This window comes from Streptomyces cyslabdanicus (genome assembly GCF_052663305.1).
The window spans coordinates 1-113,199 of sequence record NZ_JBQRUW010000017.1; the positions used below are offsets into that span (position 1 = coordinate 1).

Consider the following 113,199-nt stretch of genomic DNA (forward strand, 5'->3'; position numbering starts at 1 on the left):
TGACGTTTTCTCAGCGGTGGTCATTTCCAGATTCTGTTGAGGGTGAGGGCGGCGCGGGCGATGTCGCCGATCCGGCTGGGGCTGAGGGTGATGTACTGCAGGGTGCGCCAGCGCTGCTTGAGTTCGGCTGCGGCACGTTCACCGAGAGCTCGGACGCCTCTGATCAGGCTGTTCGTGGTGCGCGTATCGGCGTCCAGGGCCCGTTCGGACCGGCCCTTCGGGCGGCGGACGGGGACGAGGATGCCGATGCCGGCGCCGATGTAGCCCTTGTCGGCCAGGGTGGGCAGGCCGTCGGCCGCCGCCTTGTACAGCGCGGGGAGCGCGTGGATGCGGGCGGCGGTGATATCGGGGGTGGAGCCGGGCTCCACCTCGGAGACCCACAACGGGGCGCCGTCCGGGGCGGACAGGAACTGTACGTTCCCGCCGAATGCCCTGTGCTTCTGGCTGAACCACAGGTCGTTGCCGTTGTCGCGGACGCCGGCGAGGCGGTCCGTTTCGATGAGCGTGCCGTCGAGGATCACGTGGGTCATGCCCTCTTGTTGGCAGCGGTCCAGGACCTCGTGCAGGTCGGGGGCCTGGGCGGCGAGGACGTCGATGCCTTCGTGCAGGTAGCGGTAGCCGGTGGCCTGGGAGATGCCAGCGTCGCGGGCCAGGCAGTGGACGCAGCCGCGTTCGCGGAACCAGCGCAGGACCAGCACGGCCTGGCGGAACGAGCCGAGCGCGCGGCTGCCGCGCGGGGTGCCGATTCGGCGGCGGTGGGCAGCGAGCAGACGCGAGAGGTGGTCCACGACGTGGCGCGGGACATCGAGCGTGGCAACATAGGTGACCAACGTGAAGCCTCTGGTGGTTACGGACATGATCTTGTGGTGAGACCTGTCCTACCAGGGGCTTTACGTCTGTCCACGGCCGGGCCCAGCTCGTCCGGCCTGCTCACGTATCGAGTGGTTCATGACGCTTCGCGTAGATCATTTCGCTGAGAAAACGTCATTGGCTCGAAGAGCTCGGGTGTCGACATCTCGAACAGGAACTGGGTCAGCAGGTCTTCATGTCCCGGCTCGATGTCGACGTCCTCGCGCATGTGCAGTTCCTCGGTCCACGCAGTCAGGTCGCCGGGAAGTGCTTCCCCGTCGAGCACCTTGCGCAGAGCGGCCTGGGCACCCGCGCGGTCCAGCACCACTACGGGAAACTCACCCTCCGGGATCATGCGGGCCGCTGCGACCAGGTCCTCAATCCGGCCCTTCCACCAGACTAGGTCGAGCAGGACCTGTCGGCTGTGTGATGCCATCGCGGACACCCTTCCTTTCCGAGTCATGCCGCCCGCGCCGAGCGTTCGACGAGGTGGCCGCGTTCGAAGCGGGCTCCGGAGCGGACGAGGGCGACGAGGTGGGGCGCATTCACGGCCCGCCACCGTTGCTGGGCGGACTCGACGAGTTTGAAGAACATGGTCAGGGCCGCGGTGCGGGAGCCGGCGCCGCGGGTGACCTTGGTCCGCAGCCGGACGGTGGAGCGTACCCAGCATGTACGTCTACCAGTTCACTCAGTCGCGCCCGATGGCCATCGTGGCGCGGCGGCTGGCCTACCTGCCCTCCTGCGCGCTCGTCGTCCTGACGCTCCGGCATCGGATCTGGCCTCGGGCTTTCGCGCGCCCAGCAGACTGGAGGTCTTGATGACGTAGGTGATCTTCGGTCGTAGGCTCGCTGTCGCCTGCCGGTGGAGGTCCGGTCCGGGTAGCTGCCAGGAGGCCCGGTAGCAGACTGGCGGTGTCGGGGGGAAACACCCGGCGTCGAAGCCCAGTGTCGAACGCCCTGCAAGGGGGAGCAAAGCAGCGGTCCGTAGCATCACGCGAAGCCTGCGGCATCGTTAGAGGCCCGCCTCTCGGGGCGGGGACAGGGAGTGCCGAGCCCCCGAAATCAGGGCGAAGGCCATGGAAGCGGCGAAGGCCCTGGCGATGCAGCCGTGATGCCTGCTCCGCGACGCGCAGTCGTGCTGCGGCTAAGTGGTGTTGTGTCAATTAGTTCTGACTGACCCTGGCCGCCGGCCTGTCGATATCGTGAAGCTAATTCACAGGCGGACCGGGCTGAGTTTGTGGCACTGCAAGTCCCTCATCAGTGAACTGCCGACGAGCATCCTCGAGAACGTGCCGGAAGAAGTCGCCACCGCCATGGTGGCCGAATTCCGCGAAGCCGGCGCCAGCGCTCATACCGAAGCGAATCCTTAGGGTTTCGGCACCCTGACTGCCACAAGATCCCCGACAGAGTCGAATTGCGGGACCGTCCACAGTACACAACCGGATCGTGATCGAACCTGGTGACGGCCCGAGAGGACTGTTGCCCAAGCTACCGGCATCGCTTGCCTGTGGCTGCCAGTGCGTCAGTGCAGCTTTTGCTGCTCCAGCCATCGGAAGACATCGGACCTCTTGTACTGGACCTTCGCATTTCTGCCCCGACCAAGCTTGTAGCCCTTGAGTCCCAGCTTTCGGACTTCTCTGTATACCCAGCTCTCGGACATGTTGATCATGGCTGCGAGCTCGGAAGTGTCCATGAGTATGGGCTCCACAGTGGAGCTGCTGCCCCCAGCGGAATGTGGCCGAGGGGTCTTCTCGGAGCGGTTTCGTCCCGTGTGCATCGGCATCTCTTCTCCGTTCGGTGAGGTACTCATCGGGGCCCGAGGGCTATTCGTCAAGGCGGACGACCGGCTTGATCGGGATAGGAGAATGATGCGGAGTATCGCCGGTTTGGCTAACCGGCGAACTCCGGCTATGTTTCGCGCCGCCTCGTGATGTGGCACCTCCGACGTGGGGTGTTCGGGGGCCTGTCAGACTCGGCTGTGAGCCCCTGGGGGCCTTCACTCCGAACCGTGATGGATGGGCTCGGTGTGACCCTCGTGAGGGTGCTTCTTGCCTGACAGGGAGTCAGGAAAGTCAGCAATGGGTCAGCGTGAGTCCTGCTAGAGGCTCAAAAATTCGGCAAAACATACAGGTGGTTGAATTCTTCAACAATCGACGGCTGGTTCGGGAATGCAAACGTCCCTTGTGTAAAGCCGTTCCGGGTTTCCTTGTGCTGCCTGGCCCCTAGTGTGTGGCTCTACCAGGCCCGCCGTGTCTGCCGGCCGTAGAGGATGCGGGGCGGTTCGGGTGGTGGGGGCGTGCCCGGTTTGAGGGGCCAGGCGAGGATCATGCCGACGATGAAGCCGACCACGTGGGCCAGGTACGCCACGCTGCCCGCCTCGGCGACGGCCTGGCCGGAGGAGTAGAACGCCTGGAGCACGAACCAGGAGCCCAGCACCACCCAGGCCGGCAGCCGCAGCGGCAGGAAGAGGAGGAAGGGGACGAGGATCCAGACCCGTGCCCTCGGGTAGAGCAGCAGGTAGGCGCCGAGGACGCCGGCGATGGCTCCCGAGGCGCCGATCAGGGGAGTGGTGGAGGTGGGATTCGTGAGAGCAAATCCGTATGCGGCCGCGTACCCGCAGACCAGGTAGAACAGCAGGTACCGCACATGGCCCATGCGGTCCTCGATGTTGTTGCCGAAGATGAGCAGGAACAGCATGTTGCCCAGCAGGTGCAGCCAGCTGCCGTGCACGAACATCGCCGTGAGGACCGACAGCACGGGCGACTTGTCGTAGGTGGGCGGCCCCACCACGCAGCCCGGGCCGTGCACGCCCACCCCGACGGCGCCCGTCGGGACCAGCGACGGCAACTGGTGGTGGATCAGCTCTCTGGGCACCAGCGCGAACTGCTCCGTGAAGGCCTGCAGATGGCACAGCTGCGCCAGCGTGCCGCTGCCCGTGACGGATCCGGCGATGCCGGGCGTGAGCAGGAACACGACGACGTTCGCGGCGATCAGCGCGTAGGTCACCCACGGGGTGTGCCGCGTCGGGTTCACATCATGGACGGGAATGACCACGGAGAAGTACTGCCCGCGATGCGCTCGCCGAATCGGTGAACGCCGCCGTCCGCGTGTACGTACGTCCACTCGAGCACCCGCGGCCCGGGGAAGGCGGGCCGCGGGGACGACGTGCGGAGCAGGCGCCGCGACGGCGTCGGCGGCGCGGGGTCAGGGCGTGCTGTCGCGGACCTTCGCCGCGGCCTTACGGGCCGCCACGAGCACCGGATCCCACACCGGGGAGAACGGCGGCGCGTAGCCCAGGTCCAGGGCCGTCATCTGCTCCACCGTCAGACCGGCCGTGAGGGCGACCGCGGCGACGTCGACCCGCTTCCCCGCGCCCTCACGGCCGACGATCTGCACGCCCAGCAGGCGGCCGGTACGGTGTTCGGCGATCATCTTGACGGTCATCGGGGCGGCGCCCGGGTAGTAGCCGGCACGGCTGGTCGACTCGACGGTGACCGTCTCGAACCTCAGGCCCGCCCGGCGGGCGTCCTTCTCGCGCAGCCCGGTGCGCGCGATCTCCAGGTCGCACACCTTGCTCACCGCGGCGCCGACCACGCCCGGGAAGGTGGCGTAGCCGCCGCCCGCGTTGGTGCCGATGATCTGGCCGTGCTTGTTGGCGTGGGTGCCCAGCGGGACGTGGCGCTCCTGTCCGGAGACCAGGTCCAGGACCTCCACGCAGTCGCCGCCGGCCCAGATGTTCTCGTGGCCGCGCACCCGCATCGCCCGGTCGGTGAGCAGGCCGCCGTGCGCGCCGAGCGGGAGTCCGGCCGCCCGCGCGAGCGCGGTCTCCGGGTGCACCCCGATGCCCAGCACGACCACGTCCGCCGGGTACTCGGCGTCCGCGGTGACCACCGCCCTGACCCGCCCGTCATCACCGGTGAGCACCGCGGTCACCTCGGCGTCGCCGACCATGGTGATGCCCAGGCCCGACATGGCCCGGTGCACCAGGCGGCCCATGTCGGGGTCGAGCGTGGACATCGGCTCCCGGCCGCGGTCGACGACCGTCACCTCGTAGCCGCGCCTGATGAGCGCCTCGGCCATCTCCACCCCGATGTACCCCGCGCCGATCACCACCGCCCGGCGGCCACGCGCGCGTGCGAGGCTGTCCAGCAGGGCCTGGCCGTCGTCGAGGGTCTGCACCCCGTGCACGCCGGGCGCGTCGGCGCCGGGCATGTCGGGCCGGACCGGGCGGGCCCCCGTCGCGATCACGAGTTTGTCGTACGACGTCCAGGTCTCCGCGCCGGAGTCGACCTCCCGCGCGCGCACGCGCCCGGCGGCCACGTCGATCTCCGTCACCTCGGTGCGCATCCGCAGGTCGATGCCCCGCGCGCGGTGCTCCTCCGGCGTGCGCGCGATCAGCAGGTCCCGCTCGTCGACGTCGCCGCCCACCCAGTAGGGGATGCCGCACGCCGAGAACGAGGTGAAGTGGCCGCGTTCGAACGCCACGATCTCCAGCTCGTCCGGCCCGCGCAGCCGGCGTGCCTGCGACGCCGCGGACATTCCCGCGGCGTCGCCGCCGACCACGACAAGGCGTTCCTTCGTACCCAGGCCACCCCGTGCTGCCTCACCCCGTGTCGCGCTCACGTCCATGCGCACACGCTACGGGCGGAATACGGGGAGAATCGCGGTCTCAGTCCCGGGAGTCCGCCTCGCCGTCGGGTTCCGCGGCCGGGGGCATGGGCTCCCCGGCCGGGGGCGCCGGCGCCCGCCGGGAGCCGGGCAGCGCGCCCAGCGCGGTCATGGCGGGCGTGTCGTCGGCGGGCCGCCGCGGCAGCCGGGGCCGTACGACCCGCAGCCACAGCGCCGCGACGAGAGCCGCCGCCACGGCGAACGGAAGCAGCGCCCCGACGGCCAGGGCGATCCAGCGGAGCACGGTGACGAACACGTGCCAGCCGCCCGCCAGCGCGTCCACGAACCCGGGCCGGTCCTCCTCGGGAGCGGGCGCCTTGGGCGGCGTCCGGGACAGCGACAGGGTGATGGTCGCCAGGCTCGTGCGGTCCTTCAGCGACGCCTGCTGGGCCAGCAGTGCCTCCAGATCGGACTCGCGGCGGCTCAGCTCGCCCTCCAGGCTGACCACGTCGCTCAGCTGGGTCGCCTGGTCCATCAGCTCGCGCACCCGCGCCACACTCGCGCGCTGCGACGTGATGCGGCTGTCCACGTCGACGACCTGGTCGGTGACGTCCTGCGCCTTCGCCGTGCGCTCGATCAGTTTGCCGGTGCCCTGCAGGTCGCCGAGGACCTCGTCGTACTTCTCGGCGGGCACGCGCAGCACCACACGGGTGCGCTCGTGGCCCTCCGCGTCGAGGCTGGTGTTCTCGTCGCCGACGTAGCCCCCGGCGTTCTCGGTGGTGGTGCGGGCGGTGTCGAGGGCCTTCGACACGTCCTTGACCTCCACGGTGAGCGAGGCGGTGCGGATGATGTGGCTCACGGCGGCCCGGGGCGGCGCGGTGGTCCTCGCCTCGGAGGCCCGGTCGCCGCCGCTGCCCGGCGCGTCCCTCTGGTTCTCGCTGCCGGCCGCGTTTCCCCGGCTCTCGCTGCCGGCCGCGTCCGCGGCGGACTTGGCCGCGGAGCCGCCGCTGTCGCCCGCGCCGCACCCGGTGAGCGACAGGGCGGCGGCGAGCAGCAGCCCGGCGGCGAGCAGCAGCCCGGCCAGCGCGGAAGCGGGCGGGACGGAACGTCGTGTGCGCATGTGGCATACCCCCGAGGGTCCTCGTGACCACTGACGCTTCTTCGACTCCCGGGCCGCACGAGACGTTGGCCGCGAACGGTTCCGATGCGGTCACGTTCACGACTCGGGCCGGACACCGGGGCGCGGCGGGAGTGCCGGAGCGGTCTGAGAGAGTGGCCATATGAGCGCAACGGGTAAGGGCACGGGCCATGTCGTCGTCATCGGGGCCGGGATCGCGGGGCTCGCCGCCGCACACCGGTTGTTGCAGCGCGGGGCACGGGTGACCGTGCTGGAGGCGGCGGAACGGGTCGGCGGCAAGCTGCTGCCGGGCGAGATCGCGGGCGTCCGCGTCGACCTGGGTGCCGAGTCGATGCTGGCCCGCCGGCCCGAGGCCGTGACCCTCGCGCGCGAGACGGGGCTCGCCGACCACCTCCAGCCGCCCGCCACGGCGAGCGCCTCGATCTGGACCCGCGGTGCCCTGCGCCCCATGCCGAAGGGTCACGTCATGGGTGTCCCCGGCGCCGCCTCCGCGCTGGCCGGCGTGCTGTCCGAGGAGGGCCTCGCCCGCATCGGGCGCGACGCCGAGCTGCCCCGCACGGAGGTCGGCGACGACGTGGCGGTCGGCGAGTACGTGGCGGCCCGGCTGGGCCGCGAGGTCGTCGACCGCCTGGTCGAGCCCCTGCTCGGCGGGGTCTACGCCGGTGACGCCTACCGCATCTCGATGCGCTCGGCCGTCCCCCAGCTCTTCCGGGCCGCGCAGACCCACGACTCGCTGCTCGAAGGGGTCCGCGAGATCCAGGCCGCGGTGGCCGCCGCGCAGCAGACCGGGCCGGTGTTCATGGGCATCGAGGGCGGTGTGGGCCGGCTGCCGCTCGCGGTCGCGGAGTCGGTGCGGGCCCGCGGCGGCGAGATCCTGACCGGCACACCGGTGACGGAGCTGCGCAGGCAGGACCGTACGTCCTGGCGGGTGGCCGCCGGTGACCGCGTACTGCACGCCGACGCGGTGGTCCTCGCCGTGCCCGCGCCTGTCGCCGCCGGGCTGCTGCGCGCCGAGTCCCCGGAGGCCGCCGCCGAGCTGCGGGCCGTCGAGTACGCCTCGATGGCCCTGATCAGCCTGGCCTACCGCCGCGCCGACGCCACCCTGCCCGAGGGCAGCGGCTTCCTGGTGCCCCCCGTCGACGGCCGCACCATCAAGGCGTCCACGTTCGCCTCCCACAAGTGGGGCTGGATCGCCGAGGAGGACCCGGACGTGCTGGTGGTGCGCACCTCCGTGGGGCGGTACGGCGAGACGGAGATCCTCCAGCGCGAGGACGCCGACCTCGTCGAGGTCTCCCGGCACGACCTGCGCGAGGCGACCGGCCTGGACGCCGAGCCTCTTCAGACCCGCGTCACCCGCTGGACCGACGGCCTGCCGCAGTACCCCGTCGGCCACCACGCGCGCGTGGCCCGCATCCGCGAGCACGTCGGCAAGCTGCCCTCTCTGGCGGTGTGCGGCGCGGTGTACGACGGGGTGGGCATCCCGGCGTGCGTCGCGAGCGCGTACGCGGCCGTGGACCAGCTGGAGGGCGACCTGCGGGCCGTGCGGGAGCTCACCGCGGACCCGGTGCAGAGTCTGCACGGGGGAGCGGGAGAATAGCATCATGAGTGACGACGCCCCTACCACCGAGTCCGGCAGGATCCCGAACAAGGGCAAGCTGGCCAAGGACCTCAACGAGGTCATCCGCTACACGCTGTGGTCCGTCTTCAAGCTGAAGGACCTGCTTCCCGAGGACCGCACCGGCTACGCGGACGAGGTCCAGGAACTGTTCGACCAGCTCGCCGCCAAGGACGTGACCATCCGCGGCACGTACGACCTCTCGGGCCTGCGTGCCGACGCCGACCTCATGATCTGGTGGCACGCCGAGACCAGCGACCAGCTCCAGGACGCGTACAACCTCTTCCGCCGCACGAAGCTCGGCCGCGCGCTGGAGCCGGTGTGGTCGAACATGGCGCTGCACCGCCCCGCCGAGTTCAACCGCTCGCACATCCCGGCGTTCCTCGCCGACGAGACGCCGCGCGACTACGTCAGCGTCTACCCGTTCGTGCGCTCCTACGACTGGTACCTGCTGCCCGACGAGGACCGCCGCCGCATGCTCGCCGACCACGGCAAGATGGCCCGCGGCTTCCCGGACGTGCGGGCCAACACGGTCGCGTCCTTCTCCCTCGGCGACTACGAGTGGATCCTCGCCTTCGAGGCCGACGAGCTGCACCGCATCGTCGACCTCATGCGCCACCTGCGCGGCTCCGAGGCGCGCCGGCACGTGCGCGAGGAGATCCCGTTCTTCACCGGGCGTCGCAAGGACATCGCCGAGCTGGTGGCGGGTCTGGCCTGATCAGCGGTGGCCGCGGGCCGGCCGGTCGCGCCCTTCAGGGCCTCGCGCAGTCGGTGTGCGCGCAGCCTCTGGAAGGCCGGGCCGGCCGGCCCGCGGCTTTGCGCGCGGGGCGCACGTCCAGGGGGCGCTCACCCAGGGCGCGAGGCTGACGCCGCGGTGGGCTACCGGTCCCGGAAGGCCCGGCGACGGGGGCGCCGGCCACGCGAGGAGCGGTCGGACGGGGAGTGGTCGGGCGAGGGCTGGTCGCGCGAGGGCCGGTCCCGGTGGGCGAAGGCCGCGCGCAGGTTCGGCTCGCCGACGGCGCTGATGCCGCGGACGGCCACGGACGCCAGGTACGTGCGCTCGTCACCGGTGCCGTTCACGCGCCGGGTCAGCGCGCCGAGCAGGCGCTGTCCGGCGGGGGAGGCCCAGCGCGAGTACGGATGGACCTCGAAGCGGGCGATGGCCAGGCAGCTCAGGGTGAGAGTGAGCGGCAGCGCGAACCAGAGGGCGATCAGCTCGCGGGGCATCCCGGTCGGGCCGGGCAGCAGCAGCGCGGTCGTACCCAGGGCGAGGACGGCCAGCGTGGCCGCCCGCACCCGGCGGACCCCGGCCGCGATCGTGGACCCGTCCCCGTCCGGCACGGCGAGACCGGCGCTGACGAGCCGGTCGGCGAGGCCGCGCACCGCGTCCGCGGTGGCCGCGGCCGTGCGCACCGGCGCGATCCGTGACTGTCCCTCCGGGCCGATCGCCCCTATGACGGAGCGCTCCATCTCGTCCCGCCCGCGCGGATCGACGACCGTCGCCCAGCCGGTGTGCGCGAGCAGCAGCCGGCGCTGGCGTGCCATGGAGACCAGGGTCAGATCGGCGACCCGTGCGGGTCCGCCCGACAGGAACGCCGCCTCGTAGAGCGTCAGATCGCGCTCCTGGCCCGCGTCCACGTCGACTGCCGCGGCGCGTACCGAGGCCAGGCACAGCCGAGTGCACGCCGTGCCCGCGAAGGCCCAGGCCAGAAGCAGGAGAAGGACCCAGAACATGACGCGTTTCTATGCCAGAGGCCTGGGAAAGGCCATGCCTTGTCCGTCATCCGGACAGAGTGTTGCCGGTATGTGACGTTCCGTTTGTTTCCCGCGGTCACGGCGTCAGGGCCGGTTCTCAGCGGCGCAGTAGGACCCTCTGCGCCGCGCGGGCCACCCGTGCCGCCGGGCGGCGCGACCGCGGCGCCGGTCCCGAGCGGTCAAGCCACCACTCCCGCACCTCCCGCCGGACCGCCGCGTCCCGGGGCCGATCGGCGAGCAGCAGGGACTCCGCGAACTCCAGCGCGTCCTGCCGGTATCCCCCGGTCATCGGGTGCCTCTGCGCGTACGCGAGGAAAGCGGTCCGGTACTCCTCCCCGAGCAGCACGGGCAGTTCGGGCGCCACCTTGGCCACGACGTCCGCCCGCTTCGCGGTCAGCGACCGTGCCTGCACGCCGATGCGCACCCGGTCGAACCCCTCCGGCACGGGCGTCCCGGCGACGAGCGCCGACAGCAGCGCGGTCTGCGCGAGGGCGACCCGCTGCCGCGCGGACTCCATGCCGCCCGTCCGCCGGTCCGGTCCGTGCGCACCGCGGTCGCCGGTGTCGGATGCGGCGGCGGGACCGGCGCCGCGTGCCGGTGCGGGTGTGGGGGCGGAGTCGGCCGCCCGCCGGGCCGCCACCCGCGAGGCCGCCGTACGCCCCGACTCCACCGCGGTCCCGATGGCCGTCAACTCCCGCTCCAGTTCGTCCGGTGCGGGGAAGTTCTCGTCGCGCTCCAGCAGGACCCCCGGCGGGGCGACGCGTGAGGCGAGGTCGGTCAGGATGTCGAGGACCGGGCGCGGCACCGGGTGGGCGTGGCTGTCGTGCCAGACGCCGTCACGTGCGAAGCCGCCCGCCACATGGACGTACGCGAGGGCCTCGACGGGGAGTTCGGCCAGCGCCCGGGCCGGATCCTCGCCCCGGTTGATGTGGTTGGTGTGCAGATTGGCCACGTCGATCAGCAGCCGCACCCCCGTGCGGTCGGCCAGCTCGTAGAGGAACTGGCCCTCCGTCAGCTCTTCGTCCGGCCAGGCCAGCAGCGCGGCGATGTTCTCCACGGCGAGCGGCACGGGCAGGGCCTCCTGCGCGATACGGACGTTCTCGCACAGCACGTCGAGGGCGTCGCGGGTGCGCGGCACGGGCAGCAGGTGCCCGGCCTCCAGCCGCGGGGAGGCGGTCAGCGCGCCGCCCCCACGGACGAACGCGATGTGCTCGGTCACCAGCGGCGAGCCGAGCGCCCGCGCCCGCTCGGCGAGGGCGGTCAGCCGGTCCTCGTCCGGCGGCTCGGCCCCGCCGAGGCCGAGCGAGACCCCGTGCGGCACCACGGTCACCCCGCGGCGGCGCAGGCGCAGCAGCGACTCGGGGAGATGGGCGGGGCACACGTTCTCGGCGACGACCTCGACCCAGTCGACGCCCGGCATCTCCTCCACGGCGTCCGCGATCTCCGGCCGCCACCCGATCCCCGTCCCGAGCCGCTCCATCGTGCCCCCGCCCCCTCTTGCCTCCACCGGTGAACGTGACGGGGGTATGGCCCGGCCGCCGGGCCCCGAACCCCGCCGCCCGCACCTTCAGAGCAACATTTGAGCTAGGGCCTGTCGTCAAACTCCCGTCGTCCGCCCGGAGGGCGGGCCTTGCGGGGTCAGGTGCGTGTTCTGGGGGTCCCCCCTGCTCGAAGAGCTTGGGGGAGCGTGCATGGCGTCGCGGGGCAGGCGGGGGTTTGACGACAGGGCCTTGGGCCCGAACCAGGACCCGTCGGGCCCCAGGTTGAAGATCAAGCTAGATCCGGCCTCGGCGCAGGGCGGGGTGTTCGGCGACGACCGTGCAGGAGCCGGGGGCGATCTCCGTGAAGCCGGCGTCGCGTACCACCGGCAGTCCGCCGGAGGTGAGGTCCCGCCAGTGGGCGTGACCGGCGGTGCGGACGGCGAGCGGGAAGCCCGCGTCCCGCCAGGCCGTGCGCTGCTCCTCGTCCAGCTCCCACCAGGCGAGCTGGGCGCCGTGACCCGCCTGGGCCATCGCCTTGCCCGCGGACATGTCCAGCAGCGGGCTCATCCACAGCACCGGGACGGCCGGGTCCGGCGCGGCGGGCGGCTCCGGGTCGTCGAGTTCGGTGCCGGAGACCTGGAGCCTCGCCAGGTCCTTGGGCCAGCCGTCCAGCGGTACGGGCGGGAAGACCCGCACCTGCGCGGTCCCGCCGGTCACGGTGATGCCGGGCAGGGCCTCGGCCCGCCGCCACTCCGCGCCGCGCGCCCGCCGCACCACCTTGCGGATCCGGGCGTCCTGCCAGTCCCGTACGGCCCGCGCCCACTCCCCGTCACCGGACGAGCGCTCGTCGGCGAGCAGCACCAGGACGGCCCGGGCCGCGGTCTCCAGGGCGTCCGCACGGGCCGGGGGAGCGGCCCGCTCGATCCGCGCCACCAGCGGCAGCACGAACTGCCGCGCCTGGTCGCGTGCGCCGGGCTCGGACCGGAACGGGCTGTCCTGCGGGACGGTGGCCGTGGTGCTCTCGTCGGTGCTCACGGCCACCAGTCTGCCAGCCGGGCGATCGGCGACCGGACGCCTCCGACCAGCGGGCGACCCCCGCCCGCCGTCCCCCGACCCCCGACCGGTCCGTCAGGCGCGGTCGGTCGCGGCGCCGATCAGGTCGGAGACCTTGACCAGGCGGTAGCCCCTCTTGCGCAGCTCCGGCACGACCGCGCGCACCACGCGGTCGGTGGTGGGGGCGGCGCTGCGGGTGCAGTGCATGACCACGACCGAGCCCGGCCTGACCCCGTCCAGGACCTGCCGGACCACGGCGTCCGCGTCCGTCGCGAAGGCGTCCCCGCTGACCACGTCCCACTGCACCACGGTGACGCCGAGACCGCTCAGCGCCCGCAGGGACTGCCGGTCGTAGCAGCCGCCGGGGAAGCGGAAGTACGGCATCGGGTGCGGCACGCCCGCCTTGCGGAACGCCTCGTACGCGCCCTCCACGTCCGACCGCATCCGGTCGGCGGGCACCGTGGGCAGGCCGTAGCAGTTCGCGGTGAACGCGTAGTGGCTGTAGGAGTGGTTGGCGAGTTCGAAGAGGGGGTCGCTGCCGATGGAGCGGGCCTGGTCCGGGTACTGCTCGGCCCAGCGCCCCGTCATGAACACCGTGGCCGGCACCTTCAGGGCGCGCAGGGTGGCGATGAGCTGCGGGTTGTCGAAGTGCTCGCCCGCCGCCGCACGCGGTCCCTGGTCGGCGGTCATGTCGGCGTCGAAGGTGAGGGCGACCGTCTTCCCCTTCGTCCGGGGGCCGTGGCTGAAGACGGGGGTCAGCCCGCCGGGTCCCGGGGTGAGGGCCGGCGGCCGGGAGGGCGAGGGTTCGGCCGCAGGGGAGGGGGAGGCCGACGCGGACGGGGAGGGTGCCGTCAGCCCGGCGCGGGACGCCCCGGTGCCGCCGCAGGCGGCCAGGGCGGCGCCCAGCGCGCAGACAGCGGCGATGCGTCGTACACGTCGTACAAGTGGGATCACCGGACGAAGATATGTCTTCCCCGGCCTTCCCTGATCGCGGGAACGGCGGCACGGCCGTGCGATCACCCGCCCGGTGGCCGCGTGCTCTCCGTTCCCGGCTGTAGGGCCTGTGGTGCGGGCTAGTGCCGCGACAGGCACTAGGTCCTGGTGCGGGCCGCGCTGCCGTCGGTGTCGGGGGTGACCGCGTCGGCGCTGCTTCGGACGGGGGTGATCGGGGCCGCCTCGGTGACGGCGCCGCCGGGATCCACGGGGGCCCGCACACCCTCGGATGTCCGGTCGTCCTCGGATGTCCGCTCACCTTCGAGCAGCCGTTCGGGTGTGCTGGGGGCCGTCGGCGCCACCCTCCGGTCCAGGCTCCCGTGCGGCTCCGGCTCCCGCTGGGCCTTCTCCAGGAACCGCAGCAGCTCGACCGGGAAGGGCAGGACCAGGGTGGAGTTCTTCTCGGCGGCGACCGCCGTCACCGTCTGGAGCAGGCGCAGTTGCAGCGCCGCGGGCGTGTCCGCCATCTGCTGGGCGGCCTCGGCCAGCTTCTTGGACGCCTGGAACTCCGCGTCCGCGTTGATGATGCGGGCCCGCCGGTCCCGGTCGGCCTCCGCCTGCCGGGCCATGGACCGCTTCATCGTGTCCGGCAGCGAGACGTCCTTGATCTCCACGCGGTCGATCTGCACGCCCCACCCGACGGCCGGACTGTCGATCATCAGCTCAAGACCCTGGTTGAGCTTCTCGCGGTTGGACAGCAGGTCGTCCAGGTCGCTCTTGCCGATGATCGAGCGCAGGGACGTCTGCGCCATCTGCGAGACCGCGAACTTGTAGTCCTCCACCCGGATGAGCGCGCTGGCGGCGTCGATCACCTTGAAGTAGACGACCGCGTCCACGCGCACCGTCACGTTGTCCCGGGTGATGCCCTCCTGGGCCGGGATCGGCAGCGTGACGATTTGCATGTTGACCTTGTAGAGCCGGTCCACGAACGGGACGATCACGGCCAGCCCCGGCTCGCGCGGCTCACCGGTCTGCCGCCCGAGGCGGAAGACCACCCCGCGCTCGTACTGCTTGACCACCCGCATCGCCGCCGTGAGGTACACGAACCCCACGCAGCCCGCGGTGATCACCGCGGTCACCACTTCCTGCACCATGACGAGGACTCCTCGACCGGTCGCCGGTATACGTGCTACGCACTCGATTCAACGATATGCCCGCTCCGAGCGCACGGTCGAGCCGCCGGACGGCCCGCGCTCGCACCGCGTCGCCGCCGGCGCCCGCCTCCGCTCCGCGGTCAGTGCGTCTCGACGAGTCCCCTGGCGTCCCGGGCGAGGGCGGTGAGGCGGGATATCGCGCGGAAGTACTTCTTGCGGTAGCCGCCGTTCAGCATCTCCTCGCTGAACAGCCGGTCGAAGGGCAGCCCGGAGGCCAGCACGGGCACCTCGCGGTCGTAGAGCCGGTCCGCGAGCACCACGAGCCGCAGTGCCGTCGACTGGTCCGGCACCGGGCGCACGTCGGTGAGGCACACGGCCGCCAGATCGTCGGTCAGGGCGCCGTAACGGCTGGGGTGCACCTTGGCCAGGTGCTCCAGCAGATGCGGGAAGTCGTCGAGCGAGGCGTTCCCGGTGGCGTACGCCGCCTTCGTCACCTGCTCGTCGGAGTACGGCGCCGGCGCCTCGGGCAGGCCGCGGTGGCGGTAGTCCTCGCCGTCGATGCGCAGCGTCCGGAAGTGCGCGGACAGGCCCTGGATCTCACGCAGGAAGTCCACGGCGGCGAAGCGGTCCTCGCCGAGCTTGCCCGGCAGCGTGTTGGAGGTGGCGGCGAGCGCGACGCCCGCGTCGACCAGCCTGCCGAGCAGGCTGGACACGAGCACGGTGTCGCCCGGGTCGTCCAGTTCGAACTCGTCGATGCACAGCAGGCGGTGGCCGGAGAGGGTCTCGACGGTCTGCTGGAAGCCGAGGGCGCCCACGAGGTTGGTCAGCTCGACGAAGGTGCCGAACGCCTTGAGCGCGGGCTCGGCCGGGGCGGCGTGCCACACGGAGGCCAGCAGGTGGGTCTTGCCGACGCCGTAACCACCGTCGAGGTAGACACCCCGGGGCCCGGCACCCGCGGCCTTGCCCTTCGCCTTGCCCTTCGCCTTGTCCTTCGCCCTGCCCTTGTCCTTGCTCCTGCCGAAGCCGAACAGGCCGCGCCGGCCCGAGCCGGTCGCGTGCGCCCCGCCGAGTCCGGCGGCGAAGTCGTCCAGGACCTCGACGGCCTCGGTCTGGCTGGGCTGCTTCGGGTCCGGGATGTACGTCGCGAAGCGCACCGCGTCGAAGCGCGGCGGCGGCACCATCTCGGCGACCAGCCGGTCAGCGGGGACGTGCGGCTCGCGCGTGCACAGGGACAGCGGGGCCGCGGCGGTCAGGGAGCTGAGCCCGGAGGCGGCTGGGGAGGACGACACGGTTCCCCATGGTAAGCGGCATGGAACACTGCACGTCATGCGACGCCTGTTCCCTGTGACCGACGAAACAGCAGCCCATCCCCCGGAAGGGACACACGAGGCCGGGGCGCACGGGGCCGGTGGTACGAGCGTGCCCGGCGCTCCGGTGGACCGGGAGTGGACCTTCGCCGAGCTGGCCGCCGCCTACGCCTACCCCGAGCCCCGGGCGGCGGGGGAGCCGTGGCTGCGCGCCAACATGGTCGCCACCCTGGACGGGGCCGCCCAGCACGAGGGCCGTTCGCAGCCCATCTCCAGCGCCGCCGACATGCGGATCTTCGGCACCCTGCGGGCGCTCGCCGACGTGGTGGTGGTCGGCGCGGAGACGGTACGCCAGGAGGGGTACCGCCCGGCCCGGGCCCGGGCGGAGTTCGCGGCGCTGCGGGAGGCGGCCGGGCAGGGGCCGGCACCGGCGATCGCGGTCGTCACGGCGAGCCTGGAGCTGGACTTCTCGCTGCCCCTGTTCACCTCGCCGCTGGTGCCCACGCTGATCCTCACGGGCGCGGCGGCCGCCCCGGAGCGGACGGCGGCGGCGGAGAAGGCGGGCGCCCGTGTGGTGGTCGCCGGAGACGGCGTCGGTGTGGACCCCGCCCGCGCCGTGAGGGCCCTGGCCGGGCTCGGCCACACCCGCCTGCTCACCGAGGGCGGCCCCCGCCTGCTCGGTCAGATGGTGGCGTCCGGCGCCCTGGACGAGATGTGCCTGACGGTCTCCCCGATGCTCACCGCGGGCGACGCCCAGCGCATCGCCGGCGGCCCCTCCGTCGCGGTCCCCCGGCGCTTCACGCTGGAGTCCCTGCTGGAGGACGACGGCTTCCTCTTCAGCAGGTACCGCCGCCCCTGACCGGAGCCCCACCACCCGCCTGCCGGGGCCCGCGCCCCGGGTGCGCGGAATCATGAGCGGAGTCACATGAGCGGAATCAATTGTTCCGGTCCGTGCGCGGTGGGTGAGCGAAATCCCGCGATACCCGTGCGGTCACGGGGCAGGATGGTTTCCGCAGGGGCTGCTTCGGCCCGTGGCGGAGACGGAGGGTCCAGGGACCCCCGGAGGAGAAAGGGCGCCTGGTGTTCACAAGCGTTTTGATGATCGAGAAGGCCCTGACGTCCGCCGACGTGGAGTTCGTCACCACCTTGCACGGCGAGGAGCCGGTCTTCTTCCACGTACTGCTCCAGCCGCGCGGCGACCAGGCGGACCGGTTGCTGCGGGCCATCGACGACATCGCGCTCGGCGAACTGGACGAGGCGGCGCGCGAGGGCGAGACGCCGGAGGGCGCGGACGCGCAGGGCGCCGGGGCGCAGGCCCTGGAGGTGTCCCTCATCGCGCTGCGCTCGGCGGGCAGCCGGGCCGAGGGCCGACTCGTCGAGGACCATCCGCTGGACTCCCTGAAGAGCCTGGTCGCCGAGGTCGGTGCCGACGAGGTGATCGTCCTGACCGACCCGCACTACGTGGAGGAGTTCTTCCACCGCGACTGGGCCTCCCGGGCCCGCCACAAGGTCGGTGTACCGGTCCTGAAGCTCTTCTCCCACAGCAAGGCATAGGCTGGGGCGGCGCCTCCGCACGGGGGCGCCGCATCGTCGTACCGCAGCCGCACCACCTGGGGAGAACAGCGCATGGCACCCGGCCTTCCTACCGCCATGGACCGACCGCACTTCATCGGCATCGGCGGCGCCGGAATGTCGGGCATCGCGAAGATCCTCGCGCAGCGCGGGGCCAAGGTGGCCGGCAGCGACGCCAAGGAGTCGGCGACCGTCGAGGCGCTGCGCGCGCTGGGCGCCACCGTGCACGTCGGGCACGCGGCCGAGCACCTCGCCGACGACGCCAGCTGCGTCGTCGTCTCCTCGGCGATCCGCGCGGACAACCCGGAGCTCGTCCGCGCGGCCGAGCTGGGCATCCCGGTCGTCCACCGCTCCGACGCGCTGGCCGCCCTGATGGCGGGCCTGCGTCCGATCGCGGTCGCCGGCACCCACGGCAAGACGACGACCACCTCGATGCTGGCCGTGTCCCTCGGCGAGCTGGGCCTGCGGCCGTCGTACGCCATCGGCGGCGACCTGGACGCCCCCGGCTCCAACGCGCTCCACGGCGACGGCGAGATCTTCGTCGCCGAGGCGGACGAGTCGGACCGCAGCTTCCACAAGTACGCGCCCGAGGTCGCCATCGTCCTCAACGTCGAACTCGACCACCACGCCAACTACGCCTCGATGGACGAGATCTACCAGTCCTTCGAGACCTTCGTGGACCGGATCGTGCCCGGCGGCACCCTGGTGGTCGCCGCCGACCACCCGGGCGCCCGGGAGCTGACCCGGCGCGTGGCCGGTGCGGTGCGGACGGTGACGTACGGCGAGGCCGAGGACGCCGACGTACGGATCCTGTCGGTCGTGCCGCAGGGCCTCAGGAGCGAGGTCACCGTCCTGCTGGACGGCACCGAGTTCACCTTCGCCGTCTCCGTGCCCGGCCGCCACTACGCGCACAACGCGGTCGCCGCGCTGGCCGCGGGCGCGGCCCTGGGCGTCCCGCCCGCCGAACTCGCCCCCGCGCTGGCCGCGTACACCGGTGTCAAGCGGCGCCTGCAACTCAAGGGCGAGGCCGGCGGCGTCCAGGTCGTCGACTCCTACGCACACCACCCGACCGAGATGACCGCCGACCTGGAGGCGATGCGCTCGGCCGCGGGCGACGGCCGGATCCTGGTCGTCTTCCAGCCCCACCTGTTCTCCCGCACCCAGGAGCTGGGCAAGGAGATGGGCCAGGCGCTGGCCCTCGCGGACGCCTCCGTCGTCCTGGACATCTACCCGGCCCGCGAGGACCCGCTCCCCGGCGTCACCAGCGAGCTGATCGTCGACGCCGCGCGGGCGGCGGACGCCGACGTGACGGCCGTCCACGACAAGGCCGAGGTGCCCGACGTGGTGGCGGGAATGGCGAAGGCCGGCGATCTCGTTCTCACCATGGGCGCGGGCGACGTCACCGACCTCGGACCGCGCATCCTGGACCGTCTGCCGAAGTGAGGGGCGCGAGACCCATGCCGTACGACGTCGAGAAGCCGGACGAGCAGTGGCGGGCCGAACTGAGCCCGGCCGAGTACACCGTGCTGCGCAAGGCCGGCACGGAGCCCGCCTTCGTCGGTGAGTACACCGACACGAAGACCAAGGGCGTCTACTCCTGCCGCGCCTGCGGCGCCGAACTGTTCACCTCCGGCACCAAGTTCGAGTCCCACTGCGGCTGGCCGTCCTTCTACGACCCGAAGGACACCGACGCCGTGGAACTTGTGGAGGACCGCTCCCACGGGATGGTGCGCACCGAGGTGCGGTGTGCTCGCTGCGGGTCGCACCTCGGGCACGTCTTCGAGGGCGAGGGGTACCCGACCCCGACCGACCAGCGGTACTGCATCAACTCGATCTCCCTGCGGCTGGCCCCCGACGAGGACTGAGGCGGCGGCGTCTTTCGGGGGGCGCCGGGAGACGCGAACTCCGTCCCGGAGTGCGGGCGGCGCACCCGTCACGGGGTCTCGTCGTCCCACTGGTCGAGCAGCAGGTCGCCCAGTTGCGCGTCGGCCTGTGCCGCTCCGCCGTGCAGGGGCTGTTCGGTCCAGATGACCTTGCCGTGGGGGGTGTACCTCGTCCCCCACCGCCGGGCCAGCTGGGCGACGAGGAACAGGCCGCGTCCGCCCTCGTCCGTCACGGCCGCCCGGCGCAGGTGCGGTGAGGTGCTGCTGCCGTCGGAGACCTCGCAGACGAGGGTGCGGTCGCGCAGCAGCCGCACCCGGATCGGCTCGCTGCCGTAGCGGATCGCGTTGGTGACCAGTTCGCTGAGCATCAGCTCGGTCTCGAAGCCCACCTCCTCCAGCCCCCACACCTCCAGCTGCCGGGCGCACGCCGCGCGCACCGGGGCGACGGACGAGGAGTCGCGGGGCACGTCCCACTCCACGACGTCCGCCGGGTCCAGCAGCCGGGTGCGGGCCACCAGCAGCGCGACGTCGTCGACGGGGCGCGGCGGCAGGACGGCGTCGATCACCGCCCGGCAGGTGTCCTCCGGACTCCGGTCGGGCCGGCCGGCCAGGGTGTCGCGCAGCAGGGAGAGGGCGGTGCCGACGTCCCGGCCGCCCCGGTCCTTCAGCAGCCCGTCGGTGTACAGGACCAGGAGCGACCCCTGCGCCAGGTCCAGCTCGGCGGTCTCGACGGGCAGGCCCGCCGCCAGGCCGAGGGGTGGGGAGGCGGGCAGCTCGGGGAAGTGGACCGTGCCGTCGGGAGGTACCAGCGCGGGCCCGGGGTGACCCGCCGTCGCCACGGTGCAGCGTCCGGCGACGGGGTCGTAGATCGCGTACAGGCAGGTGGCACCGGTGACCGCGTCGGCCTCGGCCCCGGGCTCGGGTGCCCGGTCCTGGTCGATCCGGCTGACCAGTTCGTCGAGGTGGGCCAGGATCTCGTCGGGCGGCAGGTCGAGGGCCGAGAAGTTGAGGACGGCGGTGCGCAGCCGGCCCATGGTGGCGGCGGCGTGCAGTCCGTGCCCGACGACGTCGCCGACGACGAGGGCCACGCGGGCGCCCGGCAGCGGGATCACGTCGAACCAGTCCCCGCTCACACCGGCCTGCGCGGGCAGGTAGCGGTGGGCCACCTCCAGCGCGTTCTGCTCGGGCCGCCCGCGCGGCAGCAGGCTCCGTTGCAGGGCCACGGCCACGCCGCGGGCGTGGGTGTAGCGGCGGGCGTTGTCGACGGACACGGCCGCCCGCGCGACCAGTTCCTCGGCGAGGGAGAGGTCGTCGTCATCGAAGGGGCCGCGCCGTTCGCTCCGCCAGAAGTCGGCCAGTCCCAGCATCACGCCCCGCGCCCGCATCGGCACGGCGAGGAGCGAGCTGATCCCGTGGCCGAGGATCCGTGTGGCCGTCTCCGGGCTCTGGACCCGCCATGCGTGGGCGTTGCCCAGATCGGCCTCCAGCACCGCGCGACCGCTCTCCAGCGCCGCCGCCATGGGGGTGCCGGGCAGCCAGACGACCCGCTCGCCCACGGGGAAGACCGGCGGGTCCGGGCCGTCGCCGAGGAGGGCGGCGCGGCGCAGGTCCGCCGTGTCCTTCGGCTCGTCGCCGCGCAGCACCGGCTCCAGCAGCTCGACGGTGACCAGGTCGGCGAACCGGGGGACGACGACCTCCGCAAGTTCCTCGGCGGTCCGTACGACGTCCAGGGTGGTGCCGACCCGCACACCGGCGTCGTACAGCAGCCTCAGCCGCTCCCGGGCCTCCTCGGCCCGGCCCGAGAGGGCGCGCAGTTCCGTGGTGTCCCGCAGTGTCGTCACGCTGCCGGCCGGTCCTCCCCGGCGGTCCGTGAGGCGGGTGTTGGCGACCAGCAGCCGGTCTCCGGCGAGGAGCACCTCGTCGTTGGCCACCCGGCCGGAGGACAGCAGCTCGGCCACCCGCGGCTCGAGGCCGAGCTCCGTGATCGGGCGTCCCTCCGCGTCCGCCGGCAGGTCCAGCAGCCGCCGCGCCTCGTCGTTGGCCAGGAGCAGCCGGCCCTCGCCCGACCGGACGAGGACGCCCTCGCGCACGCTGTGGAGGACGGCGTCGTGGTGCTCGTACATCCGCGTCAGCTCGACGTGGCCCAGGCCGTGGGTCTGCCGCCGCAGCCGCCTGCTCGCCCACACCGATCCGCAGGTGGCCAGGACGAGGGCTCCCCCGACACCCCCGAGCAGGAACGGCAGCTGGTGCCAGACCGTCGTGTTCACCGTCTCGAGCGTGATCGCGACGTCCACGACGCCGGCGACCGAGCCGTCCGGCCGGAAGACGGGGACGACCGAGTCGACCGCGGGGCCGCGGCTCGCGGTGATGACCTTCGTGAAGGGCCTGCCCTTCGCCGCCTGCCGGTACGGACCGATGACGTGTTTGCCGATCAGGGCGGGGTCGGGATGCGTGAGCCGGATGCCGTCCGGCCGGTACACGACGACGAAGGCCACTCCCGTCCGCTTCCTGGCCTCCTCGGCGCGTGGCTGGAGGATCGCCGTCGGATTGTGGCTGTCCAGGGCCGCCGCCGTCCCCGGGGCGCTGGCGAAGGCGTCGGCCACGGAGCGTGTGCGGTGCCGGGCGTCCGCCAGGCTGGTGCTCCGGGTCTGGAGCACCAGGACGACACCCGCGGCGACGATGAGCACCAGCAGGATCACCATCTGGAGGACGAACGCCTGCGCGGCGAAGCTGCGCGCGCCCGGCACCGGGCGCCGCCGCCTCGTGGGCCTGCGCGGAGATCCGGCCATATGCTCATTTTCCAGCACCGGCGGCCACGGCCAAGTCACCGGCGGCTACCGGGCCGGCTACCGTCCCGGGGGGTCGCGGGCGCTTTGCGGGGCACTCTCACAGTGGGACAATGTGGGACACAGGTGGCGTCAGCGGCGCCACCGGCACTCTTCGCTTTCCTTGGTGAGGCGGGTGGAAGACATGGACATAGCCTCCTACGCCGTGCTGGCCGTGGCACCCAATGTGTGGGCCACCTTCGGCGCCTTCATCGGTGGACTCGTCATCGTGATCGCCCTGGTGTGGGCCGTCGGCATGGGCATCGGGGTGATGCGCCGCGAGCCGGACCGGCCGACCGAGGCGGAGCAGCCGCACCTGCCGGTCACCGGCGCCGTCCACGAGATCAGGGAGATGCGGGAGCTGGACGAGCTCCACCCGGACGACGGGGAGCGGCTCATGCCGTATGAGCTGCACGCCACCGGAACCCGCCGCAGCCAGGACCAGCACCGACGGCGCTGGCACCCGGGCAGCAGCGGTTCCTTCGGCGGCGGCGGCCCCGGCCGGACCTGACCCGGCCATGGCCGCACCCGTCCAGGGGACGGGCCTCAAGGGGCCCGCCCCCGCGGCATGCCGGGGCGGGGGCGCCGGGGCGGGCCGGCGGCGCGGTGCGGCGCGGGGTGGCGCGGATCGCGTCGACCGGCCGGTGTCGCCGGCGCGATGCTGGGTAGGCGTGGCTGTCGAAAGGCGCCACGGGGCCTGGGACCGTCCGGTCGGGCGGGCCCGCGCGCCGGGGACTCACAGCTTGCGCACAGAGCGGTCAACGGGGGACGGGGGGTGTCGCGTGCGGACGTCGCACGGCACAAGGCGCTCGGACTCTCCTCGCAACGGCCCGCGCGACCGCGGCCGAGAGCGGACAGCTCCTGCCAGACCCGAAGGGTATTCGGCGTTTTGATACGGATAGATTCAGTCACCAAGCGGTATCCGGACGGCACCCTGGCGGTCGACCGGCTCTCCCTCGACATACCGGACCGCTCGATCACCGTCCTCGTCGGACCGTCGGGATGTGGCAAGACCACCACGCTGCGCATGATCAACCGGATGGTGGAGCCGACCGGGGGCACCATCCTCCTCGACGGCGTCGACATCCAGGAGCAGCCCGTCAACACCCTGCGCCGGTCGATGGGGTACGTCATCCAGAACGCGGGGCTCTTCCAGCACCGCACCATCGTCGACAACATCGCGACCGTGCCCCGCCTGCTCGGCTGGAGCAGACAGAAGGCCCGCGCGCGGGCGGCGGAGTTGATGGAGCGGGTCGGTCTCGACACCTCGCTCGCCAAGCGGTACCCGTACCAGCTCTCCGGCGGCCAGCAGCAACGCGTCGGTGTGGCGCGGGCGCTCGCCGCCGACCCGCCGGTGCTGCTGATGGACGAGCCGTTCTCCGCGGTCGACCCGGTGGTGCGCAAGGGCCTCCAGGACGAACTGCTCCGCATCCAGGAGGAGCTGGGCAAGACCATCGTCTTCGTCACGCACGACATCGACGAGGCCGTGAAGATCGGCACGATGGTCGCGGTCCTGCGCACCGGCGGCCGGCTCGCCCAGTACGCCCCGCCCGCCGAACTGCTCTCCGCTCCCGCGGACGACTTCGTCGAGGACTTCCTCGGCATCGACCGCGGCATCCGCCGGCTGTCCTTCTTCGCCTCCGGGGGACTGGAGCTGACGAAGACCCCGATCGTCCCCGCCGACTCCACCGCCGAGCAGATCGCCGCCCGCGTCACCCCCGAGATGCCCTACCTCCTCGTCACCGACCCGGACGGCAGGCCCCTCGGCTGGAGCGAGCCGGACGCCCTGGCCGACGGCCCCGTCGACGCCGCACGGCTCCTGTCCCACGGGCGGCCCTTCGCGTACGGCACCGACTCGCTGCGCGCCGCCCTCGACTGCGCCGTGCTCTCGCCGACCGGCTGGGCGGTCGCCGTGGACGGCACCGGACGCGCGGTCGGCGTCGTCTCCCAGCAGACCATCGGCGAAGCGATCCGCAGCGCCCACGCCGAGGGGGGCACCGGGCCGGAGGCCGGCGCGGGGGCCGCCGACGCCGGAGCAGAGACCGGCGCCGAGGCCGGTGTCGCCGGATGAACCGATTCTTCGACATTCCGAGCGACCTCCAGCACAGCTGGTTCGGCCTGATCGGACTGCACCTGCGCGAGGCCCTGCTGCCGGTCCTGGCCGGCCTCCTCGCCGCACTGCCCGTGGCCCAGCTGTGCGTGCGGTTCCGGTGGCTGTACCCGCCCGTGCTGGGCCTGACGACCGTGCTGTACGCGATCCCGTCGCTGGCGTTCTTCGTCGTCCTCATCGACTACACCGGCCAGACCGAGCTGACCGTCATGATCCCGCTCGCCGTCTACAGCCTCGTCGTGCTCGTCCCGGCGATCGTCGACGGCGTCCGCTCGGTGCCGCCGGAGACACTGGCCGCGGCCACCGCCATGGGTCTGGGACCCGTACGCCGGTATCTCCAGGTGCAGTTGCCGATCGCGGTGCCCGCGATCATCGCGGGGCTGCGGGTGGCCGCCGTCTCCAGCATCTCCCTCGTCAGCGTCGGGATGCTGATCGGCAACCAGGGCGCCCTCGGCAATCTGCTCCATGACGCGCAGATCTACGACCGGCCCGAACTCGCCTGGAACTCCGTCCTCACCACGGCGGCCCTCGCGGTCGTCGTCGACTCCCTGCTCGTCCTCGTACGCCTGCTGCTGACCCCCTGGATGCCGCGCGGCACCCGCCACCGCACCCCGTCGGACGCCGAGGCGCGGCCCGAGCCGGCCACGCCCGCACTGGAGGACGCAGCCCGGTGAACGTACTCCACTTCGTCAACGCCTTCTTCGGCGACGCCGCTCACTGGAAGGGCTACGACGGCATCCCCACCCGCCTCGTGGAACACGTCCAGTACTCCCTGACGGCCCTGGGCCTGGCCGCCCTCATCGGGCTGCCGGTCGGCCTGGTCACCGGGCACTACGGGCGCGGCGGCAACGCCCTCGCCCTGATCGCCACCGCCGGGCGGGCACTGCCCAGCTTCGGCCTGCTGGTGCTGATGGTGATCCTGCTCGGCTTCGGCAAGATCCCCGTGATGATCCCGCTGGTCGTCCTCGCCGTCCCGCCGATCCTGATCACGACCTACGAGGCGATGCGCTCCGTCGATCCCTCGCCGGTGGACGCCGCCCGCGGCATGGGCATGGCCGAGTCGCGCGTCCTGTTCCAGGTCGAGCTGCCCGTCGCGCTCCCGCTGATCCTCAGCGGACTGCGTTCGGCGGCCATCCAGATCGTCTCCACGGCCACCATCGCCGCGTACGTCACCCTCGGCGGCCTCGGCCGGTACATCGTGGACGGCCTCTACCAGCACGACTACGAGAAGGTCGCGGGCGGGGCCGCCCTGGTCGCCGTGCTGGCGCTGGCGACGCTCGCGGTGTTCTGGGCGGTCGCGCGACTGGCGGTCTCGCCCGGGGTGCGCCGTGGCGGCTGACCGCGGAAGACGGAGCGGCACCCCGGGTTCCGGCCGCCCCGGAGGTGCCCCGCCGTCACCGCCCGACACGCATCGAGGCCGATCGGTGACCCGGTCCCTCTTGACTGACGAAGAAGCGGCTGGATTGGATCAAACCGCGGCAATCGCACCCCGCGTGCCGCCGCCGCTGCCATGCACCCGACCAACCTCTCAGCCGGGAACGGGAATTGTGACTTCCAACACGAAGAGCACCACGTCCAGCAAGAGCCACCTCGGGGCGGCCGCCATCGCACTCGCAGCCGTCTCGGCGCTCCTCGCGGGGTGTTCGTCCGGCGGCAGCTCCGGCAAGGACCCGCTCGCGGAGGGCAGCGCGGGCGGCGACACGGTCGTCGTCGGCTCCAACAACTTCGCCGAGAGCATCCTGGTCGCCGACATCTACGGCGAGGCCCTGAAGGCCAAGGGCGTCAAGGTCGAGTACAAGCCCAACATCGGCAGCCGCGAGACCACCTACGGTCTGCTCAAGAACGGCTCGGTCACCGTGCTGCCCGAGTACAACGGGGCGCTGCTGGCCTACCTCGACCCCAAGGCCGCCCCGACGACGGTCGAGGCGACCACGGAGGCCATCACCGCCAAGCTGGACTCCGGGCTGACCCTGCTCGACCCCGCGCCCGCGCAGGACAAGGACTCCGTCACCGTCAACGCCGCGACGGCGAAGAAGTACGGGCTCACCGAGAAGTCCACGATCGCCGACCTCAAGGACGCCGCCAAGGACCTGGTCATCGGCGGCTCGCCGGAGTTCCAGACCCGGCACCAGGGCCTGAAGGGCCTGACGTCCGAGTACGGGCTGGAGTTCAAGTCCTTCAAGGCGCTGGACGCGGGCGGCCCGCTGACCCAGGCGGCGCTGAAGAAGAACACCGTGCAGGTCGCCGACGTGTTCACCACGGATCCGACCATCGCCAAGGAGAAGTTCGTCGTCCTCCAGGACCCGAAGAACCTCTTCGGCTTCGAGAACGTCCAGCCGCTGGTGTACAAGTCCGGCCTGGACCAGAAGGGCGTCGACGCGCTCAACGCGGTCTCCGCCAAGCTGGACACGGCCACCCTGCTGGACCTGGACACCCAGGTGCAGTCGCAGCACAAGGACCCGCTCGACGTGGCCAAGGCGTGGCTGAAGTCCGCGGGCCTCGGCTGATCCACCGCGGTGGACACGGGCCCGCGGGGCCGTGGCACCGCCCGCACGCCGGGTGCCGGACGGACGACCGTCCGGCACCCGGCGAGGCGCGGGCCCGAAGAAGCCGCCGGCTCAGAGGTCGAACTCGTGCGGCGGCAGCCCCAGGGCGAAGCAGGCCTCGCGGACCATGGCCTGCTCGGTCTTGTCGAAGTCGCCGTCCGCGCCGCCGATGACGATGCCGATCTGGACGACGGCACGGGCCTCGGCGGGCTTCTTCTTCGCCTTGGCGATCTCCTGCAACACGCTGACCTTGCCGAAGTCGAAGTCGGCGGTCAGCTTGCCCAGGTTGTCCTCGAAGCGGCGGCGCAGGTCGTCCGCGGGGAAGTTCTGCAGCACCTCGTTGCCGGCGATCAGCTGGGCGACACGCTGACGCTCCGAAGGGTCGACGGTGCCGTCGGCGGCGGCCACGAGGGCGCACATCGCCATGCTCGCGTCCCGGAAGGCACCGCTCTTCAGGTCGTTCTTCTTCGCCACGAGCTGGGTCTGCATCTGCGTCGCGGAGTCCTTGATGCGGTCCCACAGGGCCATGTGCTCTCCAAGTGTGGTGTCGGGTGGCCTGACACGTTCCGTGCTGCATCTACAGCAACGTAGAAACTGACGGGGCGACGGATAAGTTCCGGCGGACGGGTCCAGGCGGGCCCGGAGGGGTCCAGGCGGGTCCCGTCCGGGCCCGGCCGCCTAGACTGGTGCGGCCCGTACCGGCGTGCGGGCGTGCGCGAACAGGAGGAAGACGACCGTGGCGGCAGCCCGCAGTGGCTTCGAGGATCCGCCCGCCGACGTGCTCGCGGAGGCGGCCGCGGCCTTCGGGCTGCTCGCCTCGCCCGCCCGGCTGCACATCGTGTGGGCCCTGGCCCAGGGCGAGAGCGACGTCACCGGGCTCGCGGAGCGGGTCGGTGGAGCGCTGCCCGCCGTCAGCCAGCACCTGACCAAGCTGAAGCTCGCCGGTCTCGTCCGCTCCCGCCGCGAGGGGCGGCGGCAGGTCTACTTCGTCGACGACCCCGACGTGGTCGACGTCGTACGGCTCACGGTCGCCCGGCTCACCGACCGGGGCGCCGCCGTCGACGCCCCGGCGCGCCGCGTCCGTGGCCTCTGAACTGGCGGCGGCCCTCCCGGCCGCGCCCGACGGAACGCCCCTCCAGGTACTGCGACGGCTCGACAGCGGCCCGCGCGGGCTGACCGACGCCGAGGCGGAGGCCCGGCTGGCGGAGGTCGGCGAGAACACGGTTCCCGAGGTGCGCGGCCCGTCCTGGCCCCTGCTGTGGGCGCGCTCCCTGCGGGACCCGTTCACGTCCGTACTGCTCTGCCTGGGCCTGGTCTCCACGCTCGTTGCCTCCTGGGGGACCGCCGCGGTGATCCTCAGCCTGGTCGTGGTCAGCTGTGTGCTGCGCGCGACCGGCGAACACCGGGCCGACCGGTCCATGGCCGCCCTGCGCGAGCTGGTCGCCGGCACCGCCACGGTGCTGCGGCGGACGGCCGGCGGGCAACGGCCGCGCGCCCGGGAGGTCCCGGTCACCGAACTGGTGCCGGGCGACGTCCTCCGGCTCGGACCCGGCGACCTCGTACCGGCCGACGTGCGACTGCTGCGCGCCCGGGGACTGACCGTGCACCAGGCGGCGCTCACCGGCGAATCCGCCCCGGTCGCCAAGGCGGCCGTGGAGGAACCGGGGCTCGCGGAACACGGCCCGTTCGGACAGCCGCACCTGTGCTTCCAGGGCAGCAGCGTCGCCACCGGCACGGCCACCGCCGTGGTGGTGCGCACGGGGGCGCGGACCCGGTTCGCCGCCGTCCACGGCACCGCGGGCCGCGGGCGCGCGGAGCAGGCGGGCCCCAGCGCCTTCGACCGCTCCGTGCAGGGCATCTCCTGGGTGCTCATCCGGTTCATGCTGCTGACGCCGCCGCTGGTGCTGATGGCGAACGCGGCGCTGCGGGGGCGCGGCCTGGAGACCCTGCCGTTCGCCGTGGCGGTGGCCGTCGGGCTCACGCCCGAGATGCTGCCCGTGATCGTCACCCTCTGCCTGGCCCGCGGCACCCGGCAGCTCGCGGGGGCGCACGGCGTCATCGTCAAGCGGCTGCCCGCACTGCACGACCTGGGCGCCGTCGACGTGCTGTGCGTCGACAAGACAGGCACCCTCACCCAGGACCGGCCCGTCGTCGAACGGACCCTCGACGCGGACGGCCGCGACGACCCGGAGGTGCTGCACTGGGCCGCGGTCGGCGCCTGGTGGACCCTCCAGCTCGCCGAACTGCCCGCGCCGGACGCGCTCGACGAGGCACTCCTGGAGGCCGCCGGAGCGGTCGGCGAGGACCACGACGGGATCGCGGCCATCCCCTTCGACCCGGTACGCCGCCTGGCCACCGCCGTGGTGCGGGGCCGGTTCGGCAGGCACGTCCTCGTCGTCCGGGGCGCCGTGGAGGACGTACTGGAGCGCTGCGTCCTCGAGCCCGCCGAGCGCGAGCGGCTGCGGGGACTCGCCGCGCACGAGGCGGACACCGGGCTGCGGCTGCTGGCCCTGGCCACGGCCGAGCGCTCCGCCCGCACCGGCGACTACACCCCCGCCGACGAGCGGGACCTGACCTTCCGCGGCCTGATCGCCTTCCGCGACGCGCTCGCGCCGACCGCCGCCGAGGCCCTGCGCGGGCTCGCGGAGGCCGGTGTCACCGTGAAGATCCTCACCGGCGACCACCCCGGCACGGCCGCGCGCGTCTGCCGCGACCTGGGGCTCGACGTGGGGGAGGTGCACACCGCGGGCTCCGGACCCGGCCGGGACGGCGCCCTTGCCGCGGCCGCCACGCGTTCCACCGTCCTCGCCCGCTGCACGCCGGACGACAAGGCCCGGGTAGTCGCCGCGCTGCGGACCGCCGGCCACACCGTCGGCTTCCTCGGCGACGGCGCCAACGACGTGCCCGCGCTGCGGGCCGCCGATGTCGGCGTCGCCCCGCGGGCGGCCTGCGACATCGCCCGGGAGAGCGCCGACGTGGTGCTCGCCGACAAGGACCTCACGGCGATCGGCCACGCCGTGGTGGCCGGCCGGCGGGCCAGCGGCAACATCGCCTCCTACCTGCGCGTCACGCTCTCCTCCAACCTCGGCAACGTCATAGCGATGCTCGTCGCGGGCCTGCTGCTGCCCTTCCTGCCGATGCTCCCGGTGCAGGTGCTCGTCCAGAACCTCTGCTTCGACGCGGCCCAGTCGTCCTTCGCCCACGACCGTCCGGGAAGGGTGGTACTGCGCCGCCCGACCATGCTGCGGCCGCGTGCCTTCCTGCGGTTCATCACCGGGTTCGGCGCGCTCAACGCGGTCGCGGACTTCGCCACCTTCGCCGTCCTCGCCCTCGTCCTGTGGGGGCCCGACGCGCTGAACGACGAGGCCGTCTTCCACTCGGCCTGGTTCACCGAGAACCTGCTGACCCAGGCCCTGGTGATGGTGCTCCTGCGCACCGGCCGGAACGAGGGCGGCCGGCGGAGGCTGCTCGGACCCGTCGCCTGGGCCGCGGCCGTCCTCTCCCTCGTCGGGCTGCTGCTCCCGGCCAGCCCGCTGGGCCCGCTGCTGGGAATGACGGAGCTTCCCCTGTCCTACTACCTCCTGCTCGCCGCCGTCCTGGGACCGTACGGTCTCGCTCTCGCGGCGGCGGTCCGGCGGTACGAGCGGCCAGGCGCGGAAGCCGTCGAGCCCGGGTAGCTGCCCGCCCCGGATCGGTCGGCCCGCCCGCCACCGGCGGAAGGCGGTGTTCGGCGTGGGCCGTCCCGACCTGCGGGCGGCGGTACATGAGCGCGGGCACACGCGGGCCCCGATACAGCGCGCGCCGTCTGCTTCGGCCGGCGGCGGGAGTCGCCGGGGCGCCGACGGTGACGGCAGGGTGACGGCAGGGTGACGGCAGGGGGCCAAGGGGCCCTGGTGGACGCGTCGGAGCCGTGAGTTATCGTGTACGCGGAGTGAGAAAAAGACGGCACGCCTCGTTCGTTACGGCCCCGGGAGTGTTCGATCCATGCCGAGGCAGTTACGCGCCGAACAGACCCGCGCGACGATCATCAAGGCCGCCGCCGACCTGTTCGACCGGCACGGCTACGAACGGACCAGCCTGAGCGACATCGTCGCACACGCACGCGTCACCAAGGGCGCCCTGTACTTCCACTTCGCGGCCAAGGAGGATCTGGCCCACGCCATCCTGGAGTTGCAGTCCCGGGCCGCCCAGCAGGTGACCAGCCACGTGGACGAGCAGGGCCACTCGTCGCTGGAGGCCCTGATACGCATCACCTACGCGCTCACCCGCCTCACCGTGGAGGGCCCGGTCACCCGCGCCGGACTGCGACTGGCCGCCGGGGGAGTCGAACTGCGTCCGCCGCTGCGGCACCCGTTCACCGAGTGGCTGGAGATCGCCACCGGCAAACTCCTCGGCGCCGTCAAGGAGTACGAGATCCAGCAGGACGTCGACGTCCACGCCGTCGCGCACTCCCTCGTCTGCTTCTTCGTCGGCACCCGGGTCGCCGGCCGGCCCCTGGAACCCATGGCGCGGCTGCCCCGCAGGACGACCGAGATGTGGCACCTGCTGATCCGCGGCCTGGTGCCGGTGCACCGCCGCCCCCGCTACCTGAGCCTCGCCACCCGGCTGGAGCGGGAGATCGTCGTCGTCTGACAGGTCGGGAGCCGGCCGGCCGGCCGCACGGCGCGACACCTCGGTTCACGTGCGGATTCACGCGATGGAGTGATCGCGTTGGTGCGTACGGATGGTGCCGGAGCGTCGCGGGTAGGGCCCGGCCATGACGCAGCAGCCCTTCGAACTCCCGCACTTCTACATGCCGTATCCCGCGCGGCTCAACCCGCACGTCGACGAGGCCCGCGCCCACTCGACGCGGTGGGCGCGCGACATGGGCATGCTGGAGGGCTCCGGGATCTGGGAGCGGTCCGACCTCGACGCGCACGACTACGGACTGCTCTGCGCCTACACCCACCCCGACTGCGACGGACCCGCCCTGTCGCTCATCACCGACTGGTACGTGTGGGTCTTCTTCTTCGACGACCACTTCCTGGAGACCTTCAAGCGCAGCCAGGACCGCGCGGGCGGCAAGGCCTACCTGGACCGGCTGCCCCTGTTCATGCCCCTCGACCTCGAGACCTCCGTTCCCGAGCCGCGCAACCCGGTCGAGGCCGGTCTCGCCGACCTGTGGGCGCGTACGGTGCCGTCGATGTCGGCCGACTGGCGCCGCCGGTTCGCGGTGGCGACCGAGCACCTGCTCAACGAGTCCCTGTGGGAGCTGTCGAACATCAACGAGGGGCGGATCGCCAACCCCGTCGAGTACATCGAGATGCGCCGCAAGGTCGGCGGCGCGCCCTGGTCGGCGGGGCTGGTGGAGTACGCGACCGCCGAGGTGCCCGCGGCCGTCGCCGGGACCCGGCCGCTCCGGGTGCTGATGGAGACCTTCTCCGACGCCGTGCACCTGCGCAACGACCTGTTCTCCTACCAGCGGGAGGTCGAGGAGGAAGGGGAGCTGAGCAACGGCGTCCTGGTCCTGGAGACCTTCTTCGGGTGCACCACCCAGGAGGCCGCCGACTCCGTCAACGACGTCCTCACCTCCCGCCTGCACCAGTTCGAGCACACCGCGCTGACCGAAGTGCCCGCGCTGGCCCTGGAGAAGGGCCTCACCCCGGCCAGGACCGCGGCGGTGGCGGCGTACACCAAGGGTCTCCAGGACTGGCAGTCCGGCGGCCACGAGTGGCACCTGCGCTCCAGCCGGTACATGAACGAGGGGGCCCGGTCCACCGACCCGTGGCAGCGCCCGGCGGGCCCCGGCGCCTCGGCGGCCGACGTGGGCGCGCTGCTCGCGGCGGCCGGGGCGGTGGGGGCACCTCCCACGCCGTTCAGGCAGTGGGGGAGGCTGCGCGCGTACACGCACATGCCCTTCGAGAAGGTCGGTCCGGCCCGCATCCCCGACCTGCGCATGCCCTACCAGCTGGGGCTGAGCCCGCATCTGGACCGCTCGCGGGGACGGCTCGTCGACTGGTGCCACGGCATGGGCATCCTCGAGGAGGGCGTGTGGGACGAGGACAAGCTCGCCGCCTACGACCTGGCGCTGTGCTCGGCCGGCATCGATCCGGACGCCACGCCCGAGGCGCTCGACCTGAGCGCGCAGTGGCTCGCCTTCGGCACCTACGGCGACGACTACTACCCGCTGGTGTACGGCCACCGCCGCGACCTGGTCGCCGCGAAGGCGACCACGGCCCGCCTGTCCGCCTGCATGCCCGTGGCGGGGGAGGCGGCGCCTGTCCCGCTCAACGCCATGGAGCGGAGCCTGACCGACCTGTGGGCGCGCACCACCGCGGAGATGACCCCCGATCAGCGGAGCACCCTGAAGCGGGCGGTCGACTCGATGACCGAGAGCTGGGTGTGGGAGCTGTCCAACCAGCTCCAGAACCGCGTCCCCGACCCGGTCGACTACCTGGAGATGCGGCGTGCCACCTTCGGCTCCGACCTCACCCTGAGCCTGTGCCGGATGGGACGCGGCCCGGCGATCCCCGCCGAGGTCTACCGCAGCGGCCCGGTCCGCTCCATGGAGAACGCGGCCGTCGACTACGCCTGCCTGCTGAACGACGTCTTCTCGTACCAGAAGGAGATCGAGTACGAGGGCGAGATCCACAACGCGATCCTGGTCGTCCAGCACTTCTTCGGCATCGACTACCCGGCCGCGCTCAAGGTCGTCCAGGACCTGATGAACCAGCGCATGCGCCAGTTCGAGCATGTCGTGGCCCACGAGATCCCCGTCGTCTGCGACGACTTCGCACTGTCCGAGGAGGCGCGGGCGGCCATGCTCGGCTATGTCGCCGACCTCCAGAACTGGATGGCGGGCATCCTCAACTGGCACCGCAACGCCGACCGCTACAAAGCCGAGTGGCTGGGCCGCCGGGTCCACGCCTTCCTCCCGGACCGCCCGCCGGCCCCCGCCCTCCCCGTGGGCTGACCGACCACCGAACAGCGGCAGCCGGAGGCGGTCGATGGAACAGACAGCGTTGCGTCCCAAGCCGATGCCCGGACGGGAGCCCGGTGGCGGCGGACACGGCGGCCCGGTACGGCGCCCGCTCGCCCCGCGCCGCCGGGGCCGCCGGCTCGCGACCCTGGTGTGCGGGCTGCTCGCCGGGATCGTCCTGGTCCTGTCCGGGGTCGGCCTCGGGGCGGTGGGCGTCACGGTGATCGCCCGGGGCGGGCCCGTCGTCCCCGCCGAGCAGCAGCGGCAGGCGGTCACCCCGGGGCGCACGGATCCGGCACCCGCCTTTGCGTCCGTACCGGTGCGTCCGACGCTGGGCGTGGAGGTGGTGGACGGCGACGGGCCCGGAGCCCGGGTGGTCGGCGTCCACGTCCCCGGTCCCGGCTACACGGCGGGCCTGGTCCGCGGCGACGTGCTCCTCGCCTTCGGCGGAACGCGGGTCGACACGGCGGCGGACCTGGCTCGCGCGGTCGCCGGGGCCCGCCCGGGACAGGCGGTGGTCCTCACCGTCCGCCACGCCACGGGCGGCTACCAGCGACTGACCACCACCCCGGGAATCACCACATGACACCTCCCACCCCACCCTGGGGTCCACCGTGCCGTGCCGGGTGGGGCCGGTCGGGTGAGTGGGGGCAGGATCCGGAACCGGCTCGCGTTGCGTGGCGTGGCCGGGCAGGATGCTGCCCGTAGCCTTCCTCACCGTTTCAGCCGCATACGGAGGACCGGATGACCGGTAGCGCGCTCGCGCCCTTCACCGCCGACGACTACAGGGCCCGGCTGGAACGCGCCACCCGCGCGGCGGCCGACGCCGGACTCGCCGGACTGCTGGTGGCGCCGGGGCCGGACCTGGTGTGGCTGACCGGCTACGCGCCCTGCGCCGTCACCGAACGGCTCACGCTGCTCGTCCTCGCCGCCGGACGCGAACCCGTCGAGCCGGTCCTCGTGGTGCCCACCCTGGAGGCCCCCGACGCCGCCAAGGCGACCGGCGCGGCCGCCCTGTCCCTGCGCGACTGGACCGACGGCACCGACCCCTACGCCGTCACCGCGGCCCTCCTCGACGACCGCGGCAGGTTCGGCATCAGTGACAACACCTGGGCCATGCACCTGCTCGCCCTGCAACAGGCGCTGCCGGGAACCTCCTACGCGTCCCTCACCGAGGCCCTGCCCATGCTGCGCGCGGTGAAGGACGCGGCCGAGGTGGAACTGCTCGCGGCGGCGGGGGCGGCCGCCGACGCCGCGTTCGAGGAGATCCGCACGGTGCGGTTCTCCGGCCGCCGCGAATCCGAGGTCGCCGCCGACCTCGCCGGTCTGCTGCGGCGCTTCGGACACTCCCAGGTCGACTTCACCATCGTCGGCTCAGGCCCGAACGGCGCCAACCCGCACCACGAGGTGGGCGACCGCGTCATCGAACGCGGTGACATGGTCGTCCTCGACTTCGGCGGCCTGAAGGACGGCTACGGCTCCGACACCACCCGCACCGTGCACGTCGGCGAGCCGACCGACGAGGAGCGGCGGGTGCACGACATCGTCCGCGAGGCCCAGGAGGCCGGCTTCCGGGCGGTGCGCCCCGGCGTCCCCTGCCAGGAGGTCGACCGGGCCGCCCGCGCGGTCATCACCCGGGCCGGGTACGGCGAGTTCTTCATCCACCGCACCGGCCACGGCATCGGCGTCACCACGCACGAGCCGCCGTACATGATCGAGGGCGAGGAGCAGCCCCTCGTACCCGGCATGTGCTTCTCCGTGGAGCCCGGCATCTACCTGCCCGGCCGCTTCGGGGTGCGCATCGAGGACATCGTCACCGTGACCGACGACGGGGGCCGCCGCCTCAACGACACGACCCGCGAGATGGTCATAGTGGACTGACCCACCGGCAGTCCCCACCCCGCAACCGCAACGACACGGCGCGACGATGACCCAGGCACCGACACCCACCGCGGACACCGTCCGCAGACTGGTCCGCACCCTGCTCAAGGAGGGCGCGGACACCGCCCACGGACCCGACGTGCGGCCCGTCGCCGAGGGGGGCGAGCACTCCACCTGGTGGGTCGGCAGCCGCCATGTGCTGCGCCTGGCCCCCGACCGTGACGCCGCCGCCCGCCAGCGCCGCGAACTGCGGCTGCGCGAACTGGTCCGCCCGCACCTTCCGGTCGCCGTCCCGGCCAGCGTCGCGCACGGTGAGTGGGCGCCCGGGCTGACGTACACGCTGGACACCCGGATCACCGGCGGCACCACCGGCGGGCACGACGTCTCCGCCGTCGGCGAGGACGACCTGGCCGGGCTCTTCACCGGGCTGCGCGAGGTCCCCGCCCGGCAGGCCCGGACCCTCGGCGTCCCGCGCACCGCGCCGCGCTCCCTGGAGGCCCTGCGCCGCATGGCCGTGCACGCCGCCGCCCGCCTCGGCGCCGCCGACGAGTTCGACCCCGGACGGATGGCCCAGCTCACCGCGCCCGCCGCGGCCCAGCTCGCCGCCCAGCCCGGCACCGCCGTGCTCGTCCACCACGACCTCAAGGGCGAGCACCTGGTGGTGAGCGCCGACGGCCGGGTGCGCGGGGTCCTCGACTGGACCGACGCCGTGGTCGGCGACCCGGCCGAGGACATCGCCGGCGTCGCCGTCGCCGTCGGTTCCCCCGCCGCGGTGCGCGCCGCCACCCTCGCCGGTTACGGCGCCCGGCCCTGCCTGCGCGGCCTGTGGCTGGCCCGCTGCGACACCGTGATCCGCCTCGCCGCCCGCCTCGACGGCCGCGACGACAGTCCGCTGCCGCTTCTCAGGTCCCAGCTGCGCCATGCCTGGGAGGCGATCCTGCTGGAGCGGGTGACGGAGTTCCGGGACGACACCGGGGACACGGGGGACACCAGGGACACCGGAGCCAGGCGGGCCACCGAGGAATAGGGGCACAGGGAGCCGTCCGGGCGCCGTGGTTCCGTGCTCAGTGCTGCAACAGCACCGCGCACGACTCCGCGGGCACGTGCAGCATCCCGTCCGCCCCGGGTGCCGCGACCGGCTCCCAGGCGGCCAGCACCTCGGTGGGGCGGCTGCCGAGGGGGATCCGCGCCGGCGCCTTGGCCAGGTTGAGCGCCACCAGCACGTCCCCGCGCCGGAAGGCGAGCCAGCGGGCCTCCTCGTCGTAGGCCACCTTGGTGTCGGCGAGGTCGGGGTCGGTGAGGTCGGGCTGCTCGTGCCGCAGGGCGGTCAGCCGGCGGTACCAGGCCAGCATGCGCGCGTGCGGCTCGCGCCCGGGCTCCGACCAGTCCAGGCACGAGCGGTCGCGGGTCGCCGGGTCCTGCGGATCGGGCACGTCCTCCTCCGCCCAGCCGTGCGCGGCGAACTCCCGCCGCCGGCCCTGGCGCACCGCCTCCGCGAGCTCCGGGTCGGTGTGGTCGGTGAAGTACTGCCACGGCGTGCCGGCCGCCCACTCCTCGCCCATGAACAGCATCGGCGTGAACGGCGCGGTCAGCGTCAGCGTGGCCGCGCAGGCCAGCAGCCCGGGAGAGCCGGCGAGCAGCAGGGACAGACGGTCGCCGCGGGCGCGGTTGCCGACCTGGTCGTGGGTCTGGCCGTAGCCGAGCAGCCGGTGCCCGGCCACCCGGGTGCGGTCCAGCGGGCGGCCGTGGTGGCGGCCCCGGAAGCCGGAGTAGGTCCCGTCGTGGAAGTAGCCGCCGGTGAGGGTCTTGGCCACCGCCGCGAGCGGGGCCCGCCCGAAGTCCGCGTAGTAGCCCTGGGACTCGCCGGTCAGCGCCGAGTGCAGCGCGTGGTGGAAGTCGTCGTTCCACTGGGCGTCCAGGCCGAGGCCGCCCTCCGTGCGCGGGGTGATGATCCGTGGGTCGTTCAGGTCCGACTCCGCGATCAGGAACGGGCGGTGGCCAAGGTCGGCGGAGAGCGCGTGCACGGCCGTCGACAGCTCCTCCAGGAAGTGGCACGCGCGCGTGTCCGCCAGTGCGTGCACGGCGTCCAGGCGCAGACCGTCGATCCGGTAGTCGCGCAGCCACGCCAGCGCGCTGCCGACCAGGAACCGGCGCACCTCGTCCGAGCCGGGCGCGTCCAGGTTGACGGCGGCACCCCAGGGGGTGTGGTGGGTGTCCGTGAAGTACGGCCCGAACCGCGGCAGATGGTTGCCCGACGGGCCCAGGTGGTTGTGCACCACGTCCAGGACCACGCCCAGGCCGAGTCCGTGGGCCCGGTCGACGAAGCGCTTCAGCCCCTCGGGGCCGCCGTACGGCTCGTGCACCGCCCACGGCGACACACCGTCGTAGCCCCAGCCGTGCCGGCCGGGGAACGGGCACACGGGCATCAACTCGACGTGGGTGACGCCCAGTTCGACCAGATGCGGCAACCTTTCGGCGGCCGCGTCGAAGGTGCCCTCACGCGTGTACGTGCCGATGTGCAGCTCGTACAGGACCGCGCCGGGCAGTGGGCGCCCGGCCCAGGCGGCGGAGCGCCACGTGTACCGCGCGTGCTCGACGACCGCGCTCAGCCCGTCCGGACCGTCGGGCTGCCGCGGCGAGCGCGGGTCGGGCAGCACCGGGCCGTCGTCCAGCGTGAATCCGTACCGCGATTCGTCGCGCGCCTCGGCCGCACCGGTCCACCACCCCTCCCGCTCCGGGTCACGCTCCAGCGCGTGCCCGACTCCGTCGCACTGGAGCGTCACACGGTCGGCCTGTGGTGCCCACACCTCGAACTGCACGGACGGTTCCCCTTCGTTCGCTCACCGTGACGTAGCCCGTCCATGGTGCGCCACGGGAGATCAATCCGTATCCGAATCCCCGCATCGCGGCGGGTGTCGCCGGATCGGCGCGGCCGGTGCCGGTGTCCGTGGTAGCTGGACACGGGGGGTCGGCTGACCGACAATCAGCGATGTGACGTCGCCCTCCGAGTCCCACACGTATCCCGCGCGGCTGTCCGACGCGGAGCGCGACAAGGCGCTGAAGGTGCTCCGTGACGGCGTCGCGATGGGCCGGCTGTCCCACGACACGTTCGTACGGCGGATGGGGCTGGCGCTGGCCGCCCGGCAGGCGGACGAACTCGCCGCGCTGACCTCTGATCTGCACACCGAGGGGCGCGTGTCCCGGCTGGTGTTCGGCACGGTCGAGGCGGTGTCGGGGTTCACGGTGCGGCTGCGTCGGGCCTGGCAGGCCGAGCGGCTGCCCAAGCTGCTGCTGCCGTTCCCCGGCAGCGGTCACCCGTTGCTGATAGGGCGTGACCCGGCCAGCGGGCTGCGGCTGACTCACGAGACGGTCTCCCGGGCGCACGCCGAACTGCGCCACCAGGGCGGCATGTGGGTGCTGCGGGACCTCGGCTCGACCAACGGCACGACCGTCAACGGGCGGCGGGTGGTCGGCGCGGCCGTCGTGCGCGAGGGCGACCAGGTCGGGTTCGGGCAGGTCGCGTTCCGGCTCGCCGCGAACTGAACCGGCCGCGAGCCAACCCGCCCGGCGCCACGTGCGCGTGTGCTCGCGTTCAGGTGGGCCCCGGGCGGGCCTGGCAGGCCGTGGTGACCACGGTGCTGCTCTGGTGCTCGACCTGGTGCTCCAGGGGGACCCAGCGGGCGTGGAAGCGGTGCGCGAACGCCTCGCTCCAGGTGGTCACGAGGTGTTCCAGACCCGGGGCGGCGCGGTCGTCGGTCTCCCGCAGGGTCCGCAGGAGCATCGCCGCGGCCCGCAGCGGCAGCCGGCGGCCGAACGCGTCCACACTGCCGACGTACGCCATCGTGGTGTCCGCGGGTGGGGTGTGCATCCAGTCCGCGGCCAGTCCCGGCACCAGGCTCAGCCCCCACTTCGCCGCCCGCAGCAGCGGCCCGTCGGCCCCCCGCAGGCGCGGCAGCGCGTCGGTGAGCACCAGCTCCACCTCCCGCGCGTCCCGCAGCAGCCGGTGCGCCAGGCGCCGTATCGCCGCCGCCGGGGCGGGATGCGGCGCGGGGTCGTCCACCAGGTCGCTCGCCCACATCGGCACCTCCACGACCGCGGTCATGCCGCCGTACCGGTGCGGGTGGTACCAGGTGCTGCGCCGGGCGTCGTCCGGCATGCTCGGATACGCCGGGCCCGCGCCGAGCCCCGGCATCACCCGTACCCCCGGCCCGGAGACCGGCCAGCCCGCCGCGTCCGAGGCGCCCGTCTCCACCGGTATGTGCAGCCGTGCCGCCGACTTGGCGAACGGCTCGGCGAGCCCGGGCACGTCCCGGGTCAGCTGCACCCAGCTGCCGCCCAGTTCGGTGCCGTGCAGCGTCACCTGCAGGTAGGGACGCAGCTCGTCGATCACCCCGGTCAGCGCGCGCGTCTCCGGCGGCAGCCGGTCGGGCGGCAGCACGGAGGGCGACCACTCCGGCTGCTCGGGTCCCGCGGGCCGGAAGAAGCCGAGGTGGTAGTCGAGCAGGCTGCGCGGGGCCGGAGTGACGTGCAGACTTGCCCCGTCCGGGTCCGCGCACAGCAGGAAGTGCCAGGAGGTGTCCGTCCGCAACCGCTCCTCGCGCAGCACGCGGTGCGCGACGGAGAGAAGGGTGGAGCCGCCGGTGGGCTCGTTGGCGTGGGCGCCGGCGACCACCAGCACCGCCCGTCGGGCGTGCCCGACGGACAGCAGGTGCAGCGGTCGCCCCGCGCGGGAGCGGCCGACCTGCCTCAGCTCGCACCGGTCCGGCCGGTACGCGGCCAACGCACGGGCGGACGCGACCAGTTCGGGAACGCTGGGATAGCGCAGCTCCGGCAGGAGACTCACCCCCGACCTGTCCTCCCGGCTTCGCATTCCGCAGTACCCCACGGACGCCGGATCCTGTCAAGCACGCTCCAGCAGTGCCACCGGCAGGTGCGCGAAGAGCTCCGCCACGCGCACCTGCCCCTGGAACTCCCGCCCCGGGGCCAGCGTGTCGGCCCACCGGCCCGGCGGCAGGGGCAGCCGGGTGTCCCGCCAGCCGCCCGCCTCCGCCAGCCGCAGCGACAGCCGGGTCACGGCCGTGACCACCTCCCCGGAACGCTCGAACGCGGCGCAGTGGGCCGCCGCCTGCCCCTCGGCGCGCAGCGGGGCGTACGCCGCCGCCGGGCCGAAGACCTCCGGCCGGCGGGCCCGCAGCCGCAGCGCCGCCACCGTCACCGCGCCCTTGTCGCCGGCGTCGGCGGGCGGGAACCGCACCGGGCGCCGGTTGTCCGGGTCGACCAGGGCCCGGTACTCGGCCTCCGTGCCCTGGTACACGTCGGGCACGCCCGGCATCGTCAGATGCACCAGGGCGGCGCCCAGGACGTTCGCCCGGATGTGCGGTTCGAGCGCGGTGCGCAGGGCGGTCACCGGCCCGGTCGGCGCCCCGCACGGCCCCTCGGCGACGAAACGCTCCACCGCCTCCTCGTAGGCGGGCTCCTGCTCGGTCCAGCTCGTGTGCAGGCCCGCCTCGCGCACATGCTTCAGCAGCGCCTGCCGCACCCGTTCCGCGTTCGCCGGGCCGAGGCCGAACACCGTCTGCCAGGCCGCCCACGCCAGTTGCCGGTCCGGCACGCCCTCGCCGCCGCCGGTCACCACGTCAAGCAGGTCCGCCCAGATCCGCGGGCACTCGGTGAGCACGGCCAGCGCCGACCGTACGTCGGCGCTGCGCTTGGTGTCGTGCGTGGAGACCACGGTCCCGGTGGCCGGCCAGTCGCGCTGCACCCGGGCGCAGTACGCGTGGAAGTCCTCCGGGGAGACCGCCGGGTGGCCGGGGTCGCCGCCCACCTCGTTGGCCGACAGCAGCGGCACGTACCGGTAGTAGGCGGTGTCCTCCACGGACTTGGCGCGCAGCGCGGAGGCGGCCTGCGCGAACCGGGTGCGCAACTCCACGGCGCCGGGTCCCGACCCGGCCCGCCCGACGACCAGATCGCGCACCACGTCGACGGCCTCGCCCTCCTCCGGCACCGTGAAGGCGAGCCGGGCCTCCCGGGCGGCCTCCTCGGTGACCACGGACGCCGGGTCCACGGAGGCGTAGGGCCGGTAGACCCGGAGCCGGACCAGCAGCTCACGCAGCGCGGTGCGCAGTGCCCAGGGAGCGCGGTCGCTCAGCGCCGGGTCCGGCGAGCCGGCGCACACCCGGCTCGCCACCCGGGTCAGCCGCTCCGTCTCGGCGGCCAGCTCGTGCGTGATCACCGTGTGCGCCGCCCGCCGTACCGTCGCCTCCCAGTCCCCGCCGCCGTCGTCGCGCGGAGCGGCGAACCGCCGGTACCGCTCGACCAGCTCGTCCGCTCCGGCCGGGTCGGTGAACAGGCCGTCGACGTGCCGCAGGGCGTCGTAGCCGGTGGTGCCCGCGACCGGCCAGGAGGCCGGCAGGTGCTCGTGGTCGGAGAGGATCTTCTCGACGACCGTCCAGCGCCCGCCGGTCGCCTCGTGCAGCCGCCGTAGGTAGGCGTCGGGGTCGGCGAGCCCGTCCGGGTGGTCGACGCGCAGCCCGTCGACCACCCCCTCCGCAAGGAGCTGGAGGATCTTGGCGTGGGTCGCCCGGAACACCTCCGGGTCCTCCACCCGCACCCCGATCAGCTCCGAGATGCTGAAGAAGCGCCGGTAGTTCAGCTCCGTGCGGGCCAGTCGCCACCACACCGGCCGGTACCACTGCGCGTCCAGCAGTTCGGGCAGCGGCAGCCTCCCGGTGCCCTCGCGCAGCGGGAAGGCGTGGTCGTGGTAGCGCAGGACGTCGCCGTCGACCGTCAGTTCGCCGGTCTCCCGGCCGGCCGGGTGCGCGAGCACGGGCAGCAGTACCTTGCCGCCCCGGGCCTCCCAGTCGATGTCGAACCAGCGTGCGTACGGCGACGCGGGGCCCTCCCGCAGCACCTCCCACAGGGCGTGGTTGTGCCGCGGGGCCATGGCCATGTGGTTCGGCACGATGTCCACGACCAGGCCGAGCCCGTGCTCCCGCGCGGTGCGCGCCAGCGCCCGCAGGCCCTCCTCGCCGCCGAGTTCGTCGCGCACCCGCGTGGGGTCCACGACGTCGTAGCCGTGCGCGGAGCCCGGCACGGCCTCGAGGACGGGCGACAGGTGCAGATGCGAGACGCCGAGCGAGGCCAGGTACGGCACGGCCCGCGCCGCGGCCGCGAACGGGAACGCGGGCTGGAGCTGGAGCCGGTAGGTGGCCGTGGGCACGACGGGTTCGCGGCGCTCGAATGCATCGGACGTCATGGAGAGCTACGTACCCGCCCGGCCGCCGTTGGTGTCACCCGGCCGCCATGTGCCCGGGGCCCCACCCCGGGCGGGTGCCCGCCATCCCCCGGGTGGGTGAACACCGCACCGGCTCCCCGGCTCCTCGCCCTGGTGGGGGAGCGCTGCGTCGGCTCCCCGCTCCGTCGGTGAGCGCTACGCAGGCCGTCGCAGCACCGTCAGGCTGCGGTCCTTCAGGGTGAGCCGGTCCCCGGCCCGGACCTCGGGTCCGGTGCCCGGCGGGACCGGGTCCGTGCGCGCGGTGTCCACCACCACCTGCCACTGGCGCCCGTGATCGACCGGCACGGCGAAGTCGAGCGGCTTCGGCGCGGCGTTGAACATCAGCAGGAAGGAGTCGTCGGTGATCCGCTCCCCGCGTGTGCCCGGCTCCGAGATCGCGTTGCCGTTGAGGAACACGGTCAGCGCGGAGGCCCGCGCCGAGTCCCAGTCCTGCTGGGTCATCTCCCGGCCTTCGGGGGTGAACCAGGCGATGTCGGACAGCTCGTCGTGCGTGCCCTCCACCGGCCGTCCGTGGAAGAAGCGGCGCCGCCGGAAGACCGGGTGGTCCCTGCGCAGCCCCGCCATCGCGCGGACGAAGTCCAGCAGCTCGCCGTCGGGCTCGCCGGGCTCCGGCCAGCGCACCCAGGACAGCTCGTTGTCCTGGCAGTAGGCGTTGTTGTTGCCCCGCTGGGTGCGCGCGAACTCGTCACCGTGGCTGATCATCGGCACGCCCTGGGACAGCATCAGCGTCGCGACGAAGTTCCGTGTCTGCCGGGCCCGCAGCCGCAGGACGCCGGGGTCGTCGCTCTCGCCCTCGGTACCGCAGTTCCAGGACCGGTTGTGGCTCTCGCCGTCCCGGTTGTCCTCGCCGTTGGCCTCGTTGTGCTTGGCGTTGTACGACACCAGGTCGCGCAGGGTGAAGCCGTCGTGGCAGGTGACGAAGTTGATCGAGGCCAGCGGGCGGCGGCCGTCGTCCTGGTAGAGGTCGGAGGAGCCGGTCAGCCGGGAGGCGAACTCGGCGAGCGCCCGCGGTTCGCCGCGCCACAGGTCCCGCACGGTGTCGCGGTACTTGCCGTTCCACTCGGTCCACAGCGGCGGGAAGTTCCCCACCTGGTAGCCGCCCTCGCCGACGTCCCAGGGCTCGGCGATCAGCTTCACCTGGGAGACCACCGGATCCTGCTGCACGAGGTCGAAGAACGACGACAGCCGGTCCACCTCGTGGAACTGCCGTGCCAGGGTCGCCGCCAGGTCGAAGCGGAAGCCGTCGACGTGCATCTCGGTGACCCAGTAGCGCAGCGAGTCCATGATCAGCTGGAGCACGTGCGGGGACCGCATGAGCAGGGAGTTCCCGGTGCCCGTGGTGTCCATGTAGTAGCGCGGGTCGTCGGTGAGCCGGTAGTAGCGCGGGTTGTCGATGCCCTTGAAGGACAGGGTCGGACCCAGGTGGTTGCCCTCGGCGGTGTGGTTGTAGACCACGTCGAGGATGACCTCGATCCCGGCCTCGTGCAGTGCGCGGACCGCCGACTTGAACTCGAGGACCTGCTGGCCGCGGTCGCCCCAGGAGGCGTAGGCGTTGTGCGGGGCGAAGAAACCGATCGTGTTGTAACCCCAGTAGTTGTTGAGGCCCAGGTCGACCAGGCGGTGGTCGTTCACGAACTGGTGTACGGGCATCAGTTCCAGTGCGGTGACCCCGAGTTCGGTCAGATGGTCGATCACCGCCGGGTGGGCGAGCCCCGCGTAGGTGCCGCGCAACTCCTCGGGCAGCCCCGGGTGCCGCATGGTGAGGCCCTTGACGTGGGCCTCGTAGATCACCGTCTCGTGGTAGCCGCGGCGCGGCGGCCGGTCGTCGCCCCAGTCGAAGTACGGGTTGACCACGACCGACGTCATGGTGTGCGGCGCCGAGTCCAGGTCGTTGCGCCGGCCGGGGTCGTCGAAGTGGTAGCCGTAGACCTCCTCCCCCCACCGGATCGAGCCGCTGATCGCCCGCGCGTACGGGTCGAGCAGCAGCTTCGCCGAGTTGCAGAGCAGGCCCCGCTCCGGGGCGTACGGGCCGTGCACCCGGAACCCGTACCGCTGGCCCGGCATGACACCGGGCACGTACGCGTGCCGGACGAACGCGTCGCTCTCCCGCAGTTCCACCGCCGTCTCCGAGCCGTCGTCGTGCAGCAGACACAGCTCTACTCGGTCCGCGGCCTCCGTGAAGACCGCGAAGTTGGTGCCGGCGCCGTCGTACGTGGCGCCGAGTGGGTACGCCTCTCCAGGCCAGACCTGCATGGACCAGACTCTTTCAGGTGTGCGGCGGCGCGGGTGGCGCCTTCGCTCCGAGTCTCCAGGAAAGTCGCTGAAGCACCTATGACACACGTCCGTGTGCCGAACCGGTGGGGTGGACGGACGGTGCCCACGGGACGAGAGGGCCCAGGCGGGCAGGGCGAGCAGGACGGGCAGGGCGGAGGGCGGCCACGGGGCCGGGCGTGCCGCAGGTCAACGGGCGGGCCGGCGCTCACCCGGCGGGGTGGGGGCACGGGTGCCGGGGCGTCGCCCGGGACGCTGACGGCGGCCGCTGCCGGTCCACCGGCTATGAATCAGCTCACTCGCCCGGCCCCAGGCCGCCGGAACGGGCAGGAACGGTGCGGAAGTTGAGAAAGGAGCTGTGCATCCGGCTGCGTCGCGCGCCGCTCCCGGAGTACCCTTCCTTGATCGTTGGGGACGGGGAGTGCCCGGGGGAGCGGAAGGCGGTGCACGGGTGGGCTCGGGAGGCCTGGAGCTGCCCCCTGGTGACGAGGGTCACGAGGGGAGCCCCGCGGACGTCCCGTCCGGCGCGGTGTCCCTGGCCCGGCCGATGGACGCGGGAGCCATCGGGCCGGAGCTGGACTGGGACGCCGGGGCCTGGCGCGAGGTGCGCACACGCGCCCAGCGGGCCGGCCGCGCCTACATCTGGCTGAACCTCGTCGAACAGCGGCTGCGCGCCGTCGTGGCCGCCGTGCTGCGCCCCGTCTACGAGCCCGTCCACGGCGACGACTGGGTGGTGGCCGCCGCCGGACCGGCCGGCCAGGAGTGGGTGCAGCGGGCCGTCGCGGTGCGCGAAGTCAGCCGCCGCAAGGGCTACTTGCTCGACCCGGCCGACGACAACGTGATCAGCTTCCTCACCCTGCCGCAGCTGCGTGAGCTGGTGGTGCAGCACTGGCCGTGCTTCGCGCCGTACATAGACGAGCGCCGGGACGTCGAACTCGCCCTGGACGAGCTGGAGGTGGCCCGCAACGTCGTCTCACGCAACCGGGCCCTGTCCGAGACGGTGCTCAGCCAGGCCGAGCGGGCCTCCGCACGGCTGCTCGACATCCTCGGCACCGGCGGCGACGTGCCCTCCGCCCGGCGGCTGCCGGTCGACGCGGTCGAGGACCTGGTCGGCGACCGGTACGGGGACGTGGTCGCGGTGCATCCGGACCGGGTGCGGCTGCTGCGCCAGTTCCCGGCCGAGGACATCTTCGGCGGCGCGCGCCGTCTGGACGCCATCGGCATCGGCCTCAACCTGCTCGTGCAGAACTTCTCCGGCCGCCGGCTGGTGCGGCTCGCCGAGTCCGGCTGCCGGGTGCGGCTGCTGTTCCTCAACCCGGCCTCCAGCGCGGTGAAGCGGCGCGAGCGCGAACTCGGACTCAAGCGAGGCGAGTTGAGCCGTGCGGTGGAGATGAACATCCTGCACATGCGCCGGGTGCGCGGCCGACTGCGCGATCCGGGCGCCTTCGAGATCCAGGTCTACGACGAGACCCCCCGCGTCACCGCCTACCTGGTGGACGGCGACGGCTCGGACGGCATCGCGGTCGTGCAGTCCTATCTGCGGCGCAGCCGGGGCATGGAGGCCCCCGTCTTCGTCCTGCGGAACGAGAACAAGGTGGTCAAACCCGGCGAGATCGACGAAGGCGGGCTCTTCTCCGCCTATCGCGAGGAGTTCGAGCTGATGTGGGTGGATTCGCGCCCGGTGTCCTGAAACGCCCTCAGTCCCCGCGCGGAAAGCGGAACGTGGTCCTCGGACTGTCAGTGGCCCATGCGATCGTGGAGGCCACTGGGGGAACGCACCACCGAGAAGGGGGGCCGCCATGGGCTGGCACCGGGAGCTGCTGATCGGCTTCGACCTGGAGACGACCGGGACGGATCCGCGCGAGGCGCGCATCGTCACCGGGGCCGTGATCGAGGTCAGGGAGGGGGAGCCGGGGGGACGCCGGGAGTGGCTGGCCGACCCCGGCGTGGAGATCCCGGCGGACGCGGTGGCGGTGCACGGGATCAGCAGCGCACGCGCGGCCGCCGAGGGCGAACCGGCCGACCGGGTCGCGGACGCCATCGCCGACGTCCTGACCGGCTACTGGAAGGCGGGCGTGCCGGTCGTGGCGTACAACGCGGCTTTTTATCCCCGCACGCCAGACGCGTCTCAGATGTCTCATGGCGAAGGGCGGCGCCAGCTGGCGGCCCACGCTGGAATGAGGGCCGCGTGATGAGCTGGATCAGTGGGCCGTTGGTGGCCTTCGACCTGGAGACCACGGGCACCGACGTAGAGACCGATCGCATTGTGACGGCGGCGGTCGTGCGGCTGGATCCGGACGGAGCCGTCGCAGAGGAACGGACCTGGCTGCTCAATCCGGGGGTGGCGATACCAGAACAGGCGTCGGCGATCCATGGCATCTCGACGGCGCATGCTCGCGAGCACGGGGTACCTGCTGCCTCCGCCATTGAGGAGATCGCGCAGGCCGTCGCCGAGGGGCTGCGTCTTGGGACGCCGCTGGTGGTGATGAACGCACGCTACGACCTGTCACTGCTGGACCGCGAGTGTCGGCGCTACGAGGTCGAGTCGGTCAGCGAGCGGCTGGGCAGTGTACCTGCGCCCGTCATCGATCCGCTGGTGATCGACAAGCACGTCGACAAGTACCGGAAGGGCAAGCGGGCCCTCCATGCGTTGTGTGCTCACTACGGTGTGTCGCTCGATGGCGCGCACAACGCGAGGGCTGATGCCGTGGCCGCTGCCCGCGTGGTGCGACGTATGGGTGAGAAGCACCAGCCCGTCGGCCTGATGCCATTGGCGGATCTGCATGACCTTCAGGTGCGCGCGGCGGCTGAACAGTCGGTCTCTTTGCAGGCTTACCTGCGGCGTACCGCGGATCCGACGGCAGTCGTCGAGCCGGCCTGGCCGCTCATTCCCCGTAGGGGATGACCACGCGGGTCAGCCCTCTCCGGGTGCGAGAGCCTGGAGGCGAGAGAGGGTGATTCGACGCCGTGGAAGGTCGACGTCAACAATCTTCACAGTGAGGATGTTTCCGACCTGTACTACGTCCTCGGGCCGGTTCACGTGTCCTTCTGCCAGCTCGGAGAGGTGCACCAGACCTTCGAGGCCGTCCTCTCTGTCTTCGATACGGACGAAGGCACCGAACGGGACGAGTTTGGTCACGACGCCGTTCGTGATCTGGCCGACCTGCTGAATGAACTGCGGCATCGGGTCCTCTTGCAATGCCTTCAGGGACAGCGACACACGCTCGCGGATCAGGTCGACATCGAGGATTTCGGCCGAGATCTTCTGGCCGACGGCGACGACGTCGGAGGGATGATCGAAACGGCGCCAGGACAGCTCGGGAATGTTGATCATCGCGGTGAAGCCGCCGATGTCCACGAAGGTCACACCGAAGCTGGCGATCTCCGTGACCGTGCCGGTGCAGATCTGTCCACGGTGAAGAGTCTTCAGAAAGGTCCAGTTCTGGTCACTTGGCGTCGGCTCGGTCCTCCACCGGGCGCGCAAGACGCCGTCGCCGTCGGGCAGGACCGCGGTGAACAGCGCGTGGCGTTCGTCGAGGGTCAAAGACAGGGCCGTGGCGGCACGGGCGCCTGCCACCCGGGCGGCCAGTTCCTTGTACTCGGACTCGTAGGCCATCGTGCTGGAGATAGCCCCGTCCTGGCCCTCCCATACGAACTCCACCGGACCTTCGTCGGGAAGCGAGGCGAGGACCGCGTCGACATCGGTGGACAGGTCAGGCCAGACGGTCAACTGGGCACGCGGGGTGAGCCGGGCGCGTACCGCATCGAGGGTGCCTTCGGTGAGGCGGTGCCAGCGGGAGGCATTGTGAAGGTACCCCTCCTCCAATATCGCGGCGTGCCGCATGGAGATGGACCAGCGCAGACGGGCCCAGAAGTCCTCGTCGGCGGGCCGCTGCACCCCAGGCTCGTCGAAGTCCGCGTCGTAGGGCGAGGCGTCCAGCTGCTCCGGGAAGAGACCAAGAGCCCGGGTGTGGGCAATGGCGCGCTCGCAGGACTTGTCGCTGCTGACGTAGACGTACTGGTCCCAACCGACCTGCACGTCGAACTTGTTCTCTGCCTCCAGACGGCACCAGGCACCGTTGTCGCGGAGCATGACCCTGACCAGTTCCAGGCCTAGGAAGAGGGGCACCTCGGCACCGTCGTGGAACCCGCTGAGATCAGGTGGGAAGAGCCCGGCAAGTCCGTGGCCGTCGCTCGCCGGCTCCAGGCCGAAGTGGACAAGGCCGGAGATCCCCGGCTCACGAATGGCCACATGGTCGATGCCGGTGTCCTCGGCGAAGGCGGCGATCGCTTGCAGATATGCAGCCTCGACCGCTCCGTGGTCGCTGGTCGAGTCCTCAGTGCCGATGTAGCTGCCGTGCTCGTCGCGGTCGGCAGGGTCGTACTTGGTGATCCGGTAGACGAAAGGCGGCATGTTGCTCCCCGTGGTTGTTGACGATGCTTGCTCAGCGGTCGATCTCGTGACCGGGAGCGCGGGGCGGGGGCCGGCGCATCGCCGCCTTCGAGGATGGCCATTGAGATCACCTTCAGCAAGCGGGATAGCGTGCCGCAGCAGGCTCAGCGCTTCAGCGGCGATCGATGCGGGTGACGCGATTCTTCTGGTCGCCTGCTTCTGAGAGACGTTGGTTCTCCAACGTGAGGAGTTGCACCTGCTGTGCGAGGACGTTGATCGAGTTTCGTAGTTCCCGCACTTCGCGCGCGTGTTCTTGGCGGAGCCGACGCGCGGTTGACTTTAGGGTCTGAACCTCCTGCCGGAGCGAGGCCGAGGGCGTGGCTGCTTCTTCTCGATCAGCTACGAGGGTCCGGAACTCCGTCAGGACATGAGGGTGGCGGTAGGCGCTCGCTCTGCCGACCCCGGCCTCGACTGCGAGGGAGGCGACGGTCAAGGAACCGTCGCTACGCGTGGGCTCTCCTCGGAGCAGGCGCTCGGAGGCCGCTCGAAGAGCTGTTTCGGTTGCGTCAGTCGTTGGCACGGCCGATCCCCTCGATCACTTTGCTGACGTCGTTGAGATGCTCCCGCAGAGCCGTTCGCTGGAGATCGGAGAGTCCCACGAAGGTCAGTGCGCGTTCGGTGTCCGCGTGTGCTGCTTCCCACCCGCTCCGGTGCCGGGACGTGGTGGTCGAGTTCCCGCAGCGATCCGGGCGACAGTTGTTGAGCATGGGCTGGTCCGCACCGCCAGCGGTTCGGCAGAGGGCGGTTTCGGGCTGGTAGTAGCAGTCGTTCAGCGTCCCGACGTGCAGGGTGTTCGCTGAGGTTCTGAGCATGGCGTGGAGGCGGCGCTCGTCGACCACTCGCCCGGGGAAGTCATGGAGTTCCTCTTGCACGCGCGCGAATTCGTTGTCGGTCCGCGTGCTGCCGGGTGCGGATGAGCGGACACCGGCTTTGAAGTCCTCGTAGCGCTCAACAACGTCCGCCAAGCGTGCCATGGCTTCTTCGGCGGCGACCTCCGCGCGGAAGCCCGAGGCTGAGGTCCCGGCGTATCCCTCGAACATGGCGACGGAGAGGTGCTTGTACTGGATCATTCCCGCGACCGTGCCGTAGGGGCGGTGGGCGATGTGCCAAGCCACGGTTCTGCGGAACTGGCGGGTGGTGAGGTTCCAGGGCTCCCCGTCCACATCGGGCACGGGGAAGCCGATATGCGCGCAGTGCGTTGGTCCCTCCAAGGTCAGCCGTCGAACTGCGTGGTCGACATCGGAGCGTGCGGCAGCGCGCAACTGCTCCACCACTCGGGGGGAATAGGCGTCGCGAGGGGCGTACGATCCGACCGGACCTGCCGAGGTATAGGCGAGCCGCCGGACCATGGCAGAGGATAGCCCTTCACGCCTTTCACTCATACGCCGCAAGATCCAGACGATGTCGGCGATACGCGCGTACGGGGTCCGCGAGGACTCCGGATGCCTTTCGCGTAGGTGGCTCTCGAACCCGTCCAGGTGGCGCGGGAGGAGATCACCCACGCGTAGTTCCACGCGCTCCGTCGATTCGATCCAGCGTGCCCATTCCCGGCACGAGCGGGCGCGATTCCGCAGCGTATGTGGCGACCCTGTGCCATGGCCCACGGCGCACGAAGCCGCCAGTTCTGCGCCCAGGGCCCGCAGCAGTCGCTGCTGAGGTTCCCGGGTCCAGTCCACGACGGCCGCTCGGTTGTCCGGGAAGGTGACCTCGATCTTCAGCAGCCCCAGCGCCGGGGGAGTTGGATCAACAGCCTGTTCCACCGGTACGTTCAGTCGGGCCCGACGCCGTCCCCGCCCTACCATGACCATTCTCCCCGTACCCGTGCTACGGACTGTTGATCCTCCTGTGAGACCTGCGTCGCCGTGGCCGCGACCTCGGACGTCCAAGCGTCCACCGCACCGTCGATCAAGGACTGTGCCTGGTCGGTGCAGTCGAGGTAGATGTACGTCGTCGTGATCGACGAGTGCCCCAGCAGCCGGCGCAAGTGATCGAGGGGGTCTCCGATGATCCGGCGGTACACGCCGTCGGCCATTTCATGCCTGTCCACCGAGCCGATCTGCTCGTGGATCAGCGCCGACAGCAGATGAACCGCGAAGGTGTGCCTGAGTACATGAGGCGTGGTGGTGACATCGACCCCGAACGTCTGGCACCTCTCCGAGGCGCGCACGAATACGGACTCCCAGGCGGACAGAGACACGGGTCGTGCTTCCTGCCCGAGCCATACGCATGCGGGGCCGAGAGGACGGTCCTGCTCGTCCATGAGGAATAGCCGGGACCGGATAGATGGCGGCACACGTGACCAGGCAACTCTTCGCAGCCGACCGTCTTTCGTCTGCATCCGTACGCCCCGGCGATCGGGTTGGCTCCCCAGCACCGCATCGGCAGGCAGTGGACGGCCTCGGGCGTTCCAGCGGTCCAGCACCAAGGACCGCTCGATCTCCACGTAATCGGCCAGGGCCGCGACGATCCGGTTCGGCAGCAGGATCCTGCGTCCGTTGTCCCGTTTCGCGGTCGGCGGCGCCAGGTCGAACGGCACGCTCTTCTTTCCGTCCTGGCGGTCCGGGGCAGGCAGTTCGGGCCAGCAGAGCGACGCGGCCTCCTCGATGCGCAAGCCGGTGGTGACCAGCAGCTCCGCCATGACGGCGTTGCGTTCCGCGTTACGGCCACGGAAGGATGGATCGGCGGTTCCTGACGGCAGTTGACCGCGCAGCCCGACGTCGCGGAGAGCTGCATATCGAGGCACGGAGAGGAACTTGACGGACCCGCGCTTGGCGGCTTTCTCCACCGCGCGGTTGCCACGGACGGGCACCTGCCGGCCGGATTCCGCTCGTCGTGAGCTCTCGTAGTACTTGAATGGCGTCCGCGCGACCAGGCCCTCGTCATCCGCCCATGTGTAGAACTTGTCCAAGGCCGCGACGGACCGGTTCCAGGTGGAGGCCGAGATGACCTGCGTGGGGTCGGGCGAGATGCGTCGGGCCCGGTGGAAGGCCGTCACGTCGCCACGGTCGGCTTGCCAGACGGTCTTGCCACGATGCTCGTGGAGGAACCGCCCCCACGTCAGCAGATCGAGAGCGTACGCCCGCCAGGAGTTCGTCGACCTCACCCCGAGGGTCGGCAAGGACCACAGGAAGCGGTTCAGATGTATGTCGTAGCTGCCGTCATCGCTGAGGATGAAGGGCGCACCGGTATGCAACCCATGCCGTTCCAGTGCCCTCTGCGCATCGGTGACCCCGGCCGCTTCCAACGCATCCGGGTCGGTGAAGAAGATCTCCATCTGATCGCACCCCCTGGCCGATCAACGACGAGGGGGATCGTGAGACACGGTCGTGCGTGGATAAGGCCTTCGACCTGACCCTGCTCTCCGCCGAACTGCACCGGTACGGACTGCCGTCCCTGAGCGACCGCCTGGGCGGGGCGCAACCGGGCCCGGTCGTCGACCCGTACACCATCGACCGCTGGGCCGACCGCTACCGCAGGGGCAAGCGCACCCTGGAGGCGGTCTGCGCGGAGTACGGCGTCGTCCTGGACGCCGCCCACGACGCCTCGGCCGACGCCCTCGCGGCGGCCCGGCTGGCCGCCGCGATAGCCGGCCGCCACTCCAAGGTCGCGGCCCTCGGCCCGGCGGAGCTGCACCGCCGCCAGATCGAGTGGCACGCCGCCTGGGCTGCGGACTTCCAGGACTTCCTGCGCCGCAAGGGCGACCCGGACGCGGTGGTCGACGGCGCGTGGCCGCTGCGCCAACCGGCGGGCGAGACCGTCTGAGCCCCGGCCGCCGGTGACGCGGTCCGGGCGGCCGACTCGCCGGTCCGGCCACGCTCGCCGTGCCTGCGGGCCGGCTCCCGGTCGTCCCCTGGTGGCCGCTGACGCAACGCTCAGAACGGATACCAGCGCACGGTGGTGTCTCCGTCCCGCAGGGACGCCACCCGGCGTTCGAACTCGGCCAGCGCCTTGGGGTTGCTGGGGGCGTGCTGGGCGACCCAGGCGCAACTGGCCGTCTCGCGGGCGCCGCGCAGCACCGCGCAGCCCTCCCACTCCCGTACGTCCCAGCCGTACGTCGCCGTGAAGGAGTCGTACGCCTCGGTGGGCAGGCCGTAGCGGTCCCGGGACAGGGCCAGGACCACCAGGTCGTGCTCGCGCAGATCGAAGGAGAAGGTCTCCAGGTCGACCAGGACCGGCCCGTCCGGGCCGACGTGCACATTGCGCGGCAGCGCGTCGCCGTGGATCGGGCCCGGCGGCAGCTGCGGGGTGAGCGCGGCGGCGGCCGCGGCGAACCCGTCGCGTCGCTCCCGCAGATACGCAGCGTCGGCCGGGTCGATCGCGTCGCCCGCGAGCCGCAGCCAGCGTTCCACGCCGCCGAGCAGCTCGCGCGGCGGCAGCTCGAAGTCGGGGGCGGGCAGGGCGTGGACCAGGCGGAGCAGTGCGGCCAGGTCCGCCGGCTCGGCGGGCCTTACCGGATCGGGCATCCGTCGCCACACGGTCACCGGATGTCCCTCGACGAGGATCGCCTCCGCGGCGGCGGCCCGCACCGCCGGGACACCGGCCTCGGCCAGCCACAGCGCGATCCGCAGCTCGCGCCGCGCCCGGTCCCACAGCTCGGCGTCCCGGCCCACCTTGACCACGAGATCCCCGGCGGCGAACACCGCGTTCTCGCCCAGGGCGAGCAGCCGCGCGTCGCGCGCCCGACCGGACAGCACCCCCGTCTCGTCCAGTACCTCCCGAGCCCGCGCCTCGTCCATCGTCCGCCTCCGTGTCCTCGTCCGGGCCCGGGCAGCCGCGCCGGAGCCCCGCTCTTTTCGCCGGGTCAGTGTCGCATCCGCACAGGTCGGGACCGGTGTCCGGTCCCCGGCGGGGGCGGTGCGCCCGGCGGCGCGGAAACCACGTTGCACGAGACGTCTCGTCTCGCCTAGGCTCTGGGACATGCCCACACGCACCCACATCGCCATGTTCTCCATCGCCGCCCACGGACACGTGAACCCCAGCCTCGAAGTGATCCGGGAGCTCGTCGCACGCGGACACCGGGTGACGTACGCCATCCCGCCCGTCTTCGCGGACAAGGTCGCCGAGACCGGTGCGGAGGTGAAGCCCTGGCGCTCCACCCTGCCCTCGCCCGACGACGATCCCTCCGACTGGGGGAACACGCTGCTCGACAACGTCGAGCCGTTCCTGGACGACGCGATCCAGGCCCTGCCCCAGCTGATCGAGGCCTACCGGGACGACGAACCGGACCTCGTGCTGCACGACATCACCTCCTACCCGGCCCGTGTCCTCGCCCACCGCTGGGGCGTGCCGGCGATCTACCTCTCCCCGAACCTCGTGGCCTGGGAGGGCTACGAGGAGGAGGTCGCCGAACCGCTGTGGGCCGAGCCCCTGAAGACGGAGCGGGGCCGGGCCTACTACGCCCGCTTCGAGGCGTGGCTCGCGCAGAACGGGATCACCCGGCACCCGGACCCGTTCGTCGGCCGCCCCGCCCGCTCGATCGTCCTGATCCCGCGCGTGCTGCAACCGCACGCCGACCGGGTCGACGAGAAGGTCCACAGCTTCGTGGGCGCCTGCCAGGGCGACCGCTCGGCGCAGGGCGACTGGGAGCGGCCCGCCGGGGCCGAGAAGGTGGTCCTCGTCTCGCTCGGCTCGTCCTTCACCAAGCAGCCGGCCTTCTACCGGGAGTGCGTCGAGGCCTTCGGCGGGCTGCCGGGCTGGCACACGGTGCTCCAGGTCGGCAAGCACGTGCGTCCGGACGAACTCGGCGACATCCCCGCGAACGTCGAAGTGCGGTCCTGGGTGCCGCAGTTGGCGATTCTGCGCAAGGCCGACCTGTTCGTCACGCACGCCGGGGCCGGGGGCAGCCAGGAGGGCCTGGCGACCGCGACGCCGATGATCGCCGTACCGCAGGCCGTCGACCAGTTCGGCAACGCGGACATGCTCCAGGGCCTCGGCGTGGCCCGCCGCCTCGCCACGGAGGAGGCGACCGCCGAGACCCTGCGGGCCGCCGCCCTCGCCCTCGTCGACGACCCCGAGGCGGCGCGGCGGCTGAAGGACGTCCAGGCCGCCATGGCCCGGGAAGGCGGCACCCGGCGGGCGGCCGACCTCATCGAGGCCGAACTGCCCACCGGGCGGAGGTGAGGCGCGCCGCCCGCCGAGGGCTCACACCCCCAGCGGCTCGCCCTTGCTCGGAGCGGGCGGGACCGGCGGGGCCGGCGGGGCCGCGACCGCCTCCGGGGACTCGTCGTGGGTGAGGTCCGGCAGGCGGTGCAGCCACCTGGGCAGGTACCAGTTGCGTTCGCCCAGCAGGGACATCACCGAGGGCAGCAGCACACCGCGGATGACCGTGGCGTCGATGAGCACCGCGGCCGCCAGGCCCACGCCCATCTGCTTCATCGACTGCATGGACAGCGTTCCGAAGATCGCGAACACGGCGACCATGATCACCGCGGCGCTGGTGACGACACCCGCCGTGGTGACCACGCCGTGCTGGATGGCGTCCTTGGTGCTCCGGCCGCGCAGCCGCGCCTCGCGGATCCGGGAGACCACGAAGACGTGGTAGTCCATCGACAGGCCGAACAGGATCACGAACAGGAACAGCGGCAGCCAGGTGACGATCGCGCCGACACCGTGGGCGCCGACCAGGGACGCGCCCCAGCCGTGCTGGAAGACCGCGACGAGGATGCCGTAGGCGGCGCCCACGGACAGCAGGTTCAGCACGATCGAGGTGATCGCGACGGTCAGCGAGCGGAACGACAGCAGCATCAGCAGGAAGGCGAAGACCACGACGAAGACGAAGACCGGCACGACGGAGCCGACGAGCTGGGCGTTGAAGTCGTGCGAGCCGGCGACCTGGCCGGTGATCGGCGCCTGGACGCCGTCGACCTTGCCCAGCGTGGCGGGCCGCACCTCGTCACGCAGCTTCTCCAGGCTCCGGCCCGCCTTGTCGAGGTCCGAGCCGCCGACCAGCGGGACGGAGACGAGGGCGACGTTCCGGTCCTCGTGCAGCCGCACGTCGACCGGGCCGCGCGAGGCGCCCGAGGCGACGGCCCGCTCCTTGAACGCGGTCAGCGCCTGCCGTACGGCCGGGGCGTTGATGTCGTCGGCCTTCACGACCACCAGGGCCGGCTCGGAACCGCCGGGGAAGGCCTCGTTGAGCCGGTTGTACGTCTGCACGATGGGCAGCGAGTCGCCGAACTCCTGGTCCAGCGTGAGCTGCGAGGTCTTCATGCCCAGCGCCGGAGCCGCGACGGCGAGCAGCGCACCCACGGCCACCACGGCCGACACCACGGGCCGCGCCAGCACCCGCCGCAGCACGGCCGTCCAGAACCTGCTCTCCCCGTTGCCGCCCCGGGTGCGCCGCAGGAACGGCACGCGGCCCTTCTCGACCCGCTCGCCCAGCATCGAGAGCAGCGCCGGCAGCACGGTCACCGAGCCGACCATGGCGACGGCCACCACCATCAGCGAGGCCAGGCCCATCGCCTCGAACTCGGCGACCCCGGTGAACAGCATGCCCGCCATCGCCACGCACACCGTGACGCCGGAGACGATGATCGCGCGCCCGCTGGTCGCGGCGGCGATGCGCAGCGCGGTCCCCGCGTCGCGTCCGGCCATCCGCTCCTCGCGCTCGCGGCGCAGGTAGAACAGGCAGTAGTCGACGCCGACGGCCATGCCGACCAGCAGCATCACGGAGTTGGCGGTGTCGCTCATCGGCTGGAGGTGGCTGACGATGCCCATCAGGCCCATCGTCGCCATGATCGCGGTGATCGCCAGCGCCACCGGCAGCAGCGCGGCCACCAGCGCGCCGAAGGCGATCAGCAGGATGCCGAGGGCCACCGGCACGGCGGAGAACTCGGCCTGCTGGAAGTCGTCCCCGAAGGCGTCGGAGTACTGCTTCTGCATGCTGGCGCCGCCGATCTCCTCGATCCGCAGCGTGCCGTGGTCCTTCTGGACGTTCGCCACGGCCTTCAGCACGGGCTCCACCCGCTCGCCCGCGGTGTCCGCCTCGCCCCGCAGCGCGAACTGCACCAGCGCGCTGCGGCCGTCCCCGGAGATGGTCTTCGTGTCGTACGGCGAGGTCACGTCCGTGACCAGGCCGGTCTTCTCGACGGCCGCGATCACGTCGCCGACGGCCGCCCGGAAGCCGGCGTCCGTGGCCCTGCCGGAGCCGTCCTTCGCCTGGATCAGGACGGTCTCGCTCGCCGGTTCCTTGATCCCCGCGTCCTCGATGATCTTCGCGGCGGTGTGTGTCTCACCCTTGAGCTGGTCGCTCTCCTTGACGTCCAGCCGGCCGGCCACCGAACCGAGCCCCATCGCCAGGACGACGAACAGCACCCAGATCCCGACGGCGGCCCATCGATGCCGGGCGCTCCAGCCGCCGGCCCGCGCGGCGAGGCCCCGCACCCGTGTCTCTCCGTTCACCATGACGGGCTTGCCCCTTCTTGAGAGGCCCTGCGGACCTCGTGCGCGGCGACGGCCCCCTGCCGTCGCCTTCCGCAACGACGGTAGGGGCCGGGCGGTGCCCCGCTCGTCGTGCTGACCGGTGAAGTGGTGCCGCCGGGGCTCCTCCTGCCGGACCCCGCTTCCTCCGCACAGCGGAGTAGGTGACCCCTTACACGTATCCGGGCTTCTCGGGGGCGCGCATCAGGGTGTCCGTTCCGCCGGAAGCGCTCGGCTTTGCGGTTACGCAACCTTGTTGAACAAATCACAGCTGCGTGCAGCGGTTGCTCCGGGCGCCGCGATCCGTCATCGTTTCGTCCGGCCCCGCCCCTCGGCAGGCGGCCGTCGTGCCCGCCCCCACGGGGCACGACCGCCGCTCTGTCAGGGGTGGGTTCTATCGTGGGCGGATGACGACGTACGCCGCGCTGCTGCGCGGAATCAACGTGGGCGGCAAGAAGGTCCCGATGGCCGAGCTGCGCACCCTGGTGGCCGAACTCGGCCACACCGGGGTGCGCACGCATCTGCAGAGCGGCCAGGCCGTGTTCGCCGCCGGTCACGGCGACGAGGAGTCGCTGGCCGCCGAGCTCACGGCGGCGCTGGAGAAGCGGTTCGGCTTCCCGGTGGACGTGATCGTGCGCGACCACGCCTATCTGCGGGCGGTCGCCGAGGCCTGCCCGTTCCCGGCCGCCGAGCTGGAGGGCCGGCAGCTGCACGTGACCTACTTCTCCGCGCCCGTCGCGGCGGAGCGCTACGCGGAGATCGACCGGGACACCTACCTGCCCGAGGAGTTCCGCCTCGGCGACCGGGCCCTGTACCTGTACGCGCCGGACGGGCTCGGCCGTTCCAAGCTCGCCGAGCACCTGTCCAGAAAGCGGCTGAACAAGGACCTGATCGCCACCAGCCGGAACTGGAACACGGTGCTCAAACTCGTCGAGCTGACCGCCCCGGACGCCTGACCCGCACGGACGCGCCCCGGGCGGACGTGAGCCGCACAGACGCGACCCGCACGGTCACGACCCGGGCGGACGCGCTCACCCGAGAGCGCCCAGCCGGGACAGCTCGGCGGCGCCGAGGGACACCCCGGCCGCGTCCAGGTTCTCCTCCAGGTGGGCGAGCGTGCCCGTGCCCGGCGTCGGGCAGAGCACGGGGGAGCGGTGCAGCAGCCAGGCCAGGGCCACCTGCCCCGGTGTGGCGCCGTGCGCGGCGGCGATCCCGGCGCACTCCGGGTTCCCGGTCAACGTGCCGTTGCCCAGCGGGAACCACGGCAGGAACGCGATGCCGCGCCCCTCGCACAGCTCCAACAGCGGCTCCGACGCGCGGTCGAGGAGGTTGTAGCGGTTCTGGACCGAGGCGACGGGCGTCGACTCCAGTGCGGTGGCGAGCTGTTCGGCGGACACGGTGTCCAGGCCGATGTGACGGATCTTGCCCTCCTTCCGCAACTCGTCGAGCACACCGAGCTGTTCGGCCATCGGCACCGCGGGGTCCAGCCGGTGCAGCTGGTACAGGTCGATCCTCTCCAGCCGCAGCCTGCGCAGGCTCGCCTCGCACATCGCGCGCAGCGCTTTCGGCCGCCCGTCGATGTGCCAGGCGCTGTCGCTGGTGCGGATCACCCCGCCCTTGGTGGCGATCACCAGGTCCTCGGGGTAGGGGTGCAGGGCCTCGGCCACGCGTTCCTCGGCGACGGACGGGCCGTAGTTGTCGGCGGTGTCGATCAGGGTCACCCCGCGCTCGACCGCCCGCCGCAGCACGGCCACCGCGTCTCGCGCGTCGCCGCGCGGGCCCCAGTAGCCGGGGCCGGTCAGCTGCGCGGTGCCGTAGCCGAGGCGGCGTACGGGCAGGTCGCCGCCGAGCATGAACATCTCCGGTGCCACTCGGTCTCCTCGGTCGTCCGTTGGGGCGCTTGGTTCACTGTGGAAGGCTCGTCCCATGCGATACATCATCATCGGGGCAGGGGCGGTCGGCGGTGCCATCGGGGGACGGCTGGCGCAGAGCGGGCGTGAGGTCGTGCTGGTCGCGCGGGGGGCGCACCTCGCGGCACTGCGGGAGGGCGGGCTGCGGCTGAGGGTGCCGGAGGGCGAGCTGACGTACCGGCTGCCCGCCGTGGACGGGCCCGAGGCGCTCGGCGAACTGCGCGCCGACGACGTGCTCGTGCTGGCCGTCAAGACGCAGGACACCGAGGCGGCGCTGGCGGCCTGGGGGCCGGCGCCGGTCGCGGGCGGCGGCACGGCCGAGGGGACGCTGCCGCTGCTGTGCGCGCAGAACGGGGTGGAGGGGCAGCGGCTCGCCCTGCGCCGCTTCCGGCACGTGTACGGCGTCTGCGTCTGGCTGCCCGCGACCCACGTCGAACCCGGCGCCGTCTCGGCCGCCGGCACCCCGCTCACCGGCATGCTGCACCTGGGCCGCTACCCGCACGGCACCGACGGCACCCTGCGGCGGATCTCCGCCGATCTGGAGGCGGCGCACTTCGAGGCACCGGTCGTGCCGGAGGTGACCCGCTGGCAGTACGCCAAGCTGCTCGGCAACCTCGCCAACGCCATCGAGGCCGTCAGCGGCCCGCTGGACAACGAGGCGGCGCGGGCGCTGTACGCGAGGGTGCGCGCCGAAGGGGAGGCGGTGCTCGCTGCCGCCGGCATCCCGTGGGTGAGCGCCGAGGAGCAGCGGGAGGCCCGCGGCGACAAGATCACCCTGGTGCCGCTGCCCGGCGCCCCGCGCGGCGGCGGCTCTTCCTGGCAGTCCCTCGCCCGCGGCACCGGCTCCATCGAGGCCGACCACCTCAACGGGGAGATCGTGCTCCTGGGCCGGCTGCACGGCATACCGGCACCGCTGAACGAACTGCTCCAGCGCCTGGCCAACACCTTCGCACGGGAGCGCCGGCCGGCCGGCTCGCTGCCGGTGGCGGAACTGGTGCGGCTGGCGGACACGGTGGCCACCGCGGACCGGGCGGAACGGGCGGGCCGGACAGACCAAGTGGCTCAGGAAAAGACCTCCTGATTGGACCGCGATCCTGTGCCAATCGGCCGTTAGCGTCAACGGCATGACCCCTGACTCGCCGACTGACTCGCCGACCCGCGTCGACCTCTTCTTCGACCCCGCCTGCCCCTTCGCCTGGATCACCTCCCGCTGGCTCCTTGAGGTGGAACGTGAGCGTCCGCTCGACCTCAGGTTCCAGGTCATGAGCCTGTACCTGCACAACACCGGCAACGAACTGCCCGACTGGTACCGGGAACTGGTCGACAGGTCGATCGGCCCGGTGCGGGTCGCGGTGGCCGCCGCCGAGCGGCACGGCGAGAAGGTGCTGCGGGACCTGTACACCGCGTTCGGCGTCCGCATCCACGAACGCCGGGTGGAGGACTTCGACGAGGTGGTCGCCGGGTCCCTGGCCGAGCTCGGACTCGACCAGGACCTCGCGGCGGCCGCGCACGATCCCTCCTACGACGAGGCGGTACGGCGCAGTCACGAGGCAGGCGCCGAGGCGGACACCGGCGCGTACGTGGGGACGCCCACCCTTCACGTCGACGGAACGGTCTGGTTCGGGCCGGTGTTGCGGGCCGTTCCGCGCGGGGCCGAGGCGGCCGAACTGTTCGACGCCTTCCGGGTTTTGGCGACTCGGCCGGACTTCTTCGAACTCAAGCGGACCCGCACCGGATCACTCCGCTTCGACTGAGTCGCGCCGAACCGGGCCTCGGCACACGGCATGGGCGGGATGATCCACATTCGGGCCCCGCCCGCCGTGCGGCAGTGACACTTGCGCACCGCCGCACGCTGTACTGAACGTCACCACCGCTCACCGATCAACGGCGGGCGCTGGTCGGACGGTTCGCGGACCGGCACCACGGGGGAGTGCCGGGCCGCGGCCCGTACTCGCCCGTCAGGCTCCCAGAGCAGCCGACAGCGGCAGCCGGGCGGCGTCGTAGCGCTCCAGCAGGACCCGCGCCACCTCCGGAGCCGGGCCGAGCACCCCGGCCAGCACGTCGGCCCCGGCCTCGGCCGCGCCCCGTGCGATGCGGTCCGGCAGGAAACCCGGTGCCAGCACGTACGGTGCGACCGCGACCTTGGCGCAGCCCAGCTCCCGCAGTTCCCGCACCGCGTCCTCGGTGCGCGGTGGTGAAGCGGAGGCGAACGCAGGCCGCACGGCGCACCAGCCGGTGTGCCGCCACTCCCGCGCGATGTCTGCGATCACTGCGATCGCCTCCGGGTCGGAGGACCCCGCCGAGGCCAGCACGACCCCGGTCGAGGACCTGTCGGCGGGATCGAGACCCGCCTCGTGCAGACGGCGTTCCAGAGCGTCCGTCAGCAGCGGTGAGGGGCCGAGGACCTCCGCCTGCCGGATCCGCAGCCGCGACGGCGCCCGGCGCAGCACCGAGGGGATGTCCGTCTTGGCGTGGAAGGCGCGGGTCAGCAGCAGTGGCAGGGCCACGACGTCCCGCACCCCGTCGGCCGCCAGGGCGTCGAGGACGCCCGGTACGGACGGGACGTTGAAGTCCAGGAAGCCGGTCTCCACCCGGAGCCCGGGGCGCAGTGCCCGGACCCGGCGGACCAGGGCGTGCACGGTCGCGGCATGCCGCGGATCGCGGCTGCCGTGGGCGACGACGAGGAGAACGGGCTGGTGGATCATGGGCGTTCAGCTCTTCACGAGAAGACCGCGGCCGCGCAGTACCCGCCGCTCCAGCGGACTGAAGATCAGCAGGTCGATGGCGATGCCGACGAACAGGATCAGGATGATGGCCTCGAACACCATGGCCATGGAGCTGGCGTTGCGGCCGTTCTCGAGCAGCGCGCCCAGGCCGATGCCCAGGTCCGGCGAGGAGGCGATGATCTCCGCCGCCATCAGCGAGCGCCAGGAGAACGCCCAGCCCTGCTTCAGACCGGCCAGATAGCCCGGCAGCGCGGCCGGCAGCACGATGTGCCGGGCGCCCCGGAGCCCCGTCGCGCCCATCGTGCGGCCCGCCCGCAGGAACAGCGGCGGCACCTGGTCGATGCCGGACACCAGGCCGTTGGCGATGGAGGGGACCGCGCCGAGCAGGATCACCGCGTACATCATCGAGTTGTCCAGGCCCAGCCAGATCACCGCGGGCGGCACCCAGGCCACCGACGGCAGCGACTGGAGGCCGGACAGGATCGGGCCGATGGCCGCGCGCACGAACCTGACCCGGGCCACCAGCAGGCCCAGCGGCGTGCCGATCGCCAGCGCCAGCAGGAAGCCCAGCAGACCGCGCGAGACGGACGTCCAGATGAAGCCGAGCAGCTTGCCCTGCAACCAGGCGTCCTTGAACTCGCCGCCCACGTCGGCGGGCGAGGGCAGCCTGCTCGGGTCGTCGACCACCTTCAGGGAGATCAGCGCCTGCCAGAGCACCAGGACCACCGCGATCGCCACGACCGGTGGCAGGACCTTGTCGACGAGGGTCCGGCGCAGGGGGGCCCGGCCGGCCGCCGTGGTCTCCAGGGCGTCCAGACCGGCCTCCACGTCGGCCAGTTCGGCGCCGTGCGCGGTCTTCGTGTCAGTGCTGGCCATGTCGGCGGATCTCCCCACGCAGGACTTCGGTGATCTCCAGGGACAGTTCCGCCACGGGCGCGTCCTCGATGCGGCGCGGCTGCGGGATGTCCACCGTCCACTCGCGGGCCACCCGGCCCGGACGGGAGGACAGCAGCACCACCCGCTGGGCCAGCCGCACCGCCTCGCGCACGTTGTGCGTGACGAACAGCACCGACACCCCGGTCTGCTGCCAGATCCGGGTCAGCTCGTCGTGCAGGACGTCCCGGGTGATGGCGTCGAGCGCCGCGAACGGCTCGTCCATCAGCAGCAGGTTGCTCTCCTGGGCCAGCGCGCGGGCCAGCGCCACGCGCTGGCGCATCCCGCCGGACAGTTCGTGGACGCGCTTGCCGTAGGCGCCCTTCAGCCGGACGAGCCCGAGCAGCTCCTCTGCCCGGCCGCGCCGCTCCGGCTTCGCCACCCCTCGCAGCTTCAGGGCGAGTTCGATGTTCCTGCCCGCGGTCAGCCAGGGGAAGAGGGCGTGTTCCTGGAACATCAGGGCGGGGCGGCCGTCCGTCGTGATGGACCCGGCGGTCGGCTGGTCCAGCCCCGCCACCAGGTTCAGCAGGGTGGACTTGCCGCAGCCCGAGGCCCCCAGGAGGGTGACGAACTCGCCCGGAGCGACATCGAGACTGATGCCGTCCAGGACGAGCTGCTGCCCGCCCGGTCCCGCGAAGGACTTCGAGACGTTCTCGAGGCGGGCCGCGTGCGTTACGGTCTCGGCGGCCCTGGCAAGGGTCGTGGCCATGGTCGTCACCTCCTGGGAACTCTTCGGCTTCGGGCTCTACCGGGCGCCGAGACCGGCGTCGTCGACGGTCGGTTCGCCCGCGGCCTTCAGCACCTTGTTCAGCGGGGCCAGGTCATAGATGCCGGCCAGCTCGGGGTTCTGCAGCAGACCCGCCTTGACCGCGTGCTTCGCCTCCGTGTCGAGGGTCGAGGCCAGCGGGTCGTCGGTGACCTGGATGGATTGCCACGCCGGGTCCAGGACGTCGCCCGGCAGTTCCTTGCCGGAGTCGATCCCGAGCTGCTTGTTCGCCGCGGTCTTCGCCTCGTCCGGGTGGGCGTTGATCCACTGGTTGGTCTCGACGGAGGCCTTCAGCACCGCCTCGACGGCCTTCGGGTGTTCCTTGAGGAACTTCTGCGACACGATGATGTTCGTGATCACGAACTTCTTGTCGGGCCACAGCGACGCCTCGTCAAGGAGCACCTTGGCACCCTCGGCGACCAGCTTCGACGCGGTCGGCTCCGGCACCCAGGCGCCGTCGACGGAGCCGGACTTGTAGGCGTCCGGGGTGATCTTGTTGTCGGTGCGGACCACGGAGACGTCGCCCTTGCCGCTGAGCGCGTCGACCTTCCAGCCCTGCTCCGCGATCCAGTTGAGGAAGGCCACGTCCTGCGTGTTGCCCAGCTGCGGGGTCGCGATCTTCTTGCCCTTGACGTCCTTCAGGGACTTGATCCTCGCCGGGTTGACGACGAGCTTGACCCCGCCGGAGGCCGAACCTCCGATGATGCGCAGGCTCTTGCCGTCCGACTTGGTGTAGCCGTTGATCGCCGGGGACGGGCCGATCCAGCCGATGTCGATGGAGCCGGAGTTGAGGGCCTCGATCTCGGACGGCCCGGCGTTGAAGACCGACGGCTTGACGATCGTGGCGCCCAGCTCCTTCTGGAAGAAGCCCTTCTGCACCCCGACCAGCGCGGTCGCGTGGGTCAGGTTGCCGAAGTAGCCGATCCTGACGGCGTCGAGACCGTCGGTCTTCTCGGCTCCGGCGGCCACCTTCTGCCGGCCGCTGTCGTCGTCGGCCTGGGAGCCGTAGCCGCAGGCGGCGAGCGCGAGCAGGGGCAGGGCGGTGACCACGGCGAGGCCGCGGCGGAGTGTGGACGAGCTGGTGGCAGGCACGGGAGGTTGTCCCCTCGTCGGCCCGGCGGTCACGGCGTCTCAGGCCGTGGCCGGGAGGTCGGCAGGTCTTCGTCTGTGCGGGTGGGGGGTGAGGGCGCGCGGGCAGTGCGCGTACGTCAGCACGCACATCGGGCCACCCCGCCCTGTCCGCTGCCGAGGGCGCCGCTGCCGACCCGGCCGCCCTCCTTGGCGAACGTCGAGTAGAAGTCGGGGGAGTTCATGGTCAGAAGTCCCAGCCGTCCTCGTCCGCGGTGTCGTTGACCGGTGCCGGCGTGGCGAACGACTCGCCGACCATCCCCGCGGTGAGCGTGGTGCCGTCGCCGGGGTCGATCAGGATGAACGAGCCGGTGCGGCGGGAGTCGGCGTAGGCGTCGACCGGCAGCGGCTCGGCGGTGCGGATCTTCACCCGGCCGATGTCGTTGGCGACGAGCTGCCCGGGGTGCGGGTGCAGGGACAGGTCGTCCAGGGTGAGCCGGGACGGGATGTCCTTGACGATCGCCTTGACCGTGCGGGTGCCGTGCTTGAGCAGCACCCGGTGGCCGACGGCCAGCGGCTGGTCGGCGACGTGGCAGACGGTCGCCTCCACGTCCTGGGTGGTGGCGGGCGCGTCCTGGCTGGGCACGATCAGGTCACCGCGCGAGACGTCGATGTCGTCCTGGAGCAGGACCGTCACCGACTGCGTCGTCCAGGCCACGTCGACCGGCTCGCCGAGCAGGTCGATGCCGGCGATCCGGGTGGTGCGGCCGGAGGGCAGCACCGTGACCTCGTCGCCGACCCGGAAGCTGCCGGCGGCGATCTGGCCGGCGTAGCCGCGGTAGTCGGGGTGTTCGGCGGTCTGCGGCCGGATCACGTACTGCACGGGCAGCCGCGCGTGGCAGTGTGCCAGGTCGTGGCTGACCGGGACCGTCTCCAGGTGCTCCAGGACGGTCGGGCCGCCGTACCAGTCCATGGCCGCGGACGGCTCCACCACGTTGTCCCCGACCAGCGCCGAGATCGGGATCGCGGTGACCTCGGGGACGCCCAGTTCGGTCGCGTACGCCGTGAACTCCTCGGCGATCGCGGCGAACACGGACTCCCGGTAGTCGACCAGGTCCATCTTGTTCACGGCCAGGACCACGTGCGGCACCCGCAGCAGGGCGGCGATCGCCGCGTGCCGGCGGGTCTGCTCCACCACGCCGTTGCGGGCGTCCACCAGGATCACCGTCAGCTCGGCGGTGGACGCGCCGGTGACCATGTTCCGGGTGTACTGCACATGGCCCGGCGTGTCCGCGAGGATGAACCGGCGGCGCGGGGTGGCGAAGTAGCGGTAGGCCACGTCGATGGTGATGCCCTGCTCGCGCTCGGCGCGCAGCCCGTCCGTCAGCAGCGCGAGGTCCGGGGCCTGCTGGCCGCGGCTCGCGGAGACGCGCTCCACGGCCTCCAGTTGGTCGGCGAGCACCGACTTGGAGTCGTGCAGCAGCCGCCCCACCAGGGTGGACTTGCCGTCGTCGACGGAGCCGGCGGTGGCGAACCGCAGCAGGGTGGTGGCCGCGAGCTCCGCGGCGGTGATCGTGCTCACGGCTAGAAGTACCCCTCGCGCTTGCGGTCTTCCATCGCGGCCTCGGACAGTTTGTCGTCGGCCCGGGTGGCGCCGCGCTCGGTCAGGCGCGAGGCGGCGATCTCGGTGATGACCTTCTCGATGGTGTCGGCGTCGGAGTCGACGGCGCCGGTGCAGGACATGTCGCCGACGGTGCGGTAGCGCACGATCCGCTTCTCCACGCTCTCGCCGTCCTTGGGGCCGCCCCAGTCACCGGCGGTCAGCCACATGCCGCCGCGCTGGAAGACCTCGCGCGTGTGGGCGTAGTAGATCCCGGGCAGCTCGATGCCCTCGCGGGCGATGTACTGCCACACGTCCAGCTCGGTCCAGTTGGACAGCGGGAACACCCGCACGTGCTCGCCGGGCGCGTGCCGGCCGTTGTAGAGGTTCCACAGCTCGGGCCGCTGACGGCGCGGGTCCCACTGGGAGAACTCGTCCCGCAGCGAGAACACCCGCTCCTTGGCGCGGGCCTTCTCCTCGTCGCGGCGCCCGCCGCCGAACACCGCGTCGAACCGCTCGGACCGGATCTTCTCGGTCAGCGGGAGGGTCTGGAGCGGGTTGCGGGTGCCGTCCGGGCGCTCCTTGAGGACGCCCCGGTCGATGTACTCCTGCACGGAGGCGACGTGCAGCCGCAGGTCGTGCCTTTCGACCGTGCGGTCGCGGTAGTCGAGGACCTCGGGGAAGTTGTGCCCGGTGTCCACGTGCAGCAGCGAGAAGGGGACCGCGGCGGGCCGGAACGCCTTCAGCGCCAGGTGCAGCATGACGATGGAGTCCTTGCCCCCGGAGAACAGGATCACCGGGTTCTCGAACTCGCCCGCCACCTCGCGGAAGACGTGCACCGCCTCGGACTCGATCGCGTCCAGGTGGGAAAGGGCGTACGGGCTGCCCGTGCCCTCGTCGCCCGCCGTGGTCTCGGCGACGGTCGTCATGCCAGTCCCCTTTCGCTGAGCAGCGCGTGCACGGAGGCCGCGGACTCCCCGACCGTCTGGTGCTGCGACTCGATGCGCAGATCCGGCGTCCGGGGCTCCTCGTACGGGTCGTCGACGCCGGTCAGGCCCGTCAGCTCGCCCGCGGCCCGCCGGGCGTACAGCCCCTTCACATCGCGTACGGAGCACACCTCGACCGGGGTGGCGACGTGCACCTCCAGATACGTCGTGTCGTTCTTCGCGTGCCACGCGCGCACCGCGTCGCGGCTGTCGGTGTACGGCGCGATCACCGGGACCAGCGCCTTGACGCCGTTGCGGGCGAGCAGTTCGGCGACGAAGCCGATGCGCCGCACGTTGGTGTGCCGGTCCTCGCGGCTGAAGCCGAGGCCCGCGGAGAGGAACTCGCGGATCTCGTCGCCGTCGAGCACCTCGACGCGGTGGCCCTCCGCACGCAGCCGCCCGGCCAGTTCGTGCGCGATGGTGGTCTTGCCGGCACTCGGCAGACCCGTGAGCCAGACGGTGGCTCCGGTCGTCACGTGGTTCTCCCTGTGGGTGGAAGTAGTCGTCGAAAGCACCGACGGCACCGACAGCGTCGTCGGTACGGTCATGGGTCAGCCGTGCAGTCCGCACTCGGTCTTGGCGCTGCCCGCCCAGCGGCCGGCGCGCGCGTCCTCGCCCTGAAGCAGGCGCCGGGTGCAGGGCGCACAGCCCACCGAGCCGTAGCCGTCCATCAGCAACGGGTTGGTCAGGACACCGTGTTCGGCGACGTAGGCGTCCACGTCGTCCTGGGTCCAGCGGGCGATCGGGGAGATCTTGACCTTCCGCCGCTTCTCGTCCCAGCCGACGACCGGGGTGTTCGCCCGGGTCGGGGACTCGTCGCGGCGCAGCCCGGTCGCCCAGGCCAGGTAGCCCTCCAGGCCCTCCTCCAGCGGCCGCACCTTGCGCAGCCGGCAGCACAGGTCCGGATCGCGGTCGTGCAGCCTCGGGCCGTACGCGGCGTCCTGTTCGGCGACCGTCTGCCGAGGGGTGAGGGTGATGACATGGACGTCCATCACGGCCTCGACCGCGTCGCGGGTGCCGATAGTCTCCGGGAAGTGGTAGCCGGTGTCGAGGAACACCACGTCCACACCGGGCATCGCACGGGAGGCCAGGTGGGCGACCACCGCGTCCGCCATGGACGAGGTGACGCAGAACCGGCGGCCGAAGGTGGCGGCCGCCCACTGGAGGATCTCCAGCGCGGAGGCGTCCTCCAGATCACGGCCCGCCTGCTCGGCCAGCGCCCGCAACTCGCCCTCGTTCACAGTGTTCTGAGTGGCCGTCATATCCGTTCGTCCCCCTCGTGACCGGCTTGCGGAACGCCGCGGGCGAGCAGCCCGAGGAACTTCAGCCGGAAGGCCCGGTTGCATCCCGCGCACTCCCAGGCTCCGTGGCCCTCCTCGTGGGGACGGAGGTCCTCCTCGCCGCAGTACGGGCAGTAGAAGGGGGCGGCACGCTCGCTCATGACAGCTCCTCCTCGGACGCCCGCGCGGCCCACACGGCGAACCGCTCGCCGTCCTCGCGCTGCTCCTGGTAGCGGCTCAGGACCCGCTCGATGTAGTCGGGCAGCTCCCTGGCCGTCACCTTCAGTCCGCGCACCTTGCGGCCGAAGCCGGGTTCCAGGCCGAGCGCGCCGCCCAGGTGCACCTGGTAGCCCTCGACCTGCTCGCCCTTGTCGTCGACCACCAGCTGGCCCTTGAGGCCGATGTCCGCCACCTGGATGCGGGCGCAGGCGTTGGGGCAGCCGTTGAGGTTGATGGTGATCGGCTCGTCGAAGTCCGGCAGGCGGCGCTCGAGTTCGTCGATCAGCGTGGCGCCGCGCGCCTTGGTCTCGACGATGGCGAGCTTGCAGAACTCGATGCCGGTGCAGGCCATCGTGCCGCGTCGGAACGTGGACGGCCGGGCGGTGAGGTCCAGCGCCTCCAGAGCGGCGACCAGCGAGTCGACCTGGTCCCCCTCGACGTCGAGGATGATCATCTTCTGTTCGACGGTGGTACGGACCCGTCCCGAGCCGTGCGCCTCGGCCAGTTCGGCGATCTTCGTCAGGGTGGCGCCGTCGACGCGGCCGACCCGCGGGGCGAAACCGACGTAGTGGCGGCCGTCGTTCTGCCGGTGCACCCCGACGTGGTCGCGCCACTGCTGGACCGGTTCGTCCGGGGCGGGCCCGTCGACGAGCGGCCGCTTCAGGTACTCGTCCTCCAGCACCCGGCGGAACTTCTCCGCGCCCCAGTCGGCGACCAGGAACTTCAGCCGGGCCCGGTTGCGCAGCCGCCGGTAGCCGTAGTCACGGAAGATCGACAGGACGCCCTCGTAGACGTCCGGGACCTCCTCCAACGGCACCCAGGCGCCCAGCCGCACGCCCAGCTTGGGGTTGGTGGACAGGCCGCCGCCGACCCACAGGTCGAAGCCGGGCCCGTGCTCGGGGTGGCGCACGCCCACGAACGCCACGTCGTTGATCTCGTGGACCACGTCGAGCAGCGGGGAGCCGGAGATGGCCGTCTTGAACTTCCGGGGGAGGTTCGAGTACGCCTTGTTGCCCAGGACGCGGCGCTGCATCTCCTCCAGCGCCGGGGTGGCGTCGACGATCTCGTCCTCGGCGATGCCGGCGACGGGGGAGCCGATCATCACGCGCGGGGTGTCGCCGCAGGCGGTGACCGTGGACAGGCCGACGGCCTCCAGCCGGTTCCAGATCTCCGGGACGTCCTCGATCCGGATCCAGTGGTACTGGATGTTCTGCCGGTCGGTGATGTCGGCGGTGCCGCGCGCGAACTCCTGCGAGACCTCACCGATGACGCGCAGCTGTTGGGTGGTCAGCCGGCCGCCGTCGATGCGCACCCGCATCATGAAGTAGCGGTCGTCCAGCTCCTCCGGCTCCAGGATCGCGGTCTTGCCGCCGTCGATGCCGGGCTTGCGCTGGGTGTACAGCCCCCACCAGCGCATCCGGCCGCGCAGGTCGTTGGGGTCGATGGAGTCGAAACCGCGCTGGGAGTAGATCGTCTCAATGCGTGTCCGCACATTGAGACCGTCGTCGTCCTTCTTGAACTGCTCGTTGCCGTTGAGCGGGGTCAGATGCCCCACGGCCCACTGCCCCTCGCCGCGGTGACGGCTCACCTTGCGGCGGGGCGCGGTGGGGTTCTGCGGGGAGGCGGCCATGGTCGATACGTCCTTCGGGACAGCGGGAATGCGGCTCTGACCTGCGCGGGTGCAGCACGCATGGGCAGACGGGCAGGCATGCGCGTCTGTGCGCAGGGTGGATAAGCGGGAAAGCAGAAAAGCGGAGAAATCGGGAGGCTGGTGGTGCCGGGCCCGTGGCCGTCAGGCCACAGCGGGTGGGGTCAGCTCGCCGGACAGATGGCGCTGGACATGCGGCCGTGGTCGACGTGCCGTCGGCTCACCAAGGCGACTCCAGTTCCAGACATGGTGGAAAGCCTGGCACGGCGATCTGGACAACGTCCAGCTTCGTCCGTCATGCGGACACCCCCGTCCCGGCATTCAGGACAGGGGTGTCGTCGGGCGTATCGGCCGCGATCGTGCGCGCGCCCGCAGGTCAGGCCGGGTACGCCCCCGGCCAGGGGCCCGGAGTGGCCACCTCCGGCTCCTCCTCGACCTTGGTGTCGAAGAGCTTGAAACCGCGGCGCTGGTAGTTGTCCATCGCGTGCTCACCGTCCTTGCTGCACGTGTGGACCCACACCCGCTTCGTCGGCGTCCGTCCCGGCAGACGGTCGGCGAGGTCCCAGGCGCGGGCGGCTCCGTACGACAGCAGATGGCCGCCGATCCGTCGGCCGCGGAAGGCCTGCATCAGCCCGAAGTAGGCGATCTCCACGCCCCCCTCGTCCTGTGCCTCCAGCTCGATGTAACCCGCTGGTGTGCCTCGCTCGTAGGCCACCCACGTCTCGACACCCGGACGCTCCAGGTACTCACGCCACCGCGTGTACGTCCAGCCCAGCCGGTCCGTCCAGCGGATGTCGCCACCGACCGAGGCGTACAGGAACCGGCTGAACTCGGGCGAGGGCACCTCGGACCGGACGATCCGCACGTCGCCCTCGGGCGCGGCGGCCGGCAGGAGGTCGGTCGGGGAGGTCTGCTCCAGGTACCAGGTGGTCACGGTGATGCTCGTCATGCCGGTCAGGGAATCATCCGTGCCGGGCCCGTGTCGATGCCGATCGCGAGGCCCGCCCTCCGGGCGGACGACGGCACTTTCGCAACAGCCCCTAGCGCAGCTCCCGTTCGACCGAGGACAGGGGCAGCGCGAACAGCATCCGGCCCGACAGGGACCAGACGTCGCCGGTCTCCTGCCAGTAGGACAGGGAGCCGGTGCCGTCGCCCCAGCAGCGGTGGGTGTCCTCCGAGCCGCACCCGACCGCCTTCGCGCCGCGTGCGTCCTGCCGCCACAGCGTGCCGTGGGTGCCCTCGTCCGCGGGGCGGCCCAGATACCAGTCCGGCGGCGCGGACGGAGCCGGGCGGTGCGACAGGACGCCCCGGATGTCGTCCGTCTTCGTCACGTAGGCCTCGTCCGGGACCGCGGTGGAGCCGGAGTCGGTGGCCAGCAGACCGGAGCGGGCGGGGTCCCCGCTGAGAACGTAGCGCCACAGACGCGTGCGGCGGCCGTCGTCCGCGGGTACCGCCTGACTCGCCACCAGGCTGGCCGGCGTGGAACTGCGGTCCAGCGAGAGCCCGTCAGGACAGGGCCGCGCGGAGGGGTCCGCGCCGGCCGCCCGGACGCAGTTGCCGTCGGCCGGGCGGTAGGAGGCGACCGCGGGCAGCACCCACCGGTAGCCGTGCGCCGACCAGCCGCCCGCCACCCGGCCCACGGCGTCGCCGCCGACCGTGGCGCGGTGGATGCGCCGCAGGTCGTAGACGTACAGCGCGTCGCGCTCGGCGCCGGAGGTGGTGACCAGCAGCTTGTCCCGGTACCAGACCATCCCCGACACGTGCGAGACGAGCCCGCGGAAGTCGCGTCCGCCGTCGACCGGGACGACGAGCAGCGCCCAGGTGTAGGTGAGGTGATCGGGGTCGTCGGCGTTGACGAAGGCCACCCGGGCCAGACCGGGGTGGTCGCCGGCCTCGCGCGTCCAGCCGGAGAGGATCACCCGGTGGTCGCCCCATCGGCCGCTGTCCTCGGCGTCCCCGGAAGTGGTCACCGACTCCGGCCGCCACCGGCGGGTGGCGGAATCGGCGGGGGCCCAGCAGTAGGCATGCGTGGCAGCCGGCTCGACGGGCAGCGCCTTCCTCTCCTCGGCGTCGCACTCGTCCGCACCGCGCAGCGAGCGGTCGGCGCCGCCGAGTACGGTGCCGACACCGACGGGCCGGCCCATCGCCTTGGCGAGCCGGTCCAGGGACCGCTGCGGCACCGGCTGTTCGGTCAGCCGTAGACCGTCGAGCTCGGCGGACGAGGTGAGCGGCTTCAGGGCCCCGGGGTCGTCGGCGACCGTGGCCTGCGAGGTGCTGATCATGGTGGCGGCCGCGGTCAGCGCGAGACCGGCCCCGGCCAGGACGGCGCGCAGCGCCCTGCCCTGTCTGCGCCTGCGGTGTCTGCCGCGCTGCTTCATACAGCCCCCTTTTCAGGGCTCGGGTCGCCTCCGGGACGCCGCCGCGCGCCCACGGGCCAACTGCTACGGGAGGTCCGAGCGTTGACCGAGGAGCGGCTGGGGCGACCCTGGGGCGATGCTACGGCAGTCCGGCCCGCGGCAGGTCGAAGACCCTGCAAATATGCGGAAGATGCCACCCGGAAGCCGAACGCCTGACCTGACGGGCCCGTGGGAGTCACCCACCCGCGCCACTCGCGGCACGGCGATGACGTGCCCCGGGCCGCCGGCGCCCCGCCGTGCCGGAGGCGCGCAGTCCACTCACACGCACGGGCAAGTCGCAACCCGCTGCGACCCTGGTGAACGACCCTGAGTTCATTGAAACTTGTTCAACATCGCCGTGCGCGGCGGGTACGGCCTGGAACGGGCCACAACAGCGGGGGTGGTGCCGTGTCGGCGCAGTGCCACCCCCGCGTCAGTGCGCGGGACGCGCGCGTTCCACCACCGCCGCCAGGTTCAGGGTGTGCGGGAGCGCCCCGAAGGCCGCACCCCACTCGCCGCCCAGCCGCGAGGCGCAGAACGCGTCGGCGACGTCCGGCGGCGCGTACCGCACCAGGAGTGCCCCCTGGAGCACCAGCGCCAGCCGTTCGGTCAGCCGCCGGGCCCGGGCCTCGACGCCGTCCAGATCGGCGAGTTCGGTGAGCAGCCGCTTGATCGCCGCGTCGAGACGGTGGTCGGCGCCGCGCGCCTGGCCCACCTCCCGCAGATAGGCGTCGAGCGCCCCCGGCTCCCGCGTCAGCGCCCGCAGCACGTCCAGCGCCTGTACGTTCCCGGCGCCCTCCCAGACCGAGTTGAGCGGCGACTCGCGCACCAGGCGCGGCATCCCGGACTCCTCCACGTACCCGTTGCCGCCCAGGCACTCCGAGGCCTCCACCGTCAGCGGCGCGCACCGTTTGGTGACCCAGTACTTGGCGGCCGGCACCGCGATCCGCAGCAGCGCCCGCTCCTGCTCGCCCCCGTCGTCGTAGGCGGCCGCGAGCCGCAGCGCGAGTGTCGTCGCCGCCTCCGACTCCAGCGCGAGGTCGGCCAGCACGTTGCGCATCAGCGGCTTGTCGAGGAGCCTGCCGCCGAACGCCTCGCGGTGCGCGCAGTGGTGCACCGCCTGCGCCACCGCCTGCCGCATCAGCCCCGCCGATCCGAGCACGCAGTCGAGGCGGGTCGCCGCGACCATCTCGATGATGGTGCGCACCCCGCGCCCCTCCTCGCCGACCCGGCGTGCCCAGGTCCCGTCGAACTCGACCTCGGCGGAGGCGTTGGACCGGTTGCCCAGCTTGTCCTTCAGGCGCTGGAGAAGGAACACGTTGCGCGTGCCGTCCGGCAGCACCCGCGGCACCAGGAAGCAGGTCAGCCCTCCCGGGGCCTGCGCGAGCACCAGGAACCCGTCCGACATCGGCGCCGAGCAGAACCACTTGTGCCCGGTCAGCTCGTAGGCGCCGTCCTCGGCGAGCGGCCTGGCCGCGGTGGTGCCCGCCCGTACGTCGCTGCCGCCCTGCTTCTCGGTCATGCCCATCCCGAACAGCGCCCCGGCCTTCAGGTGCGCGGGCCGCAGTTCGCGCTCGTAGACCACGGACGTCAGCCGCGGCTCCCACTCGGCGGCGAGCTCCGGGTCGGTGCGCAGCGCGGGCATGGCCGCGTGGGTCATCGACAGCGGGCAGCCGGTGCCGGCCTCGGCCTGCGTCCACACCAGGAAGGCGGCCGCCCGCCGCACATGCCCGGCCGGGCGGTTCCAGGCGGCGGTCAGCCCGGCGGAGACGCCCTTGCCGAGGAGCCGGTGCCAGGACGGATGGAACTCGACCTCGTCGACGCGGTGGCCGTAGCGGTCGTGGGTGCGCAGCCTCGGCGGGTTCTCGTCGGCCTGCGCCGCCCACTCCTGCACCTGGGCCGAACCCGCGGCCCGCCCGAGCACCGTCAGCTCCGCGCGCACCTCGTCGAGCAGTTCCGCGTCCACGTGCCGTCCGACCGCCTCGGCCAGGGCGTGATCGGCGGCGAAGACGTCGTAGCCGACCAGCGGCGGCGGCTGGTTGGTCACGGTGTGCGTGCTGGGTGCCATACGACGGAACCTACCGCGCGGTACGGCGCCGGGCACCACGCGAGCGCCCGGCGCCGGGCACCACGCGAGCGCCCGGCACCGGGCCCGCCGGGCCCCGGCAATGGTCCCGCCCGGCGGCCACTCCCCGGCGGGTGCGGGGGAGGGGGACCGACGGAGATACCTTTGGGTCGTGCAGCAGTCAGCCAGCGATTCCCCCGAAAGGCCCTCCGGCCGCCTCCACCGGGCACGAGCCCTCTACCGGAACGTATCCAAACGCAGGACCGCCTGGCTGCTGCTGAAGGACACCGTCAACTCGTGCATGGAGTACCGGATCCTGGGTCTTGCGGCCGAGGCGGCGTTCTTCTCCCTGCTGTCCGTGCCGCCGCTGCTGCTGAGCCTGATCGGACTGCTCTTCTACGTCGACTCCTGGACCGGCGCGCACACCATCGCCAGCCTGGAGCGCAACATCCTCGCCGCCTCCCACACTGTCCTGTCCGACCAGGGCGTCAAGGAGATCGCGCAGCCGATCCTGCGGGACGTGACGAAGAGCGGCCGGCCCGACGTGATCTCCCTCGGGTTCGTGTTCGCCCTGTGGTCGGGCTCGCGCGCGGTGAACGTCTTCATCGACACCATCACCGTCATGTACGGCCTCGACGGCGTGCGCGGCATCGTCAAGACCCGGCTGCTGGCCTTCGGGCTGTTCGTCGTGGCCCTGCTGATCGGCTCGGTCGCGCTGCCGCTGATGGTGGCGGGACCCGACGCGGTGGTGCGGATCGTGCCGTGGTCCACGACGGTCGTTCAGGTCCTGTACTGGCCGGTCGTGATCGTGCTGTCCGTGGCGTTCCTGACGACGCTGTACCACGTGTCGGTGCCGGTGCGCTCCGCGTGGATCGAGGACGTGCCCGGTGCCCTGGTCGCCCTGGCCATGTGGGTGGTGTGCAGCTTCCTGCTGCGCATCTACCTCACCAGCACCGTGGAGGGCCCGACCATCTACGGCTCACTGGCCGCGCCGGTCGCCGTGCTGCTGTGGATCGGTGTGTCCGCGTTCGCCGTGCTCGTCGGGGCGGCGGTCAACGCCGCCATCGACCGGGTCTGGCCGGCCGCCGCCACGGCCTCGGCCCGCGCCGCCAACGAGCGGGTGCGCGAGGCGCAGATCGCCGAGTACGTCGCCCGCGCCGCCGTGACCCGCGACGATCCGGACGACCCCGACATGCCCTCGGAGTTCCCCGAGCGGTGGTCGCGCTTCCTGCCCCCGGAGGACGTGACGGCACGGCTGCGGGCCCATGTGAAGAGCGCGCACGCGCGGAGCCCGCACAAGGACGACCAGAAGGGCTCGTCGCAGAAGTGACCGGGCGGGGCGGCGCGCGCCGCCGCCACCGGGCCCCGCTCCGAGGCGGCGGTCCGGCTGCTCGCCGCGCCGGTCGGTGTGCTGCCGGCGCTCGCGGGGACGGCGGCCGGGCGCGGCACCAGGGACGCCGCCTGCCGCCACGGGCGCGTCCGGCGCCCGCCACCGCCGCCGCGAGCCCTACGGCCGTCGCGGTGGCCCGTCGGTCACCGCTCTGCGGGCCACCGCCACCAGTTCCGCCGCCGGGCCGACCAGTCGCCGCCCGGTCGGCCAGACCGCACGCAGCTCGCGCGCGAGGTCGACGCCCGCGACGTCGACGGCGACCAGCCGGCCCTCGGCGATGTCCCCGCGGACGGCCAGCTCGCTCAGGACGGACGGGCCGGTGCCGGCGATCACCGCGCCGCGCACGGCGGCCGTCGAGCCCAGCTCCACCAGCGGCCGGGCGCGGTCGCAGTCGGCCAGGTGCAGGGCGCGGTCCAGGGTCTGCCGGGTGCCGGAGCCGCTCTCGCGCAGCACGAGCGGCGTGCGGGACAGCTCCCGCGCGGACAGCGGCACGCGCAGGCGTGCCCACGGATGACCCGGGTCGACCACGACGACGAGCCGGTCCTCGGCCACCTGCCTCGTCGACATCACACGGGTCAGATGCGGGCCCTCGATGAACCCGATGTCGGCCTCCTGCGACTCGACCAGCTCGGGCACGTGCTCGCTGTTGGTCACCTGCAGCCCGATGTACAGCTCGGGCCGACGACTCCGCAGCTCGCTGATCCAGGCCGGCAGCAGGTACTCCGCGATGGTCAGGCTCGCGGCGACGCGCAGCTCCGCCTCCCGCCGCGCACGCAGCCTGTCCGCGCCGGCGAGCAGGTCGTCCAGCTCGTCCAGCACCTGCCGGGCGTGTCCGACGACGACCTGCCCGGCGAGCGTGAGCCGGGAGCCGCGACGGGTGCGGTCGACGAGTACCAGCCCCAGCCCGCGCTCCAGCGTGGACAGCCGGCGGCTGGCGGACGGCTGCGAGATCCGCAGCCGTTCGGCCGCCCGGCCCAGGCTCCCCAGGTCGGCGACGAGGACCAGGAGCCGCAGCGACTCCAGGTCGGGTGGGCGCAGGGGAAGGGGAGCGGTCCGGGGCCGCGCGGGCACGGGTGGCTCTGGTTCTGTCACAGCCCAAGCGTATGAGTGAGTCATAGCCCTTCGCTATGAGCTCCTGCTCGATCGAGGGCTACAGCGGCAGGCGCGTGGGCCCCAGGGTGGTGATCATGAATGACGCAAGCCCCAGCCAGGCCCCTCCGGCCGACACCGAGCGCCCCGCCGGCACCGAGCGCCCCGCCGACACCGCGGACCGAGTCGGCACCGCCCGCCGCGTCGGTACCGCCCGCCTGCCCGGGCTGGCCCTCGCCGTCGGGGTCGCCCTCGTCGCCACCGCGCTGGGCCGGCTGGCCCCGGTGGTCGGCGGACCGGTGGCCGGGATCGTGCTCGGGGTGCTGGTCGCGGTCGTCGTGCGGCCCGGGGCGCGGCTGCGGCCGGGGATCGCGTTCGCCGGACGCGGGGTGCTTCAGGCGGCGGTGGTCGTCCTGGGCGCCCAGCTGTCCCTGGGCCAGGTGCTGCGGGTCGGCGTCGGCTCGCTGCCGGTGATGATCGTCACCCTCGCCGCCTGCCTGGCCGCGGCGTACTGGATCGGGCGCCGTCTGGGCATCGTCGGGGACCTGCGCACCCTGATCGGCGTCGGCACCGGCATCTGCGGCGCCTCGGCGATCGCGGCGGTCACACCCGTCATCGGGGCGGCCGAGGCCGAGGTGGCGTACGCCGTCTCCACGATCTTCGTCTTCAACATCGCCGCGGTCCTGACCTTCCCGGTCGTGGGACACCTGCTGGGCATGAGCCAGCAGGCCTTCGGTCTCTTCGCGGGCACCGCCGTCAACGACATGTCGTCGGTGGTCGCCGCCGCCACCACGTACGGCGGCGCGGCGGCGGACCACGCGGTCGTGGTCAAGCTGGCCCGCACCCTGCTGATCATCCCCATCTGCCTGGGCCTGTCCGCCCTCGCCCGCCGCCGCGCGCGGCTGGCGGCCGGCGCGGACGGCACCCCGGGCGCGGTCCGCGTCGGCCGGCTGGTCCCCTGGTTCCTCGTCGGCTTCCTGGTCCTGGCGGCCGTGAACACCGCCGGTCTCGTCCCGTCCGGCGCCCACGGCCCGCTCAGCACGCTCGCCGTGTTCCTGATCACCGTCGCCCTGTCCGCGATCGGCCTGTCGACCGAACCCGCCCGGCTGCGCCGCACCGGCCTCAAACCGCTGCTGCTCGGCGGCTGCCTGTGGCTGGTGGTGTCCGCCACCAGCCTGGCCGCGCAGTTCCTGGCCCAGCACCTCTGACGACGGGGCCGCGGGGCCCCGCTCGCCGTCACGGCCGCTTGCGCGCTCCCTCGACCGCCGGCCGACCGGTGTCGGGGCCATAGTCTTGCGTACGTGGCTGCCGAGACGACCGCGCGTCCCTCCGGGTACGTGGAGCGCCCCTCTCGGCTGCCCGGCGCGGTGATGTGGACGAAGGCGCCGGCGGGGCCCGTGGCCCGGCCCGTGCTGCCCGACGGGTGCATGGACCTGCTGTGGAGCGAGGGGCGGTTGCTGGTCGCCGGGCCCGACACACGGGCGTACGAGCCCTCGGGGCCGTCCGCGCACTGGGCCGGCCTGCGGTTCTTCCCCGGCACGGCGCCCGGCTACCTCGGCGTGCCCGCCCACGAGTTGCGCGACCGGCGCGTCGAACTGGCCGAGCTGTGGCCCGCCGCGGTGGTCCGGCGCGTGCGCGGACGGCTGGACGCGGCGCGGGACCCGGCCGCCGCACTCGAAGAGGTGGCCCTGGAGCGCGCGGCCGAGGCCGGCCCGCCCGACCCGCTGCTACGGCACCTCGTGGCGGCCCTGGACGCGGGCCGCTCCGTGGGCGCCGCCGCCGACGAACTCGGCTTCAGCGCCCGTCAGTTGCACCGTCGCTCGCTGGTCGCCTTCGGGTACGGGCCCAAGACGCTGGCCCGTGTGCTGCGTCTGCAGAGGGCGCTGGCGCTGGCCCGTGCGGGGGTGCCGTTCGCCCAGGCCGCGGCCCGCGCGGGCTTCGCCGACCAGGCTCACCTGGCCCGGGACGTACGGGAGTTGGCCGGGATGCCGCTGGGTGACCTACTGTCCCTGGGGTAGCTCGGCGAACAGGTCGACGCCGTTGCCGTCGGGATCGTGCACGACGGCGTACCGCTGGCCCCAGAAGGCGTCCCAGGGCTTGAGCTCCCCGTGGTACCCGGACCCGACCAGGTCCTCGTACAGGGCCTCCACAGCGGCGGGTTCCCCGCACCGGAAGGCGAGCGAGATCCGGCCGCCCGCGGACGGCGGCCGCCACCCGGAGTGGAATGAGCGGACGGTCTCCTCGGTGTCCAGGGCGAGCGTCAGCCCGCCGGGCAACTCGGCCTCGACGTGCGGCTGCTGTTCGGCACCCTCGGGGAAGGAGAGCCCGAGGCGGCGGTAGAAGGCGAGAGATGCGGCCAGGTCGGAGACGACCAGGCCGATCACGGCGAATCGTGGAGTAGCCATACGGTCACGGTAGGCACCGGTGCGACCGCCGGTCTTGAAGAATTCGGACACGAACCCGAAGGGGGCCGCGCGGGCCGCGTAGGGTCGTGCGCCATGGCCTGCCGACTCCTCGTCCACACCCGCACCGCCGACTACCGCCACGACTCCATCCCGGACGCCGTCGCCGCGCTGCGCGCCCTCGGCGGCCCCGAGGCCTTCGAGGTCGAGCACACCGAGGACCCCGAGGCCCTCGCCCGCCCCCTGGACGGGTACGCCGCCGTCGTCTTCCTCTCCACCAGCGGCGAGGTGCTCACCTCGGCCGGCCGGGAGCGGCTCGCGGCGTACGTGGAGCGGGGCGGCGGGTTCGTCGGTGTGCACGCGGCGGCCTGTACGGAGTACGACTGGCCGTACTACGGCGAACTGCTCGGTGCCCGGTTCGCCCGGCATCCGGAGTACCAGCCGGGCCGGGTCCTGGTCGAGGACCCGGACCATCCGGCCACCCGGCACCTGCCCGCCGAGTGGGCCTTCACCGACGAGTGGTACGACTTCCGCACGAATCCGCGGGGCTCCGTACGGGTCCTGGCCCGCGCCGACGAGTCGTCGTACCGCGGCGGCGGAATGGGCCCCGACCACCCCCTGGTGTGGTGCCGCGAACAGGGCCGGGGCCGCGTCTTCTACACGGCACTCGGCCACGCCTCCGAGGCCTACGCGGACCCGGACTTCCGCGCCCACCTGCGCGGCGGGATCGAGTGGGCGACGGGGACCGCCACCGGGTGAGCCACGGCGCCCGGGGCAGCGCCGTCTGCGGCGCTCCCGCGCCCCGCGGCCAGCGCCCGGCGCTCCCGCGCCTCGGACTCCGCGCTCCCTCGCCCGTGCTCTGGCGCTCCTGCGCCCCGCGCTGCCGCGCTGTCTGCGGCACTCCACACCGGCGCCCCGTGCCCCACGCCCCGTGCCCCACGCCCCGTGCCCCACGCCCCGCGCCCGGCGCTGCCGCGCCCGGCACCAGGCGTTGGTGGCGCCCCACCGGACGGTGGTGTCGGCGGGCCGCGTGGCGGAATACCCGGAGACGGCGGAGCGCTTCCGTGGTACCGGTGTTGGACGCGGCGAAGGGCTGGTGGGCGCATGACGGCCGACAGAGCGGACCCCGTGGTCACCACCCCCTACGGGGCGGTGCGAGGCAGACACGAGCACGGGGTGGCCGTGTTCCGCGGCATCCCGTACGCCGCACCTCCCTTCGGCCCCCGGCGGTTCCGGCCGCCCGTGCCGCCCGAGCCCTGGGACGGCGTGCGCGCCGCCGCCGCCTTCGGCCCGACCGCGCCGAAGCCTCCGTACTCCGAGGTCTTCGCCCGGTACCTGTCCGACCCCGTCGTCCCCGGCGACGACTGCCTCAACCTCAACGTGTGGACGCCCGACCCGGACCCGGCCGCCCGCCTCCCCGTCCTGGTCTGGCTGCACGGCGGCGCGCTGACCCGCGGCTCCTCGGCCGTGCCCGTGTACGACGGGCGCGCCTTCGCCCGTGACGGTGTCGTCCTGGTGTCCGTCAACTACCGGCTCGGCGTCGAGGGCTACGGACTGTTCCCGGACGCCCCCGCCAACCCCGGCCTGCGCGACCAGCTCGCCGCCCTGCGCTGGGTCCACGAGTCGATCGGGGCCTTCGGCGGCGACCCGGACCGGATCACCCTGTGCGGCCAGTCGGCCGGAGCCATCAGCATCGGCGCCCTGATCGCCGCCCCGCAGGCCCAGGGCCTGTTCCGGCGCGCGGTCCTGCAGAGCGGGCCGCCGGAGGTCGCCGACCGCGCCGACGTACGGCGGATGGTGCGCCGCATGGCGAACCGGCTGAAGGTGCCCGCCACCGCCGAGGCGTTCGCCGCCGTCGACCGGGACCTGCTGCTGCGCACGCAGGCCGAGGTCGGCCGGCTGAGCAGCCCGGTCCTGGGCGGCCCCGCCTTCGGCATCGTCGTCGACGGCGACCTCGTCCCGCGTGACCCGCTCCAGGCCCTGCTGGAGGGCGACGCGGCGCGGGGAGCCGACCTCCTCATGGGCTGGACCCGCGACGAGTACCGGCTGTGGCTGGTCCCGGGCGGACTGCTGGAGCACGTCGACCGGCTCGGCGCGATCGCGCTGGCCGGCGCCATGGCCCGCTGCCACTGCGGGCACGAGGTGGTCCGCGGCTACCGGGCGCTGCGCCCCGGCGCCGGCACCGCCGAGATCGTCGGCCAGATGGTCACCGACCACGTGCTGCGCCGCCCGCTGCACCGCCTGGCCGACGCCCGCCCGGGCTCGTCGTACGTCTACGAGTTCGCCTGGCCCTCGCTGCTGCCCGACCTCGGCGCCTGCCACGCCCTGGAACTCGGCTTCGTCTTCGACACCGGCGACCTCCCGGACTCCCGCAGGCTCGCGGGGGAGGGCGCCCCGCAGGAGCTGGCCGACGCCCTGCACGCGGCCTGGGTCCGCTTCGCCGCCGACGGCGACCCCGGCTGGCAACCCTGGGACACCACCCACCCGGTACGCGTCTTCGGCGACGGCCCCCCGCACACCGCGCACGGCCCGCGCGACGCCGAACTCGCCCTGTGGACGGCCGACGTCAGGTCCCGGGTCACCACGATCCGCACGACCACGACCAGGCTCCGGGTCCCCATGACCCGGGAGACCGCACCTCAGGAGACCGCTGCCCGGAACACCACCGCCGGTTCACCGCCCCCGCCCGACGGCTCCCGCACCCGCGCCGCCGAACTCCGAGCGGTGGTACGACGACTGCGCCGCTCGGGCGGCGTACACGGACACTGACGGACGGCGCCCCCGGCCGGTTCCGCGGCTCCGGTAGACCTCCTCGGCTAGGCGGCCCCCACCACCCGGGCGACCTCCGCGACGGCCTCCGGGCCCACCCGGCAGCAGCCGCCGATCAGCCGGGCCCCGGCGCCGCGCCACCCCCGGACCTGCTCGGCGGTGAAGGTGGACCGGCCGGTCCAGGCGCGGGACCCGGCGTCCCAGGACTCACCGCTGTTCGGGTAGACCACGACCGGCTTGCCGGTGACCCGGGCGGCCGTCCGCACCGCGGCCGCCGCGTCGCCGGGCGCGCAGCAGTTCACGCCCACGGCGATCACCTCGTCCGCCTCGGCGGCCAGGGAGAACGCCTCCGCGAGCGGCTGCCCGGCGCGCGTGCGGTCACCGGCGACGGTGTACGAGAGCCAGGCCGGCACCCCCAGCCCGCGCACCGCCCGCAGCAGCGCCCGCGCCTCGTCCACGTCGGGCACCGTCTCCAGCGCCAGCACGTCGGGCCGGGCGGCGGCCAGCACCTCCAGGCGGGGCCGGTGGAAGCGCTCCAGTTCGTCGACGGTGAGCCCGTACCGGCCCCGGTACTCGGAGCCGTCGGCGAGCATCGCCCCGTACGGCCCCGCCGACGCCGCCACCCAGAGCGGCCGTACCACCCCGAGCGCGCGCGCCCGCCGCGCCGCCTCACGCGCCGACTCCACACTCAGCCGCATGAGTCCGGCCGCCCGCTCCCGCCCGATCCCCCGCCGCGCGAACCCCTCGAAGGTGGCCTGGTAGCTCGCGGTGATCGCCACGCTCGCGCCGGCCTCGAAGTACGCCAGGTGCGCCTGAGTGATCGCCTCCGGCCGCTCGGCCAGCAGCCGCGCCGACCACAGTTCGTCGCTCAGGTCGTACCCGGCCGACTCCAGCTGGTTGGACATCCCGCCGTCCAGCACGACCACCCCGGCGGCGAGCGCGTCGGCGAGGGCGGGGGAGGTGACGCTGTTCATGGCCCGACGCTAGCCGATGGCCGGGGGACCGGTGCCGACGCGGTCACCGGTCCCGCGGCTCGCCGGGCTTGACCACCCGGAAGCGTTCGGCGACGACGAGGGTGCCCTCGTCGATGACGGGGGTACGGCCCAGGAACGCGCACACGCCGTCGCTCCGGAAGAACTCCTCGTGGGCCGCCCGCCACTCGGCCACGTCGGAGTAACCACGCCCTTCGGCCCGCGCGAAGTCGTCGTCGATCTCCTTCATGGGAACGACCCGCACGTCGACGAGTTCGATCGTGACGGCCGGACGCCCGTCGGAATCGAGCACCGAGAACCGTTGGCCGGTCTGCGGAACCGCCTCTTCGGCGTGCTCGTAGATCTCCAGGAGACCCGTGAGCGCGGTCTTGCGACCGTCCAGGATCGCCGCGACGCCACGATCCCGTTCCGGACCGGGAAAGGCGAGTTCAAGAGTCGGAAGGTCGTCATGTCCCATGCGGGGGAGGGTACGAAGCCCGGTCGTGTCGATCAATGGCGATTGCCGGGAACGGTTCGGCCGGAGCCGAATGCCTTCGCCCGTCTTCACCGCCTCCGCCCCCGGAAAACGGCTCGACGGCTGTGCGCGGTCCTGACACAGTGGCGCACCATGGCGAACCTCGAGCGTGTGACCCTCGCGGACGTGCAGCTGATGCAGGGGCTGGCACAGCGCGTCACCGCCACCCGCCCGGACCTGGTGGGCAGCGACGCGTCGTTCGGCGAGCTGGCCTGGAACTGGGGCAGGGGGCACGCGGCCGACGGTGCGAGCTGGCGGCGTCGGCTGTGGTTCTCCGGCGGGGACCTGGTGGCGTGGGGCTGGGCCTTTCTGCCGCGCCGGGTGAGGCGCAGTGACGGGTCGGTGAAGGACGTCACCGGCGCCTATCTGGCGTACCAGGTCCGTCCCGACCACGCCGGGCTGGTCGACGAGGTGATCGACTGGTACGACGGTACGGCGGCGGACGTCGAGCGTACGGTGCTGCCGTGCGCCGCCGACGGGTTCGCCCTGAAGCGCTGGGCGGCGCACGGCTACGAGCCCGACCCGGCAGCGCTCGGCGACACCGGGTCCTGGACCCAGCTCAACGAGCGGGACCTCACCGACGTGGAACAGCCCGTCCTGCCGGACGGATTCCGGTTCTGCACCGCCGACGAGGCCGGGCCGAAGGCCGCGGTCCAGGCCCATCTGGACGCCTGGGCCCCCTCGACGTACACGGCCCAGAGCTACCAGGGCGTCCGGCGGACGGAGGCGTACCGCGGCGACCTGCACCTCCTGGTGGAGGCGCCGGACGGAACGATGGCGTCCTCGACGATCATGTGGCTCGACGAGGCGAACAGGACCGCCGAGTTCGAGCCGGTCGGGACGCATCCGGACTTCCGGCGCCGGGGGTTGGCGAGGGCGATGCTCCTGCACGGGATGCGTCTGGCTCGGGCGGCCGGGGCCACCCATGCGACGGTCGCCTGCCTCGGCGCACCGGGCCATCCCGCGGCGCGCGGGCTGTACTACAGCGTCGGGTTCCGCAAGTTCACGCGGGACGCACCGCTCATCAAGGCCGGGACCGCGGGCTGAGGACCGCCACGTGCGACTCGCCGCCGCCCACTCGTCTCCCGGAGCGATGTGCTGACCCCGGAACGGGAGGGCGCGCCGGCTGGGTGCCGGCGCGCCCGGTGTCGGGGACGGTGCGGGTGTCAGCTCGCGGAGCAGCTGACCGAGCCGACCGGATAGTCGTTGCCCGTGGACGTGGCGGTGAATCCGAAGAAGACACTGCCGTCGGGCGGTACGGTCCGGTTGTAGTCGGCGGCCGTGACCGTGATCGTGCCGTCGCCGGCGGTGGTCAGGTTGCCGTTCCAGGCACTGTTGAGCGTAGTACCGGTGCCCGGCTTCCACGTCACCGTCCAGCCGTTCAGCGGTGCCGTGCCGTGGTTCATCACTTCCACGGAACCCTGGAAGCCGCCGCTCCAGGAGCTCTCCACGTTGTACACGGCCATGCAGGAGCCGGCCTGCGGGTCGGACGGGGTCGGGGTCGGAGTCGGATCCGACGGGGTCGGGGTGGGAGTCGGGTCCGACGGGGTCGGGGTCGGCGTCGGGGTCCCCGAGCCGGAGCCGCGGATGCCGGTCACCTCTCCGTGGCCGCCGTCGAAGGCGATGTCCGAGCAGGAGAAGAAGTTCTCCTGGCTGTCCGAGCGGACCCACTGGATGAAGAGCAGCGCGTCGCCCGAACGGCCGGACGGCAGCGGGAGGTTCCAGTAGTAGTGGCCGCCGTCGGTGCCCGGCGAGCCCACCTGCGGCGGGTTGCTGACCGTCTGGATCAGGTCCAGGTCGGCCCAGCGCAGCTGGGACGTGGGCGACCAGCCGGGCTTGGTCAGGTAGACGCGGAAGTCACCCGGGTGGTGCGCCCAGTTGCTGTACTGGAGCTCCATCGTGGACCCGGAGGTCAGATGGGTCCGAGGCCAGTCCGCGCGGGCGGCGTTGTAGGCGGAGAAGTCGTACGGCGAGCGGTCGCCCGCGCTGCACAGGGTGCCGTCCGGCACGTAACCGTCGTTCCGGCCGCCCGCGTTGGAGTCGAGCACCGCGAACCAGTTGTACAGCGGCGTGGCACCGCTCTTGTTCAGGGCGTCCCGGCACGCGGGGTTCGTCGGGTCGAGACTGCCGGTCGCCGTGCGGGCGTCCACGTAACACAGATAGGTGCGCGAACCGGGCATCATCGCCACGCCGTGCGCCTCGGCGCGGCCCTGACCGAGAAGGGTCAGGCCCAGTGCCGCGAGGAGGGTGGCGAAGGCCGCCGCCACCGATAAGAGTCTGCTGCGTCGAGCCACGTTCGGTCCTTCCTTCCTGGGGTGATCGTTGTCCCGCGTGCTTTTCACGCGGTGGTGCAGGCCGTGCCGTTGAGGGTGAAGGCGCTCGGTGCGGCGAAGGTGCCGCTGTAGCTGCCCTGGAAGCCGAACGTCTGGCTGCCGCCCGGCGCTATCTGCGTGTTGTGCGACAGGGCGGTCGCGGTGACGGCGCCCGAGGACGGACTCACCGTGGCGTTCCAGGCGCTGGTGACGCTCTGCCCGGAGGGCAGCGTGAAGCCGAGCTGCCAGCTGTTCACCGCCGCCGAACCGGTGTTGCGGACGGTGACGTCGGCGGTGAACCCGCCCGGCCAGACGTTCGTGGCGTACGTCACCGAGCAGGCGCTCTGGCCACCGCCGTTGCCGCCCCCGCCTTCGTTGCCGCCTCCGCCGCCGTTGCCGCCCGTGCGGACCTCCGAGGAGAACGACGTCACGGCGAGCCCGGTACCGTTCTGCCAGGGCTCGAAGCCCGCCTGCACGCTCGTCAGGTACCAGTTGCTCGCGGCCAGTTGGTGGGAGATCGCCTGCTGGACGAAGTCCATCACGTCGAAGCTCCAGCTGTTGATCGCCGACGGGGCGACGAAGGACAGCACGTCGTTGCCGCCGTTGTTGCCGGTCCACACCTGCCAGGAGCGGCCGGCGACCGTGGCCGTGCCGGTCTGCGAGCCCACCGGCTGGATCGGCCCGACCTTGTTGAACCAGACCATGATCTCCGTCCGGTTCACCCCGTCCTTGCGGGCCATCGGGTCCAGCCAGATGTCGTAGGCGGCGTCGTAGACCGCGTCGCTGACATAGCTGTACGAGATGCTGGTGGGAGCGCTGGAGATGGTGTCGAGGCGGGCCGGGAGCGCCGTACCCGGCGAGCAGTTGGTGTAGTGGCAGCCGTTGTAGACGGACGGGTACGACTTCGGTGCGCCGTTGGTGGCCACCGAGCCGTCGGCCTGGTTGATCCGGAAGCCCGAGTCCGTGACGGTGATGCACTGGGCGGCGTTGGTGCCCCAGCGGTTGTTCTGGACGACATAGCGGCCCTGGATCGTGGTCGATCCGAAGGCGTCGCAGATCTGGGTGTCGGCGTGCGCCGCCGGAGCGGCCGCCAGGAAGGCGGCGACCAGGGCGAGAGCGGTGAGGAACGCGCACAGCAGGCTGCGTGCGGTATCGAGCCGATGGGGCAGCTGTCGCATAGGGGGCCTCTTGGAGGGCGACGTCGGAGGGAGGAGTGCTCCCGGTTGCGCTTCTGTGGGAGCGCTCCCATCGGTTGAAACGGGACTATAGGAGCCATGCATGTCCCTGACAAGGCTGTGGGTGAGACAAAACGCGGATCGGGTGAGGACCCGACAGGGGCCCTCACCCGATCCGCGATCGATCACTTATGCGACTGGTGCCTCTTGTAGCGGTGTCCGCGGTGGCACTGGTGCTTGACGGAGGTGCGGTCGGTGGCGGTGTGCGTGGTGGGGTCGCCGCCGCCGCTGACGGTGGCACGGTTGGTGACGTGGCGGGGGGCGTTGCAGGAGACCTCGACCTTGACGGTGATGGACGGGTAGGAGCGCCCGGCGGGCAAGGTGTTGGTGCGTGTGCAAGTGAGGGTTTTCTGGGTGCACTTCCACCCGGGGCCGCTGATCCCGCGAGCGCGCAGCCCTCGCGGAAGGGTGTCGTGGACCGTGACGGTGGTGCCGTCGGTCGGGCCGGGCCCGGCGTTGCGGACGGTGAGGGTGTAGACGCCCCCCTTGCCGCGGTTGAGTTTCCTGGTGTGGTGCTTGGTGATGGTCAGGGTGGGTTTGAGGGTGTAGGAGATGACGAGTTGGCCGTTGTTGTTCGCCGTGCCGATCGTGGACAGCGCATAGCTTGTGCCGGTGCCCGTCGGGGTGGCGAAGCTGCTGCCTCCACCACCTCCGCCACCACCCGCCCGGCCGAAACCGCTGGTGCCGGGTGCGGCGGCGCCGCCTCCACCACCGGCGAAGTACCCTCCGCCTCCGCCTCCCCCGGCCCCGGCGGCCACGCAGAAGCTGCCGGCGTTGTTGCCGCCGGTGCCGCCGGTGCCGACCGTGGTGCCCGTGAAGCCGCTTCCTGGGTCGCCTACGGTGGGCGTGCAGCCTCCAGTGGCGGTGCCTGGCGCACCGCCGGTGCCGCCGGTCAAGGTGGTGGTGCTGCCGCCTTGCCCGGCAGATCCTGGCGAACCACCGCCATCGGATCCTCCGGTGGTGCCGCCGGCGGCGTCTGGTGTGCCACCGCTGCCCCCGTTTCCTCCCGTAATGGTGCCGGAGAAGGGGGTGCCGCCGGCGGCGCCGCCGCCGCCGGCGACGACGAGGAGGCTGGTGCCGGTGCTGACGCTGGACGCCCCGCCTCCTCCGGGACCGTGCCGGAAAGAGCCCGTGGGGTTGCTTGAGCTGCCGCCTGGTGCGCCGCCGTTGTATCCGCCGGCGCCGGTTCCGTTACAGCCGCTGGCGCCGGTGCCGCCGACATTGACGGTGAAGGTCGTCGGGGCGGTGGTTGCCGGCAGTGTGGTGATGACGCGTCCCGCGGTGCCCCCGGTCCCGGTGAAGCCGCAGACGGTGCCGGTGTTGTCGGCGCCCCCCGCGCCGTCCGCGGTGATCGTCACCACCGCCCCCGCCGGGACCGTGTAGGTCTGCGGGGCGCCGGTGAAGGTGAACGTCTGTGTCACGGGTGTGGGCGCCGCCCGAACCCGCGCCGTAGCCGCGGCCACCGGCGGGGCGGTCACGGCCAGCAGCGCCATTCCGGTGAGCACCGCGCACCCCACGGACACCGCACCCACACCCCGGCCCGAATACCGTCCACTTTGACGCTGACAAGCATTCATCTACGGGTCAAACCCTTTCCCTCACGGCGAGGCACATCGCATGCAAGCGCGCGGCCGTACACCTGGCGGGCTAAAAAGCGACAAACCGTATTAAACGCTCATAAGAGATCATTTTGTGGTCACAGTAATGTGAGAGTAGCTGCGTGTCGGAGTGGATCGACGTTCACGCTCCGCGACGGCGACCGGCCGGCGAGAACTACCAGGACCCCGCAAGGCGGTCTGCGAACGCCTCGGGCTGCTGGACGGCGCCGATGTGCCCACCGGGGAACTCCGCGAAGCCGGCGCCGTACCGCTCGGCGAGGAACGCGGCGGTGCGGTGCAGGAGCTGTCCTCGTGAGTCGGCGCCGGCGGCGAGCGTGAGAGGCGCCGAGGGAGGGGCCGCGGGCGGCACGTACGACGTGAACGGAACGAGCACATGAGCGAGGAAGAGCGCCATCGGAGAGGACAACTCCTCGTCACGGGAGAGGGGTTGGCCGTCCCGGCCGTCCTCTCCCGCCTCCCGTTCCTCCAGCACGGCGGCGAGCCGCGCGCCCGCGGCCTGCGGGCCCGCCGCCCGGTACGTCTCGTACACCTCCCGGAACCGCTCACGCTGCCGTGCCCCGTCCGGCAGCGCCGCCACGCACGGAGGCTCGTGCGCGACGACGTGCCGCAGCCGTTCCGGGTGACGGGCCAGCAGGTCCAGGGCGACGATGCCGCCTGAGCTGGTGCCGAGGACGTATGCCGACTCCCCTTCGGGCAGGACCTCGTCGAGCACCCGGCGTGCCCCGTCGCTCCACTCCTCGACCCGCTGGTCGGCTACGGGCTGTCCGAGCCGTCCGTGGGCGAGACCGAGCGGGTCGTACGTCACGACGGTGAAGCGCTGGGCGAGACGCGCGGTCATCCGGTCCAGCCCCATGGGATGCCCGGCCCCGCCGGGGATGACGAGCAGCACGGGTCCGCTGCCGGACATGTCGAAGCAGAGGTCACTCATGTGCGGCGAACTCCGTGAACTCCGACCAGGCGGTGGGGGAGAGGGCGAGCTGAGGGCCGGCGGTGTTCTTGGAGTCGCGAACGTGGATGGTGGCGGGGCAGGCGGCCACCTCGACGCAGTCGCCTGAACTGTCGCCGCTGTACGTGGACTTGCGCCAGGCGCGGGCTACTTCGACGCAGTCGCCGTCCCCGCTGCTGCTGTAGCTGCTCTTGAACCAGGCCAGTTCGTCGGTGCTCATAGCGCTCCTCGCGTCCGCTCCAGCAGGTTCCGGGTGTCGCCCGGAGAAAGAGCCTGTGAGCGCAGTTTCGCATAACGCATGTGGAGCACACTGATCGATTTCGGGTCCACGAGGAGTTGGCCGCTTCGCTGTCCTTCGCAGTACGCGAACCACTCGTTCTCCGGGGTCTCCAGCAACTGGATGGGACCGGCCATACCTGCGTGGGCGCCCAGGACCATGGGCAGCAACTGAAGTTCGATGTGTCGTGGCTTTGAGACCTCCAGCATGTGGTCGATCAGTTCACGCCTGGCATCCGGGCCGCCGGTGGCCCGATGGATGACGTACTCCTCCACGATGAAGCTGTACGCCGTGTTGGGCCGTTCCACCAGCAGGCGCTGGCGTTCCTCCCGAGCAGCGAGCTGAGCTTCGACCTGGGAGTCGGTCAGTACGGGAACTTGCTCGTCAAACAGCGTGCGCGCATACGCCTCCGTCTGCAAAAGCCCCGGCACCAGCCGGTTCTCGAAGGTGTACAAGCTGATCGCCTGCTCCTCCAGCTCCGCCCACTGGCGGAACCAGGACGCCAGCCCCTTCTCCCGGCCGACGTGCTTGTACACGCCCTTCAGCGCGCCGAAGGCGTCCAGGACCTCCTCCGCGCGCTCGACGAACACGCGGGGCGGGAAGCGTCGCCCCTGTTCGATCGACGCCACGGTCCCCGGCTGGTAGCCGACGAGCGGGGCGTAGTCCTCCTGGGTGTATCCCGCCCGCTTGCGGAAGGCCTTGTGCGCCGCCCCGAACGCCTTCATGCTGTCCGACGGTTCGGGCTCGCCGGTGGTCGTGGCCGTGCTGCTGCTGGTGTTCTCGGTCATGGCTGGTACCCCCCGACTCCAGTGAACTTCCCAACCCCGCAGGGGCACCCAGGGGCACGCCCCGTGACGCCCACTGTCCATGGCGTGAACTCCTACAGTGCGCTTCGTACGAGCGCCGTGTCTGGTCCGAGCGTCATGACCTGCGGAACCGTCGGGCCATGCACGCAGACCCCCGGCTCCAGGAGCCCGTCACCGTACGTATGTTCAGCCAGTTGTTCAGCTGCACCGCGCGAGGTGCCCGGCTCGCGCGGCGGCTCGTGGCGCATCGGATGGATGTCTGGGGCTTCCCGTACGGAAGCGAGGACGGCGAGAACGTGACCCTGGTGGTCGCCGAACTCGCCGCCAACGCCGTGCGGCACGGCCGCGTCCCCGGGCGGGACTTCCGTGTCCGGCTGCTGTGGGAGGGCGCGGCCGTCCGCGTGGAGGTGGCCGACGCGCGGACCGAACGGCTCCCGGTGCTGCGGGAGCCGGACGGGGAGGGCGGGCGTGGGCTCCAGCTGGTAGCCGCCGTGTCCGAGCGGTGGGGCGTGGAGCAACCGGCGGGCCGCGCCTACAAGGTGGTGTGGGCGGAGGTGCGGGTCAGGGAGCCAGGAGGTCCGCGAGGAAGGCGTTCGTGAACTTGCCGGTCGGGTCCAGCTCGCGGGCCAGGGCGCGGAAGTCGTCCAGGCGCGGGTAGCGGTCGCGCAGGACGGCCGACGGGGTCGTGAACACCTTGCCCCAGTGCGGGCGGGGGTCGAGGTCCGCCAGCGCCTCCTCGAGGCGGCGCACCACCGGCAGCACGGCGGCCGTGTCCTCGATCCAGGTGAAGTGCGCGGCGACGGTGTCCCGGCCGTAGGAGGGGCTCAGCCACTGCTCGTCGGCGGCCACGGTACGGATCTCGCAGGTCTGGAGCACCGGGGCGACCGTGTCCCGGATCCCGTCGAGCGCGTGCAGGGCGTCGAGGGCGTACCGGCGCGGCAGCAGGTACTCGGACTGGAGCTCGGCGCCGCTGCTCGGGGTGAACTCCGCCCGGAAGTGCGGCAGCCGCTCGTGCCAGGGTCCGGGCACGCCGAACTGCTCGGTGCAGTTCTCCGCCGGCATCCCCGGTACCGGGTGCAGCGCCACCTTGGCGGGCACCGCCCACGGGAACGCGGGCAGCGGCTGGTCGGTGCGCCGCTTGAGCCACACCTGGCGGAAGCCGGGGTCGCGCCAGTCGGTGAACAGGCTGACGCTGTAGGCGGCGGCCGCCACCGTCTCGAAGTCCAGCCCCTTCAGGGGGAGTTCGGTGAACAGGTGCTGCTCGACCTCGTAGGCCGGCTCCAGGTCCAGGGTGAGCGCGGTGACGACGCCGAGCGCGCCGAGGGAGGTGACGGCACCGCCGAACCGCGCATCGCCCCGGCCGATGACGACCGTCGAGCCGTCCGCGGTGACGATCTCCACCTCCCGTACGGGGGCGGCCAGCGGACCGTTGCCCACGCCGGAGCCGTGGGTGCCGGTCGCCACCGAGCCGGCCACCGAGATGTGCGGTAGGGAGGCCATGTTGGGCAGGGCGAGGCCGTGCACGTGCACCCGGCGGGCCAGTTCCGCGTACCGGACGCCGCCGCCCACCCGGACCGTGCGGGCGGCGGTGTCGACGTCCGCCTCGACGGGCAGCGCGTCCAGGGAGAGCAGTGTGCCCCCGGCGCCCGGGTCGGCGATCTCGTTGAAGGAGTGCCCGCTGCCCAGCACCCGCACCCGCGTGCTGTCGGCCACCAGCGTCCGCAGCGCCGCCACGGAACCCGGCCGGACCACCTCCTTGGCGGTGTAGGTGATGTTGCCCGCCCAGTTGGTCACGGTCCTGGTCATCCGTCGTCCCTCCCCATGGCGTCACACGGCGCACGCGCTTCACCGGGGAACTTACCTGACGACCCATGGGGGTGCGGATTCAGTTGCGCGACCTCTCGTTCGGTTCGGTTTGCGTGAAAGTGTGGCCGCCAGGCTGCGATATCAGTAAATTCTCGGGGTATGACTCACTCACCCCTGCCCGCGGACCTGCCTCAGACCGAGCTGACCCGCCATCGCCGCCTGCGCGAGCAGGGCAGCCTGGCTCGCGCCGACCTGGACGCGATACTCGACGCCGGTTTCGTCTGCCACCTCGGGGTCGTGGTGGAGGGGCGGCCCCTGGTCGTGCCGACCGTGTACGGGCGGGACGACCGGCGGCTCTACGTGCACGGCTCCGTCGCCAGCCGCAGCCTCGCCGGCGGCGCCCCCGCCTGTGTCACCGTCACGCACGTCGACGGGCTGGTCCTCGCCCGCTCGGCCTTCGAGCACGGTGTGAACTACCGCAGCGCGATGATCCACGGCGAGGCCCGCGAGGTCACCGACCCGGAGGAGAAACTGGAGGGGCTGCGCCGACTCACCGAGCAGTCGGCGCCGGGACAGTGGGAGTACGCCCGTCGGCCCAACCGTAAGGAGCTCGCGGCCACCACGCTCCTCGCGCTCTCCCTCGAGGAGGCCTCGGTCAAGATCCGCACCGGTGCGCCCGACGACGGTGACGGGCCGGACGCGGAGTCGGGACTGTGGGCAGGAGTGCTGCCGTTGGCCGCCTTCTGGGGCGCGCCCGTGCCCGACCCGGCGCTGGCGCCGGACATCACGCCGCCGGCTCACATCGCGCGCCGCGAGGGGACCCGGCACCACCCGCACGTGAGCGTGGGCATACCGTGAGGAGTCGTACACGCGAGTCGGGAGGAGTCAACGGGATGGGCAGCCGTACCGAGCTGGTCGAGGATCTGATGGAGCGCTTCCCGCACGTGCCGCGGGAGGCCGTCTTCAAGGAGGACCTGCTCCGGGGCGGTGTGGCCTTCGACCCGTCCGCGCTCAGTGACAACGAGAACGGTGAGGTCAAGCCGAAGTCGTACTTCATCTTCTCCTTCGACCACGGCACCCTGCCCGAACTGGGGGAGGCCGCGCTGCGGCGGCCGCCGGAGGAGATCATCCTCACCGGCGGACCGTACGACCTGCGGCGGACCGTCGTCTCCGTTCGGGTGAACCCTGCCTCGCCCTATCGTGTGGCCGCCGACGCCGAGGGGCTGCTCGGCCTCTACCTCGACGGGAAGCGGATCGCCGACGTCGGTGTGCCGCCCATGCCCGAGTACTACCGGCACACGCTGTCCAACGGGAAGTCCGTGATGGAGGTCGCCCCGACCATCCAGTGGGGCTACCTGATCTACCTCACCGTCTTCCGGGTCTGCCAGTACTTCGGCGCCAAGGAGGAGTGCCAGTACTGCGACATCAACCACAACTGGCGCCAGCACAAGGCGGCCGGCCGGCCCTACACCGGCGTCAAGGACGTGGACGAGGTCCTGGAGGCGCTGGAGATCATCGACCGTTACGACACCCAGAAGGCGTCCACCGCCTACACCCTCACCGGTGGCGCCGTGACCTCCAAGGTGGCGGGCCGCGACGAGGCCGACTTCTACGGCCACTACGCCAAGGCCATCGAGGAGCGCTTCCCGGGCCGCTGGATCGGCAAGGTCGTCGCGCAGGCGCTGCCGAAGCCGGACGTGCAGCGGTTCAAGGACTACGGCGTGCAGATCTACCACCCCAACTTCGAGGTGTGGGACCGCCGTCTGTTCGAGCTGTACTGCCCGGGCAAGGAGCGCTACGTCGGCCGTGACGAGTGGCACCGCCGCATCCTGGACTCCGCCGAGGTGTTCGGCGCGCGCAACGTGATCCCCAACTTCGTGGCGGGCGTGGAGATGGCCGAGCCCTTCGGCTTCACCACCGTCGACGAGGCCATCGCGTCCACCACCGAGGGCCTGCGCTTCTTCATGTCGCACGGCATCACGCCCCGCTTCACCACCTGGTGCCCGGAGCCCACCACCCCGCTGGGCAAGGCCAATCCGCAGGGCGCGCCGCTGGAGTACCACATCCGGCTCCTCGAGGCCTACCGCGCCACGATGGACGACTTCGGCCTCTCCTCGCCCCCCGGCTACGGCCCGGCAGGCCCCGGCCACGCAGTGTTCTCGGTCAGCTCCTTCATGGACAGCCTGCCGGCGGCGGACGAGACCCCGCGGGAGGCCGCGGAGTCGGGGGCGGGCGCGGAGTCAGGGGAGGGCGGGGCGGCGCGGTAGGATCTCGCGGTGCGTTTTCGGGTCCCGTGAGTCGATTGGGGGCTTCGGTCCGTACTACGGAGCGGAGTTGAGTACCGCGGGATCCGTCACGGCAATCGGATGTGTGGCTTGTCAGTTGTGTCAAAGCCGTGAAAAGCTCTTGCCCTGCCGCGAGGTTCCCCCCAACTCCTCCCTGAATGCAGAGAGTTGTCCTCGCCCGTGGATGCAGGAGAACCATGCCCGACCTGCCGAGCCCCAAGGACGCCATCGAGGCCGCGCTGTTCGCCGAGTGCTGGGACGCCGTGCTCTCCTACGCCGACCTGTGCACGGCCGGCTCCGGCGCGGCCGGGCGACTGGCCACGGAGGCGTTCGCGGCGGGCCTGCGCGAGGTCCGGGCCGCCGAGGCCGGTGCGTCCCGGGGCCGCCGCACGCCCCGGCTGCCCTCGATCCCGCTGACGCTGACCGCGGTGCGCGCCACCGCCGCGTCCTGGGAGGCCGACGGTCTCGGCGACCGGCTCGACCCGGACCTGCGCCTGTGGCTCAACTCCGACCAGGCCGCCCGCTGGACCGGCCCGCCGCCGCGCCGCCCGCTCGCCCTGCGCGCCCTGCGGGACCTCCAGGAACCGGACGCCGCGCTGCTGTGGCTGGCCGAGGTGGAGGCGCTGCCGTCGACCGTGGTGGCCCGCCGCCTGGGCCTTGACCCCGCGCGGGTGTCCGAGGAACTCGACCAGGTGCGGAGCCTGTTCCGGGACCGCTGCCGCCGCAACCACCTCGACACCCCGATGGACACGGAGTGCCGCCGCTACGCCGGGCTGCTGGACGCGGTCACCCGCCCCGGGTCCGCCGCCGAGACCCCCGACGACCTCTCCCGGCACCTCGCCACCTGCGAGGGGTGCGCGCAGGCCGCCGCCTGCCTGCGGCCGCACCGGGGCGGACTGCCCGCCGCGCTGGCCGGCGGTGTCATCGGCTGGGGCGGCCCGGCCTACCTGGAGCGCCGCCGCCGGGCCGCCGAGGTCCGGCTCGGCGCCCGCCGCTCCGCGGCGGCGGACACCGGTGGCGGGGAGCCGCAGGAGGGTGCCGCGAGGGCGCGGGTCGTGCGCGGCGGCCTGCTCGTCACGGCGGTCGCCCTGTCCGGGCTGGCGCTGGCCGTGTCGATGATGCCGTTCGGCGGCTCCGCGAACGACACCACGCGCGGTGAGGCCGGCAACCAGCCGGTCGCCGACGGCCGCCAGGCCGACGACCCGGCCGCCCCGCCGGTCGCCGAGTCCCTGCCGTCCGCCCCCGTCCCGGCCTCGGTGTCCGCGGCCCACGAGTCGTCCGCGAGCGGCGCGGCGACCCGGTCCGGCCGCACGAACCCCGACCCCGAACCGCAGGGCACCGCCTCGGCCACCGCCGACGGCGGCGACGCGCCGGAGGCGGGGACGGACGGGCCCGGGACGGGCGGCCCGGGAACCGGCGGGCAGGGGACGGACGGGCAGGGGAGCGCCGGGACGGGCGTCTGCCGGGTCCAGTACGACCTGACGAACCAGTGGACCGACGGCTTCCAGGTCAAGGTCACCGTCACCACCGCCCGCTCCCTGGACACCTGGAGCCTCGCCTGGTCCTTCCCCGACGGGCAGCAGATCGGCCAGACGTGGGACGCGACCGTCACCCAGAACGGCTCCCGCGTCACCGTCACCGCCACCGACTACAACAAGTCCGTCCCCGCGGACGGCACCCTCTCCTTCGGCTTCCTCGGCACCTGGCACGGCCACAACTCCACGCCGTACGACTTCACGCTCAACGGCCACAGCTGCGCGGCGGTCTGACCCCGGAGCCACGGGCCGCCCGATCCCGGGCTCCTGCCGGGCCGCCCGATCCCGGGCCGCGGACGGGGCCCGGCCCGAGGAGTGACCCGAACGGCCCTGTCGGGTACCCGCGCGGGACATGGAGGGTGGGAGGGTGTGCCGCCCACACGCGGTACCCCCGACCCGCACGCGGTACCCCCGACCGCGGTCCCGACCCGGAAGGAACCCCGATGTCCGTCGAGACGCAGCAGGCAGCCGCCGGGCTCACGGACGAGGAGCTCGCGACGCTGGACGCCCACTGGCGCGCCGCGAACTACCTCTCCGTCGGCCAGATCTACCTCATGGGCAACCCGCTGCTGGCCGAACCGCTGCGCCCGGAACACATCAAGCCACGCCTGCTCGGCCACTGGGGCACCTCGCCCGGCCTCAACCTGGTCCACACCCACCTCAACCGCGTCATCAGGGCCCGCGACCTGAACGCCCTGTGCGTCTGGGGCCCCGGCCACGGCGGGCCCGCCGTGCTGGCCAACTCCTGGCTGGAAGGCTCGTACACCGAGACCTATCCGGACATCACCCGGGACACGTCCGGCATGGCGCGGCTGTTCAAGCAGTTCTCCTTCCCCGGCGGGGTGCCCAGCCACGTCGCCCCCGAGACGCCCGGCTCCATCCACGAGGGCGGCGAGCTCGGCTACTCCCTGTCCCACGCCTACGGCGCCGCGCTCGACAACCCGGACCTGGTCGTCGCCTGCGTGATCGGCGACGGCGAGGCGGAGACCGGCCCGCTGGCCGCGTCCTGGCACTCCAACAAGTTCCTCGACCCCGTCCACGACGGGGCGGTCCTGCCGATCCTGCACCTCAACGGCTACAAGATCGCCAACCCGACCGTCCTGGCCCGCCTCCCCGAGGCGGAACTCGACGACCTGCTCAGGGGCTACGGCCACGACCCGATCCACGTCACCGGCGACGACCCGGCCCTCGTGCACCGCGCCATGGCCGCGGCCATGGACACCGCGCTCGACCGCATCGCCGCCTTCCAGCGCGCCGCCCGCGTCGACGGCGCCACCGAGCGGCCCCGCTGGCCCGTGATCGTGCTGCGCACCCCCAAGGGCTGGACCGGACCCGCCGAGGTCGACGGGCTGCCCGTGGAGGGCACCTGGCGCTCCCACCAGGTCCCGCTGGCCGGTGTCCGGGACAACCCCGAGCACCTGCGGCAGCTGGAGCAGTGGCTGCGCTCGTACCGCCCCGAGGAGCTGTTCGACGAGCACGGTGCCCCGCGCCCCGCCGTCCTGGCCTGTGTCCCGCACGGCAGCCGCCGGCTCGGCGCCACCCCGCACGCCAACGGCGGACTCCTGCTGCGCGAACTGCCCCTGCCCCCGCTGGAGAAGTACGCCGCCGAGGTCGACAAGCCCGGCGCGACCCTGCACGAGCCCACCCGCGTCCTCGGCGACCTGCTCGAAGATGTCATGGCCGCCACCGCGGACCGGCGCGACTTCCGGCTCGTCGGCCCCGACGAGACCGCCTCCAACCGCCTCCAGGCCGTCTACGGCGCCAGCGGCAAGGCGTGGCAGGCGCTGACCCTGCCGGTGGACGAGCACCTCGACCCGCACGGCCGGGTGATGGAGATCCTGTCCGAACACACCTGCCAGGGCTGGCTGGAGGGCTACCTCCTCACCGGCCGGAACGGACTGTTCTCCTGCTACGAGGCCTTCGTGCACATCGTCGACTCGATGGTCAACCAGCACATCAAATGGCTGCGCGTCACCCGCCGGCTGCCCTGGCGGGCCCCCATCGCCTCCTTCAACTACCTGCTGACCTCGCACGTGTGGCGCCAGGACCACAACGGCTTCTCCCACCAGGACCCCGGCTTCGTCGACCACATCCTCAACAAGAGCCCCGAAGCGGTCCGGGTCTACTTCCCGCCGGACGCCAACACCCTGCTGTCCGTGGCCGACCACGCCCTGCGCAGCCGCGACTACGTCAACGTGATCGTGGCCGGCAAGCAGCCCTGCTTCGACTGGCTTTCCATGGAGGAGGCCACGGTGCACTGCGCGCGCGGCGCCGGCATCTGGGAGTGGGCCGGCACCGAGGACGGCATCCGGGAACCGGACGTCGTGCTGGCCTGCGCGGGCGACGTGCCGACCCAGGAGGTGCTGGCCGCCGCCCAGCTGCTGCGCCGGCACCTGCCCGACCTGGCCGTGCGCGTGGTCAACGTCGTGGACATCGCCCGGCTGCTGCCCAGCGAGGAGCACCCGCACGGCATGACCGACTTCGAGTACGACGGGCTGTTCACCCGGGACAAGCCGGTGATCTTCGCCTACCACGGCTACCCGTGGCTGATCCACCGCCTGGCCTACCGGCGGGCCGGCCACTCCCACCTGCATGTGCGCGGCTACAAGGAGATCGGCACCACGACGACGCCGTTCGACATGGTGGTGAGCAACGACCTGGACCGCTACCGCCTGGTCATGGACGTCATCGACCGCGTCCCCGGCCTCGCGGTGCGCGCCGCGGCCGTCCGCCAGCGCATGGAGGACACCCGGCTGCGTCACCACGCCTGGATCCGCGAGCACGGCGTGGACCTGCCCGAGGTGGCGGACTGGTCCTGGGACGGCTGACCGGGACGTGTCCCCCGGTGTGCCGGGCGGCGGGCAGGATCCCATCCCCGGCGTGCGCGGACCAGGGCCGATCGGCCCTGGTCCGGGCACCCGGTTCGGTGAAGGATCCTGGAGACAGGCCGGCGCATCACGCCGACACACCACACGCCGACACACCACAAGGAGCGACCGATGGCGGACCGCGAGCAGGCCGGACCCGACACCCCGATCCGGGTCTTCCTCCTCGACGACCACGAAGTGGTGCGGCGCGGGGTGCACGACCTGCTGAACGACGAACCGGACATCACGGTGGTGGGCGAGGCCGCCACCGCCGACCAGGCCCTGGTGCGGGTCCCCGCCCTGCGTCCGGACGTGGCGGTGCTCGACGTCCGGCTGCCGGACGGCGACGGCGTGACCGTCTGCCGCGAGCTGCGCTCCCGCCTGCCGGACCTGGCCTGTTTGATGCTGACCTCGTTCGACGACGAGGAGGCACTGCTGGACTCGATCATGGCGGGCGCCTCCGGCTACGTGCTGAAGCAGATCCGGGGCTCGGACCTGGTCTCGGCGGTGCGTACCGTCGCGCGCGGCCAGTCGCTGCTCGACCCCAGCGCCACCACGAAGCTCATGGCCCGGCTGCGCGGCGGGCAGCAGCCTCAGGAGGAGCCGGACGCGCTGCCCGGCCTGACCGACCGCGAACGGGAGATCCTCGCCCTGATCGGCGAGGGCCTGACCAACCGCCAGATCGGCCAGCGCCTCTACCTGGCCGAGAAGACGGTGAAGAACCACATCTCCCGGCTGCTCGCCAAGCTCGGCGTGGAGCGGCGCATCCAGGCCGCCGTCATCGCCACCCAGGCCAAGGACCGGCAGCGCGGGCAGACCCCCTGACCGTCGGGCGCCGGTAAGGGCGCTGGCGGTACCGGTGACTCCCGCGCCGGTGCCTCAGGCGCGGTCGGCGCGTGTGCCGGTGTCGTCGTGCCGGTAGACGACGTCGGAGCTCACCGACACCACGCCGTCGACCCCGCCGCACAGGCGCTCGATCACCGGGATGAGGCTCCTGGCCTGCACGGTCCCCTTCAGTGAGACCCGCCCGTCGGACACCGCGACCGTCACGTCCGCCGGGGTCAGCCCCAGGGTCCGCGCGAGCACGTCCTGGGTGATCTCGTCGAAGACGGCCTCGTCCCGGCGGAGGAAGACCCGCAGCAGGTCGCCGCGGCTGACGATGCCCAGGAGGGTGCCGCCCTCGTCGACCACGGGCAGCCGCTTGACCCGGCGCGCGTCCATCAGCCGCGCGGCCTCCACGACGGTCCACTCGGGGCGCGCACACCGCGGGCGCCGTCATCAGGTCCTCGGCGGTGCCGGCGCCGGACCCGCCGTGCTCCGCGCCCTCCGCCCGCGAGCCGGGCAGCAGGCCGGCCGGGTCCGGGCGGCCTGCGACCGTGCGCAGCAGGTCCGCCTCGGAGACCACCCCGACGGGACGGTCCAGCGCGTCGACCACGGGCACGGCCGTCACCTCGTTGTCGGTCAGCACCTTGGCGACCTGCTTGAACGGGGTGTCCCGGCGGACCCGGACGACTCCGCGGGTCATGAGGTCCTCCACCGTACGGTGTCGCATGACGTCTCTCCCTTCGGTCCGCTCGACCGGTTCGGGTGCGCCGGTCCACGGTTCGCCCGTGGGCCCGCACTGTCCACGGTGGCGGCGGCGCGCCCGCGCGGGCTTGGGCCCAACGCGCAGGAAGACGGCGCCGTTCGTCCCTGCCGCGAGGGACCTCGGTCCCCGTTGGTGCGGGCGGCGGGGACGGGCGATCCTGGAGGGCGGACCCCCTTGCCCGAGGGAGGGATGGCCATGCACGCTGAGCTGGGCGACCGGCTGGTCGTCGAAAGCCCGGTCACCGGAGACATCCGGCGCGACGGTGAGATCGTCGGCCTGCACCACGAGGACGGCACCCCGCCGTACGACGTGCGCTGGTCCGACACCGGCGAGGTCACGCTGGTGTTCCCCGGGCCGGACACCCACGTCCGGCACCCCGGGGCGGAGGACGAGGGAGCCGCGGCCGGCGGCCAGACCCCCGCGCGACCCTCCGGCGCCGGGTCGGCCCGGCCCGGGGACTTCGGCAGGCGGCTGGCGGCCGCCCGCAGGGAGCGGGGACTGAGCCTGGAGGAGACGGCGGGCCGGGCCCGGATGTCCCCGCAGTACCTCGCCTATCTCGAGCAGCGCCCGTCCTCGCCGGGGATGGGGACCGTCCTGCGGCTGGCCGACGCGCTGGGCACCACACTGATCACGCTGACCGGCGGCGACCAGGACCTGCCACCCGGGCAGGGACACGCGCTGCTCCACCCCCGGCTGACCGACCTCGGACCGGACGAGTGCCGGGCGCTGCTGTCCACGCACGGAGTGGGGCGCGTCGCGCTGACCGGCCCGGACGGGCCAGCCGTCCTCCCGGTCAACTACGACGTGGTGGACGAGGCCGTCGTCTTCCGCACCGCGCCCGACGCGGCCCCCGCCGAGGCCGTCGGCCAGGAGGTGGCCTTCGAGGTGGACCACGTCGACGAGACGATGAGCCGGGGCTGGAGCGTGCTGGCGGTCGGCCGCGCCGAGGCGGTCACGGACGCCGAAACGGTGCGCCGGCTGGAGGCACGGGTCCGCTCCGACCCCTGGGCGGGCGGGCCGCGAACCCTGTGGGTGCGCATCCGCCCGGCTCGGCTGACGGGACGCCGTATCACCCCCGCGGGGCGGTGAGCGCGGGACGGCGGTGAGCGCGGGGCCGCCCGCCGAGCGCGACCGAGGGCCCTGGGGGCCGCACGGGTCGCGGTCTCGTCCTGAGGGGCCCACGGGTCCTGAGGGTCCTCGCGTCCTGCGCGTCTCGCCCGTCCTGCCGTCCTGCGGTCCGTACGGACACGCATGGACGGGAAGGACAACCCGCTTCTCGCGGATCCTGATTGCGCGGTGCGCGGCTCGCGCCGCTTCTCCGCGTCTTCCGGTCCTTCCCGTCACTCTCATGACACCACACGGGCCGCCGCGGCACCAGAGCCGTCCGGCCCGGGCCGGCGGCCGCGGCCCCGGTCGGGACCTGCGGCCCTCCCGAGGGACCGCTGAGCCCTTCCGCCCCGCACGGCGGCGAAGGAGGGTGGACGGGGAAGCGACAAGGGAGCCCATGGAGGAGCCGTCATGCGGACACCGGTAGTCGACGCGACCACCCTGGAGAGCCTGCTGTACTCGGCCGTGGCGGCTCCGTCGATCCACAACACCCAGCCCTGGCGGTTCGGCATGGACGCCGACACCCGGTCCATCCACGTCCGCGCCGCGTCACGGGCCCTGCCGCTGACCGATCCGCGGCAGCGCGCCCAGCACCTCTCCGTGGGCGCGGCCGTCTTCAACCTCCGGGTCGCCGCGGCACACCTCGGCTGGGACCCCGTCGTGACCCTCCTGCCCGACCCGCGCGACCCCGACCTGCTGGCCACCGTCCGGCTGTTCGTGGCGGCGCCGGACGCACAGCCGTCGTACCGCTGCCTGTACGACGCGGTCGCGCGCCGGCACACCAGCCGGATGCCCTTCACCGGGCGGCCGGTTCCGGAGCACATCGTGCTGGAGATGGTCAAGGCGGCGCGGATCGAGGGGGCGCACCTGGACGTCCCCGACTTCGCCGGCACCCGGCACCTGCTGAGCCTGACCGCGCAGGCCGAGGCACGCAACGCTGCTGACCCGGCCCGTACCGCCGAGACCAGGGCCTGGGTCAACGCGCCGGACATGAGCCTCCCGCACGGCATTCCGCTCACCTCGCTGGGCCCGCGGGACAGGGCCGGCCGGATGCCCATGCGGGACTTCACCGGCCCGCTGCCCGGGCTGCGCCCGCCCGCCCTGCGTTTCGAACGGCACGCTCAGGTGGCACTGTTGTGGACCGCGCACGACCGGCGGGAGGACTGGCTGCGCGCGGGGCAGGCGATGGAGCGGGCCCTGCTGGTGGCCACCCGGTACGGGGTGCGCACCTCGATGCTGCACCAGGCGATGGAGTGGCCCGACCTGCGGGCGACGATGGCAGCCCCGAGGCTCCGCTGCCGCCCCCACCTGCTGATCCGCTTCGGCTACGGCCCGGACGGCGGCCGCACCCCGCGCGCGGCCACCCGGGTGACCGACGCCGACGAGACGCCGGCGGACACCACGGGCCGAACCGGCTGAGGGCCGGCCCGGCCACTGCCCCCGGCGACGTCGACCGGCGACGTCCTCAACTGGCGACGTGCAGATCCGTGAGTTCCCGACCGGTGACCATCGTGGCCTCGATGCGGATGAAGACGTCCTCCTCGATCGGCATCCAGGAACGCGGTCCGGTCCGCATGAGGCGCTCGTGCTCGACCGGATCGGTCACCACGGTCGCCCGCCCGGTGACGACGACACTCCAGCCCGAGCGGCTCTCCGCGTCGAACGCGTCGGCCTCGAAGGCCACCACGACCCCGTCGACGGCGCGCACGAGGTCCGATCCCGCGGAGGTGCGCAGCAGCACGGAGGCGTCCGCCGCCAGGGCGAAGTTGACGGGGAGCACCGCGGGCAGCGCCTGCCGGGTGTAGACGACACGGCCCACCGGTACCTCGGCCATCAGGCGCAGGCACTCCTGCCGGTCCATCGAGCGAAAGCCATCGTTGTCGGACACCCTTCCATGGTCGCCGCGCACCCGGCCCGGCGTTAGGGCCTGTTGGCCCACATCTTCCGCCGGGTCCCGTGCGTCACCTGAGCACCCGAGGCCTCAGCACCCCGCGCCTCAGCACCCGGCAACTTCAGGGGGCGCGCCGGCCCGGTCGGTGGAATCCTTTGGTGCGCGGGTGCCGACCGTGCCGTGCGCGCTGTGCGGACGTGCCGCACGGACCCGCCAGGGAAGCGAGCGACCAACGGGCGGGACCCGGAAGGGAGCGGCGCGGTGGCCAAGGAGACCGATCCGGCGTCGAAGCGCAGACGCGGAACCCCACAGCCGGGCCTGGACGGTGAACTGACGCAGGCACTGGTGCGCTCGCGCCGGTTCTTCACCCGGGCGGAGGTCTCCCCGGACCTGCGCACCCTGCACAGGACCGGCGGCCGCCAGGCGGACGACTTCTACCGGGACCGCTGGTCGCACGACAAGGTGGTGCGCTCCACCCACGGCGTGAACTGCACCGGGTCCTGCTCGTGGAAGGTGTACGTCAAGGACGGCATCATCACCTGGGAGGCCCAGCAGACCGACTATCCCTCGGTCGGTCCCGACCGCCCCGAGTACGAGCCCCGCGGCTGCCCGCGCGGCGCGGCGTTCTCCTGGTACACGTACTCGCCGACCCGCGTCCGCTACCCGTACGTGCGGGGTGTGCTGCTCCAGATGTACCGGGAGGCGAAGGCCCGGCTCGGCGACCCGGTCGCGGCCTGGGCGGACATCGTCTCCGACCCCGGGCGGGCCCGCCGGTACAAGGCCGTGCGCGGCAGGGGCGGCCTGGTGCGGACGAGCTGGGCGGAGGCGGTGGAGCTGGCCGCCGCCGCGCATGTGCACACCATCGAGGCGTACGGGCCCGACCGGCTGGCCGGGTTCTCGCCGATCCCGGCGATGTCGATGGTCTCGCACGCGGCAGGCGCCCGCTTCTACTCGCTGCTCGGCGGCGTGATGCTGTCCTTCTACGACTGGTACGCGGACCTGCCGGTCGCCTCGCCGCAGGTCTTCGGCGACCAGACGGACGTACCGGAGTCGGGGGACTGGTGGGACGCCGGCTACCTGATCATGTGGGGCTCCAACCTGCCGGTGACCCGGACCCCGGACGCGCACTGGATGACCGAGGCCCGCTACCGGGGCCAGAAGGTCGTCGCGGTCAGCCCGGACTACGCGCCGCCCGCCGCTCCCCGGTGCACGCCCTGATCAACACCTACCGGGTGGCGCTGCCGCTGCACCCGGAGTACCGCACCCTGCCCATGGTCTGATACACCATCCTGCTCGGCCTGTCCGCCACCGTCGCCGCCAACGTGGTCGGCGGAGGCTACGACTACCGGCGGACCATCTCCGTCTGGTTCCGGTCCGTCTTCGCCCTGCAACCGCGCCCGGACCTGATGAGCGGCGCGCCGCTGCTGTTCCAACTGCACGCCCTCAGCGCCCTGCTGCTCTTCGCGGCCTGGCCCTTCACGCGGCTGGTCCACATGCTCACCGCGCCGGTCGGCTATCTCACCCGCCCCTACATCGTCTACCGCAGCCGCGATCCCCGCCTCGGCACGAGACCGCCCCGCCGCGGCTGGGAACGCATCGGATGACGACGCGGCGGGGTCACCCCTCCGACAAGGCCCGCCGAGAACGCGGCCCAGTCCTCACGCGCCACCGTGAGGACCGGGCCCGGCGGTGACCTTGGATCTCGACGTTCGGCTTCTGGCCGATCAGCAGCAGGGGTTCCAACTCTCCGCGCAGTAGCCGCCTTCCTCCGTCCCGGTGTCGCAGCACCGACTCGTCCAGCACGAAGCCCGGCAGGGGCGCGGGCTGCCGGTCGAAGATGTCCTGCCGGCCGAAGTCGACGCGCGATCGGGCAGACACCGCCGCCCTCGTCGGCGACGCCGGCCGGCTCCGTCGTTGGTCTCGTCGACGAGGAAGTCCCGCTTCGGCGACAGCCCGCCGCGGTGCTCGTAAGATGCCTGGATGCCCAAGCCGATACGGATGAGCCGCCGCTCGTGGGGTGCCGCGTGGGCGGTGCTGTGCGCGGCCGGCCTCGCCGCCACCGCCGAACTGAACGCCTCCTCGGCACCGGACCCGCAGCCCGAGAAGTCCGTCAGTGCCGAGTGCGCCGAGCGCATCGCGGACATCGATGCGCGGCTGGCCAAGGCCAAGCAGGAAGGCATGGGAGACGGAGTGGTGGCCTTGTCGCGACTCCAGGTCGGCACCGAGGACGACTGCCGTGACGATCTCCGTGACCACTTCCGTGGCGATCAGTGAGCCGGGGTATCCGGCTTGCCGCGATGGCGGGGCTGACCTTCGTCTGTGCCGGGGCAGTCATTGCCGTGGGCGCCACGTCGGAATCGAAGCCGCGGCCCACGCCGCCGCGGGTGTATTCCTCCTGCCTGGCGGCAGACACCAAGCCGGTGTCTGCGGACAACGACCCGTGCGACGGCCGCTGAAGAACGTCCGAGCGACCGTCCGCCGCATGGCAGAGCACCCAAACTCGGCAGGTTCGCGCTCGCCCTGGCGCTGCTGAGCAGGTCGGCCTGGTCGAGCATTGTCGTGTCGAATCGGCTGCCCCGGCCGTGGTGTGGCACCCCCAGCCAGACCGCCCACGTCCCGTACCTCCGGGCCTCGTCGACAAGGCACTCATCGGCATCGAACAACACGGCATCTCGCCGAAACGCTGCTCACCTCCGAGGAGCGCGCAGAGCGGGCTGAGCAGGCTCGCGCCGCCCTGCGGGAGTGGAACGGCTACGACCCGAGCGTGAGCGAACAGGTGGCTCTCGACGCGGAGTTGGACCGGCGGCTGGGCGAGGCGGGGGCCAGGTGACCGAGCTTCTGCACATCGTCCTGGACGACACGGTGATGGTCGCGGCAGGGAAGGGCAACGTACTCGCTTGCCGGCTGATCCATCGCGCACATGCCGAGGCGGGCTGGTTCCTGTACGCCCCGGCATGCGCCCTGGTCTCGGCGGACCGCGTGCGGCCGGGCACCGCGGAGCACCTCGCCGCGCTCCCCGGTATCACGGTGCTCGACCTGGATCTGCCTGCCGTGCTTGCCGTGGCGCGCGACATGTCCTGGGCCCCCGCTCACGCGCGACACGCCGCCGAGCCGACCGCGGAGCGGCCGAGCGGCGCGGTGATCGCCACCACCGCCCCAGAAGTCTGGAAGGGTCAGCCCGTACGGATCATCGACCTCAGTCCCTGAGCCCTCCCGGAGTCTCCGGTCGGCCTGAGTGTCTGGAGGCGGCGTCGGTGCGGAAAACCGGTGGCGGCGTCTCACCGCGCTCGCCTACTGTGAGGCGCGCGACGTGAGTTCGCGACGTGAGTTCTCGTGAGGAAGAGGAGGTGTGACCCATGGCTGTCTCGGTGATGGGCGCTGCCCGCAATCCCAGGATCATCCACTCCACCTCCGCGGCCACCGGCTGAGACCTCCTGCCACGCCCGCGCACATCCGCGCGGGCCGTCGGGGCCGCCCTCGTGAAGGGTCTCCCCTTGCGTTCCTCCGCTTCTTCCGTTCCTTCCGCTTCTTCCGTTCCGTCCCTTCCCTCTTCCGTTTCGCCGCACCCTCTCGCCCCCTACGGCTGGGACGAGGGCTGGGAGTCGCTCTTCACCCCGTACACCGCCGAAGGCCTGCTGCCGGGCCGGGTGATCCGCGTCGACCGGGGGCAGTGCGACGTCGTCACCGCCGGCGGTGTGCTGCGTGCCGACACCGCGTTCGTCACCCCGCACGACCCGATGCGGGTGGTGTGCACCGGCGACTGGGTCGCCGTCGAGCCCGGCGGCAACCCGCGCTACGTGCGGACGACGCTGCCACGCCGCACCGCCTTCGTCCGCTCCACCTCCTCCAAGCGGTCCGAGGGCCAGATCCTCGCCGCCAACGTCGACCACGCGATCGTCGCGGTGTCCCTCGCGGTCGAACTCGACCTCGGCCGTATCGAGCGCTACCTGGCGCTGGCCTGGGAGTCCGGCGCGCAGCCGCTGATCGTGCTGACCAAGGCCGACCTCGTGCCGGACGCGACGGGGCTCGGGTATCTCGTCCAGGACGTGGAGACGAGCGCGCCCGGGGTGCCGGTGCTGCCGGTCAGCGCCCTGACCGGGGACGGACTCGACGTGCTCCTCGCCGTCGTCTCCTCGGGCACGTCCGTACTGCTCGGGTCGTCCGGTGCGGGCAAGTCCACCCTCGCGAACGTGCTGCTCGGCGAGGAGGTGATGACCGTTCAGGCCGCCCGGGACGTCGACGGCAAGGGCCGGCACACGACCACCACCCGCAACCTGCTCGCGCTGCCCGGCGGCGGTGTCCTGATCGACACCCCGGGGCTGCGCGGAGTGGGCCTGTGGGACGCCGAGAGCGGGGTCGGGCAGGTGTTCTCCGAGATCGAGGAGCTGGCCGGGCGGTGCCGGTTCCAGGACTGCGCCCACGACAGCGAGCCGGGCTGCGCGGTGCTGGCCGCCGTCGACGCCGGTGAGCTGCCCCAGCGGCGGCTGGAGAGCTACCGCAAGCTCCTGCGCGAGAACCAGTGGATCGTCGCCAAGACCGACGCGCGGCTGCGCGCGGAGATCCGACGGGACTGGAAGCGCAAGGGGGCCGAGGGCCGGGCGGCGATGGAGGCCAAGCGGGGGCGGTGGCATTGAGTTCGCCCTGAGGTTCGTCATGCCTGCCGCAGTGTCCGTTTTCCGCCAGCGGGACCCCCGCGCGGAGGCGGACACTGGACGGCGTGATGGACGAGGACACCAGGTACGAGGCCGTACGCAGCCGGGACGGCCGCTTCGACGGGGAGTTCTTCTTCGCCGTCGAGACGACCGGGATCTACTGCCGTCCCAGCTGCCCGGCCGTGACCCCCAAACGGCACCACGTGCGGTTCTACGCCACGGGCGCCGCCGCGCAGGGCGCGGGCTTCCGCGCCTGCCGGCGCTGCCGGCCGGACGCGGTGCCCGGCTCCGCCGACTGGAACGTCCGGGCGGACGCCGTCGGGCGGGCCATGCGGCTGATCGGCGACGGCGTGCTCGACCGGGAGGGCGTCGCCGGGCTCGCCGCACGGCTCGGCTACAGCGAGCGGCAGGTGCGCCGGCAGCTCACCGCCGAGCTGGGCGCCGGGCCCGTCGCGCTCGCCCGCGCCCAGCGGGCGCACAGCGCGCACGTCCTGCTCCGGACCACGGACCTGCCGGTCACGCAGATCGCGTTCGCGGCCGGGTTCGCCAGCGTGCGGCAGTTCAACGACACGATGCGCGCCGTCTACGCCGCGACCCCCAGCGAGCTGCGCGCCACCGCCCACAGGACACGGGGCCGCCGCCCCGCGGCGCCCACCGCCGGGATCCCGCTGCGGCTCGCCCACCGGGGCCCCTACCCGACCGGGCCGGTCTTCGACCTGCTGGAACGCGAGGCCGTGCCCGGCATCGAGGAGATCAGCGGGGCGCCCGGCCGGCGTACCTACCGGCGCACCCTGCGCCTGCCGTACGGCACCGGTACCGCCGCCGTGGACGAGCGCTCCGGCGCGCCGCGGTCCGGGTCCGGTGCGCACCCCGGCGGCTGGCTGGAGGCCCGGCTCCGGCTGACCGACCCGCGTGATCTGACCACGGCCGTGCAGCGGCTGCGCCGGCTGTTCGACCTGGACGCCGACCCGTACGCCGTCGACGAGCGGCTCGGCGCGGACCCGCGGCTGGCCCCGCTGGTCGCCGCCCGGCCCGGCCTGCGCTCGCCGGGCTCGGCCGACCCGCCGGAGACGGCGGTCCGGGCGCTGGTGGGACCGGCGGCCGCCGCGGAGCTGGTACGGCGCTACGGCAAGGCACTGGACGCTCCCGCCGGCACGCTGACCCACCTGTTCCCCGAGCCGGCCGTTCTCGCCGAGGCCGAGCCGGACGGCCCCCTGGGCGCCCTGGCCACCGCCCTCGCCGACGGCACGGTGCGGCTGGACCCGGGGGCCGACCGCGACGACACGCACCGGGCGCTGCTCGCCCTGCCCGGCCTGGACCCGGCCACGGCCGCCGTCATCCGCACCCGGGCCCTGGGCGACCCCGACGTGGCCCCGCCCGGCGCGGACGTCCCCGAAAGCTGGCGCCCCTGGCGCTCGTACGCCCTGCGGCACCTGCGTGCCGCCGAAGAGCTGGAGACCACCCCATGACCACGCACCTGCACACCACCCCCACGGGTACGAACCCCACCAGTACGACGTACTGGACCACCCTCGACAGCCCGCTGGGCCCCCTGCTGCTGACCGCCGACTCCTCCGGCGCGCTGACCTCCCTGTCCGTGCCCGGCCAGAAGGGCGGTCGTGAGGTCCAGGCCGACTGGCGGCACGACCCCGGGCCCTTCCGCGCGGCGCAGGAGCAGCTCCGGGCCTACTTCGCCGGTGAACTCAAGGAGTTCCGGCTGCCGTTGCGCAGCTCCGGCACCGCCTTCCGGGAGCGGGTGTGGGCCGCCCTCGACGAGGTTCCGTACGGCTCGACCGCCACGTACGGCGAGATCGCCGCCCGTGTCGGCGCTTCCCGCGCCGCCGTTCGGGCCGTCGGCGGAGCCATCGGCGCCAACCCGCTCCTGGTGCTGCGCCCCTGCCACCGCGTGATCGGCGCGGACGGCTCGCTGACCGGCTACGCGGGCGGCCTGGAGCGGAAGGTGCGGCTGCTCACGCTGGAGGGCGCGCCGTAGGCGCGTCAGGGGTGCCGGTCCCGGGCCACCCAGCCCCGTTCGTAGGCGTGCCAGCCCAGTTGCAGCCGGGTGCTCACCCCGGTCAGCTCCATCAGCCGCCTCACCCGGCGCTGTACGGTCCGCAGCCCCAGGTCGAGTTGCTTGGCGACGCTCGAGTCGGTCAGCCCGGCCAGGAGCAGCGACAGCACCTCCAGGTCGATCGCGTCGGGGCCGTCCGGTTCCTCCTCGGTCACGCCGGACGCCCCGAGCCGCAGCGGCAGCGCCTCCCGCCACACCGACTCGAACAGCCCGTACAGCAGATCCAGCAGGCCGCTGGCGTGCACGACCAGCGCGGTGGGCTCCTGGGTGTGCCAGGTGAGCGGCACCATGGCGAGCGTGCCGTCAGCGACGACCAGTTTGGTCGGTACGGTCTCGGCGACCCGCACCTGTTCGTCCCGGCTGAGCGCGGTGGCCAGCTCCGCGACGCCGTTCGGCCGGTCCAGTACGGCGCGTTCCAGCACCACCCGGTAGCGGACGCCGCGGGCGACCGCCTGGTCCTCGGCGTGGTTCTCCAGTGCGGAGACGACGATCGGGTCGCCCGTGACCAGCGCGCACACCTCCTCTTCGGCCCCGAGTTGGAGCTGGAGGAAGCGCTGCGCGACGGCGGCGGCGCCGGTGACCACCTCGACCAGGTCGTGCGCCGTGGGCTCGGAGCCGGCCGCCCGGTACTCCTCGGCGAGCAGCGCGGCGGCCAGCTCCGCCTTCTCCAGCTCCTGGCGGTGCTGGGTGAGCAGGGCGCCCAGCGCCACCCCGGGCGGTGCGGCCACCCAGCGGCCGGGCCGGGCCGAGGACTGGGCCGCGAGTCCGTGTCGTTCCAGGCGGCGCAGGGCGTGCTCGGTCTCCCGCTCGCCGAGCGGCAGCCGCCGCGCGAGATCGGGTACCTCGGCGGCGCCCATGGACACAAGGGCCCGGTATGCCGCCTCGTGCGTCCCGTCCAGACCTATCGCTGCCAGCATCAGCTGCTGTCCCTCCCCTTTCGGATCCACGGCATCACGTTCCGCGGCGCGTCGGCGGTGGCGGGAAACAGCCACGGCGCGAACCCGCCGCGGCACATCATCGCTGTACCACCGGTCACTCTGACAAGGTGGCGCCACCGAAGTACCGGCGGGAGCGGGGTGCCCGGCCGTGGGCGTGGCCTGCGCGGATACGCCCACGGTGCGGTGGCCGGGGCAGCAGGCGGACCCGGTCCGCAGCGCCCGGACCGGGCACCGCGGGCCGCGCCGGGGCGCTGCGGACGGCGGTGTTTCGGCCGACCGGACGGTGATTCGGACCGGGATCAAGCGGGTCTCGCCGGGCGGCTGTTTTGTGGGGATGGAGCCGCCCGGCGACTTGGTCCGGATTTTCCGATGCCCCGTTCCCACCGGGCCCGTGCGGTGGACAATTGG

At 72.6% G+C, this 113,199-nt stretch carries 95 protein-coding genes and 8 pseudogenes; 49 read left to right on the forward strand and 54 right to left on the reverse strand.

The genetic code is table 11. From position 1 onward, the window contains the following. Positions 1–20: 20 nt before the first annotated feature. The 3 genes and pseudogenes from ACTYVM_RS12190 to ACTYVM_RS12200 form a co-directional block, all read right to left on the reverse strand. Entirely contained in the window at positions 21–830 is an 810-nt protein-coding gene (locus ACTYVM_RS12190) for a transposase family protein (RefSeq protein WP_445524258.1), read from the reverse strand. A gap of 116 nt (positions 831–946) precedes the next feature. Next, entirely contained in the window at positions 947–1,285 is a 339-nt protein-coding gene (locus ACTYVM_RS12195; RefSeq protein WP_445525950.1) for a hypothetical protein, read from the reverse strand. 23 nt (positions 1,286–1,308) lie between these two features. Beyond that, positions 1,309–1,506: pseudogene (locus tag ACTYVM_RS12200) on the reverse strand (IS256 family transposase); the annotation flags it as partial. Between the two features lie 493 nt (positions 1,507–1,999). On the opposite strand from ACTYVM_RS12200, the gene ACTYVM_RS12205 reads away from it, so the two are divergent. Continuing rightward, complete coding sequence (locus tag ACTYVM_RS12205) at positions 2,000–2,218, forward strand: ribosomal protein L7/L12 (protein WP_445526064.1); 219 nt, start codon at positions 2,000–2,002, stop codon at positions 2,216–2,218. Positions 2,219–2,370: 152 nt separating this feature from the next. On the opposite strand, the gene ACTYVM_RS12210 is transcribed toward ACTYVM_RS12205, so the two are convergent. The 4 genes from ACTYVM_RS12210 to ACTYVM_RS12225 all read right to left on the reverse strand — a co-directional run bounded on the left by ACTYVM_RS12210 (position 2,371) and on the right by ACTYVM_RS12225 (position 6,576). Further along, positions 2,371–2,658: a helix-turn-helix domain-containing protein gene (locus ACTYVM_RS12210; protein WP_445525951.1), complete on the reverse strand. Its 288-nt coding sequence runs from the start codon at positions 2,656–2,658 to the stop codon at positions 2,371–2,373. A 425-nt stretch (positions 2,659–3,083) separates the two neighbouring features. Continuing rightward, positions 3,084–3,902: a rhomboid family intramembrane serine protease gene (locus ACTYVM_RS12215; RefSeq protein WP_445525952.1), complete on the reverse strand. Its 819-nt coding sequence runs from the start codon at positions 3,900–3,902 to the stop codon at positions 3,084–3,086. A gap of 150 nt (positions 3,903–4,052) precedes the next feature. Beyond that, on the reverse strand, positions 4,053–5,477 hold the full coding sequence (locus ACTYVM_RS12220; RefSeq protein ID WP_445525953.1) for an FAD-dependent oxidoreductase: 1,425 nt from the start codon (positions 5,475–5,477) through the stop codon (positions 4,053–4,055). Between the two features lie 40 nt (positions 5,478–5,517). Further along, entirely contained in the window at positions 5,518–6,576 is a 1,059-nt protein-coding gene (locus tag ACTYVM_RS12225; RefSeq protein ID WP_445525954.1) for a DUF4349 domain-containing protein, read from the reverse strand. A gap of 160 nt (positions 6,577–6,736) precedes the next feature. Here ACTYVM_RS12225 and hemG point away from each other — a divergent pair, with 160 nt between their 5' ends. Together hemG and hemQ are read left to right on the forward strand one after the other, a co-directional pair. Continuing rightward, complete coding sequence (hemG, locus tag ACTYVM_RS12230) at positions 6,737–8,191, forward strand: protoporphyrinogen oxidase (protein ID WP_445525955.1); 1,455 nt, start codon at positions 6,737–6,739, stop codon at positions 8,189–8,191. 4 nt (positions 8,192–8,195) lie between these two features. Further along, positions 8,196–8,927 carry a hydrogen peroxide-dependent heme synthase gene (hemQ, locus tag ACTYVM_RS12235; protein WP_445525956.1) on the forward strand — a complete coding sequence of 244 codons (732 nt, stop codon included), beginning with the start codon at positions 8,196–8,198 and terminating at the stop codon, positions 8,925–8,927. Between the two features lie 161 nt (positions 8,928–9,088). Here hemQ and ACTYVM_RS12240 read toward each other — a convergent pair whose 3' ends face one another. The 6 genes from ACTYVM_RS12240 to zapE all read right to left on the reverse strand — a co-directional run bounded on the left by ACTYVM_RS12240 (position 9,089) and on the right by zapE (position 15,874). After that, positions 9,089–9,943: a TIGR04222 domain-containing membrane protein gene (locus ACTYVM_RS12240; protein ID WP_445525957.1), complete on the reverse strand. Its 855-nt coding sequence runs from the start codon at positions 9,941–9,943 to the stop codon at positions 9,089–9,091. A 118-nt stretch (positions 9,944–10,061) separates the two neighbouring features. Further along, the gene (locus ACTYVM_RS12245; protein ID WP_445525958.1) at positions 10,062–11,444 is read right to left on the reverse strand and encodes an MbnB/TglH/ChrH family RiPP precursor modification enzyme; all 1,383 of its coding nucleotides are present in this window, start codon (positions 11,442–11,444) and stop codon (positions 10,062–10,064) included. A gap of 295 nt (positions 11,445–11,739) precedes the next feature. Next, positions 11,740–12,489 (reverse strand): peptidyl-tRNA hydrolase, encoded by a 750-nt coding sequence (locus ACTYVM_RS12250; protein ID WP_445526065.1) that lies wholly within the window; start codon positions 12,487–12,489, stop codon positions 11,740–11,742. Positions 12,490–12,573: 84 nt separating this feature from the next. After that, positions 12,574–13,452, reverse strand: coding sequence for a polysaccharide deacetylase family protein (locus tag ACTYVM_RS12255; protein ID WP_445525959.1), 879 nt, complete (start codon positions 13,450–13,452; stop codon positions 12,574–12,576). Between the two features lie 137 nt (positions 13,453–13,589). After that, positions 13,590–14,585, reverse strand: coding sequence for a slipin family protein (locus ACTYVM_RS12260; RefSeq protein ID WP_445525960.1), 996 nt, complete (start codon positions 14,583–14,585; stop codon positions 13,590–13,592). Positions 14,586–14,725: 140 nt separating this feature from the next. After that, positions 14,726–15,874 (reverse strand): cell division protein ZapE, encoded by a 1,149-nt coding sequence (zapE, locus tag ACTYVM_RS12265; protein ID WP_445525961.1) that lies wholly within the window; start codon positions 15,872–15,874, stop codon positions 14,726–14,728. A gap of 37 nt (positions 15,875–15,911) precedes the next feature. On the opposite strand from zapE, the gene ACTYVM_RS12270 reads away from it, so the two are divergent. The 4 genes from ACTYVM_RS12270 to msrB all read left to right on the forward strand — a co-directional run bounded on the left by ACTYVM_RS12270 (position 15,912) and on the right by msrB (position 19,329). After that, positions 15,912–16,751 carry a pyrimidine reductase family protein gene (locus ACTYVM_RS12270; protein WP_445525962.1) on the forward strand — a complete coding sequence of 280 codons (840 nt, stop codon included), beginning with the start codon at positions 15,912–15,914 and terminating at the stop codon, positions 16,749–16,751. Between the two features lie 221 nt (positions 16,752–16,972). Further along, the gene (locus ACTYVM_RS12275) at positions 16,973–17,446 is read left to right on the forward strand and encodes an indole-3-glycerol phosphate synthase (RefSeq protein WP_445525963.1); all 474 of its coding nucleotides are present in this window, start codon (positions 16,973–16,975) and stop codon (positions 17,444–17,446) included. A gap of 72 nt (positions 17,447–17,518) precedes the next feature. Continuing rightward, positions 17,519–18,907, forward strand: a complete 1,389-nt coding sequence (gene murC / locus ACTYVM_RS12280) for a UDP-N-acetylmuramate--L-alanine ligase (RefSeq protein WP_445525964.1) — start codon at positions 17,519–17,521, stop codon at positions 18,905–18,907. A gap of 14 nt (positions 18,908–18,921) precedes the next feature. Next, complete coding sequence (msrB, locus tag ACTYVM_RS12285) at positions 18,922–19,329, forward strand: peptide-methionine (R)-S-oxide reductase MsrB (protein ID WP_445525965.1); 408 nt, start codon at positions 18,922–18,924, stop codon at positions 19,327–19,329. A gap of 68 nt (positions 19,330–19,397) precedes the next feature. Here the strand turns inward: msrB and ACTYVM_RS12290 are convergent, their stop codons facing one another. Continuing rightward, positions 19,398–22,136: a SpoIIE family protein phosphatase gene (locus ACTYVM_RS12290; protein WP_445525966.1), complete on the reverse strand. Its 2,739-nt coding sequence runs from the start codon at positions 22,134–22,136 to the stop codon at positions 19,398–19,400. Between the two features lie 181 nt (positions 22,137–22,317). On the opposite strand from ACTYVM_RS12290, the gene ACTYVM_RS12295 reads away from it, so the two are divergent. From ACTYVM_RS12295 to ACTYVM_RS12315, 5 genes are all read left to right on the forward strand, one after another. Then, entirely contained in the window at positions 22,318–22,683 is a 366-nt protein-coding gene (locus tag ACTYVM_RS12295; RefSeq protein WP_141357191.1) for a DUF6479 family protein, read from the forward strand. A 378-nt stretch (positions 22,684–23,061) separates the two neighbouring features. Beyond that, on the forward strand, positions 23,062–24,243 hold the full coding sequence (locus tag ACTYVM_RS12300) for an ABC transporter ATP-binding protein (protein WP_445525967.1): 1,182 nt from the start codon (positions 23,062–23,064) through the stop codon (positions 24,241–24,243). Next, complete coding sequence (locus ACTYVM_RS12305; protein WP_445525968.1) at positions 24,240–24,956, forward strand: ABC transporter permease; 717 nt, start codon at positions 24,240–24,242, stop codon at positions 24,954–24,956. Before ACTYVM_RS12300 ends, ACTYVM_RS12305 begins: the two co-directional genes overlap by 4 nt. Further along, positions 24,953–25,621, forward strand: coding sequence for an ABC transporter permease (locus ACTYVM_RS12310; RefSeq protein ID WP_445525969.1), 669 nt, complete (start codon positions 24,953–24,955; stop codon positions 25,619–25,621). The genes ACTYVM_RS12305 and ACTYVM_RS12310 overlap by 4 nt, the downstream gene beginning before the upstream one ends. Positions 25,622–25,829: 208 nt before the next feature. After that, positions 25,830–26,789, forward strand: a complete 960-nt coding sequence (locus ACTYVM_RS12315; protein WP_445525970.1) for an ABC transporter substrate-binding protein — start codon at positions 25,830–25,832, stop codon at positions 26,787–26,789. A 111-nt stretch (positions 26,790–26,900) separates the two neighbouring features. Here ACTYVM_RS12315 and ACTYVM_RS12320 read toward each other — a convergent pair whose 3' ends face one another. Further along, positions 26,901–27,356, reverse strand: coding sequence for a tellurite resistance TerB family protein (locus tag ACTYVM_RS12320; RefSeq protein WP_445525971.1), 456 nt, complete (start codon positions 27,354–27,356; stop codon positions 26,901–26,903). 208 nt (positions 27,357–27,564) lie between these two features. On the opposite strand from ACTYVM_RS12320, the gene ACTYVM_RS12325 reads away from it, so the two are divergent. The 7 genes from ACTYVM_RS12325 to ACTYVM_RS12355 all read left to right on the forward strand — a co-directional run bounded on the left by ACTYVM_RS12325 (position 27,565) and on the right by ACTYVM_RS12355 (position 36,694). Beyond that, entirely contained in the window at positions 27,565–27,921 is a 357-nt protein-coding gene (locus ACTYVM_RS12325) for an ArsR/SmtB family transcription factor (protein ID WP_400027121.1), read from the forward strand. Then, complete coding sequence (gene mgtA / locus ACTYVM_RS12330; protein WP_445525972.1) at positions 27,911–30,505, forward strand: magnesium-translocating P-type ATPase; 2,595 nt, start codon at positions 27,911–27,913, stop codon at positions 30,503–30,505. Before ACTYVM_RS12325 ends, mgtA begins: the two co-directional genes overlap by 11 nt. 307 nt (positions 30,506–30,812) lie before the next feature. Then, entirely contained in the window at positions 30,813–31,460 is a 648-nt protein-coding gene (locus tag ACTYVM_RS12335; protein WP_445525973.1) for a ScbR family autoregulator-binding transcription factor, read from the forward strand. Between the two features lie 124 nt (positions 31,461–31,584). Beyond that, on the forward strand, positions 31,585–33,780 hold the full coding sequence (gene cyc2, locus ACTYVM_RS12340; protein WP_445525974.1) for a germacradienol/geosmin synthase Cyc2: 2,196 nt from the start codon (positions 31,585–31,587) through the stop codon (positions 33,778–33,780). 34 nt (positions 33,781–33,814) lie between these two features. Continuing rightward, positions 33,815–34,372, forward strand: coding sequence for a PDZ domain-containing protein (locus ACTYVM_RS12345; protein ID WP_445525975.1), 558 nt, complete (start codon positions 33,815–33,817; stop codon positions 34,370–34,372). Between the two features lie 158 nt (positions 34,373–34,530). Next, complete coding sequence (locus ACTYVM_RS12350; protein ID WP_445525976.1) at positions 34,531–35,667, forward strand: M24 family metallopeptidase; 1,137 nt, start codon at positions 34,531–34,533, stop codon at positions 35,665–35,667. Positions 35,668–35,713: 46 nt separating this feature from the next. Further along, positions 35,714–36,694, forward strand: coding sequence for an aminoglycoside phosphotransferase family protein (locus tag ACTYVM_RS12355; RefSeq protein WP_445525977.1), 981 nt, complete (start codon positions 35,714–35,716; stop codon positions 36,692–36,694). Between the two features lie 37 nt (positions 36,695–36,731). On the opposite strand, the gene treZ is transcribed toward ACTYVM_RS12355, so the two are convergent. Then, entirely contained in the window at positions 36,732–38,486 is a 1,755-nt protein-coding gene (gene treZ / locus ACTYVM_RS12360) for a malto-oligosyltrehalose trehalohydrolase (protein ID WP_445525978.1), read from the reverse strand. A 172-nt stretch (positions 38,487–38,658) separates the two neighbouring features. Here treZ and ACTYVM_RS12365 point away from each other — a divergent pair, with 172 nt between their 5' ends. Beyond that, on the forward strand, positions 38,659–39,210 hold the full coding sequence (locus ACTYVM_RS12365; RefSeq protein ID WP_445525979.1) for an FHA domain-containing protein: 552 nt from the start codon (positions 38,659–38,661) through the stop codon (positions 39,208–39,210). A 49-nt stretch (positions 39,211–39,259) separates the two neighbouring features. Here ACTYVM_RS12365 and ACTYVM_RS12370 read toward each other — a convergent pair whose 3' ends face one another. The 3 genes from ACTYVM_RS12370 to glgX form a co-directional block, all read right to left on the reverse strand. Continuing rightward, a complete protein-coding gene (locus ACTYVM_RS12370) occupies positions 39,260–40,510 on the reverse strand; it encodes a M14 family zinc carboxypeptidase (RefSeq protein WP_445525980.1) in 1,251 nt (416 codons plus the stop codon). Positions 40,511–40,567: 57 nt separating this feature from the next. Then, on the reverse strand, positions 40,568–42,922 hold the full coding sequence (gene treY / locus ACTYVM_RS12375; protein WP_445525981.1) for a malto-oligosyltrehalose synthase: 2,355 nt from the start codon (positions 42,920–42,922) through the stop codon (positions 40,568–40,570). A gap of 174 nt (positions 42,923–43,096) precedes the next feature. Then, positions 43,097–45,214 (reverse strand): glycogen debranching protein GlgX, encoded by a 2,118-nt coding sequence (gene glgX / locus ACTYVM_RS12380; protein ID WP_445525982.1) that lies wholly within the window; start codon positions 45,212–45,214, stop codon positions 43,097–43,099. A 439-nt stretch (positions 45,215–45,653) separates the two neighbouring features. On the opposite strand from glgX, the gene ACTYVM_RS12385 reads away from it, so the two are divergent. From ACTYVM_RS12385 to ACTYVM_RS12395, 3 genes and pseudogenes are all read left to right on the forward strand, one after another. Then, entirely contained in the window at positions 45,654–46,922 is a 1,269-nt protein-coding gene (locus tag ACTYVM_RS12385) for a DUF5919 domain-containing protein (RefSeq protein ID WP_445525983.1), read from the forward strand. Between the two features lie 109 nt (positions 46,923–47,031). Further along, positions 47,032–47,376 (forward strand): annotated as a pseudogene (locus tag ACTYVM_RS12390) (exonuclease domain-containing protein); the annotation flags it as partial. A 47-nt stretch (positions 47,377–47,423) separates the two neighbouring features. Next, a complete protein-coding gene (locus tag ACTYVM_RS12395; RefSeq protein WP_376400830.1) occupies positions 47,424–48,137 on the forward strand; it encodes a 3'-5' exonuclease in 714 nt (237 codons plus the stop codon). 9 nt (positions 48,138–48,146) lie between these two features. Here ACTYVM_RS12395 and ACTYVM_RS12400 read toward each other — a convergent pair whose 3' ends face one another. The 3 genes from ACTYVM_RS12400 to ACTYVM_RS12410 all read right to left on the reverse strand — a co-directional run bounded on the left by ACTYVM_RS12400 (position 48,147) and on the right by ACTYVM_RS12410 (position 52,959). Next, positions 48,147–49,646, reverse strand: a complete 1,500-nt coding sequence (locus tag ACTYVM_RS12400) for a S1 RNA-binding domain-containing protein (RefSeq protein WP_445525984.1) — start codon at positions 49,644–49,646, stop codon at positions 48,147–48,149. Between the two features lie 545 nt (positions 49,647–50,191). Next, on the reverse strand, positions 50,192–51,445 hold the full coding sequence (locus ACTYVM_RS12405; protein ID WP_445525985.1) for a hypothetical protein: 1,254 nt from the start codon (positions 51,443–51,445) through the stop codon (positions 50,192–50,194). A 35-nt stretch (positions 51,446–51,480) separates the two neighbouring features. Then, positions 51,481–52,959: a tyrosine-type recombinase/integrase gene (locus ACTYVM_RS12410; protein ID WP_445525986.1), complete on the reverse strand. Its 1,479-nt coding sequence runs from the start codon at positions 52,957–52,959 to the stop codon at positions 51,481–51,483. A 65-nt stretch (positions 52,960–53,024) separates the two neighbouring features. On the opposite strand from ACTYVM_RS12410, the pseudogene ACTYVM_RS12415 reads away from it, so the two are divergent. Next, a pseudogene (locus ACTYVM_RS12415) lies at positions 53,025–53,447 on the forward strand (3'-5' exonuclease family protein); the annotation flags it as partial. 110 nt (positions 53,448–53,557) lie between these two features. Here ACTYVM_RS12415 and ACTYVM_RS12420 read toward each other — a convergent pair. Continuing rightward, positions 53,558–54,421 carry a phosphotransferase gene (locus tag ACTYVM_RS12420; RefSeq protein WP_445525987.1) on the reverse strand — a complete coding sequence of 288 codons (864 nt, stop codon included), beginning with the start codon at positions 54,419–54,421 and terminating at the stop codon, positions 53,558–53,560. Positions 54,422–54,565: 144 nt separating this feature from the next. Between ACTYVM_RS12420 and mgt the strand changes: the two are divergent. Then, positions 54,566–55,805, forward strand: a pseudogene (mgt, locus tag ACTYVM_RS12425) (macrolide-inactivating glycosyltransferase). Between the two features lie 21 nt (positions 55,806–55,826). On the opposite strand, the gene ACTYVM_RS12430 reads toward mgt, so the two are convergent. Further along, complete coding sequence (locus ACTYVM_RS12430) at positions 55,827–58,088, reverse strand: MMPL family transporter (RefSeq protein ID WP_445525988.1); 2,262 nt, start codon at positions 58,086–58,088, stop codon at positions 55,827–55,829. Positions 58,089–58,510: 422 nt separating this feature from the next. Here ACTYVM_RS12430 and ACTYVM_RS12435 point away from each other — a divergent pair, with 422 nt between their 5' ends. Next, the gene (locus ACTYVM_RS12435; protein ID WP_400027155.1) at positions 58,511–59,059 is read left to right on the forward strand and encodes a DUF1697 domain-containing protein; all 549 of its coding nucleotides are present in this window, start codon (positions 58,511–58,513) and stop codon (positions 59,057–59,059) included. A gap of 75 nt (positions 59,060–59,134) precedes the next feature. On the opposite strand, the gene ACTYVM_RS12440 is transcribed toward ACTYVM_RS12435, so the two are convergent. Beyond that, positions 59,135–59,962 (reverse strand): aldo/keto reductase, encoded by an 828-nt coding sequence (locus tag ACTYVM_RS12440; protein WP_445526066.1) that lies wholly within the window; start codon positions 59,960–59,962, stop codon positions 59,135–59,137. Between the two features lie 67 nt (positions 59,963–60,029). On the opposite strand from ACTYVM_RS12440, the gene ACTYVM_RS12445 reads away from it, so the two are divergent. Together ACTYVM_RS12445 and ACTYVM_RS12450 are read left to right on the forward strand one after the other, a co-directional pair. Then, positions 60,030–61,094, forward strand: coding sequence for a ketopantoate reductase family protein (locus ACTYVM_RS12445; RefSeq protein ID WP_445525989.1), 1,065 nt, complete (start codon positions 60,030–60,032; stop codon positions 61,092–61,094). A 43-nt stretch (positions 61,095–61,137) separates the two neighbouring features. After that, complete coding sequence (locus ACTYVM_RS12450) at positions 61,138–61,767, forward strand: mycothiol-dependent nitroreductase Rv2466c family protein (protein WP_445525990.1); 630 nt, start codon at positions 61,138–61,140, stop codon at positions 61,765–61,767. A 204-nt stretch (positions 61,768–61,971) separates the two neighbouring features. Here ACTYVM_RS12450 and ACTYVM_RS12455 read toward each other — a convergent pair whose 3' ends face one another. From ACTYVM_RS12455 to ACTYVM_RS12515, 13 genes are all read right to left on the reverse strand, one after another. Beyond that, positions 61,972–62,718, reverse strand: a complete 747-nt coding sequence (locus ACTYVM_RS12455) for a sirohydrochlorin chelatase (protein ID WP_445525991.1) — start codon at positions 62,716–62,718, stop codon at positions 61,972–61,974. A 6-nt stretch (positions 62,719–62,724) separates the two neighbouring features. Further along, the gene (locus tag ACTYVM_RS12460; protein WP_445525992.1) at positions 62,725–63,615 is read right to left on the reverse strand and encodes an ABC transporter permease; all 891 of its coding nucleotides are present in this window, start codon (positions 63,613–63,615) and stop codon (positions 62,725–62,727) included. Next, positions 63,602–64,381, reverse strand: a complete 780-nt coding sequence (locus ACTYVM_RS12465; RefSeq protein WP_445525993.1) for an ABC transporter ATP-binding protein — start codon at positions 64,379–64,381, stop codon at positions 63,602–63,604. Before ACTYVM_RS12465 ends, ACTYVM_RS12460 begins: the two co-directional genes overlap by 14 nt. A gap of 36 nt (positions 64,382–64,417) precedes the next feature. Beyond that, on the reverse strand, positions 64,418–65,530 hold the full coding sequence (locus tag ACTYVM_RS12470) for an aliphatic sulfonate ABC transporter substrate-binding protein (protein ID WP_445525994.1): 1,113 nt from the start codon (positions 65,528–65,530) through the stop codon (positions 64,418–64,420). 223 nt (positions 65,531–65,753) lie between these two features. After that, the gene (locus ACTYVM_RS12475) at positions 65,754–67,088 is read right to left on the reverse strand and encodes a sulfate adenylyltransferase subunit 1 (protein ID WP_445525995.1); all 1,335 of its coding nucleotides are present in this window, start codon (positions 67,086–67,088) and stop codon (positions 65,754–65,756) included. Between the two features lie 2 nt (positions 67,089–67,090). Further along, positions 67,091–68,035 carry a sulfate adenylyltransferase subunit CysD gene (cysD, locus tag ACTYVM_RS12480; protein ID WP_445525996.1) on the reverse strand — a complete coding sequence of 315 codons (945 nt, stop codon included), beginning with the start codon at positions 68,033–68,035 and terminating at the stop codon, positions 67,091–67,093. Beyond that, a complete protein-coding gene (gene cysC, locus ACTYVM_RS12485) occupies positions 68,032–68,640 on the reverse strand; it encodes an adenylyl-sulfate kinase (RefSeq protein WP_445525997.1) in 609 nt (202 codons plus the stop codon). Before cysC ends, cysD begins: the two co-directional genes overlap by 4 nt. A gap of 3 nt (positions 68,641–68,643) precedes the next feature. Then, positions 68,644–69,354, reverse strand: a complete 711-nt coding sequence (locus ACTYVM_RS12490) for a phosphoadenylyl-sulfate reductase (RefSeq protein ID WP_445525998.1) — start codon at positions 69,352–69,354, stop codon at positions 68,644–68,646. Then, entirely contained in the window at positions 69,351–69,533 is a 183-nt protein-coding gene (locus tag ACTYVM_RS12495; RefSeq protein ID WP_445525999.1) for a hypothetical protein, read from the reverse strand. Before ACTYVM_RS12495 ends, ACTYVM_RS12490 begins: the two co-directional genes overlap by 4 nt. Continuing rightward, the gene (locus ACTYVM_RS12500) at positions 69,530–71,221 is read right to left on the reverse strand and encodes a nitrite/sulfite reductase (protein WP_445526000.1); all 1,692 of its coding nucleotides are present in this window, start codon (positions 71,219–71,221) and stop codon (positions 69,530–69,532) included. Before ACTYVM_RS12500 ends, ACTYVM_RS12495 begins: the two co-directional genes overlap by 4 nt. 394 nt (positions 71,222–71,615) lie before the next feature. Then, the gene (locus ACTYVM_RS12505; RefSeq protein ID WP_445526001.1) at positions 71,616–72,188 is read right to left on the reverse strand and encodes a GNAT family N-acetyltransferase; all 573 of its coding nucleotides are present in this window, start codon (positions 72,186–72,188) and stop codon (positions 71,616–71,618) included. A 91-nt stretch (positions 72,189–72,279) separates the two neighbouring features. Further along, entirely contained in the window at positions 72,280–73,617 is a 1,338-nt protein-coding gene (locus tag ACTYVM_RS12510; protein WP_445526002.1) for a hypothetical protein, read from the reverse strand. A 451-nt stretch (positions 73,618–74,068) separates the two neighbouring features. After that, the gene (locus ACTYVM_RS12515) at positions 74,069–75,703 is read right to left on the reverse strand and encodes an acyl-CoA dehydrogenase family protein (protein WP_445526003.1); all 1,635 of its coding nucleotides are present in this window, start codon (positions 75,701–75,703) and stop codon (positions 74,069–74,071) included. Between the two features lie 169 nt (positions 75,704–75,872). On the opposite strand from ACTYVM_RS12515, the gene ACTYVM_RS12520 reads away from it, so the two are divergent. Beyond that, a complete protein-coding gene (locus ACTYVM_RS12520) occupies positions 75,873–77,030 on the forward strand; it encodes a YihY/virulence factor BrkB family protein (RefSeq protein WP_445526004.1) in 1,158 nt (385 codons plus the stop codon). 177 nt (positions 77,031–77,207) lie between these two features. Here the strand turns inward: ACTYVM_RS12520 and ACTYVM_RS12525 are convergent, their stop codons facing one another. Further along, positions 77,208–78,182, reverse strand: coding sequence for a LysR family transcriptional regulator (locus ACTYVM_RS12525; protein ID WP_445526005.1), 975 nt, complete (start codon positions 78,180–78,182; stop codon positions 77,208–77,210). 95 nt (positions 78,183–78,277) lie between these two features. Here ACTYVM_RS12525 and ACTYVM_RS12530 point away from each other — a divergent pair, with 95 nt between their 5' ends. Together ACTYVM_RS12530 and ACTYVM_RS12535 are read left to right on the forward strand one after the other, a co-directional pair. Beyond that, a complete protein-coding gene (locus ACTYVM_RS12530) occupies positions 78,278–79,387 on the forward strand; it encodes a YeiH family protein (RefSeq protein WP_445526006.1) in 1,110 nt (369 codons plus the stop codon). Positions 79,388–79,549: 162 nt separating this feature from the next. After that, entirely contained in the window at positions 79,550–80,197 is a 648-nt protein-coding gene (locus tag ACTYVM_RS12535; protein ID WP_445526067.1) for a helix-turn-helix domain-containing protein, read from the forward strand. Here the strand turns inward: ACTYVM_RS12535 and ACTYVM_RS12540 are convergent. Beyond that, positions 80,180–80,584: a VOC family protein gene (locus ACTYVM_RS12540; protein ID WP_445526007.1), complete on the reverse strand. Its 405-nt coding sequence runs from the start codon at positions 80,582–80,584 to the stop codon at positions 80,180–80,182. The genes ACTYVM_RS12535 and ACTYVM_RS12540 overlap by 18 nt on opposite strands. Before the next feature lie 93 nt (positions 80,585–80,677). Between ACTYVM_RS12540 and ACTYVM_RS12545 the strand changes: the two genes are divergently transcribed. Together ACTYVM_RS12545 and ACTYVM_RS12550 are read left to right on the forward strand one after the other, a co-directional pair. Then, positions 80,678–81,340, forward strand: a complete 663-nt coding sequence (locus ACTYVM_RS12545) for a ThuA domain-containing protein (RefSeq protein ID WP_445526008.1) — start codon at positions 80,678–80,680, stop codon at positions 81,338–81,340. 345 nt (positions 81,341–81,685) lie between these two features. Beyond that, the gene (locus tag ACTYVM_RS12550) at positions 81,686–83,350 is read left to right on the forward strand and encodes a carboxylesterase/lipase family protein (protein WP_445526009.1); all 1,665 of its coding nucleotides are present in this window, start codon (positions 81,686–81,688) and stop codon (positions 83,348–83,350) included. A 47-nt stretch (positions 83,351–83,397) separates the two neighbouring features. Here ACTYVM_RS12550 and mmuM read toward each other — a convergent pair whose 3' ends face one another. After that, positions 83,398–84,324 carry a homocysteine S-methyltransferase gene (gene mmuM, locus ACTYVM_RS12555; RefSeq protein WP_445526010.1) on the reverse strand — a complete coding sequence of 309 codons (927 nt, stop codon included), beginning with the start codon at positions 84,322–84,324 and terminating at the stop codon, positions 83,398–83,400. Between the two features lie 43 nt (positions 84,325–84,367). Further along, entirely contained in the window at positions 84,368–84,799 is a 432-nt protein-coding gene (locus ACTYVM_RS12560; RefSeq protein WP_445526011.1) for an ASCH domain-containing protein, read from the reverse strand. Between the two features lie 150 nt (positions 84,800–84,949). Here ACTYVM_RS12560 and ACTYVM_RS12565 point away from each other — a divergent pair, with 150 nt between their 5' ends. Then, positions 84,950–85,903, forward strand: coding sequence for a GNAT family N-acetyltransferase (locus tag ACTYVM_RS12565; protein ID WP_445526012.1), 954 nt, complete (start codon positions 84,950–84,952; stop codon positions 85,901–85,903). 119 nt (positions 85,904–86,022) lie between these two features. On the opposite strand, the gene ACTYVM_RS12570 is transcribed toward ACTYVM_RS12565, so the two are convergent. The 6 genes from ACTYVM_RS12570 to ACTYVM_RS12595 all read right to left on the reverse strand — a co-directional run bounded on the left by ACTYVM_RS12570 (position 86,023) and on the right by ACTYVM_RS12595 (position 92,033). After that, positions 86,023–87,150: a lytic polysaccharide monooxygenase auxiliary activity family 9 protein gene (locus tag ACTYVM_RS12570; protein WP_445526013.1), complete on the reverse strand. Its 1,128-nt coding sequence runs from the start codon at positions 87,148–87,150 to the stop codon at positions 86,023–86,025. Between the two features lie 44 nt (positions 87,151–87,194). Then, positions 87,195–88,346, reverse strand: a complete 1,152-nt coding sequence (locus ACTYVM_RS12575) for a glycoside hydrolase family 12 protein (RefSeq protein WP_445526014.1) — start codon at positions 88,344–88,346, stop codon at positions 87,195–87,197. Positions 88,347–88,528: 182 nt separating this feature from the next. After that, positions 88,529–89,926, reverse strand: coding sequence for a hypothetical protein (locus tag ACTYVM_RS12580; RefSeq protein ID WP_445526015.1), 1,398 nt, complete (start codon positions 89,924–89,926; stop codon positions 88,529–88,531). A 250-nt stretch (positions 89,927–90,176) separates the two neighbouring features. Next, the gene (locus ACTYVM_RS12585) at positions 90,177–90,950 is read right to left on the reverse strand and encodes an alpha/beta fold hydrolase (protein WP_445526016.1); all 774 of its coding nucleotides are present in this window, start codon (positions 90,948–90,950) and stop codon (positions 90,177–90,179) included. Next, on the reverse strand, positions 90,943–91,188 hold the full coding sequence (locus ACTYVM_RS12590) for a DUF397 domain-containing protein (protein ID WP_445526017.1): 246 nt from the start codon (positions 91,186–91,188) through the stop codon (positions 90,943–90,945). Before ACTYVM_RS12590 ends, ACTYVM_RS12585 begins: the two co-directional genes overlap by 8 nt. After that, positions 91,185–92,033, reverse strand: coding sequence for a helix-turn-helix domain-containing protein (locus ACTYVM_RS12595; protein WP_445526018.1), 849 nt, complete (start codon positions 92,031–92,033; stop codon positions 91,185–91,187). Before ACTYVM_RS12595 ends, ACTYVM_RS12590 begins: the two co-directional genes overlap by 4 nt. 158 nt (positions 92,034–92,191) lie before the next feature. Between ACTYVM_RS12595 and ACTYVM_RS12600 the strand changes: the two genes are divergently transcribed. Then, the gene (locus ACTYVM_RS12600) at positions 92,192–92,650 is read left to right on the forward strand and encodes an ATP-binding protein (protein ID WP_445526019.1); all 459 of its coding nucleotides are present in this window, start codon (positions 92,192–92,194) and stop codon (positions 92,648–92,650) included. Here ACTYVM_RS12600 and ACTYVM_RS12605 read toward each other — a convergent pair. Continuing rightward, positions 92,613–93,857 (reverse strand): FAD-binding protein, encoded by a 1,245-nt coding sequence (locus tag ACTYVM_RS12605; RefSeq protein WP_445526020.1) that lies wholly within the window; start codon positions 93,855–93,857, stop codon positions 92,613–92,615. The genes ACTYVM_RS12600 and ACTYVM_RS12605 overlap by 38 nt on opposite strands. Before the next feature lie 159 nt (positions 93,858–94,016). Here ACTYVM_RS12605 and ACTYVM_RS12610 point away from each other — a divergent pair, with 159 nt between their 5' ends. The 5 genes from ACTYVM_RS12610 (at position 94,017) to ACTYVM_RS12630 (ending at position 101,369) form a co-directional block, all read left to right on the forward strand. After that, positions 94,017–94,715: a pyridoxamine 5'-phosphate oxidase family protein gene (locus ACTYVM_RS12610; RefSeq protein WP_445526021.1), complete on the forward strand. Its 699-nt coding sequence runs from the start codon at positions 94,017–94,019 to the stop codon at positions 94,713–94,715. 35 nt (positions 94,716–94,750) lie between these two features. Then, complete coding sequence (locus tag ACTYVM_RS12615; protein WP_445526022.1) at positions 94,751–96,124, forward strand: radical SAM protein; 1,374 nt, start codon at positions 94,751–94,753, stop codon at positions 96,122–96,124. A 215-nt stretch (positions 96,125–96,339) separates the two neighbouring features. Continuing rightward, positions 96,340–97,911, forward strand: coding sequence for a cellulose binding domain-containing protein (locus tag ACTYVM_RS12620; RefSeq protein WP_445526023.1), 1,572 nt, complete (start codon positions 96,340–96,342; stop codon positions 97,909–97,911). Positions 97,912–98,120: 209 nt separating this feature from the next. Next, entirely contained in the window at positions 98,121–100,505 is a 2,385-nt protein-coding gene (locus ACTYVM_RS12625) for a phosphoketolase family protein (RefSeq protein ID WP_445526024.1), read from the forward strand. A gap of 171 nt (positions 100,506–100,676) precedes the next feature. Then, the gene (locus ACTYVM_RS12630; protein WP_445526025.1) at positions 100,677–101,369 is read left to right on the forward strand and encodes a response regulator; all 693 of its coding nucleotides are present in this window, start codon (positions 100,677–100,679) and stop codon (positions 101,367–101,369) included. A gap of 54 nt (positions 101,370–101,423) precedes the next feature. Here the strand turns inward: ACTYVM_RS12630 and ACTYVM_RS12635 are convergent. Next, positions 101,424–102,096, reverse strand: a pseudogene (locus tag ACTYVM_RS12635) (CBS domain-containing protein). Between the two features lie 231 nt (positions 102,097–102,327). Here ACTYVM_RS12635 and ACTYVM_RS12640 point away from each other — a divergent pair. Both ACTYVM_RS12640 and ACTYVM_RS12645 read left to right on the forward strand, forming a co-directional pair. Next, positions 102,328–103,221, forward strand: coding sequence for a pyridoxamine 5'-phosphate oxidase family protein (locus ACTYVM_RS12640; protein ID WP_445526026.1), 894 nt, complete (start codon positions 102,328–102,330; stop codon positions 103,219–103,221). 429 nt (positions 103,222–103,650) lie between these two features. Then, positions 103,651–104,658: an Acg family FMN-binding oxidoreductase gene (locus ACTYVM_RS12645; protein WP_445526027.1), complete on the forward strand. Its 1,008-nt coding sequence runs from the start codon at positions 103,651–103,653 to the stop codon at positions 104,656–104,658. Positions 104,659–104,704: 46 nt separating this feature from the next. On the opposite strand, the gene ACTYVM_RS12650 is transcribed toward ACTYVM_RS12645, so the two are convergent. Further along, a complete protein-coding gene (locus tag ACTYVM_RS12650; RefSeq protein ID WP_445526028.1) occupies positions 104,705–105,127 on the reverse strand; it encodes a pyridoxamine 5'-phosphate oxidase family protein in 423 nt (140 codons plus the stop codon). Between the two features lie 321 nt (positions 105,128–105,448). Between ACTYVM_RS12650 and ACTYVM_RS12655 the strand changes: the two are divergent. Both ACTYVM_RS12655 and ACTYVM_RS12660 read left to right on the forward strand, forming a co-directional pair. After that, a pseudogene (locus ACTYVM_RS12655) lies at positions 105,449–106,318 on the forward strand (molybdopterin-dependent oxidoreductase); the annotation flags it as partial. A 95-nt stretch (positions 106,319–106,413) separates the two neighbouring features. Beyond that, positions 106,414–106,734, forward strand: a pseudogene (locus ACTYVM_RS12660) (respiratory nitrate reductase subunit gamma); the annotation flags it as partial. 13 nt (positions 106,735–106,747) lie between these two features. On the opposite strand, the gene ACTYVM_RS12665 reads toward ACTYVM_RS12660, so the two are convergent. After that, positions 106,748–107,227 (reverse strand): Scr1 family TA system antitoxin-like transcriptional regulator, encoded by a 480-nt coding sequence (locus ACTYVM_RS12665; RefSeq protein ID WP_445526068.1) that lies wholly within the window; start codon positions 107,225–107,227, stop codon positions 106,748–106,750. On the opposite strand from ACTYVM_RS12665, the gene ACTYVM_RS12670 reads away from it, so the two are divergent. Next, positions 107,111–107,404 (forward strand): hypothetical protein, encoded by a 294-nt coding sequence (locus tag ACTYVM_RS12670; RefSeq protein WP_445526029.1) that lies wholly within the window; start codon positions 107,111–107,113, stop codon positions 107,402–107,404. The genes ACTYVM_RS12665 and ACTYVM_RS12670 overlap by 117 nt on opposite strands. A gap of 307 nt (positions 107,405–107,711) precedes the next feature. On the opposite strand, the pseudogene ACTYVM_RS12675 reads toward ACTYVM_RS12670, so the two are convergent. Then, a pseudogene (locus ACTYVM_RS12675) lies at positions 107,712–107,796 on the reverse strand (haloacid dehalogenase); the annotation flags it as partial. Between the two features lie 160 nt (positions 107,797–107,956). Between ACTYVM_RS12675 and ACTYVM_RS12680 the strand changes: the two are divergent. From ACTYVM_RS12680 to ACTYVM_RS12695, 4 genes are all read left to right on the forward strand, one after another. Next, complete coding sequence (locus ACTYVM_RS12680) at positions 107,957–108,337, forward strand: PIN domain-containing protein (RefSeq protein WP_445526030.1); 381 nt, start codon at positions 107,957–107,959, stop codon at positions 108,335–108,337. Positions 108,338–108,624: 287 nt separating this feature from the next. Then, the gene (rsgA, locus tag ACTYVM_RS12685) at positions 108,625–109,764 is read left to right on the forward strand and encodes a ribosome small subunit-dependent GTPase A (RefSeq protein WP_445526031.1); all 1,140 of its coding nucleotides are present in this window, start codon (positions 108,625–108,627) and stop codon (positions 109,762–109,764) included. Between the two features lie 86 nt (positions 109,765–109,850). Beyond that, entirely contained in the window at positions 109,851–111,251 is a 1,401-nt protein-coding gene (locus ACTYVM_RS12690; RefSeq protein WP_445526069.1) for a DNA-3-methyladenine glycosylase 2 family protein, read from the forward strand. Next, the gene (locus ACTYVM_RS12695; RefSeq protein ID WP_445526032.1) at positions 111,248–111,775 is read left to right on the forward strand and encodes a methylated-DNA--[protein]-cysteine S-methyltransferase; all 528 of its coding nucleotides are present in this window, start codon (positions 111,248–111,250) and stop codon (positions 111,773–111,775) included. Before ACTYVM_RS12690 ends, ACTYVM_RS12695 begins: the two co-directional genes overlap by 4 nt. Positions 111,776–111,780: 5 nt before the next feature. Here the strand turns inward: ACTYVM_RS12695 and ACTYVM_RS12700 are convergent, their stop codons facing one another. Beyond that, the gene (locus tag ACTYVM_RS12700; RefSeq protein WP_445526033.1) at positions 111,781–112,770 is read right to left on the reverse strand and encodes a helix-turn-helix transcriptional regulator; all 990 of its coding nucleotides are present in this window, start codon (positions 112,768–112,770) and stop codon (positions 111,781–111,783) included. Positions 112,771–113,199 lie beyond the last annotated feature (429 nt).

What these genes read in the sequence shown, in the direction of transcription:
- ACTYVM_RS12195 (WP_445525950.1), bottom strand. Translation starts at nt 1,285, where the DNA reads ATGGCATCACACAGCCGACAGGTCCTGCTCGACCTAGTCTGGTGGAAG.
- ACTYVM_RS12210 (WP_445525951.1), bottom strand. Translation starts at nt 2,658, where the DNA reads ATGAGTACCTCACCGAACGGAGAAGAGATGCCGATGCACACGGGACGA.
- ACTYVM_RS12220 (WP_445525953.1), bottom strand. Translation starts at nt 5,477, where the DNA reads ATGGACGTGAGCGCGACACGGGGTGAGGCAGCACGGGGTGGCCTGGGT.
- ACTYVM_RS12225 (WP_445525954.1), bottom strand. Translation starts at nt 6,576, where the DNA reads ATGCGCACACGACGTTCCGTCCCGCCCGCTTCCGCGCTGGCCGGGCTG.
- hemG (WP_445525955.1), top strand. Translation starts at nt 6,737, where the DNA reads ATGAGCGCAACGGGTAAGGGCACGGGCCATGTCGTCGTCATCGGGGCC.
- hemQ (WP_445525956.1), top strand. Translation starts at nt 8,196, where the DNA reads ATGAGTGACGACGCCCCTACCACCGAGTCCGGCAGGATCCCGAACAAG.
- ACTYVM_RS12240 (WP_445525957.1), bottom strand. Translation starts at nt 9,943, where the DNA reads ATGTTCTGGGTCCTTCTCCTGCTTCTGGCCTGGGCCTTCGCGGGCACG.
- ACTYVM_RS12245 (WP_445525958.1), bottom strand. Translation starts at nt 11,444, where the DNA reads ATGGAGCGGCTCGGGACGGGGATCGGGTGGCGGCCGGAGATCGCGGAC.
- ACTYVM_RS12260 (WP_445525960.1), bottom strand. Translation starts at nt 14,585, where the DNA reads ATGGTGCAGGAAGTGGTGACCGCGGTGATCACCGCGGGCTGCGTGGGG.
- ACTYVM_RS12270 (WP_445525962.1), top strand. Translation starts at nt 15,912, where the DNA reads ATGCGACGCCTGTTCCCTGTGACCGACGAAACAGCAGCCCATCCCCCG.
- murC (WP_445525964.1), top strand. Translation starts at nt 17,519, where the DNA reads ATGGCACCCGGCCTTCCTACCGCCATGGACCGACCGCACTTCATCGGC.
- msrB (WP_445525965.1), top strand. Translation starts at nt 18,922, where the DNA reads ATGCCGTACGACGTCGAGAAGCCGGACGAGCAGTGGCGGGCCGAACTG.
- ACTYVM_RS12290 (WP_445525966.1), bottom strand. Translation starts at nt 22,136, where the DNA reads ATGGCCGGATCTCCGCGCAGGCCCACGAGGCGGCGGCGCCCGGTGCCG.
- ACTYVM_RS12295 (WP_141357191.1), top strand. Translation starts at nt 22,318, where the DNA reads ATGGACATAGCCTCCTACGCCGTGCTGGCCGTGGCACCCAATGTGTGG.
- ACTYVM_RS12305 (WP_445525968.1), top strand. Translation starts at nt 24,240, where the DNA reads ATGAACCGATTCTTCGACATTCCGAGCGACCTCCAGCACAGCTGGTTC.
- ACTYVM_RS12320 (WP_445525971.1), bottom strand. Translation starts at nt 27,356, where the DNA reads ATGGCCCTGTGGGACCGCATCAAGGACTCCGCGACGCAGATGCAGACC.
- ACTYVM_RS12335 (WP_445525973.1), top strand. Translation starts at nt 30,813, where the DNA reads ATGCCGAGGCAGTTACGCGCCGAACAGACCCGCGCGACGATCATCAAG.
- cyc2 (WP_445525974.1), top strand. Translation starts at nt 31,585, where the DNA reads ATGACGCAGCAGCCCTTCGAACTCCCGCACTTCTACATGCCGTATCCC.
- ACTYVM_RS12345 (WP_445525975.1), top strand. Translation starts at nt 33,815, where the DNA reads ATGGAACAGACAGCGTTGCGTCCCAAGCCGATGCCCGGACGGGAGCCC.
- ACTYVM_RS12350 (WP_445525976.1), top strand. Translation starts at nt 34,531, where the DNA reads ATGACCGGTAGCGCGCTCGCGCCCTTCACCGCCGACGACTACAGGGCC.
- ACTYVM_RS12355 (WP_445525977.1), top strand. Translation starts at nt 35,714, where the DNA reads ATGACCCAGGCACCGACACCCACCGCGGACACCGTCCGCAGACTGGTC.
- treY (WP_445525981.1), bottom strand. Translation starts at nt 42,922, where the DNA reads ATGACGTCCGATGCATTCGAGCGCCGCGAACCCGTCGTGCCCACGGCC.
- glgX (WP_445525982.1), bottom strand. Translation starts at nt 45,214, where the DNA reads ATGCAGGTCTGGCCTGGAGAGGCGTACCCACTCGGCGCCACGTACGAC.
- ACTYVM_RS12395 (WP_376400830.1), top strand. Translation starts at nt 47,424, where the DNA reads ATGAGCTGGATCAGTGGGCCGTTGGTGGCCTTCGACCTGGAGACCACG.
- ACTYVM_RS12400 (WP_445525984.1), bottom strand. Translation starts at nt 49,646, where the DNA reads ATGCCGCCTTTCGTCTACCGGATCACCAAGTACGACCCTGCCGACCGC.
- ACTYVM_RS12410 (WP_445525986.1), bottom strand. Translation starts at nt 52,959, where the DNA reads ATGGAGATCTTCTTCACCGACCCGGATGCGTTGGAAGCGGCCGGGGTC.
- ACTYVM_RS12420 (WP_445525987.1), bottom strand. Translation starts at nt 54,421, where the DNA reads ATGGACGAGGCGCGGGCTCGGGAGGTACTGGACGAGACGGGGGTGCTG.
- ACTYVM_RS12430 (WP_445525988.1), bottom strand. Translation starts at nt 58,088, where the DNA reads ATGGTGAACGGAGAGACACGGGTGCGGGGCCTCGCCGCGCGGGCCGGC.
- ACTYVM_RS12435 (WP_400027155.1), top strand. Translation starts at nt 58,511, where the DNA reads ATGACGACGTACGCCGCGCTGCTGCGCGGAATCAACGTGGGCGGCAAG.
- ACTYVM_RS12440 (WP_445526066.1), bottom strand. Translation starts at nt 59,962, where the DNA reads ATGTTCATGCTCGGCGGCGACCTGCCCGTACGCCGCCTCGGCTACGGC.
- ACTYVM_RS12445 (WP_445525989.1), top strand. Translation starts at nt 60,030, where the DNA reads ATGCGATACATCATCATCGGGGCAGGGGCGGTCGGCGGTGCCATCGGG.
- ACTYVM_RS12450 (WP_445525990.1), top strand. Translation starts at nt 61,138, where the DNA reads ATGACCCCTGACTCGCCGACTGACTCGCCGACCCGCGTCGACCTCTTC.
- ACTYVM_RS12455 (WP_445525991.1), bottom strand. Translation starts at nt 62,718, where the DNA reads ATGATCCACCAGCCCGTTCTCCTCGTCGTCGCCCACGGCAGCCGCGAT.
- ACTYVM_RS12460 (WP_445525992.1), bottom strand. Translation starts at nt 63,615, where the DNA reads ATGGCCAGCACTGACACGAAGACCGCGCACGGCGCCGAACTGGCCGAC.
- ACTYVM_RS12465 (WP_445525993.1), bottom strand. Translation starts at nt 64,381, where the DNA reads ATGGCCACGACCCTTGCCAGGGCCGCCGAGACCGTAACGCACGCGGCC.
- cysD (WP_445525996.1), bottom strand. Translation starts at nt 68,035, where the DNA reads ATGACGACCGTCGCCGAGACCACGGCGGGCGACGAGGGCACGGGCAGC.
- cysC (WP_445525997.1), bottom strand. Translation starts at nt 68,640, where the DNA reads ATGACCGTACCGACGACGCTGTCGGTGCCGTCGGTGCTTTCGACGACT.
- ACTYVM_RS12490 (WP_445525998.1), bottom strand. Translation starts at nt 69,354, where the DNA reads ATGACGGCCACTCAGAACACTGTGAACGAGGGCGAGTTGCGGGCGCTG.
- ACTYVM_RS12495 (WP_445525999.1), bottom strand. Translation starts at nt 69,533, where the DNA reads ATGAGCGAGCGTGCCGCCCCCTTCTACTGCCCGTACTGCGGCGAGGAG.
- ACTYVM_RS12500 (WP_445526000.1), bottom strand. Translation starts at nt 71,221, where the DNA reads ATGGCCGCCTCCCCGCAGAACCCCACCGCGCCCCGCCGCAAGGTGAGC.
- ACTYVM_RS12505 (WP_445526001.1), bottom strand. Translation starts at nt 72,188, where the DNA reads ATGACGAGCATCACCGTGACCACCTGGTACCTGGAGCAGACCTCCCCG.
- ACTYVM_RS12510 (WP_445526002.1), bottom strand. Translation starts at nt 73,617, where the DNA reads ATGAAGCAGCGCGGCAGACACCGCAGGCGCAGACAGGGCAGGGCGCTG.
- ACTYVM_RS12515 (WP_445526003.1), bottom strand. Translation starts at nt 75,703, where the DNA reads ATGGCACCCAGCACGCACACCGTGACCAACCAGCCGCCGCCGCTGGTC.
- ACTYVM_RS12530 (WP_445526006.1), top strand. Translation starts at nt 78,278, where the DNA reads ATGAATGACGCAAGCCCCAGCCAGGCCCCTCCGGCCGACACCGAGCGC.
- ACTYVM_RS12535 (WP_445526067.1), top strand. Translation starts at nt 79,550, where the DNA reads ATGTGGACGAAGGCGCCGGCGGGGCCCGTGGCCCGGCCCGTGCTGCCC.
- ACTYVM_RS12540 (WP_445526007.1), bottom strand. Translation starts at nt 80,584, where the DNA reads ATGGCTACTCCACGATTCGCCGTGATCGGCCTGGTCGTCTCCGACCTG.
- ACTYVM_RS12545 (WP_445526008.1), top strand. Translation starts at nt 80,678, where the DNA reads ATGGCCTGCCGACTCCTCGTCCACACCCGCACCGCCGACTACCGCCAC.
- ACTYVM_RS12550 (WP_445526009.1), top strand. Translation starts at nt 81,686, where the DNA reads ATGACGGCCGACAGAGCGGACCCCGTGGTCACCACCCCCTACGGGGCG.
- mmuM (WP_445526010.1), bottom strand. Translation starts at nt 84,324, where the DNA reads ATGAACAGCGTCACCTCCCCCGCCCTCGCCGACGCGCTCGCCGCCGGG.
- ACTYVM_RS12560 (WP_445526011.1), bottom strand. Translation starts at nt 84,799, where the DNA reads ATGGGACATGACGACCTTCCGACTCTTGAACTCGCCTTTCCCGGTCCG.
- ACTYVM_RS12565 (WP_445526012.1), top strand. Translation starts at nt 84,950, where the DNA reads ATGGCGAACCTCGAGCGTGTGACCCTCGCGGACGTGCAGCTGATGCAG.
- ACTYVM_RS12575 (WP_445526014.1), bottom strand. Translation starts at nt 88,346, where the DNA reads ATGCGACAGCTGCCCCATCGGCTCGATACCGCACGCAGCCTGCTGTGC.
- ACTYVM_RS12585 (WP_445526016.1), bottom strand. Translation starts at nt 90,950, where the DNA reads ATGAGTGACCTCTGCTTCGACATGTCCGGCAGCGGACCCGTGCTGCTC.
- ACTYVM_RS12590 (WP_445526017.1), bottom strand. Translation starts at nt 91,188, where the DNA reads ATGAGCACCGACGAACTGGCCTGGTTCAAGAGCAGCTACAGCAGCAGC.
- ACTYVM_RS12595 (WP_445526018.1), bottom strand. Translation starts at nt 92,033, where the DNA reads ATGACCGAGAACACCAGCAGCAGCACGGCCACGACCACCGGCGAGCCC.
- ACTYVM_RS12600 (WP_445526019.1), top strand. Translation starts at nt 92,192, where the DNA reads ATGCACGCAGACCCCCGGCTCCAGGAGCCCGTCACCGTACGTATGTTC.
- ACTYVM_RS12605 (WP_445526020.1), bottom strand. Translation starts at nt 93,857, where the DNA reads ATGACCAGGACCGTGACCAACTGGGCGGGCAACATCACCTACACCGCC.
- ACTYVM_RS12610 (WP_445526021.1), top strand. Translation starts at nt 94,017, where the DNA reads ATGACTCACTCACCCCTGCCCGCGGACCTGCCTCAGACCGAGCTGACC.
- ACTYVM_RS12615 (WP_445526022.1), top strand. Translation starts at nt 94,751, where the DNA reads ATGGGCAGCCGTACCGAGCTGGTCGAGGATCTGATGGAGCGCTTCCCG.
- ACTYVM_RS12620 (WP_445526023.1), top strand. Translation starts at nt 96,340, where the DNA reads ATGCCCGACCTGCCGAGCCCCAAGGACGCCATCGAGGCCGCGCTGTTC.
- ACTYVM_RS12625 (WP_445526024.1), top strand. Translation starts at nt 98,121, where the DNA reads ATGTCCGTCGAGACGCAGCAGGCAGCCGCCGGGCTCACGGACGAGGAG.
- ACTYVM_RS12630 (WP_445526025.1), top strand. Translation starts at nt 100,677, where the DNA reads ATGGCGGACCGCGAGCAGGCCGGACCCGACACCCCGATCCGGGTCTTC.
- ACTYVM_RS12640 (WP_445526026.1), top strand. Translation starts at nt 102,328, where the DNA reads ATGCACGCTGAGCTGGGCGACCGGCTGGTCGTCGAAAGCCCGGTCACC.
- ACTYVM_RS12645 (WP_445526027.1), top strand. Translation starts at nt 103,651, where the DNA reads ATGCGGACACCGGTAGTCGACGCGACCACCCTGGAGAGCCTGCTGTAC.
- ACTYVM_RS12670 (WP_445526029.1), top strand. Translation starts at nt 107,111, where the DNA reads ATGCCCAAGCCGATACGGATGAGCCGCCGCTCGTGGGGTGCCGCGTGG.
- ACTYVM_RS12690 (WP_445526069.1), top strand. Translation starts at nt 109,851, where the DNA reads ATGGACGAGGACACCAGGTACGAGGCCGTACGCAGCCGGGACGGCCGC.
- ACTYVM_RS12695 (WP_445526032.1), top strand. Translation starts at nt 111,248, where the DNA reads ATGACCACGCACCTGCACACCACCCCCACGGGTACGAACCCCACCAGT.
- ACTYVM_RS12700 (WP_445526033.1), bottom strand. Translation starts at nt 112,770, where the DNA reads ATGCTGGCAGCGATAGGTCTGGACGGGACGCACGAGGCGGCATACCGG.